Here is a 112,963-nt window from a genome sequence, read left to right on the forward strand (position 1 = left end):
GCCAGAATGCCGAGGCCGGCAGCGGCGAGAAGCGCCATGACGAAATAGCCGTGCAGGCCGGCATAGCGGTATATGACCCCGGAAATCAGCGTCGAGATTGCCAGGAAGGCGCCGCTATAAAAGACATAGGCTCCCTGCGCCGACGCCTGGCGATCCTCGTCCACGGCTTCCGCCAGCCGGTACTGCAGCCCGAGATGGGTGAAAGCGAAGCTGAAGGCATGGCCGACCTGCAGCATCACATATCCGACAGCACCCCATTCGGCCGGAAAAAGCGTCCATCGAACGACTGCGACCAGGCCGCCGATTCGCATCAGGCTCCAGGGTGACAGCCGTTTCGAAAGGCGTCCGGCTGCAAAAAAGACCATGATCTCCGCAAAGATGCCGGCGCTCCAGAAGCCGGCGATCATCCCGTTGGAGAAACCGAGCGTCTGCCACTGGATCGTGCTGAAGCTGTAGAACATGCCGTGACTGGACTGCATGACAGCAGCGCCGATCAGGAGCATGTGAATATCCGGCCTTTCAATCAGCGATGCCCGCGACCGGCGCGCAGCCGGCTTCCCCACCATGGGAATGCGCGGCGCCGACCAGCCGATGGCAACCGCGATGACGAGCGCCACGGTCACCATCACAGGGATCACCCCAGGGCCGCCGACGGACAAAAGTCCGCTGGCTGCGAGTGTCGCCGCAACGAACCCGATCGAACCCCAGACCCGCATGAAGCCGTATTGCAGCCCCCAGCGTCGTACGCCACTGATTGTCATCGCCTCCACGGTCGGAGCGAAAGGCGCAAAAAGCGCCGCCTGCAGCGCAATGACGAAGAGCACGACCGGAAACTCTTGACTGACGAACAGCCCGAGTATGGCAATCAGAGACAACGCTGCCGACCAAGTTAGAATCGTGGTCGGCTGCCGTACCATGCCGGAGAGCGGTCCGGTCAATGGCGCCATCAGCACGCGCAGCACGACTTGGCATGCAAGGATCGTCCCGATCTGCGGCGCGGTGAATTGGAGACTGTTGAGCCAGACCGGCAGGTAGGGCAGCAATATGCCGTTCACCGAAATCGGCGCGGCATAGGCGAGAGCGCAACGGAGCTGGAACTGCGCGGGGGAAGCGGGCAATGATTGTGCGGTTGTCACGGAATCACAAAAATCTGTGAGGGTCGCCAAGACCTATCACAGGCGCCCGCCGCTTACACGCTTAGCGGGCACTATTTTTGGCTTGATTTGTAGCCGAAAGTCAGGCGGCCTGCATATCTTTGATTTCCGGGCTCGGCAGCGCGTGCAACTCGGCGGTCGCCTTGATGGTCTGCCAGGAAATCAGCTCCAGCGTGCCGTCGTGATGCTCGGCGATCGCTGTGCAGCTTTCCACCCAGTCGCCGGTATTGACGTAGTGAATGCCGTCGATGTCTGTCATCACCGCGTGGTGGATATGGCCGCAGATGACGCCGTCCACCTTGTTGCGACGGGCTTCGTCGGCAACAACCTTCTGGAATTCGCCGATGAAGTTGACAGCGTGCTTGACCTGCAGCTTCGCCCAGGCCGAAAACGACCAGTATGGCATGCCGAGCTTGCGGCGGATGGCGGCGAGACCGATATTGATCACGATCGCCGCGTCATAGGCCCAGTCGCCGAGATAGGCGAGCAGACGCGCATTGCGCACCACGACGTCGAATTCGTCGCCATGCAGGATCAGATATTTCTTGCCGTCGGCCATCTCATAGGTCGCGCGATCCGCAACTTCGATCCCGCCGAAATGGGTCCCGGGGAAGTCACGCAGGAATTCGTCGTGATTGCCCGGAATGTAGACGATGCGGCTGCCCTTGCGCGCCTTGCGCAGTAGCTTCTGCACCACGTCGTTGCAGCCCTGCGGCCAGAACCAGCTGCGCTTCAGCCGCCATCCGTCGACGATGTCACCGACCAGGAACACCGTGTCCGCTTCATGGAATTTCAGGAAGTCGAGCAGGAGATCGGTCCGCGCGGCCTTCGAGCCGAGATGCACGTCCGAGATGAACAAAGTCCTGAATTGCCGGGTCTCGAATGTCGCTGTCACGGAAGCCGTCCTTTCATAGCCTGCCCCGTGGTTTGAAAACCAGACTCGTGTTTCAGGATGATGACAGCAGCCTGCTTGCCTTCGCTCGTATCTGCTCATGTTCCAATTTCCGCCACGAGCTGAAATTACCTGCTGTTCGCCCGTGGCGATTGATGTAAGGAGGGGATGCATCCTCCCCACATGGACAGAGATTAAGAGTAAGGCAGGAGTGACTATGGACGCGAACGAAAACCAGAAGTCGGCCGTGCCGGCCAGCGCCGACCTTGATGAGCAGGCGCTGTTCTTCCATCGTTACCCGCGTCCCGGAAAGCTCGAGATCCAGGCGACCAAGCCGCTCGGCAACCAGCGCGACCTCGCGCTCGCCTATTCCCCCGGCGTAGCTGCCCCTTGCCTCGCAATCCGCGATAATCCGGACATGGCCGCGGACTACACGGCACGCGCCAATCTGGTGGCCGTGATTTCCAACGGCACCGCCGTGCTCGGTCTCGGCAATATCGGTCCGCTCGCCTCCAAGCCGGTCATGGAAGGCAAGGCGGTTCTCTTCAAGAAGTTTGCCGGCATCGACGTCTTCGATATCGAGATCGACGCCGCCAGCATCGGTGAGATGGTCTCCACCGTCTCGGCGCTGGAGCCGACCTTCGGCGGCATCAACCTCGAGGATATCAAGGCGCCGGAATGTTTCGAGGTGGAGCGACAGCTCCGCGAGAAAATGAACATCCCGGTCTTCCACGACGACCAGCACGGAACGGCAATCATCGTTGCCGCCGCGATCCTGAACGGCCTGGAACTGGCCGGCAAGTCGATCACGGATATCAAGATCGTCACATCCGGTGCCGGCGCGGCTGCGCTCGCCTGCCTCAACCTCCTCGTTTCGCTCGGCGCGAAGAAGGAGAATATCTGGGTCCACGACATCGAAGGCCTCGTCTACGAGGGCCGCACCGAGCTGATGGACGAGTGGAAGTCGGTCTTCTCTCAGAAGAGCGACAAGCGCGTCCTCGCCGACTCGATCGATGACGCCGATGTCTTCCTCGGTCTTTCCGCCGCCGGCGTTCTGAAGCCCGAACTTCTTGCCCGCATGGCGCCGAAACCGCTGATCATGGCGCTCGCCAACCCGACGCCCGAAATCATGCCGGAACTCGCCCGCGAGGCGCGCCCGGACGCGATGATCTGCACCGGCCGCTCGGACTTCCCGAACCAGGTCAACAACGTCCTCTGCTTCCCTTATATCTTCCGTGGTGCGCTGGATTGCGGCGCCCGCACGATCAACGAAGAAATGAAGATGGCCGCCGTCAAGGCCATCGCCGCACTTGCCCGCGAAGAGGTTTCCGACGTTGCGGCGAGAGCCTATACCGGCGAAACTCCGGTCTTCGGTCCTGACTACCTGATCCCCTCGCCCTTTGATCCGCGCCTCATCCTGCGCATTGCCCCGGCCGTCGCGCGCGCGGCAGCCGAGAGCGGCGTCGCCGCCCGCCCGATCCAGGATTTCGAGGCCTATCTCGACCAGCTGAACCGCTTCGTCTGGCGCTCCGGCTTCGTCATGAAGCCGATCTTCACCGCTGCGAAGGCCGCCGAAAAGAACCGCGTGATCTTTGCGGAAGGCGAGGACGAGCGCGTCCTGCGCGCCGCCCAGATCCTGCTCGAGGAAAAGACCGCCCAGCCGATCCTGATCGGCCGTCCTTCCGTCATTGAGGCCCGCCTGAAACGCTTCGGCATCCGCATCCGCCCGAATGTCGACTTCGCCGTCGTCAACCCGGAAGACGATCCGCGTTACCGCCAGTATGTCGACGACTATATCGCGCTCGTCGGCCGCCAGGGCGTCAACCCGGAAGCAGCCCGCACCATCGTGCGCACCAACAACACCGTCATCGGCGCCCTGTCGGTCAAGCGTGGCGAAGCCGATGCACTGATCTGCGGCGTCGAAGGACGTTACGACCGCCATCTTCGCGACGTGAAGCAGATCATCGGCCAGCGGCCCGGCGCCTGCACATTCGGTGGCCTCAGCCTGCTGATCTCCCAGCGCGGCGCGATCTTCTTCACCGACACCTTCGTCAACTACAATCCGACCGCAGAAGAGATCGCCGAGGTCACCGTCCTGGCTGCCCAGGAAGTCCGCCGCTTCGGCATCGAGCCCAAGGCAGCGCTCATCTGCCACTCGAATTTCGGTTCCCGCGATTCGGAAAGCGCCCGCAAGATGCGCGCCGCCCTGGAGATCGTGCGCTCGACGGCACCGGATCTGGAAGTGGACGGCGAAATGCAGGGCGGCTCGGCGCTCAACGAGGCGCTGCGCAAGCGAGCCATGCCAAACACCACGCTGACCGGAGAAGCCAATCTGCTGGTCTTCCCGAACCTCGACGCCGCCAATATCTCGCTCGGCCTCGTGCGGATGATGATGGATGCGCTGCATGTCGGCCCGATCCTGCTCGGCGCGGCCATGCCGGCGCATATCCTGTCTCCGTCGGTGACATCGCGCGGCGTCGTCAACATGGCAGCCCTCGCAGTCGTGGAAGCATCCCAGCCGGAGCCCCTGCTGCAGGCCAAATGAGGCGGCAGGGCTTACGGCAAGCTTCCCGCATGCCGGTGGCGCTAGTGTTGATGCCAGCCGCAGAAAAATGCGACAGGTAAGTCATGGCGCACGTCACCGGATTGAGACTGACGATACTGGCCTTCTCGGCCCTTTACGTCCCGCAGGCGGCCAGCGCGCGGGACGTGGAGATCTGCGCCAATCTTTATCGTGAACTGAGCAACGCCCCTCAGATCATCGGCACCGGTGGTGACATGCGCCGCTATGCGGCCGAGGTCAGCCAGCAGAATGCCGATATCCGCAATCTGAGGATAGACATGCGCAACCAGGGCTGCCGTCCAAGGCTGGGCAGCGCCGGCGGCAGCATCGTCACGCTGGGAAGGCCGGCCGATCCCGTCTGCCATCAGATGCAGGAAGCGCTGGACGCGCTTGAAACTCAGCGCGAGGAATTGACCAGACAGCGCAACAGCACCCGCAGCCTTTCGCAGCCCTCCGAAGAACGCGTCGCGATCCTCGCCGCCATTCGCCAGAACAATTGCACGCCGGCAGATCTGGACGCACAGACTGCGATCGAAGAGCAGGAGCGCATGCGCATTCGAGGCATCGCCCTGCCCGGACCGGGCACCAATTCGAGCATCACCCATCTCGGAAAGCCAGTCGCCGTGGTTCCGAAGGAAGAGAAGATCGAGTTTCCGCCGGAGCGCTCTTACGATCCGAGCAAGAAAGTCCGCATGGTCGGCCCGCGCTTCTTTCCGGAACGCAAGATCGATCTTGCCAACCCGAAGCTTGCAGGACCACAGCCCCAGCAGTAGTTCCCGCCCGGCCATACGAGTGGCAGCCGACGTCAGCGCCGGCCCCAGCCGTCCGTGAAGACCAGTTCGTCCAGCGGCAACCGTTGACGCCATCCCTTGACCGCCAGTTCCGGCTCACCATAGAGCTTGTCGACATAACCGAGACAAAGCCAGGCAACGATCTCGATTCTGTCAGGAATGCCGAGCAGCGCTCGGACGTCGGCATCATGAAAGATGCTGACCCAGCCGACACCGATGCCTTCCGCCCGGGCCGCAAGCCAAAGGTTCTGCACCGCGCAGACCGCGGAATAACTGTCCATGCGCGGATTGTGGGTACGCCCCAGCACCACCGGCCCGGCCCGGTCGGGATCGCAGGTAACGCAGATCGACAGGGGCGCCTTGCGGATGCCTTCGAGCTTGAGGCTGCGATAGAGGTCGCGCCGCTCCTGAGCAAACATCGCCTCGGCTTCCGCATTCGCCTTCGAGAAGGCCTCCCAGGCAGCAAGCCGCACGGCTTCGTCGCGCACCAGGACGAAATTCCACGGCTGCATGAACCCCACCGAAGGCGCCGAATGCGCTGCCTCCAGCAGGCGCCTTACGAGATCATCGGGTATCGGATCCGGCAGGAACTGGTCGCGTACATCGCGACGGGTGCGGATCGCCCGGTAGACGGCGTCGCGGTCACGGTCGTCGAATGTTTCTGCGGCCTGTAGGCCATGGCTCATCACTTCAGGTCGCATCGTCTATCCCCAACAATGCAGCGGCCGCGCGGGCTGTCCCTCGCGTGCCTTCAACCCGTCCGCCGTCCGCGCGGATCGGTCCATCTCGTCAGGCCGGTCTTCTGACTTGGCTTCGTCCTGCCAGCGCAGCCTTCCCGGAAATGGTCCAGTGGCGTGTTGCGATGACCGTCAGCCTCACAGCGTTGGGCACGTCCCGGAATTTCACCGGCTTCCCGATTCTCCCATCGGATGATGGGCACCTGACGAAGCTGTTATGCCGGTCAATGCCGGCAGCCGCAAGGCGGCCTTATGTCGCCGGGAAATACCGGACATAGGCAAACTCGTCGCCATCCGGTGACCAGTTCGGCGAATTCATCGTGCCCTGCCCGCCGAAAAGCTTGAACAGGGTTTCGACATTGCCGCCATCCGGATCCATCAACCGTACCCGTACATTCTGGTCGCGCGGATGATCGAAGACATCGGCGTCGTAGGACACGAAGACGACCTTGTCGCCCTTCGGTGACGGATGCGGAAACCAGTCGCCGTAGTCGCTCGTCGTGATCCGTTCCGCCTCGCCGCCTGAAGCCGGCACGCGCCAGATCTGCATGAGGCCGGTGCGGCTTGAATTGAAATAGATCCATTTGCCATCGTGCGAATAATCCGGGCCGTCATTTCGGCCTTCGCCATGGGTAAGCCGTGTCTCGTTCCGGCCATCGATACCGATTGTATAGATATCGAAAACCTGGTCGCGAATGCCGCAATAGGCGAATGTCCGCCCGTCCGGCGACCATCCGTGCCAGTAGGACGGCAGGTTCTCCGTCACGAGCTTCGGCGTTCCGCCCGCCGCCGGCAGAACATAGATCGCCGACTTACCGAACTCGACCTTGTCGGAGATTGCGATCAGCGAACCGTCCGGCGAGATGCCGTGGTCGTTGTTGCATATCGTCGCAAAGCCCGTATCGACCTTCTCCGGCGCGGCATCACCGGCTGGTGACATCCGGTAGATCAACCCTTCGCTGTTGAGCATGAGATAGGAACCGTCCGGCGACCAGTTCGGCGCCTCGAACAATTCCTCGGTCTGCCATACCACCCGGTTTTCACGCGTGCGGATGTTGAAGATCTCGACGGAGCTGCGCAACGCCATCCCTGCCTCCCGTTATCGGTCGCGGAACCGGTTGGTGATCGGATAACGCCGGTCGCGGCCGAAGTTCTTCTTGGTGATCTTCACGCCCGGCGCCGATTGCCGCCGCTTGTATTCGGCAAGATAGAGAAGATGCTCGATTCGGTGGACAATCGCTACGTCATGGCCGCGGGCGACGATCTCTTCCGTCCCCATCTCCATCTCGACGAGGCATTCGAGGATATCGTCAAGCACCGGATAGGGCGGCAACGAATCCTGGTCGGTCTGGTCCGGCCGCAACTCGGCCGAGGGAGCCTTGGAGATGATGTTGACGGGGATCACCTCGCCGGACGGGCCGAAGGCACCTGCCGGCACATGCCGGTTGCGCCACTCGGCCAGCGCATAGACCTGCATCTTGTAGAGGTCCTTGATCGGATTGAAACCGCCATTCATGTCGCCATAGAGCGTCGCATAGCCCACCGACATTTCCGACTTGTTGCCGGTCGTCACCACCATCGAGCCAAACTTGTTGGAAATCGCCATCAGGATCGTGCCGCGCGTACGGCTCTGCAGGTTCTCTTCGGTAATTCCCTGTTCCGTTCCCTCGAACATGTCGGCGAGCGAGGCAAGGAAACCCTCGACCGGCTCGGAGATCGGCACGATATCATAGCGGCAACCGAGCGCCTTGGCACAGTCGGCGGCGTCCTTGAACGAATCCTCGGACGTATAACGATAGGGCAGCATGATCGTGCGCACTCTCTCCTCGCCCAGCGCATCGACGGCGATTGCCGCGCAGACGGCCGAATCGATGCCGCCGGACAGGCCGAGGACGACGGACTTGAAGCCGTTCTTGTTGACGTAGTCGCGGAAGCCCAGCATGCAGGCCAGATAGTCCGCCTCTTCCTTTTCCGGAATATGCGCCATCGGCCCCGGCAGGCAACGCCAGCCGTCTTCCTCGCGTCGCCAGTCGGTGACGACGACGGCGGGCTCGAATTGGGAGAGCTGGAATGCCAACGACTTGTCGGCATTGAAGGCGAAGCTGGCACCGTCGAAGACCAGCTCGTCCTGGCCGCCGAGCTGCGCCGCATAGACAAGCGGCAAGCCTGTCTCGATCACCTGGCGCAATACGACCTGATGGCGGATATCCACCTTGCCGCGATAATAGGGCGAGCCGTTCGGCACCAGCAGCATTTCCGCGCCGCTTTCGGCCAGCGTCTCGCAGACGCCGAGTTCGCCCCAGATATCCTCACAGATCGGAATGCCGATCCGCACGCCGCGGAAATTGACCGGACCCGGCATGGCGCCGGCGATGAAGACGCGTTTCTCGTCGAATTCCCCGTAATTCGGCAGGTCGATCTTGTCGCGCATCGCGACGATCCTGCCACCGTCGAGAACCGCGATGGAGTTGTGGCGCCCTTCGTCTCCCTGGCGCGGAAAGCCGATGATCACGCCCGGCCCGCCGTCTGCGGTTTCAGCCGCCAGCTCTTCAACAGCCTTCAGGCAGGCGGCGAGGAAAGCCGGCTTCAACACCAGATCTTCTGGAGGATAACCGGAAATGAACAGCTCGGTGAACAGCACGAGGTCGGCGCCCTCGCGGGCGGCGTCCCTACGCGCCTCGCGGGCGAGCGCCAGATTGCCGGCGACGTCGCCGACTGTCGGGTTGAGCTGGGCGATGGCAATGCGCAAGGTCTGGAGATTTTCCTGGGTCATGATCCCGATTTAAGCCCAGCCCGCGATTGTCGCAACGGCAAGTCGACAAATTTCGGCCATCACCAGCAGCCGTTCCAATACTGCATCCATAACATTCCGCATGTCTATTTTAGCATGTTCTTAATGAGTGAATTCAATAATGCGGAAAAGCAAGAACATCAGGGGGATAGGGCGATGCCCTTTCATCGATACACAAGCAACAATTCTGGGGCAGCAGCAGTCGAGTTTGCGTTGATTGCGCCACTTTTCTTTCTGACCTTGCTGAGCCTCGTGGCATACGGAATCTATTTTTCCGCCGCCCACTCCGTCCAGCAACTGGCGGCCGATGCGGCCCGTACCGCGGTCGCCGGCCTCAACGAGACGGAGCGCGAAACACTCGTGGCCGATTTCGTCAACCGCTCGACCATGAACCACGCGCTCATCGACAAGACACGGCTGTCGCTCCAGGTCCAGGCGGACCCGTCCAATCCCAATCAGTTCACCGTCTCGCTCAGCTACGACGCCAGCAACCTGCCGATCTTCAACCTCTTCACCTATGCCATGCCCGAGAAGCAGATCCGCCGGTTTGCCACGGTGCGGGTCGGAGGCATCTGAATGCTCGAAGCGTTCCATGCGTTTCTCCGCAGCGACAGGGGCAATGTCGCGATCACTTCCGCTATCTGCCTGCCGATCGTGCTCGGCGCACTCGCGCTCGGCGTCGACTACGGTTCGCTGACCCTGCAGCAGCAGGAGCTTCAGGCGACCGCCGATCTCGCCGCCATCTCAGCCGCGGCGACACCCACCAATCCGGAAAGCGGCGTACTGGCCTATGCTACACTCAACGGCCGGAACATCGCTGTCCTCAAGAACGGCCAGCTCCTGAACAAGGGCGCCACGATCGCCTTCGATCCGAGCACGGTCTTCACCAAATTCGAAGCCTATGCCGTCGTCAACGCCGGAACCTACCAGGCCAATGCGGCGGTGGCCGTTGCCGACCGGTTCAAGTCCGGCGCCACGCCTGCCGACGCCATCCGTGTCACGCTCTACCGCAAGGGTGGCCTCTACTTCGCCAACAATATCGCCACCGCCCCGACGCTCAATGCCAGCGGCACGGCGGCGGTCGACAAGATGGCCTCCTTCTCCATCGGCTCGCGGCTCGCAGGCCTCAATGGCGGCGTCGTCAACGCCCTGCTGGGCAAGCTCCTCGGCACGACCGTCTCGCTCTCGGTGATGGACTACCAGTCGCTGGCCAACGCCAATGTCGATCTGCTCAAGGTCTTCGATAAGCTGGCGATCAAGCTGAACCTCACCGCCGCCACCTATGACGATCTTCTCAACACCAGCATCTCCTACGGCACGCTGCTGAATGCGATCGGCCAGACCACCGGCGTCACGCCGGCCGTCGCCGCGATCCTGAAAACCTTGGAAAAAACCGTCGAGAAGACCAAGCTGACGGTCAAGCTCAAGGACCTCGTCGATGTCGGGCCGCTGGCCAGCCGGCTGATCGGCCAGAACGACGGACTGACCCTCGACGCCGGCATTTTCGATCTCGTCAGCACGACCGCCAACCTGGCGCATGGATCAAGCCAAGTGGACCTTGATCTCGGCGCGACCATCCCGGGCCTCGCCAGCGTCAGCGTTTCGCTTGCCGTCGGCGAGCCGCCGGCCGGTGCCACTTCGCTTGCTGTCGGCAAGACCGGCACGGTCGTGCGTACCGCCCAAACCCGTCTGGCGATCAATGCTACCGTGGATGGACTGACCGGTCTGTTGGGTATCAAGGTCAAGCTGCCGCTCTATCTCGAAGTCGCCCATGCCGAGGCGAACCTCGCCTCCATCACCTGCGGCGCAACCGGCGCCACTGTCGGCATCGAGGCAGTGCCCGGCGTGCTGGAACTGTCGCTCGGCGATGTCGACACCACCGCCTTCGCCAATTTCGGCAAGGACCCGCGCGTGACCAAGGCCAAGATCGTCCAGGCGCCGCTGATCAACCTGACGGCCCTCGCCTATGCCAATGCCACCAACATAAACACGACGCGCGTCAACTTCTCGCCATCGGACATCTCATCCAAGGTCGTCAAGAACATCTCGACGCAGAATACGGTCGGCACGCTGACCGGCTCGCTGCTCAAGGACCTGACGGTGGAAGCCGATGTCCTCGGCATCAAGGTCGCCCTGCCCACGGCTATTCTTGGTGGCCTCTTGGATACGCTGAACTTCGTGACCGCCCCGCTCGATCAACTGCTCTACAGCCTGCTCGGCACGCTCGGCGTCAAGATCGGCCAGGCCGACATCCGTGTCGGCGGCGCCAGCTGCAAGAATCCGGTTCTGGTTCAGTAATGCGTCGATGAACGGAAAACGGGCCGAGCTTGCGCCCGACCCGTTCTTTTCTTTCAAGATCGCGAGGGCCGATTAGCCCCAATCAACCATTGACGACCATGCGCTTCTCATCGCGACCGGTCTTCATCCGTTCGGCCAGCAGGAAGGCCAGCTCGAGCGCCTGGTCGGCATTGAGGCGCGGGTCGCAATGGGTGTGGTAGCGATCCTGCAGATCGCCAGCCGAGACCGCGCGCGCACCGCCGGTGCATTCCGTCACGTCCTTGCCGGTCATCTCGATATGGATGCCGCCCGGATGCGTGCCTTCCGCCCGGTGGATCTGGAAGAAGCTTTCCACTTCGGACAGGATCCGGTCGAACGGCCGGGTCTTGTAGTTGTTGAGCGTGATCGTGTTGCCATGCATCGGATCGCAGGACCAGACGACCTTCTTGCCTTCGCGCTCGACGGCGCGAACCAGCTTCGGCAGGCTGTCTGCGACCTTGTCGTAGCCGAAACGGCAGATCAGGGTCAGGCGGCCGGCCTCGTTGGACGGGTTCAGCGCATCGATCAGCTCGATCAGGTTGTCGGGCGTCAGCGACGGACCGCACTTCAACCCGATCGGGTTCTTGATGCCGCGGAAATATTCCACGTGGGCATGGTCGAGCTGACGCGTGCGGTCGCCGATCCACAGCATATGGCCGGAGGTCGCATACCAGTCACCCGAGGTCGAATCGACGCGGGTGAACGCTTCCTCATAGCCGAGAAGCAGTGCTTCATGGCTGGTGAAGAAATCGGTCTCGCGCAGGCTCGGCTGGTTCTCGGCCGTAATCCCGATGGCGCTCATGAAGTCCATCGTTTCGCTTATGCGATCGGCGAGCTTCTTGTAGCGTTCACCCTGCGGACTATCCTTGACGAAGCCGAGCATCCACTTGTGCACGTTTTCCAGGTTGGCATAACCACCCATGGCGAAAGCGCGCAAAAGGTTCAGCGTCGCGGCCGACTGACGGTAGGCGTCGAGCTGGCGCTCCGGTGCGGGAATGCGCGATTCCGGCGTGAAGTCGATGCCGTTGATGATGTCGCCGCGGTAGGACGGCAGCTCGATCTCGCCCTGCTTCTCGATATTCGAGGAGCGCGGCTTTGCGAACTGGCCGGCAATGCGGCCGACCTTCACGACGGGCAGCTGGGCGCCATAGGTCAGCACCACGGCCATCTGCAGGAAGGCGCGGAAGAAGTCGCGGATGTTGTCGGCGCCATGCTCGGCGAAGCTCTCGGCGCAGTCGCCGCCCTGAAGCAGGAAGGCGTCGCCGTCCGCCACCTTGGCAAGCTGGCTCTTCAGGCGACGTGCCTCACCGGCAAACACGAGCGGCGGAAAGGTCGCGAGCTGGGCTTCGGTTGCCGCCAGTGCGGCTGCGTCCGGATATTCCGGAACCTGCTGAATGGGCTTCTGCCGCCAGCTGTTCGGGGTCCAATTCTGTGCCATGTCACTCACCTGTCCGCTCGCAGCTCCGCGCTGCGGTCGTTCCTTTTGAAAATAGAGGCCGGCTTATAGACCCTTACGGGAGATTTGCCTAGCCGCCTTTGGCGGTGTTCGGGAGTGAACGCATTGTCGTCGCGACGCAGCCTTGAACATCGTTTTTTAACCAGCCTCGCGTGACCGATTGCCGCGTTAAATTCTCATTCAGCTCCATAGCCGACATTCGCTCACATTTTGGCGCACGGATCGGCTTGGGGGCTGCAGATGCGAATTTTAAACCGCTTGTCCGCGGACGAGCACGGTAATTTTGGAATAATGACTGCACTGCTGCTCGTGCCTCTGATCGGCGCCGCCGGGCTGGCGATCGATTTCGGCAGGGCTCTCAGCCTGCGCAACGAGTTGATGGGCGCCGCAGACGCCGCTGCCCTTGGCGCCATCAGCCACGGAACGGTCGGTTACAAGGCCATCCAGCAGATGAAGCAGGACGGCAGGATCACCATCGCCCAGGATGATGGAAAGAAAATTTTCCTGAGCCAGCGCAGCGTCAGCGTCGGCAATGCCGACACGGAACTGCCCGTGGAAGTCGGCATCGATGTGGAACGCAAGGCCGGCATCATAACCTCCGTCGTCTCCTTCAGCGCCCGCATGCCAACGACCTTCATGCGTCTGCTCGGCAAGAACGAGATGACGGTCGCCGGGACCGCCACGGCGGGCTATGGCGCGCAGGGCAAGAGCTATACCGACTTCTACATGCTTCTCGACAACACCCCGTCCATGGGCATCGCCGCGACCACGCCGGAAATTGCCAGGATGAAGAAGCTGACCTATGCCTATAATGGCCGCGAATGCGCCTTCGCGTGCCATGTCGGCTATTACGACAACAAGGGCAAGTTCATCGAAAGCCAGAACACCTATCAGGTGGCAAAGGCCAATAAGGTTACCCTTCGCATCGACGTCGTGGCGAGGGCCGCCAAGGCCCTGATCGACAGGATCGTCGATACGGCAGCCGTGAACGAGCAATATCGCGTCGCGTCCTACTCCTTCGGCAAATACGCGCTGGAACCCGGCTATCGGATCGACAAGCTCGCTTCCCTGACGCTGGACATGAAAAGCGCTGGCGCCGCCACCGAAGACATAGCGCTGATGACGACCGACCACGACTGGTTCAACGACAACGCCCTGACAAGCTTCGACGTCGCCCTGACCGCGATCGGCAAGGAGATCAGCGGCAATGGCGGGAGCGGTGCCAGCGCTGCGGATCCGGAGAAGATCGTCTATTTCGTTACCGATGGCGTCGCCGACCATCTGAAACCAGGGGGTAAATGTGCCGGCAGCTGGGAGGGCGAAAAAGGTCGCTGCCACGAACCGATCAATACTGCGTATTGCAAGGCCCTCAAGGACCGCAACATCAAGATCGCCGTCCTCTATACCACCTATGTGCCACTCGACGGCGACGGCACCTGGGATCGTTATATCAAGAATGTCTTCGCCAAAAAAATCGCAACGAAGCTGCAGGAATGCGCCTCGTCCGAGCTGTTTTTCGAGGTAGGGCCCGATGACGACATGGAGGCGGCCATGGTCAAGCTGTTCATCCAGGCGACAGGCGGCACCACCGGCCTCAGATTGACCAACTGACCACCCGAACGAAATCGGCCGGCAGAATTCCCGCCGGCCGAGTTCAGTCTCAGACCCGTTCGCCGTTCTTCACCCGATAGCTCGGGCTATACATCGTCACCAGTTCCTCCGCCGCGGACGGATGCAGCGCCATGGTACGGTCGAAATCGTCCTTCGTCGCTCCAGCCTTCAGGCAGATGCCGATGATCTGGGCCATTTCACCGGCCTCGTGGCCGAGGATATGGGCGCCGACCACCTTGCGGCTCTCCGCATCGACGATCAGCTTCATGATCATCCGCTCGGAGCGGCCTGACAGCGTCGCGCGCATCGGGCGGAACTCGGCGCGATAGACTTCGAGCTCTGCATGGCGCTTGGCCGCCTCTTCTTCCGCAAGCCCCACCGTGCCGATCTCCGGCTGAGAGAAGACGGCGGTCGGGATCAGGTCGTAATCCGGCGAGGTCGGATTGTCCTTGTAGACAGTCTGGATGAAGCACATCGCCTCGTGGATTGCGACCGGCGTCAGCTGTACCCGGTCAGTGACGTCGCCGAGCGCATAGATGTTCTCGACATTCGTCCGCGAATATTCGTCGACGATGATCGCCCCGCGCTCGTCCATGGCGACGCCGGCGGCATCGAGACCGAGGCCGTGGGTGTTCGGATCACGGCCGAGCGCCAGCATGATCGTATCGACAGTGATCGTCTCGCCGCACTTTGTCTTCGCCGTCAACCCGCCGGCCGGTGCCTTGGCGACGTGCTCGATCACGTCGGTGAGGATGATCTTGATGCCCTTCTCGACCATCGCCTTGTGCAGGCCCTGCCGCATGTCGTGGTCGAAGCGCGATAGAATTTCCTTGCCGCGATAGATCAGTGTCGTGTCGACGCCGAGGCCGTGGAAGATGTTGGCGAATTCGACGGCGATATAGCCGCCGCCGGCGATCAGGATCGACTTCGGCAGCTCTTCCAAGTGGAAGGCCTCGTTGGAAGTGATGCAAAGCTCGTGGCCCGGAAGCGCCGCATGGGGATTGGCGACGCCGCCCGTAGCAATGACGATCTTGTCTGCGGTGACCGTCTTGCCGGTCTTGGTCAGCCGGACCGTATGAGCATCGACCATTTCGGCGCGCGAATCGATGATCTCCGCACCGTTGTTCTCCAGCCCGCGGCGGTACAGACCTTCGAGACGGGCAATCTCTTTGTCCTTGGCGGCAATCAGCGCCTTCCAGTCGAACGTGCTCGTCCCGACTGTCCAACCGAATCCGGCGGCATCCTCGAAATGCTCGTGATACTGGGACGCATAGACGAAGAGCTTCTTCGGCACGCAGCCGCGGATGACGCAGGTTCCACCGAACCTGTATTCCTCGGCGATCCCGACCTTCTTGCCGAGGCTGGCGGCCACGCGGCCCGCACGCACGCCGCCGGACCCGCCGCCGATTACAAAGAGGTCATAGTCATAGGCGGTCATCGGGCTCTCCTTCAGCATGCAAAAACGCAAGCCGATATAAGCATTTCGCTAGACAAGAAAAAGCCCGGATCGCTCCGGGCTTTCACATGGCAGGTATGTTCCTGTGGGATTACTGCTGCGGCGCCAGATTGAGCGTCGGCGCCGGCTGCTGAGCAGCACCGGCTGCCGGTGCCGGCGTTGCTTCGGCGGCCGGCATCTGGCTCGGATTGGCGTCGATCACGCCGCGCAGCTTTGCCGTTGCCTGTGCCGAGAGATCGCGCGAAATGCCGTTCGTCCAGATTTCCGCGGCGCGGCCGAGTTCGCGCGACACGAGCGGCGTGCTCGACAGAAGCTTCTTGCCGGCTTCCGTGTTGAAGAAGGTCGCGATCGTGTTCAGCTCATCGGCGGAGAAACTCTTGGCGTAGATCGTCGCGGCTTCCTTCTCGAGGTCGGCGCGGCGCGGCGCCAGAGCGAGAGCCTGCTCGTCGACGATTGCGGAGATCTGGTCCTGGAAGTTCGGAGAAGACTGGATGAACTGCGCCTTCAGACGCTCGGCGAGCGCCGGCAGGATGGTGTCGTAACGATCGGTCACGTTGAGCGCCGTAATCGCCTTGCGGGCGGCGTCGAGTTGAGCCTGCGGAACATCCTGAGCCTGCGCCTGAAACGCGGCAGAACCCGAAAGAACCAAGGCAAGCGCGAATACACGGCCGAAAACTGCCGATTTGATCATGTTTAAGTGCTCCTACTTTATTTCGCCTTGAGCGTCCGCGCTCCCGCCGGGCCGGCGATGATCGCAAGGGACGCCATATGAATGAATAGTCCGTGTTCCACCACGCCGGGGATGAGATTCAATTCGGCAGAAAGTGCCTCTGCATCAGGAATGCGGCCAAATGATGCGTCAAGAATATAGTGTCCGCCGTCGGTCATGAAGATGTCCTCGCCCGACTTGCGCATCGACAAGGAGCCGGCAAGACCGAGCCGCGAAGCCGCCTTTTCGATGGCTATGCGCGTTGCGACCTGGCCGAAGGCATTGATCTCGATCGGCAGCGGGAATGCACCCAGCGTTTCGACAACCTTGCTTTCGTCGGCGATGACGATCACCTGCTTCGATGCGGCCGCCACGATCTTCTCGCGCAGCAACGCGCCACCGCCGCCCTTCACCAGGGTCAGATTGGCGTCCACCTCGTCCGCCCCGTCGATCGTCAGATCGAGTTCCGGCAATTCGTCCAGCGACTTCAGCGAAACGCCGAGTTCCAGGCAAAGTCGCGCCGTGCGCTCCGAAGTCGGTACGCCCTCGACGCGCAGGCCGCCATGGACCTTCTCGGCCAGCAGCCGAACGAATTCTTCCGCGGTGGAGCCGGTACCGATGCCGAGCTTCATTCCGTCTTCGACATAGGCGAGTGCCGCTGCAGCCGCCTTGACCTTCATTTCCCGGGCGTCCATACGCCGCATGCTCCCCGCTGTTTCAGCCGATCCGCTGTTTACACGCCCCTTTACTCAAACGAAAGTCCCCCGAGGAGGTTTCTCGCGCCGTCCAGCCGGGCTTATGTCGCCGCTCTCTACCTGCGGCTTGGCAATCGCGGCGCGGCATGCTTAAGCGGAACGGTCTGAAGAGCAGCAGTGAGGTAATCCGTGAGCGCTCCCCTCGTCATCTTCGATCTCGACGGAACATTGATCGACACCGCCCCCGATCTGATCGATAGCCTGAACCACACCATCGCCATCGCCGACCTGGAACCCGTAACTTTCGACGACCTTACCCATCTTGTCGGCCAGGGTGCCCGGGTCATGATCAGGCGCGCCTTCGAACTGCGAAAGGTGACGCTGACCGACGAACAGGGCGACGCGCTATTCGCACGTTTCATGGAGCATTACCGTGCCCACATGCCCGGAAAGAGCGCGCCCTTCCCCGGTGTGGCCGACTGCCTGGATCGCCTGTCCGCGGCGGGCATCAACCTCGCCATCTGCACCAACAAGAGCGAAGCTCTCGCCATTCCACTGATCGAAACCCTGGGCCTTGCGCAGCATTTCCCGGTAATCACCGGTGGTGATACATTCGCCATGCGCAAACCCGACGCCGGCCATATCTTCGGCACGATCGAACGCGCCGGCGGCTCTGCCTCCTCGGCCATCATGATCGGCGACAGCATCAACGACATTCTGGCCGCGAAGAACGCCGGCATTCCGTCGGTTGGAGTGACTTTCGGTTATTCCGACCTTCCTATGGCGAGCCTGCAGCCCGACCGCATCATCGATCGCTTCGACGAACTGAGCGTCGAGATGGCGCATGGCCTCATGTCTGCGAAGACGGGGGTTCGATAACCGCGGACAAAAAACGGGAGGCGACGCATCCGCCGCCTCCCGCTCCAATACTTAATCTTCCGCGATACGCGTCAGCTGCGTGCCGAACGCGCCTTGGTCGTCGTGTCGAATGCCTTTTCGACAGCCGTATCGCGGTCGTAGACATCGTCGAAATACTCAACCGCCCCGTCCTTGTTCGGCCATGCCGTGAAATAGGACACGTAGACCGGGATGTTCGCGGTCACCTTTTCCGCCACGTTCTTGCCGGCAGCGATCTCCGCATCGACATCCCGTTCGCTTACACCCAGAACCGCCGCGGCCATCTTGCGCGGTTCGGCAAGGCGCACGCAGCCATGGCTGAGCGCACGCATGTCGCGCTGGAAGAAGCTCTTCGAAGGCGTGTCATGCATGTAGATCGCATGGGCGTTCGGGAAGAGGATCTTCAGATCACCCAGCGCGTTATCGCTCGAAGGCGGCTGGCGTACGGAAATGTTGCTCGTCGAACCGTACCAGTTGACGCTGCTCGACGGCATGACGCGGCCGTTGACAGCCACTTCATAGCCCGTGCGATCGAGATAGCTAGGGTCCTGGCGCAGCTTCGGCAGCATCTCGTTGATGATAATCGACTGCGGCACGCCCCAATAAGGGTTGAACTCGACCGTCTGGATCTGGTCGTTGAAGAAGAACGTCTGATGCGCCTTCGAGCCGATCACGACGCGCATCGAGAACTGCTCGGCGCCATGGTCATGATAATAGACGCGGAACGCCGGCTGGTTGATGAAGACATAACGCTGGCCGAGATCGTCCGGCATCCAGCGCGCCTGCTCCATGGCAACGACGAGTTTACCGATCCGGTCCTGCGGCGTATGCCCGGCCATCTTGCGCAGCGTCGCGGCGCCGATCACGCCATCGGCCTTGAGACCGACTTCGCTCTGATAGGACTTTACCAGTTCGACCAGTTCCGGCGTGTATTCCGGGGTCTTCTGATAAGCCGTCAGCGTAGCCGCATGTTCGCTCTTCAGCGACTCCGACCCCTTCTTCTCGATGACCGCTACGATCTGCGGCAGGTCGGTGCTGCTGTTGCCGGGCTTCAGCAGAAGCGTGTCTGGAAGCACGATATCGTCGCCTGCATTGACCGCTTCGGCCTTCAGCGTCGCCAGTTCGTTCTTCAGCGACTGGAAGTTGGCGCTCTTCGGCGCGAGACCTTCAAGATAGGCCGAAGCCTGCTCGCCCTGCGAGATGGCTGCGAGCGTAGCGGTCAGATCGACGGCCTTGCGCTTGAGATCGTGATAGCCGGAGATCCGGTTGGGGTCGACACGACCGCGAACCATGTCCTGGGCGAAAAGCAGAGCCTTCTGGGACAGCGCAAGCTCGAACTGCATCAGTTCCTGCTGACGCGCGACGGTAGCGGCGGACTGTACTTCAGGCTGCGCAACCGCAGGCACTTCAGGCTGAGCCGGCGCTGCATTCTCGACAGGCGCTGCGTCGGTCGCGGGAGCGGCGGCCTGTTCGGCGGGCGCGGCAGGCATTTCGGAACCAGCAATAGGCGTTGCGGTAGGCGCGCTTGAAGCATCCGGCGCGACAGCGGTCGCAGCGGCGTCTGCAGCGGGAACATCACCCTCAACCGCGTCGGCAGTTGCGGCCGGCACCGCGTCTGCGGCGGCGACAGGTGCTACCGTCTCGGCCGGTCCGGTAGCCGGGGCGGCAACGGGTTCAGCCGTCGGGGCAGGCTCGACACTTGCGGTCGTCAGCGTGGGAGCGGCCAGCATATAGTCCGCCGGATCGAGCCCGTAGTCGCCGGCGCGCTCGAACAATGCGAGCACCGCCCTCGCCTTTTCGTTGATATCATCCGCCGACACCCAGATCGGCTGGCTCGCGGTCGCGTAATAGCTCTCGAGTGCCTGGGCGATATCGCTCGGCGAGGAAACCTTGGCCTCGGAAATCGAGCGGAACGGTTCGGCAGCAGCAAAGCCGCCCGTCTTCACCAGGCGCTGCGCATCCGCCTTGTAGGTGTAATAGCGCGGGCCGGAAACCTTGGGCAGCGGCTCGGGATCTGCAAGCGCACGTTCACTCGGCATCGCTTCATCGCGGCCACGTCCCGCCTGCGATCCGCCATCACGCTTGCCGGGTCCGCCCATGAGCAGATCCCGAAGGCTGATGGCGTGGGCGGGCGCCGTCGCGCCGGCGAAGATGGAAAAGCCCGACAGGAGCGCGAGCGCGAGCGTCGTCTTTTTTGATGTGTGCTGCAATGTAGTCCCCGTGACCATAAGTCCGCGTCTCGTTCGCGGCCTCGACTTCAGTAACACGCCATCTATCCGATCGCGTGAGGGATGGAAAGAAAATGGGCAATCACTTCTGGGTTTTCTCGACCTCGGAAGCGCGATGCGCCGGACGCGGAGAAGGTTAAGAATTTATTGGTTAATTTTTTACTGATAAATGCCAACAACAAGCCCTCGGCGCCAATTCGGCCGGTCGATAAAACGACGGGACGTGTCATAAACGACACGGGTAGGCGATCGCAAAAACCGGCGGCTTCCGGCTTGCGGACCTCTGGCATTCGTATAGTAATGCGCGCGCCGGAGGAGTGCGCGCCTCAGCTGCGCTTGAGGACGTGCCGCCCGGCAGCAGCACCAGGGAGAAAAGGCAGCGAACATGGCATCCACCCGCACCGAAACCGATACGTTTGGTCCGATCGAAGTCGAAGGCGACCGTTACTGGGGCGCCCAGGCACAGCGCTCGCTGGGCAACTTCAAGATCGGCTGGGAGAAGCAGCCACTCGCTGTCGTTCGCGCTCTCGGCATTGTCAAGCAGGCCGCAGCCCGCGCCAACATGGAACTTGCCGGCCTCGACGGCACCGTCGGCAAGGCCATCATCGATGCCGCCCAGGAAGTCATCGACGGCAAGCTCAACGATCACTTCCCGCTCGTCGTCTGGCAGACCGGCTCCGGCACCCAGTCGAACATGAATGCCAATGAAGTGATCTCCAACCGCGCGATCGAAGTGCTTGGCGGCGTGATGGGCTCGAAGAAGCCCGTGCATCCGAACGACCACGTCAACATGAGCCAGTCGTCGAACGACACCTATCCGACGGCCATGCATATCGCCTGCGTCGAGCAGATCCACCATCACCTCCTGCCTTCGCTGAAGCACCTGCACCAGGCGCTCGAAGCCAAGGTCAAGGCGTTCTCCCACATCATCAAGATCGGCCGCACCCACACGCAGGATGCAACGCCGCTGACGCTCGGCCAGGAATTTTCCGGTTACGCGGCGCAGGTGGCTTCCGCCATCGCCAATATCGAACTGACGATTCCTGCCCTTTCCAAGCTTGCCCAGGGCGGTACCGCCGTCGGTACCGGCCTCAACGCTCCGGTTGGCTTCGCTGAAAAGGTGGCCGAAGAAATCTCCAGCATCACCGGCCTGCCCTTCGTCACCGCTCCGAACAAGTTCGAGGCGCTCGCCTCGCACGATTCCATGGTCTTCTCGCACGGCGCCATCAACGCCGCGGCGGCAGCCCTCTTCAAGATCGCAAACGACATCCGCTTCCTCGGTTCCGGTCCCCGCGCCGGCCTCGGCGAACTGTCGCTGCCGGAAAACGAGCCGGGTTCGTCGATCATGCCGGGCAAAGTCAACCCGACCCAGTCTGAGGCCCTGACCCAGGTCTGCGCCCACATCTTCGGCAATCATGCGGCATTGACCTTTGCGGGCAGCCAGGGCCATTTCGAGCTCAACGTCTACAATCCGATGATGGCCTACAACTTCCTGCAGTCGGTGCAGCTTCTCGGCGACGCCGCCGTCTCCTTCACCGACAATTGCGTCGTTGGCATCGAGGCCCGCGAGGACAATATCCGCAAGGGCGTAGAGAACTCGCTCATGCTGGTGACTGCGCTCAATTCCAAGCTCGGCTACGACGCCTGCGCCAAGATCGCCAAGACCGCCCACAAGAACGGTACGACCCTGCGTGAGGAAGCTGTCGGCGGCGGTTACCTGACGAATGAGGAGTTCGACCAGTATGTCCGCCCTGAAAACATGATCGGGCCGAAGTAACGCTGTACTATAGATTGTGGCCGCCAAGCACCGAAAGGCGCCTTGGCGGCCTCCCAATACCGCAAATATTTTTCCACTAAAATCTTGAATGCCATCGCGCCGCTTGCATTATGAGCGCCAAAGCGACTCGTAAGCCTATGAGTACGAACAGAATTTTCATTCAAGACCATTATCGCCGGGCACTTTCCAGGCGACACGCCGTAGCAAGCCCCTTAATTGTTTCCCAATATTTTTAACCTATCAATTTACGAAACTTAACGTGCCGAGATTGAACTGGGGGTCGTCGATGACGACGGTATCTGCACCGAAAGCGCAGCCGAGTGATCTGATGGGGCAGATCATCCTGGCGGTAAGGTCGATGGGGGTCTCTCCCATCCCGCGCAACTATAACCTCTTCTATGAAGCGTATATCGGATCGAATCCGGATCTCACGCGTGACCTGGCGGCCCTCGGCAGCCGGGCAACGCAGGAAGATCTGGACGCCATTTCCGAGCGCTATATGGGCGCGCCTCACGCCGCGGTCATCGAGAAGGCCAACGATCGCCTGCTGACCGAGCTCGATGCGCTCCTGAAGCTCCTGCGCCAGGAACAGAATTCCCTGGAAAGCTACGGCAAGCTGCTCAGCGAGACCGCCGCCCGGATCAACTCGAAAAACAGCTTCTCATCCGAGATCATCCGCAGCGCGATCGGCCTTCTCAGCGAAGCGACCGACGACAAGATGGCTCACGGTGAGCGCACGGTGGACGACATGGTCCAGCGCTCCCACGAGATGGATCAGGTCCGCCGCGAACTCGACGAATACAAGCGTATCGCAAACACCGATTCGCTGACCCGGCTCTCCAACCGCCGTGCCTTCGACGAGCGCCTCGCGGTCGCCTACGACAATCCGACCGCCCTGCCGCTGACAGCTCTGGTGCTGGCAGACATCGACAATTTCAAGAAGATCAACGACAGCTTCGGCCATCCCGTCGGCGACAAGATCCTCGCGACCGTCGCGTCGGTCCTGCGCGCCAACGTCCGAAAGGATGTCTTCGTCGCCCGCACCGGCGGTGAGGAGTTCGCGCTTCTGGTCGAGGGCAACACGCCGGATGAGGTGATGATCATCTGCGAGCGGGTCCGCCGCGCACTGGAGACGCGCACCTTCCGCAATACGCGTTCGGGCATCAATTACGGGCCGGTGACGATTTCGCTCGGCTATTCCATGGCGGCTCAGGCGACCGATCCCGGTGAACTCTATGCCCAGTCGGATGCCGCGCTCTATTACGCCAAGAACAGCGGCCGAAACCGCGCGGTCTTCTTCGAAGACAGCATGAAAAGCCACTATGTCGGCAAGAGCTGGCTGATCTACAAGTCGTAAGGCTTAGGCCGAGATCAGCGGCTCACCTCACCACATGGTCTTGGCAGCACGCCCGGCCCATTCGCGGTCATAGGTTTCCTGGTCGAAGTCCGCCTTGGCGGCTTTCAGCAGTTGCCCGGGTGTCGGCAGATCTTTCGGATCGACGAAGCGATCGGCATTCCAGAGTTCGGAGCGCATCAAGGCGCGGGCGCATTGGAAATAGGCTTCGCCAACCGTGATCACCGTCACCGTACGCGGGTGCCTGCCTTCCATTTCGAAACCGTCCAGCAATGCCGGCTCTGCCGACACAACCGCTTTCCCGTTGATGCGCATGGCGGTATTCGAGCCGGGGATCAGGAACATCAGCGCCACGCGCGGATCGCGGACGATGTTGATCAGCGAATCCACCCGATTGTTGCCGCGCCAGTCAGGCAGCAGCAGCGTCTTTTCATCCCTGACGCTGACGACGCCGCCGAGATCGCCGCGCGGCGAGCAGTCGAGCCCCTCGGGTCCGACGGTCGCGAGCGCCACGAACGGCGCCGTCTCGATCATCTTGCGATACTCAGCCGTCAGCGTCGTCGTCACCTTTGCGACGGACGCTTCCGACACGCCGTCGTAGATCGCCTTCAACTGCTCCACCGAGGTAATGATGCCGGACGTCTCGCTCACGTTGCCGCCTCCTGCGCGGCGACCTGCTCTGCCGCACGCCGTTCGCGTTCGCGCCCGGTCCTTGCCGCAATAACGTCGGCCGGCTGGGAATTGCCCTTGATCAGCGAACGACCGGCATAGATGCCGCCCACCTGCTCCATCGCAAAACGCTCGCGATCCGTCTCGCGGAACTCCTCGATGATCTGAGCGGCCAGCTCTTCCTCTTCCCCTAGCACCGTCAGGACCTCACTGCCGAAATTGAGCGCCGATTCGTAGGTTTCGCGGATCTGGTAATCGACGCCCGCCTTCAGGAGGTCGATTGCATGGCCGCGATCGTAGGCGCGCGCCAGAACCGGGATCATCGGATATTCTTCCTTGACGATCTCGGCGATCTTGATCGCCGCTTCCTTGTCGTCGACGCAGATCAGGATCGCCTTGGCCGTCGCCGCACCGGCAGCATGAAGGATTTCAGGACGTGACCCGTCGCCGTAGAAAACCTTGAAGCCGAAATCACCGATATCGCGGATGAACTCGGCATCCCGGTCGATGATCGACAGCGTATAACCCCGCGCCAGAACCGGCTGGCTGACGATCTGGCCGAAACGGCCGAAACCGATCATCAGCACGGTATTTTCGATATTCTCTGGCTGGTTCAGCCCGCTCGTATCGACGGTCGGCTTCGGCGCCATGCGCACGTAGATCGCGACCACCAGCGGCGTGACGGCCATGGACAACACGATCGTCGCCGTGAGCACGGCGTTGGTATCGGCATCGAGGATGCCGACGGATGTGGCCGCCGCGTAGAGCACGAAGGCGAACTCGCCGCCCTGCGCCATCAGGATCGCGCGACCGAGGCTTTCCGGGTGGGGCGCGCCGAGCAGCCGCGCCACGCCGTAGATGATCAGCCCCTTGACGATCATGTAGGCGACGACCGCCAGGATGACGTGCTGCCAGTTGGCGGCGATTACCGCGAGATCGACGGCCATGCCGACGCCAAGGAAGAAAAGCCCGAGCAGGATGCCGCGGAACGGCTCGATGTCGGCCTCGAGCTGATGCCGGAAGGACGATTCCGAAAGAAGCACACCGGCAAGGAAGGCGCCCATCGCCATCGAAAGCCCGGCGAGATCCATAAGCAGCGCCGACCCGAGCACGACAAGCAGAGCCGCCGCCGTCATCACCTCGCGCGCACCGGATGTGGCAAGAAGACGAAACAGCGGGTTGAGCAGATAGCGACCGGCAATAACCAGCGCGACCAACGCCGCAAAACCGATACCGACCGATTGCAGCCTCTCGGACAGCGAGACCGCTCCGCCCTCGGATGCGAGCAGTGCCACGATCGCCAGCAGCGGCACGATGGCGAGGTCCTCGAACAGCAGGATCGCAACGATATGCTGGCCCTTCGGCGTGTGCAGGTGGTTGCGCTCCTGCAGCATCTGCATGACGATCGCCGTCGAGGTCAGCACGAAGCCGGTGCCGGCAACGAAGGCCACGGGCGCCGACTGGCCGAAGGCCATGCCCACCGCCATCAACGCCACGATGCAGGCCACCACCTGCAAGGCGCCCAGACCGAAAATATCCTTGCGCATGTTCCACAGCCGCGACGGCTGCATCTCGAGCCCGATGATGAAGAGAAACATGACGACGCCGAGTTCGGCAATATGCAGGATCGCCTGCGGGTCGGAAAACAGCTTCAGCCCGAAAGGCCCGATCGCCAGGCCCGCAGCCAGATAGCCGAGTACCGATCCGAGCCCGATCCGCTTGAACAATGGCGCGGCAATGACACCCGCCCCCAGCAAGGCCACTACCTGGACCAGTTCACTTGCACCCGCTTCTGCCGCCACCCGTCTACCCCTCGTCTGTTCAGTTCAATTGTCGCTCGCGCCCGATAATGCGGGCAACCGCCTATCTCGTCCGTATGACACCATCGCGACTCAAGCCCTTCTCGGCAAGCTCGCGCTCGTATTCGGCGAACATTTCGGCGCCTTTTTCGCCGAGCTCGCGAAGATATGACCAGGTGAAGATACCGCTGTCATGGCCATCGTCGAAGGCAACACGCACGGCGTAATTGCCGGCTGGGGCCACGGCCTTGATCCCGACATTACGCTTGCCCGGAACGGTCACCTTCTGGCCCGGCCCATGCCCCTGAACCTCAGCAGATGGCGAGAGAACACGCATCGTCTCTGCCGGAATCTCGGCAGCGAAATCGTCCGAAAATGTCACCGTCAGGGTATGCCGGTCCTTGGAGACCCTGAGTTCCGTCGGCCAGGTATCGGTCATCGTCATGTCTCGCTTTATAAATGATATCGGAGCATTATGGGTTTGACGTTTCTGCTGCAACCTGTTTTGGACTGCGCCGTTCGGCGGCCCAGGCCTTGACGCTGCCGTTCGGAATTCCCAACTTCCGCCCATGAGGGAGACTGCCTTGTGAATACGATTGCCGGACCCATCGATATCGCCAAGCCCCTGGCAGCCATGCCGGGGCCGATGATCGATCCGTTCGGCCGGGCGGTCACCTACCTGCGCGTCTCGGTGACGGATCGCTGCGATTTCCGCTGCACCTATTGCATGGCGGAAAACATGACCTTCCTGCCGAAAAAGGATCTGTTGACGCTCGAAGAACTCGACCGGCTCTGTTCGGCCTTCATCGCCAAGGGCGTGCGCAAGTTGCGCCTCACCGGCGGCGAGCCTCTCGTGCGCAAGAACATCATGTTCCTCGTCAACAAGCTCGGCAAGCATATCGAGGCCGGCGAACTCGACGAGCTGACGCTGACGACCAATGGCTCGCAGCTCGCCCGTTATGCGCAGGAGCTGCACGACAACGGCGTCCGCCGCATCAACGTCTCGCTCGACACGCTGGACGAGGCGAAGTTCAAGCAGATCACCCGCTGGGGCGATTTCCGCAAGGTCATGGACGGCATTGATGCCGCCCAGAAGGCCGGCATCAAGATCAAGCTGAATGCGGTGGCGCTGAAGGGTTTCAACGATCTCGAAATCCCCGACATGCTCCGCTTCGCCCATGGCCGCGGCATGGACCTGACCCTCATCGAGACGATGCCGATGGGCGAGATCGACGAGGACCGCACCGACCAGTACCTGCCGTTGTCTGAGGTCCGCGACGGTCTCGAGCAGCAGTTCACCCTTTTCGACATCCCTTACAAGACCGGTGGCCCGGCCCGCTATGTCGAGGTGAAGGAAACCGGCGGACGCCTCGGCTTCATCACGCCGATGACCCATAATTTCTGCGAGAGCTGCAACCGCGTCCGCCTCACCTGCACCGGCACGCTCTACATGTGCCTCGGCCAGAACGACGCCGCCGATCTCAGAACGGCGCTCCGCGCGTCCGAGAACGACGACTACCTGTCGTCTGCAATCGACGAGGCGATCGGTCGAAAGCCCAAGGGCCACGACTTCATCATCGACCGCAACAATCGCCCGGCCGTATCCCGTCACATGAGCGTCACCGGCGGGTGACACCCTCCTCGTCCCACAGTTCGACGAAGTGATGCACCGGCCCATGGCCGCTGCCGACGTCGAGCCTGTCTGCCGCGGCGATGGCTTCTGCGAGATATGCTTTTGCTATCGTCACCGCCGAAACCATTGACGCGCCTTTGGCGAGCTCGGCTGCAATCGCGCTCGACAATGTGCATCCGGTCCCATGGGTATTCCTGGTCGCGATCCGTGCTCCCTCCAGCCAGGCAAGCCCGGCAGCCTGCACCAAAACATCTGGACTGTCTTCGGTTTCGAGATGGCCGCCCTTGACCAGCACCGCCTTCGGTCCGCAACCCAGCAACCGCCTCGCCTGGTCCGCCATCTGCTCCCTCGTCACCGCTTCCGGCTCGCCAAGCAGCGCGGCCGCTTCCGGCAGATTGGGCGTCACCAGCGTCGCCAGCGGCATCAGTCGATCGATGACCGCCTGCATGGCATCCGGCGCCAGGAGCGGCGAACCACCCTTGGCGACCATCACCGGATCCAGCACGATCGGCATGTTCTCGGCATAGGGCGCAAGCGCATCGGCAACCGCCCCAGCGATCTCCGCATTCGCGATCATCCCGATCTTCACGGCATCGACCCGGATATCGGCAAAGACCGCCTCGATCTCGGCCCTGACGAAATCAGCCGGCAGTGTCTGGATGGCGGTCACGCCCCGCGTGTTCTGCGCCGTCAGCGCGGTCAGCGCCGCCATGCCGTAGGTGCCGCGGGCGGAGAACGCCTTGAGGTCTGCCTGGATGCCCGCGCCGCCCGACGGATCGGAACCGGCGATGGAAAGAACGTTCCGGATCGTCATCGGCGCACCCTTTCTATTTCTTCCGCAATGGAGCGTGCAGCGGCCATCGGGTCAGGTTGTCCGCAGACGGCGGAAACGACGGCCAGTCCTTTGGCGCCGGCGGCAAACACCGGGCCGGCATGCGCACCCTTCACCCCGCCGATCGCGACGGCGGGTACCGGCGCGACGGCAACGATCCGCGCCAATCCGTCAAAGCCGATCGGCTCCTTGTGATCAGGCTTGGTCGCAGTGGCGAATACCGGCCCGATACCGACATAGTCGATCGTCGAGGGATCGACACGCCTCGCCAGTTCCTCCGTCTCGACCGACAGGCCGACGATCATTTCGGGGCCGACCCGCTGGCGCACCGTCGCCGCGGCCAGATCATCCTGCCCCACATGGATGCCGTCGGCCGCAAGCGCCACAGCAGCCTCGACATCGTCGTTGATGATGAGCGGCACGCCGGAACCGGCCAGCGCCGACTTGAGCGCGCGGCCGGTCGCAATCATCTCTTCGGTGGTGGCAAGCTTGTCGCGCAGTTGCACCATCGTAACGCCGCCGGAAACAGCCAGCCGCGCCGTCTCGACCATTCCCAGCGAGCCGCAGAGATCGCGATCGAGCACAAGATAGAGCGAAAGGTCGAAGCGCTTCATGCCGGCACCACCCTATCGGACGCGTCCAGCTCGATAGGCGTCAGTCTAGCCAACTCGTCGAGGAACCGCACGGCAAACGAGCCTGGGCCGCCCGCGTCCTTTCCGGCCTTCTCTCCCGCAGCGGCGAAGACGGAAAGAGCCGCCAGAGTTGCATCGAATGGCTGCTCGGGAGCCGTCGCCACGAATGCTCCAACAACGCCCGTCAGCGCGCAGCCCAGCGCGGTCACCTTCGGCATCCATGCCGAGCCGCCGATGACATGCGCCGATCGCTTTCCGTCGGTGACGAAATCGTGTTCGCCGGTAACGGCCACGACGCATCCGTGGCGCTTCGCCAGAGTGCCTGCAGCCAATTCGGCGGACGCGATGCTATCGCCGGCATCCACCCCCTGGCCGCCGGAACGCTCACCCGCAAGCGCGATGATCTCCGAGGCATTGCCGCGAATGACGGTCGGCTTCAGCGCCAGCATCTCCGCAACCGCCGCACGGCGATAGGAGGTGGCGAAATGCGCCACCGGATCCAGCACCCATGGCTTGCCGTTCTCACCCGCCGCGCGCGCCGCCTGTTTCATCCCTGCGAGGAAATCCGGCGAGATCGTCCCGATATTGACGGTCAGCGCCGACGCGATGGCCGCGAACTCAGCGGACTCCTCGGCCGAATGCACCATGGCCGGCGACGCGCCCACCGCGAGCATCACATTCGCTGCGATATTCATCGCCACGAAATTGGTGATGTTCTGCACCAGCGGATTTTTGGCTCGCATGGCCTCAAGCAATTGTCCCGGCGTCACAGCCAGTGCGGGGTTGTTGGAATGAACGGGATCGACTTCCATATGCGCCTCCTTTTCGAACGGAGGCGGACGCGGGATCCATGCGGAAACGTGAGGACCCGAACGACTCCCTCCGCCAGCATGATCTGGTTCAGGTTCAAAGGGTGCTTCTCAGCCCGGCTCTCGCCGGACGCCCCTGTCATCTGCATGGTCTAACGGAGGATGGCGCCCGAGGCCAGCGGTTTATGCAGCCCTTCACGTCACCGATCAGAGATATATCCGCAATCCCGGTAGACGTCGCACCGCAGGGCGACCGCCCCGGCAGGTCACAGAAAGCCGCCTGGATTTCGCCGCTCACGGCGCCCCCTTCATCTCTCCGGTGAAAATGCCGTCTCCGTCCGACACAGACCTGTGACAGCCTGCGCAATGCGGACCCGGGCGAAAGGCCGCCAGCCCCTCACCCGGTCGAACCGCTCCATAATTCCACTGTCCCTGCTCACGGCGTTTGACAAATATCTAAGGCGCCACATCGACATGATGCACCCCATGCGGCAGAGGCACGCGCCCGACAGGCTCGAGCCGTGGCGTTCCGTCCTTCACGACCCGAAACACGACAAGCCCCGCCCCCATCCCCGGTGCCGCATCCGGCTGTGCCTCGAACGAGGTCGCAATCACGTGGTCACCGGTGAGGTCGAAGGTACCACCCTCCGGCAGCACAGCCTCGAAGGGCGTATCGGAAAGCTTTTCGAGCCTGCCCGTTTCCGGATCGAAAGCAAGCAGCGAGATGCCCGCCTCCCGGCTGTGACGCGGCGTGCCCGACGCAAAGCTCGTGCCGCGCATGTCGAAGGTCGCGACCAGCAGTCCGTCCGGGCTCACCGCCATGCCCTCGGCGGAAATATCCGTATCGACCGAGCCCAGCCGCTCGTGCCGAACATCCTCTGCCTCCGGGTCGGCCAGACGGATGACACTCATCGTTGAGGCCGCATTCGGAATGCGCCCGTCGAGTGTCGTGGCCGAGAAATTCCGCCCCCAGTTGGAGGTAAGGTAATGGCGGCCATCCGGCGTGAAACGCCCGACAAAGGGATCGCGACCCGTCTCGACGATATTGCCCCAGAGTTTCAATGCCGGGCCATTCTCACCATCCGCCACCTCGAAGAAAGCGACGCGATCCTGCGTGTTGATATTCGCCGCCAGATAGTGGCCGGACGGATGCCATTGGACATTGGTGGCCGTCACCCCGCCGCGCGGCCCTGATGCCGTGCCGGTCACGCCGAGTTCGGAAAGGTTGAACCGTGCCACCGGCCCGAACTTGCCGTCGCGGAACTCGACGATCTGCAGCAGGCTCTGATCCGCCGTATTGGAGACGACAGCGACGCTGCCTCCGTCCGGGCTCTCACAGCCAGTCCTTCGGGATGGATCCCGATCTCGGCCGTATCGGCAAGCTTCGGATTGGCGCTGTCGGAAAGATCGACTGCAAACAGCCGGTTGCCAGGCGGTAGCTCCTTCATCGTCGTAGCACCTTCCGGCCTCTCTCCCAGCCTTTCGGTAACGAAGGCTGTTCGCCCATCTAGCGTCAGTTCCAGTATCTCAGGCGCGGCGGTCACCGAATTGGATACGGGCAGTGTCGACTGACTCACCTTCCCGTCGGCGATGGAGAGCACCGTCAGCACATCGCGATGCCCCGCGTCGGGCGGCGCAAGCATGCCGTCGGCATAGGTCTTGGCCACATAGTCGCCGTCGGAAATGATCGCCACCTTGCCCGCCGAGATTCCGGACAAAACATCGGCCGATTGCGCCGACGCGCAGGCAGCGCTCAAGGCCAGCGAGGCACCCAGCGCGGTCGTGAGGAAAAGATGCGATAACGGCATGATCCGGCTCCTTCGATCAGTTCGGCGCGCAGGCTCCGGCGGCGTTACGCCGCCGCCTTGTCATCATCGACGATAGAGGCCACTCTGATTGCGATCCAATCGGAATATGACGTTCCGTGATAGGCATGTTGCATCAGGAGTTCGGGATGGATATCCGCGCCATGGATTGCTTCGTCACTGTTGCCGAAGAACTGCATTTCCACCGCGCGGCCGAGCGTCTTCATCTCACCCAGCCCTCTCTCAGCCAGCGCATCCGCGCGCTGGAGCACGAGATCGGCACAGCGTTATTCGTCCGCGATCGCCGCAGCGTGGCGCTGACACCCGCCGGTCAGGCCTTTCTCGAACCGGCACGTAGAGTGATCGACAACGCTCGCATTGCCAGGGAACAGGCGCTGCGGGCCACGCGCGGAGAGACCGGAAGGCTGCGGCTCGGCTTCACCGTCCTCGCCTTCTATGGCCTGCTGCCAGAAGCAGTGCAGGCCTTCCGCCGCCGATATCCGGATGTCGAGGTCGACTTGGTCGAAATGAATTCGCCCTCGCTGGAAACGGCATTGACCACGGGTACGATCGACCTTGCCATCCTGCATCCGCCACTCGGTCACGCAGACCTAATGATCCACTCCCTGCCCGATGAAGAACTCACGCTGGCACTGCCCGAAAGCCATCGGCTCGCGGCTCTCGACCAGATCCCGATCAAGGCCCTTGCTGAGGAACCGATGCTGATCGCCCCGCGTTCGGTGGGCCCGAGCATCTATGACCGGATGATCGCATTGTTCCAGTCCGAGGGCGTGACGCCGCGCATCGTGCAGGAAGTCACCCCGATGACGACGCTTTCCGGGCTCGTCGCGGCCGGCACCGGCATCGGCTTCGTCACCCGCGGCCTGTCTCGCCAGCCTCGCCCGGGCGTCTGCTACCGCCCCGTCACGCCGACGCCGCCGTCGTTGCCGATGGCGGCGTCATGGTTGAAACCGGATCTCTCGGCCACCGGCCGCCGCTTTCTCGATGAGGTCCTGGCCCTCTACGCGCGCTAGAACCGGTCAGGCCGCGTTGCTGTGACGGCCCGGTCGATAGTCGCCCATGCCCGTATCGCGGCCGCTTGCGGTCCGGAAGCGCTCGATCTTCGTGGTCAGCGCCTCGACGCGGCTGCGCAGCCCGTGGATCTCGGCATTGTTCTCCTCCACCATAGCGGCGTTCTGCTGGGTGATCAGCTCCACTTCCTGCACCGCATGGGTGACTTCGGAAATGCCGGTCGACTGTTCCGCAGCCGCAGACGAGATTTGCGCCACCAACTTGCGGACGTCCGACACGTGGGAGATGATCTGCGAAAGCGCCTCGCCGGTCTGCTCGACCAGATGCACGCCGCTTTCCACCTGGGTAGAGCTTGCCGAAATCAACTGCTTGATCTCGCGGGCCGCCCCGGCACAGCGCTGCGCCAGTTCACGCACTTCCTGCGCAACGACTGCAAAACCGCGGCCTGCCTCGCCGGCACGGGCAGCCTCGACGCCGGCATTCAGCGCCAGAAGGTTCGTCTGGAACGCAATCTCGTCTATCACGCCGATGATCTGGCTGATCTTGTCGGACGAACGGCTGATCTCGCCCATGGCATCGACCGCGCGCGCGACCACCTCGCCCGAGCGGACCGCGAATGTTTCGGTCTCGTTGACCGATTGCGACGTCTGCTGTGCGCTGCCGGCGGTGCTGCGCACGACCTCGCTCAGATGACGCAGAGCCCGCGAACTCTGCTCCAGCGCTGCCGCCTGCTGCTCGGTGCGACGCGCAAGATCATCGGCCGAAACCGCGAGGTTGGCCGTTCCGCCGTCGATCTCGTGCGCTGCCGAGCGCACCTCGAGCAGCGTCGCCCGCAATGCCTCGACGGCCTGGTTGTAGGTGCGCGCCATTTCGATGAAATCGGCCGGCAGGTTCTCGTCCATGCCGGCAGCAAGATCGCCCTCCGCAAGGCTGCCGAGCACGCCGGAAAGCGCCGTCAGCGCGTGCTGCTGTTCGGCAGCGACGCGCGCCCGCTCCGAAGCCCTACGATCAGCCTCGGCGCTCGAAAGCTCGCGGGCGGCCGCAGCTTCCTGCTCCAGGCGGATATTCTCCTTGGCTGCGTCGCGGAACACGGTGACGGAACGCACCATATCGCCGATCTCGTCGCGCCGCTCGCGGCCCTCGATCGCCACCTCCAGATCGCCATCGGCGAGCCGGCGCATGACATCGGTGACGCGACGCAACGGGCCGCGCAGGGTCTCGACCAGCATGAGGCCGCCCGCAATCGCCAACACGGTGCCGATCACCATTGCCGCGACGGAAAGCGAAGCCGAACGCTCGCTGTCTTCCTTGCCGACCTCCTGCGCCTGGGCGACGAAATTCTTCAGACCCGCCATGCCGGCGCTCAGCGTCGCTGTGGCCGCGATCTTTTCATTCTGCCATTCGGCGGCGACGGCGATCAGCCTGGCGGATGCGCTGTCGATCGCCGCGAGATGAGCCTCCGCCTTGCCGGCGAAATCGGCCATCGTCACGTTGCTTTTCGCCAGTTCCGAAACGCGGCTGCTTGCCTTGCGCAATTCAGCAGTACCCTCGATCAGTGTCGTGCGTGCGCTTTCGGTCACGGTGCCGCGGAGCCGCTCGAGAAGAAGCTGCAGCTCGTCGATGCGCCGTAGAGAATCCTCCGTCTGTGCCAGCAGCTCGCGCTGCGTATTCACGTCGCCTTCCAGCCCGACGAATCGCTCGGCCGCGGTCACGGCCTTTTTCGTCGAGAGTGCGTCGAGATCGGCCTGGATGCGCATGAAGGCGCTGGTACCGACCCTTGCTGCCTGTCCCTTCTCGGCGACAGAAGCGTCGCTTGCGAGCGCCTTGGAAATATTGGCGGATGCTTCGCGCGCCGGGTCGAAGGCCTTGTCCGCCCTTTCAGAGACCAGACCGTTGATCTTGGTGAATTCCTCGTCCAGCGCGCCGATATAGAGCTTTGCCGTGTTGATTGCGGCGTCATCGCTTTCCGCGCGACGCATGGCGTCGCGCAGGTTGGCAATGCGGCCGGCAATGGCATTGTAGGCGAAGGCTTCCAGAAGCAGGCCCTTGGCGAATTTTTCCTTGCCCTCGGTCTGCTTGCGCAGGGTGCCCACCTGCTTCTCGACACCGGCTCCCAGCGCCCGAACCTCGGACATGGCGGCGTCCATCGCGCCTTCGGTCTCTTCGCGCGCCGTCTTGATGGCCCAGAGCTTTTCGACATGGGCGCGCATGGCCGGCGCCAGTTCCCGCACCGGTGCGACATGCGCCCTGTCCTCATCGGACTGCAGCAGGCCATTCAGCGTTGCGACACCCTTCTCCTGCGTATCGACATCAGCCTTGAACATAGCGAGCGTCTTGTCGTCCGGCGTGACAGAGAACTCCTGCAGGCTTGCCTGCAGCCGCTCGAAATCGCCGATATTCTCGATCGTCGCGCGCGTCACCGTCATATGGCCGTTCAGCGTACGGGCCGTGTAGTAACCCGCAAGGCCGACGCCTGCGATCAGCAGTACCAGTGGGATGACGAAAAGAAGGACTTTGGTGACGATCTTACGGCTTTGAAGAAGGCGATCGATAAACAAGTTCGTTCCCGCAATTGGCACGCGGCGTGACACGGATTTCATCCATGCGCGACGGCTGGGCTCCTACATCATGCGAGAGCATTTTTGAGCACCTTCACCACATTCGGTTGAACAAGTGTTAATTGCACGCGACGTCGGCAACACACCACGATTATTACGTGCCGCTGCGTACCCGAAACGCCGGTTTCCCACTGGCGGCGACCACCTCCATCGCCTATGACGACGAGTCTCTGGAGGAAACAGCATGGCCCTATCGGACAACACCCGCGGCGCGCTCTTCATGGCGTCCGCGATGGCGGCTTTTGCGTGCAACGACGCGATGGTGAAGTCGCTGACGCAGGATCTGAGCATTGCCCAGATTATGGCGGTCCGTGGCGTCATGACGACCGTGCTGGTCTTTTCCGTCTCCCGCATGCTCGGTGTCAGCCTGTCGCTGAAATGGCTGACGGATCCGCTAGTGCTGCTGCGCACGGCCTTCGAGCTCGGCGCCACGCTGACCTTCTTTTCCGCCCTTGCCCGAATCGAATTCGCGGCCGCGGCCTCGATCATGCAGTCCCTGCCGCTCGCCGTGACGCTCGGCGCCGCCCTGTTCTTTCGGGAGCCGGTCGGCTGGCGGCGCTGGACGGCCATCGTCGTCGGCTTCTTCGGTGTGCTCCTCATCATTCGCCCGGGCCCTGAAGGCTTTCAGCCCGCAGCGCTGTTCGCTGTCGCCGCCATATGCTTCACGGCCTGCCGCGACCTGACCACGCGCCGTATTTCCCGGGACGTGCCGACACTGACGATCACTCTGTTCACTTCGTTCGTGGTGATGATCGTCGGCTTTGCCCTGATCACGCCAATGGGCGGCTGGCAGCCGATCTCGAGCGGCAACTGGCTGATGCTCGTATTGACGTCGGTCGCAGTCTTCGCGGGATACCAGGCTGTCATCCTCGCCATGCGCGGTGGCGAGATCTCATTCGTCGCCCCGTTCCGTTATACCAGCCTGATCTGGGCTCTCATCATCGGTGTCCTGATTTTCGGCGAGCGTCCGGGCGCCTCGGTGCTTGTCGGTGCCGCAATCGTCATCGGTTCAGGCCTTTACACCTTCTACCGCGAAAGCCGGCGCGCCATCGACACCGCAAAGACGGCGGCCGTGCCCCCGGCCAGCGGATGATGAAACGGTAGCACAGGCGGCAGGTTTTGTGTCTTGTGACAGTCCATAACCTCGGCTAACAGCCGGGCTAAGATGACTGCGATCACGGGAGAACGACATGGCAAGCCTTGAGGCCCTACCCGGCCTTATCCTGGCCGGCGGCAAATCGAGCCGCATGGGCATCGACAAGGCGATGCTCACGCTTGGCGAACGAACGATCATCGCCCACGTGATCCGTCGCCTGACGCCCCAGGTATCGGAAGTCTCGATCAACGCTGCCCACGCCATGACCGGCTTCGAGAGCCTGCCGCTCGTCAAGGACACCGTTGCCGGCCAACTTGGCCCTCTCGCAGGCATTCTTAGCGGCATGCGCCATCACGCGAAAAAAACTCCCGGCATCGGCCATTTCCTCACCGTCCCCTGCGACAGTCCGTTTCTTCCTCTCGATCTCGCAGGTCACCTCGCCGAAGCCGATCCCGATGCAGAGACGATCGTTGTCGCCTCGTCGCTCGACCGCAGCCATCCCGTCTTCGCCCTCTGGCCGGTAGCGCTCGCAGACGAGCTGGAAACCTGGCTGGCCGATGACGGAAACCGCCGCATCAATGCGTTTCTATCCCGTCACCGCACGGTGACGATCGATTTCCCGCCTGTCCCGACGAAGGCCGGCGCACTCGACCCCTTCCTCAACATCAATACGCCGGATGACCTTGCACATGCGGCCCTGTTCTCAGGGGCACTCGCATGACCCAGGCGGTATTCGGCATTTCCGGCTGGAAGAATTCCGGCAAGACGGGGCTGACGGTCAGGCTTGTTTCCGAGCTGACAGCCCGCGGCTATCGCATCTCGACGATCAAGCACGCTCACCATGATTTCGACATCGACAAGCCGGGCGCCGATTCCTTCCGCCACAGGGAGGCTGGCGCAGAGGAGGTGACGATCGTCTCCGGCACGCGGTTTGCCGTCATGCATGAACTGCGCGGCGCCCCCGAGCCGACACTTGCCGAAATCCTGCAGCGCATATCCCCTTGCGACCTCGTCCTCGTCGAAGGCTACAAGCGCGAACACATCCCGAAGATTGAGCTTCGGCGGCTGGAATCGAAAAGCCGGGAGCCCCTTGCGCCGAACGATCCGCACATCGTCGCCATCGCCGCTGACCACGCGGTGGAAGACGGCAGCCTTCCCGTCTTCCACCTTGATGACACAAAAGCCATTGCGGATTTCATCGTCGAGACAACCGGCCTCCTGAAGCGCTGACAGGCGACGTCCCATCGGTCTGCGCTGCCCAAAACGCGAAAAGCCGCCGGCCAAACGGCCGACGGCTTCAGCTTGCTTGAGATCGACGCCACTTACTGGTTCGAAGCGACGGGCTTCACCAGCGGCGTGATGCGGCGGATGGTGACGCGGCGGTTTTCCTGGTTCGCCGACTCGGTATTCACCTTCAGGTAGCGCTCGCCATAACCCTGCGTCGTCATGTTTTCCGGCGGAATGCCGAAAGCATCCGACAGCACGACGGCGACAGATTCGGCACGGCGGTCGGAAAGGACCAGATTGCTGTCGTCCGAACCGACAGCATCGGTGTGACCTTCGATCAGGAAGGTCTCGGACGGATCCTTTTCCAGCACCTTGTTGATCGCATCCGCCACCTTGCGCAGCGAGGTCGCCTGGTTCATCGGAATTTCGGCGCTGCCGGTCGCGAAGGTGATCGTGTCGAGGTCGATACGCGGGACCTTGTCGCGGATACGTGCCGAGTAACGAACCTCATCGAGCGAATAGGGACGCTCGACCCGCTCCACCGGCGGCTGCTCGAGGAACTGGTAATAATCGCGGTCCGGCTCGCTCGACGTGTCGATGATATAATCGTCGATCGGCACGCCGAGACGCATCGGCGGCAGGTCTTCACCCGGATCACGCCAGGTATAGTCATCACCGCGGTCTTCCAGCAGTTCCGGAGCGTAGTAGAGCACATACTCCTCGCCGCCGCGGACGATGCGCGAGCGCTGCACCACTTCGCCGTAACGATTGCGGATCGTTACCACCCGCGTGCCGTCCGAACGTTCCACGACCTCGCGATAACGACCATCGCCGAGACGCTCATATTCCGGCCCGCGACCGTCCTCGTAAAAGCGGCGGCTGTCGTCATGGCGAACGATCGTCTGGTTGTCGATCGAGATGATCACGCGCCCATCGTTGCGGTCACGATCACGATCCCTGCCGCGATCACGACCCTGCTCGCGATCACCGCCAGTGATTGCTCCAAGAAGATCCCATCCGCGCGGACGTTCGAAGTCCGGGCGACGGTCGAGCCGCTCGCCACGCTCTTCGGTGAGCTCCCGACGCTGGTTGCGCCACTGCTCCCGCTGCTCGCGGGTGATCCGGTCATTGGCCTGGGCATCAGCATCCGTCCTTGGCGGCGGAGCGGCACGTTCCTGAGCCTGCTGGGCGTCCGGCTGCTGGCCGCCTGTGCGGTTCGGATCGCGACGCTGGCGCTCGCCATCGCGTGCGCGCTCGGGCCGCTGCTCCTTGGCACTATCCAGCACAGCTGCACCGTTTTCGACCGGCAGCGTTGCCGGTTGTTCGGCCTGCTGCTGAGCAGCTGGCTGCTGCCTGCGTTCTCCGCCGCTGGTCGCCTGATCAGGAGCCGCCTCGCCGGATGCCGGCTGGCCGTCCTGTGCCTGCTGTGCGCGGCGCGGACGTTCTCCGCCCTGGCCCTCGCCTGCCTGCTGCTCGCGCTGGCGCGGACGCTCGCCCTGAGGCTGCTCGGCGTTGCGCTGCTGCGGCTGAGCTTCCGCCGGCTGCTCGGCATTCTGCTGGCGCTCGGGGTTCGGCTTCGGCTCCTCGGCCTGTCGCTGCGCTGGTTCGGCCTGCTTGGGCTCGGCCTGCTTGCTCTCGGTTTCCTTCGGTTCAGGCGCCTGGTCAGCCTTCTGCTCGGCAGGCTTCTCTACCGGCTTTGGCTGCTCGGCCGTCTGTTCGCGACGCTTCGGCTTCTCGCCACCGCCATCTTCCTGCGCGCGCTGCTCACGCTGACGCGGGCGTTCTCCTTCCGGCTGCTCGGCGTTCTGCTGCTCACGCTGGCGCGGCTGTTCCTGCGGCTGCTCGGCCTGCTGTTCACGGCGTCGCGGCTTTTCGCTGCCACCTTCTTCCTGCGCGCGCTGTTCGCGACGCTGCGGACGCTCGGCCTCCGGCTGCTCGGCATTCTGTTGCTCGCGCTGGCGCGGCTGCTCCTGGGGCTGTTCGGCCTGTTGCTCACGGCGCTGCGGCCTCTCGCCGCCGCCCTCTTCCTGCGCGCGCTGCTCGCGGCGCTGAGGGCGCTCGCCGCCTTCCGGCTGTTCGGCGTTCTGACGCTTGCGACGCGGCTCCTCGCCACCCTGGCCCTCTTCCGGCACGATCTCCTGCTGGACGCGGATCACGCCCGGCATTGCAAGTGACGGATCAGTCCCGATCCCCGGCGGGATCGCGTAGGCCGGCTGCATCAGCATCGGAAGCGCCAGCACCGGCGCCGCCACGCTGGCGAAGAGTCTGAGTTTGATCGACATCACAATTTCCTTCTCTTGGGTTCTCGTCCCTAGGTCGCGCTTCCCTTGCCCCGTCGGGCGCCTCTGCGGGCGGGCTTTCGCGGCGGCTCAACTGCATGTCTTGCAAATTGGTTCCAGTTGGGCCGAGCGGCAAAGGTCCCTATGATCCGGACCAAAGTCTGAACCGGCTTTGAACGGCCCGTTCATCGTCCGAAGGATGCAGCGCACCATTTGCGCTAACATCAAGGAGCCGTGAAGCTCTTGGTTGCCGCTCAAAATGCCGTTGCAATTTTTCCGGCGTCGGTATCTATAAAAAAGCAAGGGCTGCCAAGCGCCCTGCCCCGGCCGCGAAAAAAGCAGGAAAACGCCGCCGGGTTGCCAACAGAGAGGACCATCATGAAAATCTCCGCCCGTTTGTTTGCAGCCGCGTCGGTTGCTGCGCTGTCGCTTTTCGCAGGCGCCGCCTCGGCACAGGAAAAGCTGGTGATCGGTACGGAAGGCGCCTACCCGCCCTTCAACGTTCTGGAATCCAACGGTGAGCTCACCGGCTTCGACATCGACATCGCCAAGGCGCTCTGCACCGAGATGAAGGTCGAGTGCACCTTCGTCACCAATGACTGGGACGGCATCATCCCGGCCCTCCAGTCGAAGAAGTTCGACGCGATCATCGCCTCCATGTCCATCACGCCGGAGCGCAAGGAACAGGTCGGCTTCTCCAAGAAGTATTACAACACCCCGCCGGCAATCGCCGTGCCGAAGGATTCCGACCTGAAGGACGCCTCGCCGGCTTCGCTGAAGGGCAAGACGCTCGGTGCCCAGGGTTCGACCACCCACTCGAACTACACCGAGAAGCACTTCCCCGATTCCGAGCTGAAGCTCTATCCGACGGCTGACGAATACAAGCTCGACGTCACCAACGGCCGCATCGACGGCGTGGTCGACGACATCGTCGTCCTGTCGGAATGGGTCAAGTCCGACGCCGGTTCGTGCTGCAAGATCCTCGCCCCGCTGCCGATCGATCCCGAGATCAACGGCGAAGGCGCAGGCATCGCGGTACGCAAGGACGAAATGGCTCTGGCCGACAAGTTCTCCGCCGCGATCCTCGCCATCCGCGCGAACGGCGAGTACAAGAAAATCAACGACAAGTATTTCGACTTCGACGTCTACGGCGACAAGTAAGCCTTACAGGTCCTGAGAAAAATCCGGCGGAAGACCAGCTCTTCCGCCGTTTTCATTTTCGTGAACCCTTGTCCTCAGGTAATTTTCCCTTTTTATTGGATTTTGAAAGCGGCACGGCATAAGCCGCAGGGGAATATGAACCGGAACATGATCCTATGAGCGGATGGCTTTCCGCCCTCTTTGATACGCTTGACCCGTTCTGCGGACCGATTGGCCTCTTCAGCTGGTTCGGAACGGGCACGCTCGTCGCCTGCGGCGATGCCGGCTGGGGCGATGAGATCGCCTTCGGCGTCAAGGTCACCATATCGCTCGCGCTCGCGACGCTTCCCGTCGGCCTCGTCATCGGCTTCCTCATCGCGCTCGCCGCCCAGTCCCAGGAAAAGATGCTGCGGCTCGCCGCCGGCATCTACACGACCATCTTCCGCGGCCTTCCAGAACTGCTGACCCTGTTCATCGTCTATTACGGCGCCCAGATGATGCTGCAGTCCGTTACGGCCGCCTTCGGTTATGACGGGCGGATCGAGATCAACGCCTTCGTCGCCGGCATGGTGGCACTTGCGGTCGTCTTCTCCTCCTATTCTTCCGAGGTTCTATTGTCGGCCTTCCGCGCCATTCCGCGCGGCCAGTACGAGGCTGGCGACGCGCTTGGCCTGCGCCGTTGGCGCACCATGATCCTGATCATCCTGCCGCAGCTCATCCGCATCGCGCTGCCGGGCCTCACCAATCTCTGGCTGATCCTGCTGAAGGATACGTCCTATGTCTCGGTCATCGGCCTTGCCGACATCGTCCGCCAGACCGGCATTGCAGCGCGCGTCAGCAAGGAAGCCTTCTTCTTCTACTTCATCGCCTGCCTGCTCTATCTGATCCTTGCGATGATCTCGTCCTTCGGCCTCGGCTTTGTAGAACGCTGGGCCAAGCGCTCGGAGGTTGCCCGATGAGCGTGATCAACGAACTCATCCCGCCTCGCCCGGCACCTGCCGTCCTTGAACGGCCGTTGACCGCCGCCAAGGTCGTCGGCATGGGCGTGCTCGTGCTTTGGGCGATCCTTGCCATGGGCCTGCTCAGCATGGTCATCGAAGGCTGGGATCCGGCGAAGTTCGAACGCTACGGCCCGCGCTATCTAAACGGCCTCTGGACGACGATCTCACTGGTCGGAATCTCCATCGTCCTCGGCGCGATCCTGTCGCTGCCGATCGCCTTTGCCCGCATGTCGAAGAACCGCGTCCTCAACGCGATCGCCTATGCCTATGTCTATGTCTTTCGCTCGACGCCGCTGCTCGCGCAGCTCTTCCTGATCTATTACGGCCTCGGCAGCTTCAGGCCTCAGCTCGAATCCGTCGGCCTCTGGTGGTTCTTCCGCGAGGCCTGGTATTGTGGCCTCTTCTCGCTGACCATCAACACCGCCGCCTATCAGGCGGAAATCCTGCGCGGCGCAATCCAGAGCGTACCGCGCGGACAGCACGAGGGTGCGGCCGCACTCGGCATTTCGAAACGCATCACCTTCCTCAAGGTCATCCTGCCCCAGGCACTCATCGTCGCGCTCCGCCCCTACGGCAACGAGATCATTCTCATGATCAAGGGCTCGGCGGTCGTCGCTATCGTCACCGTCTTCGATCTGATGGGCGAAACGCGTTACGCCTTCTCGCGCACCTTCGACTACCAGACCTATCTCTGGGCCGCGATCTTCTATCTGTCGATGGTCGAAGCGCTCCGGCATCTCTGGGCTTTCCTCGAACGACGCCTCACCCGCCATCTGACGCGTTAGCAGCACTCGATCTGGAGAGCTGCTAACCATCTGAAATATTGTATCAATTTTTGCGATGACGCTCTTTCGGCAAGCTTCCGTTAAGCATGACATGTTCCCATTTCCTTTACGGCGCACCCGATGCGTCGAAGAAAGAAGGGAACAGCAGATGTCGGAACTCGAAATGATGCTGCGAGGCTATGGCCTCACCACCGCCCAGATCTTCTACCACATGCCGGATCACCCTCACCTGCTGCAGAGCTATCTCTGGCAGGACTACGATCTCGCCCCGAACTTTCCCGAGATGAACGGCTTTCTGAAATTCTGGCAGGAAAAGCTGGACGGGCCACTGCATTCCGTTCGCTACGTCCACCGCAAGCTGATCTCCGCCAGTGAATGGCGCGCTGTCAACGGCGAGATCATCCTGCACTGAAATGCCGCATCCCGATCGCCGCGATTGCCAAACGACGCCATGACGCTTAAAGCGCTCGCGACAACAGGGAATACGGCTATGGCGAAGATCGACGAAGAAGCATTGGTGGAAGCCTATAACCGCGCGCTGGAGCTGGAAAAGGCCGGCGATATCGACGCCGCCGTAGAAGCCTATCGCCGGGTGCTCGAGATCGACCCCGAGGATCACGGCGGCGCTGCCGTTCGCATCGCATCGATGGGCCGCGGCGAAGCCCCGCCCAAGGCGCCGGACGCCTATGTCGAGACCTTGTTCGACCAGCATGCCGAAGGCTTCGAGGATATCCTCGTCGAACAGCTCGGTTATGCCGTGCCGGTCATGGTGCGCCAGCGCCTGCAGGAACTGAAGCTCGGCCCGTTCAAGCGCATGCTCGACCTCGGCTGCGGCACGGGCCTGACAGGCGGCGCGCTGCGCGACATGGTCGACGATATCACCGGCCTCGACCTTTCCGAAAACATGGTCGAGATCGCCCATGAGAAGGATCTCTACGAGACGCTCTATGTCGCGGAAGTCGAGGATTTTCTCGAGGATAATGACGACGAACCCTTCGATCTCGTCACCGCAACCGATGTCCTGCCCTATCTCGGCGCACTGGAACCGCTCTTCTTCGGCGCCGCCGAAAACATGGTCGCCGGCGGCCTCTTCATCTTCTCCTCCGAAGCCCTGCCGGAAGGCGACGCGCGCACCTACGCCGTCGGCCCGCATCAGCGCTTCCTCCACTCTCCCGCCTATATCCGCACCCGCCTCGCCGACACGGGCTTCGAGCTCGTCGAAGTGACAGAGATCAACGTGCGCATGCAGGACGGAGAGCCGAGCCCTGGCCATCTGGTAATCGCCAGGCTGAAAGGCTAGTTTCTTCGCCGGGAACGCGGAGGAACGCTGTGACGCCGGAGCGCTATTTCATTGCCCAGGCCTATAACAATGCCTGGGCCAATCACCGGCTGCTGAAGGCCTGCAGGTTGCTATCGCCGCAGGAACTGGCGGCACAGCGCGTCAGCTTCTTCCCGTCGATCATCCATACGCTGAACCACATTCTCACGGTGGACTGGCTCTATATTGGTGCGTTGGAAGGCCACTGTCCCGGCGCCGCCGCTTTCGAGCCGGAAATCCCGTTTCCCGATTTCGCCGATCTTGACCGCGAGCAACGCGCCGCCGACCGTCGTCTGATCGACCACTGTCGACGCCTGACGTCTGCGACCCTGGCCGCCGAAGTCCGCATCCCTCGCGCTACCCACGTTCAGTTGGAGGCGGCAGACCGCGTGCTGCTGCATCTCTTCCAGCACCAGATCCACCACCGCGGCCAGGTCCATGCGATGCTGTCGGGCACGCATATCGCGCCACCGCAACTCGACGAATTCTTTCCTGCGGATCCGGCAGAGCAGGCGCTTCGTCGCCAGGATTTCAACGAACTCGGCTATACCGAGTCCCTCATATGGAGTGACTGACCCATGCTATATTTCGTCATCAAGGCCCTGCACATCCTCTCCGACTTCCTGCTGATCGGCGGGATGCTGATCAACGCCTTCGTCATTTCCATGGTCCCGGCACCGATCCGCGTCGGCGTCATCGAGTCCTTGCGGAAATACGACCGCACCGTCACGACGGCCGCCCTTGCCGGCGCCTGGATCTTCGGCCTCTGGCTCGCAATCGGTTATATCGGCTTCTCGGAAGGCTGGCTGCATGCCAAGCTGCTCCTCGTCATCATCCTGTCCGCGCTGCACGGCATGCAGCAGGCCGCGATGCGCAAGATGGCGGCGGACCCGAAGCTAGATCCGAACCCCTTCGTGCGCCGCGGCATGCCAATCATCCTGATCTGTCTCGTGCTGGTCGTCGCACTGGCGGTGATCAAGCCGTTCTGATCTAGGAAAGACGTGGCTGATCTACCGCAATCGCAACCTGAACAGCGCGTAGATCAGCAGGGCCCCGCTTCCGGCTGCAGCAACGAGAAACGGCATCCGTAAAGCTGCTTCTCGCCCGGCATCCGCTTCTAGAAATGCGACCACCAGGCCGCCGGCCATCGCGCCCAATGGCATTGCACCCCAACCGAAGCACCGATAGATGCTGTTGACGCGGCCCAGCAGTTCGCTCGGAACACGTCGCTGCCGCCAGGACACGGTGATGACGTTCCACAGCATCGATCCGGCCATCAGTGCGAACATCGCGGCGGAAACGACCAACGTGTTTGAACTCAGCCCGATGACAGCATAGCCGACACCCCATATCGCAAGTGCCAGATAAAGGCTGGACTGCGCACCGATGCCCCGAGCCACCGCCGGTGCACTGAGACTGCCGGCAACGGCTCCGACTGCCGCAACGGAGAGAAGCAATCCATGCTCGACGGCTGACAGGCCCAATATCTCCTGGCTGAACAGAACCGTCACCGTCACCGCCATCATGTCAAGAAAATTGACGAGCCCCAGCACGATTGCAAGACGCAACAGCGAGGTATCGCGCCTCATCCAGCTCACGCCTTCGACCAGAGACAGCCAGAAGCGGGAAGAAGCCCGTAATGGCGCAGGCAGTGTGATCATCCACACCAGTCCCGCAGCAATGATCAGAGCCACCACGTCGAGACCGAAGGGCAGAGCGATCGCCGTCCCAATCAGCAAACCCGCCAATGGCGGACCGATGAACTGGCCCGTGATCTGCTCCGCACTCCACATCTGGCCATTGGCAGCCTCAAGATCGCCGGCAGGCACGATCGACGGGAGGATTGTCTGGGCCGCGTTGTCGCGCATCACTTCAGCCGAGCCAAGCAGAAACGCAAGCCCCGCCAGAGCCCATTCGCCGCCCGGCACAGGCTCGCTGACAGCAAGGAGCAGAATGCCGCAGACGATAGCGGCACGGAGCAAATCCGTACGTGCGATCAGCTTTCGGCGATCCACCCGGTCAATGATGACGCCCGCCGGCACCGAAAAAAGCAGCCATGGCAAACGCGAAGCGGCGGCGACCGCGGCAATTGCTACAGGGTCTCTCGTCATCAACGAGGCAAGCCAGGGCAGCGCAAGAACGATCAGGCCATCGCCGAGATTTGTCAGTGCGCCAGCCGTAAAAAGCAGGCGGTAGTTCCGGTTACGCATCAGCAATGGCGGCGCCATTTCGCAACTAGCCCACGTTGTCCGCCCGGAGAATGCGAAACGCGGGCGAGCCCCGTCAATCGAAGAATACGGCGCGCCACAGTTTTTAGGGACGCCCCGGCCATATCAGCAGGTAGCCGATTTCACCCCCGCCCCAAAATCCGGTCCAGCAACCGACCCTCGATCTCCGCCAGTACGGGATCGCCATGCCGCCGCTCGCCGCCTTGCGGGATATCGAGATCGAGGCTGATCCGCCCCTCGTCGAGCACGATCACCCGGTCGGCGAGGAAGACGGCCTCGGAAACATCATGGGTGACCAGCACCGCCGTGAACCCGAGCTCGCGCCAGACCTGGGAGACCAGCTCCTGCATGCCGATCCGTGTCAGCGCATCGAGCGCGCCGAGCGGCTCGTCGAGAGCCAGAAGTCCCGGGCGGCTGACCAAAGCTCGCGCCAGAGCAACGCGTTGCCTCTGCCCACCGGACAGTTTCGAAGGCCAGTCACCAGCCTTCTCGGCCAGTTGTACGGCCGCCAGCGCTCTTTTTGCCTCACGCCTGCCCGTCTCCTTCGGCACACCGCCCCCGAGGCCGACAGCGACATTGTCCGCGACAGAGAACCAGGGCAGCAGCCGTGGCTCCTGGAAGACGATGCGCGCATTCGGCTCGACGGCCGTACCGTCATCCCCGAGAAACGAAATCTCGCCGGCGGTCGGCTCGTCCAGTCCGACAAGCAGCCGCAGAAGCGTACTCTTGCCGCAGCCGCTTTTGCCGACGATCGCGACGAACTGCCCGACGGGCACTTCGAGATCGATGCCCTTCAGCACATGATTGTCGCCGAAGCGCTTTTCGATGCCGCGCAATCTGAGGCCGGCCGGCTGCGGCCCTTCGGCCTCATGCGGCACTGGCTGTGGCTCGGCGTAGTGACGTTCCAGCTCCCCGTCCGAGACGAAGGCAAGCGGCGATTGATAGGGTCCGATCGGCATGTCTTCTCTCCTCAACCTTGATAGGCCGCGTTCCAGGCGAGCGCCCGGCGTTCCAGCGTGCGGGCAATCACATCGGCAAGCTTGCCGAGCAATGCATAGATGACGAGCGCCAGCACCACGACGTCGGTCATCATGAATTCGCGTGCGGTATTGGCCATGTAGCCGATGCCGGAATTGGCGGCGATGGATTCCGACACGATCAGCGTCAGCCACATGATGCCGAGCGCATAGCGCAACCCGACGAAGATCGACGGCAGCGCGCCGGGAAAGATCACCTTGCGGAACAGCGACCAGCTGCTCATCCCGTAGATCCGTCCCATCTCGACGAGGTCGCGATCGACATTGCGAACCCCGTGATAGGTGTTGAGATAGATCGGGAAGAGCACGCCGAGCGAGGTCAGAAACAGCTTCGCCTCCTCGCCGATGCCGAACCAGAGGATGACGAGCGGGATCATCGCCAGATGCGGAATGGTTCGCAGCATCTGCAGCGTCGTGTCGGTCAGCTGCTCGGAAAGCTTGGATACCCCATTGGCGATCCCGAGCAGAAACCCGATCGATCCGCCGATCACGAGACCACTCACCGCACGCGCACCGCTGACGCCGACGTCCCGCGCCAGCTCGCCCGAAAGCAGCCGCTCCCAGAATGCCGCCAGGACGGCGACCGGCGAGGGCATGATCCGGTCCGAGATGATGCCGGTCGAAGACCCCAGTTGCCAGAGCACAACCAATGTCACCGGCAAGAGATAAGGCAGCCATGCGCCAGCACTTCCGGCCCTGGAGAAGGTACGCGGGCGTGACGCCGCCCGCGTACCTTTCTCCGCCGCAGCCCTGGGAGGGGGTGTGCCTTTACCCGTCGTCGCAGACGGGCTCTCGTCTCTGATGCGCCGGACCTGCCGGCCTTCCGAAAACGTGTCGACTGTCGCCATATGTTTTCTTATCTCCGGTTGATCAGGATGCCGCGACGGCGCGGATCGTGGCGTGGCCACCGCCGCCGAAGACCGGTTTCTCGCTGGCGAATTCGTTGCCGAAACCCGCCCGCTGCTCTTCGCGTTTCAGGCCAAGTTCCGGGAACAGCAGTTCCGCCACGCGATAAGCCTCTTCGAGATGCGGATAGCCCGAGCCGATCACCGTCTCGATGCCGAGCGCCTGGTATTCTCTGAGCCGTGCCGCCACCGTCTTCGGCGAGCCGACAAGCGCGGTGCCGGCACCGGATCGGACAAGCCCGATACCGGCCCAGAGATTCGGCGAGACTTCCAGCTTGTCGCGGCGACCATTGTGGAGTGCTGCCATGCGCCGCTGGCCGACCGAGTCGGAATCCCTGGCGAAATTCGCCTGCGCCTTTGCGATCGTCTCGTCCGACAGTTTCGAGATCAGTCGATCCGCCGCTTCCCATGCCTCCTCGTCCGTCTCGCGGACGATGAAGTGCAGGCGGATGCCGAAGGACACGTCCCTTCCCCGTTTCTCGGCGGCGGCGCGCACGGCCTTGATCTTCTGTTCCACCTGCTCCGGCGGCTCGCCCCAGGTGAGATACTTATCGCCACGCCCGGCAAAGAATTCGATCCCGGCATCCGACGACCCGCCAAAATAGAGCGGCGGCCGCGGCTGCTGGATGGTCGGAAACCCGAGCTTGGCGCCTTTCGCCTTGATATGCTTGCCGTCGAGATCGGCATGCCCGGTCGTCACCAGATCCTCGAACACCTGGAAGAACTCTTCCGCATGGGTGTAGCGCTCGTCATGCTCGAGGAAAATGCCGTCGCCTGCAAGTTCCGACGGATTGCCGCCGACCACGATATTGAGCAGCAGCCTGCCATTCGACACCCGATCCAGAGCTGCGGCGAGCCGTGCGTAATAGGCCGGCGCCGCCGTGCCCGGACGGATCGCCACGAGGAATTTCAGCTTCTCGGTAAACGGCGCCAGTGCTGCCGCCGTGACGAAGGATTCCTCGCAGGAGACGCCCGTCGGCAGGAGAACACCGGAATAACCGAGGCGATCGACCGCCTGTGCCAGTTCGCGCAGGTAGCGGTGCTCGGGCGGCCGATTGAGTTCGCTGCCGCCGAGATAGGTACCGTCACCGGCGGTCGGAATGAACCAGAGAAAATCGATGGGCTTGGACGAATCGGTCATTCGAAAAATCCTTGATGGCTATAGAGTATCGAGCAGGTCGAGCGGCGTTGCCGCTCAGCTCGCCTTCGGGCGCCAGACGATGTCGCTGATGTCGAGCTTGCGCGGGATGATCTTCAGGTCGTAGAACTCGTCCGCCAGCGCCTGCTGGTACTGGACGGCCGCATCCGGCACGGTTGAGACCGCACCGAGATCGGCCCCGCGACGGGACAGAACCACGTTGGTCACCTTTTCCGGCACGCCGGTGATCGAGGCGATCGCCTTCACCGTCTCGTCGAAATTGGACTGCGCCGCACCGCCGACCTTCTTCAGCTCGTCGATCACTTCGACGATCAGCTCACCGTTCTCGGCGGCGAAATCGCCATTGCCGAGAAAATAGCTCCAACTATCGACAATGCCTTCCGCCGTCGTCAGCACCCGCGTGTTCGGGTCCGCCTCGGCGATCGCCGTATAGGGGTCCCAGATAGACCAGGCATCGATCGAGCCGTTCTTGAAGGCAGCCGCGGCATCCGGCGGCGCGAGATCGAGCTGCGTCACATCGGTCGGCGCCAGCCCACCCTTGCGTAGTACCTTAACGGCGACATTATGGGCGCTCGACCCGCGCTTGAAGGCAAGCCGCTTGCCCTTCAGGTCCTCGATCGATTGGATCGGGCTATCCTTGTGCACCAGAATGGCCGAGCCTGCAGAACTGCCGCGATAAGTGCCGACGTAAAGCAGGTTGCCGCGGGCGGCCTGGGCAAATAGCGGCGGCACATCGCCCGTCGGGCCGAAATCGAGCGCCCCCGCGCCGAGCGCTTCGAGAAGCGGCGGGCCGGAGGTGAATTCCGACCACGTCACCGTGATGCCGCGATCCGCAAACCGCTTTTCGAGCGCGCCCTGGCTTTTCGCCAGCGCCAGCACGCCGTTCTTTTGCCAGCCGATGCGTAATTCCTTGGCCGCAGCACGCGCCGTTCCCGCGATCGGCAGAACCGTCGCTGCTGCCGCCGCTCCGATGAGCCCCAACGTCTGTCTCCGCGTAACCATGGAAGCGTCCCTTTCCTCTCCGCAGATCGTCATGTCCGTCATGTCCTCCATGGCGGCGATCCTTCGATGCAGAAAAGGCTCCCATACTCTATCGACTTGGTCGACATTCCATCCTTTCAAAAAACAGGCCACAGATGAGATTTCATTTCTCTATTTCGACAGGATCGGAATGCAAAACTGCTAAACACTCAAAATATGCTGCGCTGCAGAAAATCATTTTTACCGTCTTGGTGCTTTCCGCCGGCCACGCTTTGTTCTAATCCTGACGGCACAGCAAATTCCCGGAGGTTCGGCATGGCGAAAGTGGCATTCATCGGTCTTGGCGTAATGGGTTTCCCGATGGCGGGGCACCTCAAGGAAAAAGGCGGCCACGATGTCACCGTCTATAACCGCACTGCCGCCAAGGCGTCTGACTGGGCGAAGAAATTCGGTGGTCAAACGGGCGCCACCCCGGCCAAGGCGGCCAAGGACGCCGATTTCGTCTTCACCTGCGTCGGCAATGATGACGATCTGCGCTCAGTCACGATAGGCGAGCATGGCGTTCTCTCGGGCATGAAAAAGGGCGCGATCCTGATCGACAACACGACGGCCAGCGCCGAAGTCGCCCGCGAGCTGGAAGCGGCAGCCAAGGAGAAGGCCGTCAGCTTCATCGACGCCCCCGTCTCCGGCGGTCAGGCCGGCGCCGAAAACGGCGTGCTCACCGTAATGTGCGGCGGCGACCAGGAGACGTTCGACAAGGCCAAGCCCGTCATTGATGCATATGCCCGCATGGTCGGCCTCATGGGCCCGGTCGGCGCTGGCCAGCTGACCAAGATGATGAACCAGATCTGCATCGCCGGCATCGTCCAGGGTCTCTCCGAGGCAATCCATTTCGGCAAGCAGTCCGGCCTCGATATCGAAAAGGTCATCGACGTCATCTCCAAGGGAGCAGCCGGTTCCTGGCAGATGGAAAACCGCCACAAGACGATGGACCAGGGCAAATACGATTTCGGTTTTGCCGTCGACTGGATGCGCAAGGATCTCGACATTGTCCTGACCGAAGCCCGCCGCAACGGCGCCAAGCTGCCGCTGACCGCCCTTGTCGACCAGTTCTACGGCGACGTCCAGGCAATGGGCGGCAACCGCTGGGACACGTCCTCGCTTCTGGCGCGGCTGGAGCGGAAGTAACGCAGGTCCCTGTAAAATGAGGCAGCCGCAAAAACGGAAGCCGACGCAGACTGTCGCAAAAGATACATACACCTAGCATTACCCTCATAGAGAGCGCACGATCCGATCGGCACGTGCTGAAACGATGGGGGAAGACATGTCTTTTTGGCTTCTGAAAGGCCGCTTTGCACCGCAGCTGGGCCAGCCTGACGGCGATTCCGTCCGGTTCATTCCGGACGACCCTGCTCCGCTTTTTCGTCTGCGTCGACGCGGTGCGGCTCCCGGAATCAACGCAGAAAACGGGAGCGTACAGTTGCGCTACGAGGGGATCGACTGCCTGGAGAAGGCAGCGATCCAACCCTATTCGAGCGATGCGACGGCCTCCAACCTCGGTCTGGTCGCACCACCACAATCCGATGCCAGAGGTTACATCTGCACAAACCAGCTCGATCCGCACGGCAGGCCGGTCTGCTTTGTGTTCTCCGGCGACATCGCACGGACGGATGGCACGAGGATAAGGCTTGATCCCGCAGATATCGCAACCAGCGTCAACGCCACACAGCTCGAACGCGGGCATGCCTATCCGTTGTTCTACGATACGCTATATGCAGACTTGAGACTGCATCTCGCGGCCATATGCACGAATGCAAGACAGTCAGGCGCGGGCGTCTGGAGCGCCGACGCGACGACATCCGGCTTTGCGTGGAATAGCGACCTTGCGGGCCTTCCCCCGATTTTCCCGAAGCTCTGGCGCCGCATCGACACCTATAGGCGCGACGAAACCTTCTTTGATCCGAACGATCCGACGGCCAATCTCCAGGCATATATCGCATCGCTCAGGGAAGAACGCGCCTCATCGTAAGCCAAAGCCGTTTCACCGGCTTCGACGATCTGGTTGAAGTCAGCGGTGCGTCCATCCGATTGGTGGCCGATCCGGCTGACATCATCGTCGTTTCCGAGCCGGTTAGCGGCTCTTTCTGACGCGGGGCACAGTCTTCCACCTCGACGGTCGCCGAGGTGAAAGACGATAGCAGGCTAGTCTTGCTTCAATCCGTCGAGCAATGCCTTGTCGAACCGCGCCGGATCCTGGATCTGCGGTGCATGGCCAAGCCCCTCGAACTCGACGAGCTTCGCGCCCGGAATGGCCTCCGCCGCCTGCTTGCCCAGCTGGGTATAGTCACCCAGCGAATTGGCAATCTCCGGGCCTGCCCGATTTGCGCCGGGCGCCGTCTTGTCGGTCAGGCCGATCAGAAGAAGCGTCGGCACCTTCACCTGACCGAACTCGTAGACCACCGGCTGGGTGAAAACCATGTCGGATGTCAATGCCTGGTCCCAGGCCACCTGATCGCCGCCCTCGCCCCCATACATGCCGGCGCCCATATCGACCCACTTGTCGTATTCCGGCTTCCACTGACCCGAATAGTAGAACTTCGTCTGATAAGCCTTGATGCTGTCGAAGGTCGTCTTCTTCTCGCCTTCGAAGGCTGCCTCGATCGGCTGATAGGGCACGCCCTTCGCCTTCCAGTCCTCAAGCCCGATCGGGTTGACCAGAACCAGTTTCTCCGTCTGATCGGGATACATCAGCGCATAACGCGTCGCGAGCATACCGCCCATCGAATGGCCGACGATCGTCGCCTTCTCGATCCCTCGCGCCTCAAGCAGAGCATGGGTATTTTCTGCCAATTGCTGGAAGCTGAACTGATAGGCCTGGGGTTTGGAAGACTTGCAGAAGCCGATCTGGTCCGGCGCGATCACCCGATAGCCTGCCTGGGTCAGGCTTTTGATCTGCCCTTCCCAGGTAGCGCCGCAGAAATTCTTGCCGTGCAGCAGTACGACGGTGCGCCCGTTCGGATTGTCGGCCGCGATATCCATCAAGGCCATCTCGAGCGACTGTCCCTGGCTGGAGACATTGAACATCTCGGTCTTGAACGGATACTCGAACCCTTCCAGGCGCGCGCCATAGGTTGGCCGCTCGGCAGCCGCATCCTGGGCAGTGGCCGGCCCGGACAGAGCGACACCTCCGAGCAGAACGGGAGCAAGGACGGCAAGGGAAAGCAGGGATCGCGCGGACATGAAAACTCCTTCTAGCATCCGGGCCCGGCACATCTCGTGCACGGGCTCGCAGGCTCAGGTAGGAGGCGCCGCATCAGCGGCAATCGATGATAACGGCCCTGTGAAGGAGGTTTATCGGCCGATCAGTCGTCGCCGGCCTTCTGGTTGTCGATCAGCATGTAATCGAGCGGCAGCTCGGTCGTGTACTTGATCTGCTCCATCGCGAACACGGAGGAAACGTCGCGGATCTCGATCTTGGCGATCAGCCGCTTGTAGAAGGCATCATAGGCGGCAATATCGGGCACGACGACGCGCAACAGATAGTCGACGTCACCGCTCATGCGATAGAATTCAACCACTTCGGGGAATTCGACCACGACCTCCGAAAAACGCTTCAGCCATTCGATCGAGTGGCTGGCGGTGCGGATGGACACGAAGACCGTGACCTTGGTGTTGACCTTGCCCGGATCGAGCAGCGCCACACGGCGGCGGATGACGCCATCCTCCTCCATCTTCTGGATGCGCCTCCAGCACGGCGTCGTCGACAGGCCGACCTTCTTGGCAAGATCCGCAACGGCGAGGGTGGAATCCTCCTGCAGGATGCGCAGGATCTTGCGGTCAAGACGGTCCATGGAAAGTACCCTTTCGAAATGATTTTTCCATTATATAGGTATTTTTGAGCAGTTAACCGAAATTCGTTCTCCCCATCAAGCTATCCACAACCCGCCTGAGGACAGGCAGCACATCCGCATCAAACCACGGGTTGTTTTTCAGCCACGCCGTATTGCGCCAGCTCGGATGTGGCAACGGCAGGATGCGCGGACCGTCATTGACGAGAAAATATTCGCGCCAGTTTTTCACCGTGTCGGTCACGCTTCCCTTGCGCCGCGGACCGAGATGCCAGGCCGCGGCATACTGGCCGATAACCAGGACCGTATCGATCTGGGGCATGGCCGCCATCACCCGGCCGCGCCAGGCCGGCGCGCATTCCCGCCTGGGCGGCAGGTCGCTGCCCTTGTCGTCATAACCCGGGAAACAGAAGCCCATCGGCACGATCGCGATCCGGCTCGCGTCATAGAATTCGTCGCGGGTCACGCCCATCCACTCACGCAACCGGTTGCCGGACGCGTCGTTGAACGGCAACCCGCTTTCATGAACCCGAAGTCCCGGTGCCTGACCGGCGATCAGCAGCCGCGCGGTCGAGGATAGGGCCACGACAGGTCGCGGCTCGTGCGGCAGCCGGTCGGCCTCGCCTTTAGCCGGACAGTCGCGGCAGATCCGACAGTGCGAGATGGACGCGCCAAGTTCCCCGATCGGGTCCGGGCCGGTCACGACCAGAGATCCGCCAGCCACGCCGGGAACCGCCCGCCACCGCTCTCCTGCTCCTCCGGCCGGCCGCGGCTCGCGCGCCAAGCCTTTGGGGTTTCAAACGGGCCTGCCCATATGCCGGTGCCAGCGTCGCGCGCAGCGCTCTCCTCCCCAGCATAATTGCCGGCTGCAACGGCCATGCCTTGCTTCACCAACTCCGCATTGACGTCAAGCGCGCCTCGATGACATTGCACGAGAATGCGGCCATAGCGATCGCGCGCATCGCCGCCGCATGAAATCGTCGGATCGGTAGCGAATACGGACAGCGCCTCGCGCGCCGCATCCCCGCATCGCCATTGGCTCTTGCCGTCACCGCCACAGGTCTGGTCTGCCTCCGGGGCGTCGATGCCGACAAGGCGCAATCGCTCACCGCCTGCGGCCAGCGTATCGCCGTCTATCGCATAAAACGGCCCCCGCAGCTCGACCTCGTGGCCGAGATCCAGCTTCGCAATGATCAATGATGCCAGGATGAAGAAGGCGCCGAGGAAGACGCCATCCATCAGGATCTTGGGTAATCGGGTCACAATCCGGCCTCAATAGAAAACGGAAACTTCAGGAAAATGGCAAACAAAACCTTTCCCGGCAGGATCTTCTTAAGGATTGGTCCCTAATGTCTCAATCACACGAGGCAATAGTTCACAACCCATGAGTAGCGGCGTCAGTACCTCGACCGACAAAATCATCGTTGATCGATCGCGCAGCCACCGCAACAAGGCGGTGTCCAAGGCTGTGCGCGCCACGCGCGAACGCCTGCAGCTCAGCACCAACGGCAATCACGCATTCGATAGGGACATGCTGGCACAGCATGTCAACGCCGTCCTCCAGTCGGCGGCCGCAGTGCCCCTCTTCATCGCGCTGATCACGGGCATCGGCATGTATCTGAGCCCGAGCGCCAACATGCTCGCCTGGGCCCTGCTGATGCTCAGCCTGCATGCGATCAACCTGTTGATCGCACGACGCTTCAGCCGCAAGGAAATTACCGCCGCGGACACTGCCAAATGGCGCCGCCGGCTTCTGATTGGTCAGGTCCTGCTCGGCATCGGCTGGGCTCTCTTTGCCTTCCAGACCTGCTCCGCCTGCGGCGGCGACACCTATTATTTCTACAAGGGCGCGGCCCTGCTCTTCGCAATCTCGATCACGGCGATGAGCAGCTTCATGCTGCGCCAGAGCGTGCTGATCGGCTTCCTGCCGATGATCGCCGCCTTGCTGGCGAATGCCGTCCTGTCGCGCCAGCTTCTGGATATCGGCCTCATCGCCATCTGCGCCACCGCGGTCGTCTTTTTCCATTACATCGGAGACCGGCTCTATCGTTCCAATCTGACGCTGATGGCCTATCAGTCGGAAAAGGACGATCTCATCGCGGAACTCGAAGTGGCGAAATCCATGTCGGACGAGGCGCGCCGGCGCGCCGAAGAGGCGAACCTTGCAAAGTCCCGCTTCCTCGCCTCCATGTCCCATGAGCTGCGCACGCCGCTCAACGCCATCCTCGGCTTTTCCGAGGTGATGAGTTCCGAGGTTCTGGGCCCGCTGCCCAACCCGACCTACCGCGAATATGCGGGCGACATCCATCGCTCAGGCGAGCATCTCCTGAACCTGATCAACGAGATCCTTGACCTCTCGCGCATCGAGGCCGGACGCTACGACCTCGCCGAAGATTCGCTGTCGCTTCTGGAAGTAGCCGAGGATTGCATCGGCATGGTGCAGCTGCGGGCGCGCGCCAAGAATATCGTCATCCGCCAGCAGTTCGAGACGGAAATGCCGCAGGTCTGGGCCGACGAGAAGGCGATCCGTCAGGTCATGCTCAACCTGCTGTCCAATGCGGTGAAATTCACCAGCCAGGGCGGCGAAGTCACCGTCAAGGTCGGCTGGACCGCCGGCGGCGGACAGTACTTGGCGATCAAGGACAACGGCCCCGGCATTCCGGAAGAAGAGATACCGGTCGTGCTCTCGGCCTTCGGCCAGGGCTCGATCGCCATCAAGAGCGCCGAACAGGGCACCGGTCTCGGCCTGCCCATCGTCCAGGCGATCCTCGCCAAGCATGACGGCCAGTTCGTGCTGCGCTCGAAGCTGCGCGAAGGCACCGAAGCCATCGCCATCCTCCCCGCCACCCGCGTCCTCCAGAGCGTCCCGGCGTTTGCCGATGCCCCGGCCGTGGAACGCCGCCGGCGGAGCTTCGCCTAAGCCTGAACGGCTCTTTCCCATTACCGATTTCGGGTGCATACTGGGAACATGACCACGCTTCTTGATATGGCTATCGAGGCTTCCCGCGATCTTCCTGCCGAACTGCAGGACGAACTCGCACGCATGATGCTGACTTTCGTCAACGAGGGGCAGGGCGTGTATGTTCTGACGCCGGAGGAAGAAGCCGATATTGACGAAGCCGAGCGCGAAGTCGCGCGGGGCGAACTTGCGACGGCAGAAGAAGTCCGTGCCATGTGGGCCAAGTACGGACTGTGAAACTCAGGTATACGCCGAAAGCCCTCCGCGAAATTGACAATGCCATCGCCTATATCGGGGCACGATCCCCTCAGGGGGCGAAGCACGTTGCATTGCGGTTTTACAAGTTGCTTGAACTCTTGCGGGAGCAGCCACAGGCTGGTGCAGTGCATGGCAGACGCAATACCCGCCGTCTGTTCCTGACACCCTACCCCTACGTGATCTACTACCGCGTATCACAAGAGGAAATTATCATCCTGCGCTTCCGCCATACGTCGCGCCGGAGCTGATGATTTTCAACTCGCAAAGACTTTGATCACCACATAAAGCGCAAACAGCCCATTCGCGCTGAGCAGGCAGAACACCGCGAACGATCCGAGATCCTTCGCATGCCGGCCGACGGTGGAGATTTCCGGCGAGATGCGGTCCACCAGTTCCTCGATCGCCGTATTGAGCGCCTCCACCGCAAACAGCAGCAGCATAAGGATGAGGAAGACGAAATAGTCCATCGCGGAGGCGCCGACGAGGAGGAACAGCACCAGCCCCAGCGCAAAGGCGATCACCTCGTGGCGGAACGCCTCTTCCCGCCACAGCCGCATCAGCCCCTGCAGCGAATACCGTGTCGCGGCGATGATGCGGCGGACACCGCTCGCCTTTTCGATAGTGCTGTCGAGCGGTGTCTTTTCCATTCGGGAGCTCAGGGTTCCTTGTTGGTGACGCCTGCCTGCGCGAAGGTCGCCATACCGGAATGGCAGGCGGCCGCGGCCTTGACGATGCCGGCGGCGAGCGCAGCACCCGTACCCTCACCCAGCCGCATGCCAAGCGCCAGCAGCGGCGTCTTGCCGAGTTTTTCGATCGCCTTCAGGTGACCCGGCTCGCCCGAGACATGGCCGATCAGGCAGTGATCGATGGCGGACGGGTTGGCCGCCTTCAGGATCGAGGCCGCGGTGGTGACGACATAACCGTCGAGCAGAACCGGGATCTTTTCCATGCGGGCGGCGAGGATCGCACCGGCGATCGCCGCGATCTCGCGGCCGCCGAGACGCCGCAGGATTTCCAGCGGATCGTTGAGGTGATCCCTGTGCAGTTCCACCGCCTGCTTCACGACGGCGATCTTGCGCGCCATCAGCTCGCCATGGCTGCCGGTGCCCGGGCCGACCCAATCCTCCGCCTCGCCACCATAGAGCGCCAGGTTGATGGCAGCGGCGATCGTCGTGTTGCCGATACCCATCTCGCCGAGGCAGAGGAGGTCGGTGCCGCCGGCAATCGCCTCCATGCCGAAGGCCATGGTTGCCGCACAATCGCGCTCGGAAAGCGCCGGTTCGGTGGCGATGTCACCGGTCGGATAATCGAGCGCCAGATCGAAGATCTTGAGGCCGAGGTCGTGCGTCACGCAGATCTGGTTGATCGCGGCGCCACCAGCGGCGAAATTCTCCACCATCTGCTGGGTGACGGACGAGGGGAATGGGGTGATGCCGTGCTTCGTCACGCCATGATTGCCGGCAAAGATTGCCACCAGCGGACGATTGACCGCCGGCGCTCTGCCCGTCCAGGCAGCGAGCCAATAGGCGATCTCTTCCAGTCGCCCGAGCGCGCCCGGCGGCTTGGTCAGCTGTGCGTCGCGCTCTCGCGCGTCCACCAGTGCCCGCGCATCCGGTCCCGGCAGGTTGGCGATGAGGTTGCGGAAATCGTCGAAGGGCAGGCCGCTCAAGCTCATGGAAAGTCTCTCTGGTCTTGCAGCCGGCGCGCTCGTGTTGGACACTTGTGTTTGCCGGCAAATCACGCTTGTGTGCGCACTTCTTAACCAGCCATCGACGGAGCCACAACTGCCAAACGCGACGGATTTCATCGCCGACCTCGCCCGCTCGGTCGCATTCCTTAGCCGCGTCCCCGTGCCGGACCGGTTCTTCCGCGATCACGACGGCTCGATCTCGCGCGTCGTGCGGGCCTTTCCGCTCGCCGGGCTGTTGATCGCGTTGCCGTCCGCCCTCGTCGTTTATGGCTTGGCAGAGATCGGGGACGCCTTGGTTGCAAGCCTGCTTGCGCTTGCACTGATGACCCTGATCACAGGTGCGCTGCATGAGGATGGTCTTGCCGATGCCGCCGACGGGCTCGGCGGTGGCCGCGATGGCGATCACGCACTCCTGATCATGAAGGACAGCCGTATCGGCTCTTACGGCGTCGTCGCCCTCGTTCTTTCCTTCGGTCTGCGCGCCGCATCGCTCGCCGCTCTTGCCCGCGCCGACGCCACCCTTGTCGCCGTGTCGCTGCTGGCCGCAGCTTCCGTCAGCCGCGCGATGATGATCTGGCACTGGAGCGCCCTGCCCTCGGCGCGCGCGACCGGCGTCGCAGCCTCTGCCGGCGCGCCCCAGGATACGGCGCGCAATGTTGCGCTCGCATCAGGCGCATTCATCGGACTTGCCCTTGTCGCCTCCCATCTCGGCATTGCCGCTGCCCTCTTCACTCTGCTTCTGACCGCAGGGGCCGGCTCGACCTTCACCCGCTTCGTCCGAAGGAAGCTTGAGGGTCACACCGGCGATACGATCGGCGCGACCCAACAAATCTGCGAGATCGTCATGCTGGCGACCCTTGCGATCATCGCCTGAACCATCGATATATTTCACCATGATATCGCCCTGCATCCTCGTCTGCTCGATCGACATGAAGACCGGTTACTGCTTCGGCTGTGGCCGCACGCGCGACGAGATCGCCTCCTGGATCGACTATTCCGATGCCGAGCGCGGTTCGATCATGGATGTCCTTCCGGCAAGGCTCGAAACCGTCGAGCGAAAGCCGCGCCGCGAAACACGCCGCCAACGTTTAGCCAAGGAGCGCCAGAGCATATGAACGGCCTGACCTTCGTCCTTCTCGTACTCGGCGCAGGCCTTGCGCTTCTCGTCTTCAATCATGATAGCGGCCGCACCTTCGGCATCGACAACGATGATTTCGGCCATCTGATCTACATGATCCCGATCGCCGGCCTGCTCGGCGCCGGCATACTGTCCGGCCGACGCGGCAATATGAATGAGGCGCTGCGCAACCTGGCGATCTGGCTCGTCATCATCCTCGGCCTCGTTGCGGCCTATCTCTATCGCGGCGATGCCCAGCAGTTTGCCGGCCGCATGGTCGCCGGCCTCGTGCCGGGCCGTGCGGTCGTGGTCACGGGTCGGGACGGCGATGAGGTGATCATCCAGAAGGCGCTCGGAGGCCATTTCCAGGCGGATGTCACGGTCGATGGCAAGACGATCCCGATGCTGGTCGACACCGGCGCCAGCAGCGTCGTGCTGTCTTTTGATGATGCCGCCGCGATCGGCATCGATCCGGAAACGCTCGCCTACACGATCCCTGTCATGACTGCCAATGGCAGGGCAATGGCGGCTCCCGTCAGGCTCGACGAGATTACCATCGGTTCGATTTCCCGGCGCAATGTCCGCGCCATGGTCTCGGAGGAAGGCCGCCTCGACGAAAGCCTGCTCGGCATGAGCTTTCTCTCGACGCTGAGTTCGCTGCAGATGCAAACGGATGAGCTCAGACTGAGGGACTGACATCCCGTCCCTGCCCGGGATCGAGATCACGTCGCAACGGCAGGCTCGACGCCTGTAAAAGGAGCATCATGACCGAGAACAACGACCTCGTCATCTATCCCGTCCCCAGCCTCGTCGCGACCCTTCTCAATATCGAGAAGACCAAGGGCAACCCGCTCACGGAACAGGAAGTGATCGACATCCGTTACAATTGCCCCGCGATTTCCGTCTCTCCGGATGTAGCGCGAAGAATGGACGATTCGCGCGGCTATCGCGACATCGATCCGGAAAATTGCTGGGAGGAATGGCAAACCGCCCGGCTGCAGCTGGCAGCCACCTGAGCGCGCATTCACCTGGCGGACAACAGCGCGCCTATTCCGCAGCGATCAATTCCACCACGGCCGGGGCATCCTCACCCTTGCCGCGAAAATGGCTCGGCGGATCGCCGATGATCCGCTTGAAGGCGCGGCTGAACGAGGCCTCGGCGTCGTAGCCCAACTTTTCGGCCACCGTCGCGACCCGCATACCATCCTTCAGCCAGAGCCGTGCCTGATGCATCCTGACGCGCGCCACGTATCGTGCCGGCGTCTCGCCGACGACGCGCGCGAAGCGTTCGGCAAATCCCGAACGTGACGCGCCCATCAGCCGCGCCAGATCAGCGACGGTCCAGTCCCGATCCGGCTCCAGATGAATGGCGGCGAGCACGCGCCCGATCTCGGGATTGCGCACGGCGGCAATCCAGCCGCTCGTATCGCCGCAGCCATGTTCGACCCAGGTGCGGATGATCGTCGCCGTCAGGACGTCGGCAAGCCGGGCGAGAATGCCGCCCGCACCCACACGGTCCATATCCACCTCGCGCGCCATTGCCTCGAGAAGATGCGGGATGGCAGGTTCGCTGGTGGCAAGATCACTGGTCAGCATCGCGTCGGGCATGAGTTGCAGAAGCGGATGCAGCTTGTCGATGTTGAAGCGCATCGAGGCGGTCAGCGCCACCGTGCCGCATCGCGCATCGGCGCATTGCATGTCGAACACGCCCTGGCAGACTTCCTTCTTGCCGTAACGGCCGAAGGGCAACGGTTCGATATTCTCGGCACTGGCAAGCACATGGGCATCGCCGCGCGGCAGGATCACCGCATCGCCGGCATTGAGACGCAGCCATTCCCCCGAAGGCGCCTTAAGCAGCGCCGATCCGGAGGAAATGAAATGGAAGCGCGCGGCGTCTTCGGCAGGAAAAGCCGTGGCCCAGGGCTCGGCCAGACGGCATCGACCGTATTCCACACCATCGAGTCGTAGCCCTCGCAGCATTTCCGAAAGCGGATCGGCTGGCGCGGCGGACGAGAATTTGGACGATCTGTCAAGCATGTCGGAGTTTCTAGCATGGAAACGCCAGAGCGTCACGCTTATTCCTGACGAAAATCAAATCAGGAGATTCCCTATGCACGGCAGCCCTCTACCATCTGATGACGAAACGCGGACCGGACAAGGTGTCGCACAGGAAGTTTCCCGCTGGGGGGCGGTCATATCGCTCACGCTCGGCGTCTTCGGCCTCGTCACGGCGGAATTCCTGCCGGTCAGCCTTCTGACACCGATGTCGGAAGATCTCGGCGTCAGCACCGGCATTGCCGGGCAGTCGATCACCACCACTGCCGTCATGGCAGCCTTCGCCGGCCCCGGCGTCGTGATCGGCACCCGCAGCTTCGACCGCCGCTGGACCGTTCTGGCTCTGACGACGCTCCTGATCGTCTCCAGCCTGATCGCCGCGACCGCGACGAGCATCTACACCGTCCTTTTTGCCCGCGCGATGCTCGGCATCGGCCTTGGCGGCTTCTGGGCCATGTCGGCCGCGCTCGCCATGCGCCTCGTCCCGCCTGCAAAAATGCCCCGCGCCATGGCAATCATCATGGCCGGTGTGTCGCTGGCCACCGTCTGTGCCGCCCCGCTCGGCGCCTGGATCGGCGCCACGCTTGGCTGGCGCGCCGCCTTCTACCTGTCGGCCGCCGTCGGCGTGATTGCGCTCGCCGTCCAGGCCTTCACCTTGCCGGCCCTGCCGCCGACCGGCCATGCCGGCCTCGGCACGCTGGCCGCGGTCATGCGCCGTCCGGCCATCCGCACCGCGCTCTTCACCATCCTGCTCTTCGTTGCGGGCCATTTCGCCGGCTTCACCTATATCCGGCCGTTCCTCGAGCAGGTACCGCATCTCGATGTCGAGACGATCTCGCTGATCCTGCTCGCCTATGGCGTCACCGGCTTCTTCGGCAACATGCTTGGCGGCATGGTTTCGGAACGCAGCCCGCGTCTGTCGATCGTGATCTTCACCAGCCTCGTCGCAGTCTCTGCCGTCATGCTCGCCGTCGGTGGTGCCTCGCTGATGGTCTCGGCAGCGGCAATCGCTCTCTGGGGTCTGGCTTTCGGTGCCTTCCCGGTCAGCGTCCAGAGCTTCGTCGTCGGCCACGCACCGGATGAGGCAGAAAGCGCCGGCGCGCTGGTCATCCCGGCCTTCCAGATCGCCATTTCGAGTGGTGCCATCTTCGGCGGCCTGCTGATCGAAACCCAGGGCCCCGTCGCCGTCGTCGCCTTTGCCGCCGTCGCGGCAGCCCTTGGCGCCTCGGTCATGGCCGCTCGCGGCGAACGTCGCCAGCTCTCGCTAGGCTGAACCCAGCACTCAGCCCGGCATGAGATCTGTGGGGCTTCTGACCTCCAGCCAGAAATAGGCCCCGAAAGCAGATCGGACCGCCCGCAGCCGAAAGGTTGCGGGCGGTTTTCTTTGCTGAGTCCTCAGGCCGCCCGGCTGTCGCCGGCCAGCACGTCGTCGAGCCTGCGCCCGGGCGCGATGTCGGCAAAGAAACCCGCCGGCCAAGGGCCCGCCGTCATCAGGCCGAAATCGAAATTCGTCCGCCGGTCGGAGCCCAGCACATACTGGCGATGCACCCTCAGGAAATCCCGCTTGATCCTCCGGTAACGCTCGGGCTCCAGCATGTTGCGGATCCGCAGGAAGATCAGCCGCGGCGAAGGCGCATCCGAATGGCCTGTCAGTGCCGTCACTGAGGATTTGTAGAAGCTGATGATATCGGTCAGGCACTGGACTTCGACGAAGGCAACGTCCCTCGATCGAGCAATCGCCCCGACACGCGACCTCAGCGTCGTGGCGGAACGCAGCAGCGCGCATTGAAGGATCGCGCCGCCGAGCGTGACGAATGTGACCCGCTTGCCGACAAAAAGGTCCGGCTCCCGCTCCAGCAGCAGACCGATCGTATGCACCGCCATGCTGGATCCCATGCTGTGCGAGGTGATGACATATTCATCCGCATCCTCATCGAAGGCCGGCCTCGCCGCCCGCGCAGACGCCTCGACCCAGTCCCTCATCCACGCCTCATCCATGCGCGCGACTGCGACCGCCAGCTCCCAGTCGGAAAACAGGTGCAGCGTGAAATACCGCTCAGAGAACGGCAGGAAGAGTTTGAGGAAGAAAGCTATGCCAAGCGCGATGCCGAATGGATAATGCCAGGCGCTCACGCCGAGCCACAAGGGATAGGTCGCCAGCGCCAGGCTGATCGCCAAGCCCAGGACGACGAGCAGAAACGGAAAGACGAAGAACAGGCCGAAACGCCAGGCATGGCGGAAATAGCCGAATGCGCCGCCTTCCGATATGACGATCGCAGCACTCCGCAAGCCTCGCGCCAACCGCATCAGCAGCGGCCGCTTCGCCAGCTGGCTGACGATCCTGTCGTGGTCAAGTAGAAAGAACCGGCTCGCCGTCCGCCAGCCCGCCTCCTCGGAGGCTTTGCCTCCGGCAGTCTCTATATCGAAATAAGGACAGTGCCCGTCCTCGCGCAGCACGCCCACCTCGGCAGACAGATCCCAGAGCTTTGCCGTCATCTGCATCGCCCGCTCGTAGCGCACCCGATGGCGCGGCGCGTCCAGCTGCTCGAAACCGGGGAAGTGTAGAACCACGCGTTTCGCAACGCGCGCGGACGATGAATATGCTTGCACTTAAAGTTTCTTTCTTCTTGGACGGAGCCCTGTCCGGCTCCGCAAGGGCCCGGCGACATCCGGACAGGCCCAAATCTTGCTGCACGCCCTAAGCCCAGACCTGTGGCGGGATTAAGGACGACGACGCCTGCGACGCCGTCACGCCGAATTTCCCTGGCCCCACATCGCCGATCTTCGACCTACACGAAACAGAACAACAACCAGTTACAATCATGGCAACGAAGCATCGGCTTTCCCGCCCGGCCGGAAAGCTGCTATGCCCGCCCGATGTTATCAGCCCCATCCACCGTCGAAGGTCGCGCTTGCGGAACCTGCACGCTCTGTTGCCGCCTGCCGGAGATCGACCATTTCGACAAGCCCGCCGACGAATGGTGCGCCCATTGCGTCGCCGAACAAGGCTGCACGATCTATGGCCGGCGTCCCTCCGTCTGCCGCGATTTCCATTGTCTCTGGATGACCGATCAGGCACTCGGTGAAGAATGGGCGCCGTCCCGCTCCCATGTGATGGTCTATAGCCAGGGAAAGCAGATCACCGTCCTCGCCGATCCCGACCGCCCCGACATCTGGCGCCGCGCGCCCTACATGAACCAGCTGCAGGCCTGGGCTGCCGAAGCCGCCCCGAGCGGCGGATACGTCATCGTCTTCTGGCGCGACGAGGTGGTGAAGATCTGACTGTCCTAGACATACGGCGTTCGCCTCAATCTCCTGAAGCGTAAAGCAGCGATATATCGCGATGATGCGATTGGCAGACAGCGCCTTCGGTCTTAACCACCGCACGCTTCGCCTCCAGAACGACGATGCAGCCATTGCGATAGGCGTATTGCCGATCACCATTGGCCAGTGTCTTGCGCACGGGCACTTCATCCATCGGCCGCTCCTCTGCCGCCGTTGGCTGGACCTGCGCGACCGGCTGCTGGCTTTCGCCGGCTGAACAGGATGCCGTGATCGCGATGAGAGGCAGTGTCAGGAAGAAGTGTGATTTGGGCATATTGTCCTCCGTTGCTGCCATCCGGCTTAGAACGGAGGTTGGGCGAGAAAGAGATCGACGTCACCCCTCGCCCTTTATCGCCGGCGTCACCGAGAACGAATAGACCGGCATCGCTTCCATTGCGCCATTCGCAAAGGCCTCGATCTCCTCGTGAAGCGCCTCGAACCTCATCCGAAAGCCGGCGACGCCGAGCTTAAAATCCGCCGCCTCGCCGATCGCTGAAAACGACACCTCGGCATATCGCGGATCATCGGGCTCCAGCAATGTCCCGTAGATCCTCCACTCTTTCGCCCTCGCCTCCTCGTCATCGAGAAAAATCTCGACGCGAGGCTCGTGCCGCCCTTGAAGGGCGTAGGAGAGCTTGAAGACCAGACCGAAAGCTTCGGCATGATAGGGATTGTAAGGCGCATGCATGATGCTGAACCGCGCGACGTCCTGTTGCACTTCCCTGTCCCGGCGTCCCTTGCCCATGAGAAATATGTCCGGCGCTCGTCAGCTGCGCAGCCGGTATCCCGTCCTGAACATCCAGCCGAGCACCGACAGGCACAGCGCCAGAAACAGGCCGATCATCGCCAGGCTCACTAGAGGGTTCACGTCGGAGACCTCGTAGAAACTCCAGCGGAAGCCGCTGACCAGATAGAGGACCGGGTTCAGATGGCTGACCGCCTCCCAGAAAGGCGGAAGCATCTTGATCGAATAGAAGCTGCCGCCGAGGAAGGTCAGGGGCGGCACGATCAGCATGGGCACGATGTTGAGCTGCTCGAAATTCTTCGCCCAGACGCCGATGATGAAGCCGAACAGGCTGAAGGTTACGGCCGTCAGAACCATGAACAGAAGCATGACGAGCGGATGGGCGACCGAGATCGTCCCGAAATCCGGGTTGATCAGCGACAGGCAATATGCGGTCGCTAGGATGATGAAGCCGATGATCAGCCCCTTGCTCGCCGCTGCCCCGACATAACCGATCAGGATTTCCGTCATCGCCACTGGCGCCGACAGGATCTCGTAGATCGTCCCGGTGAATTTCGGGAAATAGATGCCGATCGAGCCGTTCGCCGTGCATTGGGTCAAAAGCGTCAGGATGATCAGGCCGGGCGTGATGAACGAACCGTAGGAGACGCCCTCGATCGTCGGAATGCGCGAGCCGATCGCCGTGCCGAAGACGACGAAATAGAGCGAGGTGGTGATGACCGGCGAGATGACGCTCTGCAGGAGCGTGCGACGCATGCGCGCCATCTCGAATCCATAGATGGATTTGATCGCTTCGAAATTCATGCCTTTTCCTCCACCAGAGCGACAAAGATGTCCTCCAGCGAACTCTGCCGCGTCGAGAGGTCCTTGAAATGGATGTCCGCCGCAGTCAGCGCCGCAAGCAGCGCCGATATGCTGTCCTGGCTTCCGTTGTGGCTGTATTCGTGCATCAGTTTCTGCCCGTCTTCCGACAGTGTCAGGTCGAAGGCGCCAAGGCTCGGCGGCAGCGCCGCCAGCGGCTCCGTCAGATCGAGCGTCAGCTGCTTTCGGCCGAGCTGTTTCATCAGCGCAGCCTTTTCCTCCAGCAGCAGAAGCCGACCGCCATTGATCACACCCACCCGGTCGGCGATTTCCTCCGCCTCCTCGATATAGTGAGTAGTCAGAATGATCGTCACGCCCTGCTCGCGCAGCTGCTTCACCACCTCCCACATGTCGCGGCGCAGGTTGACGTCGACACCCGCCGTCGGCTCGTCGAGGAACAGCACTTCCGGTTCGTGCGACAGCGCCTTGGCGATCAGCACACGCCGCTTCATGCCGCCGGAAAGCTCGCGCAGCATGTTGTCCTTCTTCGTCCAGAGAGAAAGATCACGCAGGATCTTCTCGATCAGCGCCGGATTTGCCTTCTTGCCGAACACTCCGCGGGAAAAGCTCACCGTATTCCACACCGTCTCGAACTGGTCGGTCGTGAGCTCCTGGGGCACCAGCCCAATCATCGCGCGGGTCTGGCGAAAATCCTGCACCACATTGTGCCCCCCGACCATGACGGTGCCGCCGCTGGGGTTGACGATGCCGCACACGATCGAGATCAGCGTCGTCTTGCCGGCGCCGTTCGGCCCGAGCAGCGCCAGGATCTCGCCGCGCTCGATGTCGAGATCGACGCCCTTCAGGGCCTCGAACCCGTTTCCATAGGTCTTGGTCAGATTCTTGACCGATATGATGGGGGGCATGTGTATCGCGCTTCTATTGGAAGATGATTTCGCAGGAAGGCGCAATATAGGGGCGCGTTCCTATGAATCTATCCCTCCTTGGTAGAATATTGCGTTCCGTTTTCCGGTGTAATGCAAGCCACGGACGCGGGCGGCAAGAAGCGGACAGAGTTATAACGGGTCAAGACTGTTGGCCCTCAGCGGAAATGGGCCAAGAATAAGTGACGGGCGGCATGACGCGAGCCGGAAGGATGTGCTCACCCGTCCATACGAAAGTGGCAGGGCTATTCGTTCGATGAGGACAGGCCCAAGGAGCGATCTTTCAGCCGCAATCCGCCCGTGGAAACGAGCAGTACGCGCTGACTGATCCTTTATCACTCAGCGCCCTGGAGCTCGCTGACCTGGGCGCTGATTTCGCACATCAAACCGGTGCTGTTGTAGGCAATGACCACGCCGCCAGACCCGCTAAGGCCTGCGCTGATCAACTTGGATCCGAAGCCGCTGCGCTCGGGCTTGACGACCACCGGCCCTTTGGTTTCCCGCCAGGTCATGCGCAGCATTTCATCGATGCCCTTGCCCTCGACGCGCCAGGTAAGATCCACGCTGCCCCCACCCACCGACAACGAACCGTGCTTGAGTGCATTGGTTGTCAGTTCGTGCAGGAGCAGCGCGACGTTCAACGCTGCCTTTGATCCGATCTCGACATCCGGACCCTCGATGCGGATTCTGCCCGCGACACCCGCACCGTTCGCGGCCGCAGCCGCGACATCACCCAAAAGGGCTGCCGCCCAGTTCGATTGCAGCAGAATGTCGTGTGCGGAGCTGAGTGCCATGAGACGCTGCTGCAGGGTTTGTACCCGAACCTGATCACTTGAGCCTCTCAAGGTATGGGAGGCGATGGCGGTCACCATAGCAAACAGGTTCTTGACGCGATGACCGAGTTCTCCCGCCAGAAGCTTCTGAAGTTCCTGCGTTTCGCGGAGGGCCGCAACACTTGCCTCCAGCTCCCTCTCCCGCTCTCTCAACGCTTCTTCTGCGATCGTGCGCTCCAGCAGGTCGGCGGCCTGCCGTGCCAGAATATCCAGAAGGCGGAGGTCGCGTTCCGATGGCTGATGTGGCTCGCTCCAATGGGTCGAGATCATGCCCAGCAGGGTGCCGTCTCGCGAAATAAGCGGAGTGGTCTGAGCCGACCGGATGCCGGCCCTGCGAAACGCCATCAGATCCGGCGTGCCGGCTATTTCTGCCCAGCTTTCGAAGTCTGCGATAATCGCGCGCTGCCCGGATTTGAGCGCCTGGGTGCAACTGCTCAGGGCGGTCGGCGCAACCCACTGCCAGACTGACTTGTCAGCCGGTGTCAGTCCGCGCGATGTCAGAAGCTGCAGCCCGTTGCCCGAGCCGTCTTCGGACTTGCAGAGCAGCTGCATCGTACCGAACTGCGACTGGGTGATCGATATGGCGGCATCTACAATCTTTCCGTAGAGCGCGAACCGATCCTGCTCTCCGATCAAATCGACGCTGATGGCGTGCAGCAACTCTATGTCCGACGCTTCGTCCGAAGGCCTGGCGATGGGCCGGTCACTAGAGACGATCCGAAGGTTGGTCATTGAAAACACCCGCCGATAATTGGTTGAACGCCCACACCCGACCTTAGCCGATTTGGCTTTTGGATCAAAGATGACGCCGCGCACCGCGCTCGCGGCAAATAGGTTCCCCATAATCCCGTCGAAATATCAAAATCGAAGATCGTGAACTCAAATGGCCTTGGCGCACGGGCGGTTTAGGGACTGACGCCGGCTGCAGGTTTCAGCTGCGGCGACCTAGAAGATCACGCTGGCGAAGAACTGCATCGACACCGCGACCAGAAACAGCGCGAAGGCGAGTTCGAGATGCTTCTTCGACAGCGCATGCGCCAGTCGCGCGCCGTAAGGTGCCGTGTAAAGCGTCACGGGGATGAGCAGAACCACTGCCAGCCAGTTGATGTAGCCGGTCGAGAATGGCGGCAGGCCCGCCGCACCCCAGCCGCCCCAGACATAGCCGACAAGGCCGGGGATGGAGATCAGCACGCCGACGCCGGAGGATGTCGCGACAGCCTGGTGGATCGAACGGCCGTAGAGCGTCATGAAAGTGTTGTTCATCACCCCGCCGCCGATACCCATCAGGCCGGACAGAATGCCGATCCCGGTGCCGACGAGGAACTTCGCCGGGTTCTTCGGCAGATCCTCGCCAAGCCGCCAGCTGTCCCTCGCAAAGATCATGCGCAGCGCCAGAGCCAATGCGATGATCGCGAAGATCAGCCGCAATTCGGTACTCGAAGCCCAGGCGGCAACGACCGTCGCAATGATCGTGCCGAGCGGCACCGCGACGATCCAGCCCTTCAGGAGGCCGACGTCGACCGCACCCTTTTGCCGATGCGCCATGAAGGAGCGGATCGAGGTCGGTACGATGATCGCCAGCGAAGTGCCCAGTGCCAGATGCATGCGCACCGCATCCGGCACGCCGAGCAAGCCAAAGACGTGGAAGAAGATCGGCACAAGGATGGCGCCGCCTCCGATGCCGAAAAGCCCGGCCAGCAGCCCGGCAGCGACGCCGGCCGCAAGCAGCGCCACGATGAAGGGCCAGATATTTATGAGCGCGGGCACAACCTTCTCCTGCACGGATAGCGCGCAGAAAGAATCGTCCACCGCACGTCTGTCATCTTGTCGTTACTTGTCTACAGCATTGTCAGTGGCAGGCAAGCGACGGTCCCGCGAACCGCCGCCGCACCCTTGCGCGACCGTGAAAATGCTCGTCCGCCAGGTCATCAACACGGCTTGCCCACCTGTGATGAGGACGATTGGAGCGAGGAAGGCCTTTCCCAAGACGCCACCGCTCGTCTCGCCGGCCGCCAATGTCTTGACACATTGGGCCGGCTTTTTCTTGCGATAAATCAGCAGCTTCCGGACGCCCTAAGCCAAACGGGTGGTAACTTCCGACGCCGTGCGCCGCTCAGTGGAAAACCGTTCAACTTGCGGCCGCCAAAGAATTAGCAAGAAAAATATAAGCAATAGACAATCTACCTACCGGAAATTGACGTAATGCAGATTGACGTTTAGTCGCGTATAACCGGTGCCGGAATACCGTACCATGGAACCACTCGGGAAGATCTTCGAGATGCCCGGATCATGAGAGACGAATACCATGCCCAAAGCTCTTAAGAAGCAACACGTGCCGGAGGTTCTGCCGGCTGAAGAGCTCGATGAAGACTTCGGTTCCCCCGAGGATATGGCTGCGCTGATGGTGGAGGCTTTCACCATGCCCATGGCATCTGATCTGGCCGACACGCAGGACGAAGACACCACCAAAGCAACGCCTCACACTCCCAAGTCGCGCAATTGACCGACGCGCGCATTGGCTCGCAAGACCCGATCAAACTCCACCCTGAAGTCGCCCGCTTCGCCGAACTGCTGCGCCGCATAGAGGTGCAATTGGCAACCAACGATGCTGCCGATTGGGCCATAATGGTCGGTCGCTGCCGCTTTGCCGTCGAAAAGTCCGATGCGTGGGGCCTGCATGGGTTCCTGGGCATGTGCGGCGGCATGGGCACTCTCAACGACGTCGTACTCCATCGTGATGGAAAAATGCTGACGACGGAGAACGACCAGCTTCACGAGATGCTGGAAGAAGCATGGAGACTGGGAGAGAAATTGCAGCGAGAGGAACCGTGATTTAGGTCCCCAACTGAATTTGCCTCACGGCCATCCGGCGCCTTGGAGCAACGGCGGACCAATCGTCCCCCCCCCCGACTTTCCCGCGTCAGTCGCAATAGCGGCGGCCGCCCTTGCGGGATCTCAGGTCGAAGTGGAAATGGTTCCAGTGCTCCTTGTTGCTGCCGGGGCCGAGCACGGTGTTGAAATACTTGCAGCTGTCGCCACGCACGGATTTCAAGAGACCGCCTTCACGGAAGGAGAAAAGCCCCTTCTTGCGCACGTCGATATCATGGCCGTTCTTCAACACGATCGCGCCGATATCGATCGCATTGCCGCGGGCATGTTCCGACATCGGATTGTAGCGCTGGCGGCTATTGTTCATCTTGCGGCAGGAATAGCCGCCCATCGGCTGGATCTGGCGAATGCCGGTCAGGTAGCGGGTGCGGGCGGAAATCGCCAGATCGTTCTTCACCCATTTGGCAAACGCAAGCGTCACCTGGCAATTGAGCGTCACCGCGGGTTTCACGTCGATACCGCCCGAAAGGCCGGACAGCTTGACGGGATAGTCGATACCGCAGCTCTTCCCCTGGGAAATCCGCGGCAGGTCTCTGAACTCTACGCCGAGGCGACGCAGCTCGCTGCGGCAGGCGACTTCCGATTGCGGCATCACGTTGCGCAGCCACGGCGCATCCGGTTCGCTCATAGGCGCGTCGCTGGCAACGGGATTGTTGGGCCGCAGCATCGCCACTTCCTGGGTCTCCGTTGGCGCGCGGCTTGGCGCGACGACAGGAGAACGATCACCCCACATCATGGCGGCGCCCGTGCCCTGGCGACTGACCCCGGCACCCTGCCGTTTCGGCGGCACGACGACGCGATCGTCGGCACTCGGCGCGGCCGAAATCGGCTGGCGCCGCCCCTGCAGCGCCACGGGATTGTCGGTGCCGATCCCGTCCACCACAGGCTGATCGCCGACGCCTTCGGCAATATCCGTATCCTGCTCTTCCGCCAGCCCGACGACGTCGCTCTCGTCCGGCCCGAAGCCGAACTCCTCATCCATGTTGACGCCTTCGGAGGGAACGGACATCTGGCCGCCCTGCCCGGACGCGCGCCCGGCAGACGCCTGGCCCATGGCCTCGTCGCTGTCGATCATCGGCAGCCGGCCCTGGGGCGCTGGCTGGGCGCTTGGCTGATAGACCGGCTGCGCGCCATCCGGCGCGCGCAGGTAATGGCCGCCATCGTTCGAGGCATTCGGCGCCATATAGCCGCCGCCGGCCTGAGAAACCGGCGCTGATGCCATGGGATAGGGTTGCTGGGAAATCGGTTCCGGCGGCAGCGAACGGCTGGGTGAAATGGACCCGACCTGCGTGCCGTTGTCGATCGACGCCGGCGGAACAAGCCCTTCGGCCGAACAGGCGACCAGCATTGTCGAGACCATCAGCGCGCCGATCACTCGGCGGGTTAAGGGAGCATACGCCATACCAGTTGCCACTCTTCCGGTGCCGAAATGACACAATTGGGCAGTTTAGGCAGGTTCGGTAAACGAAACCTTGCCACATGGCGGCGCTTTCTGGGCCATTTCGGGTCGCCGATACGACGCCGGGCCAAGCCGATCACAGAGATCGAAGGCCGGAATGCTTTCGCATCCGGCCTTCGGTTATATGCAAATCAATGCGTTAGCGTAAAAGGCCGGAACCTCAGGCAGCGCGCGTCAGGCGCTGTCCGCCGCCCGCAGCATCCAGCCTGAATGCCTGAAGCAGATGCTGCAGGTGCAGGCTCTGTTCGGCGAGAACCTGGCTTGCCGCCGTCGTCTCCTCCACCATCGCGGCATTCTGCTGGGTCATCTGATCCATGTGGTTGACCGAGGAATTGATCTCCTGCAGCCCCGTCGCCTGTTCCTGCGAGGTGGTCGCGATCGTCTCCACATGGGCATTGACCTTTTCGACCAGTGCCGCGATCTCGACCAGAGCGTCGCCGGTGGAGCGCACCAGCGCCACCCCGCCCTCGACCTCCTGCACGGAATTCGAGATCAGCGTCTTGATCTCCTTCGCAGCCCCTGCAGAGCGCTGCGCGAGCTCCCTGACCTCGGAGGCAACGACTGCAAAGCCCCTGCCCGCCTCGCCGGCTCGCGCCGCCTCGACACCGGCATTCAGCGCCAGCAGGTTCGTCTGGAAGGCGATCTCATCGATGACGGAGATGATCTGGCTGATCTTGCTCGACGCGCCTTCGATGCGGCCCATCGCGTCGATCGCATCGCGGACGATCGCACCGGAGCGGCTGGCGCTCGCCTTGGTCTCGCTCACCATGTCGCGCGCTTCCTTGGCCCGCTGCGAGGCGGTGCGCACGGTGGTTGTGATCTCGTCGAGCGCCGCCGCCGTTTCTTCCAGCGCCGCCGCCTGCTGCTCGGTGCGCTTGGCCAGATTGCCGGTCGCGCTCGAAATGTCCGAGGCGCTGTCGCGCACGATCATGCCGGTCTCCGAAATCGCCACGATCGCCGAATTCAGCGCACCGACCGCAGCGTTGAAGTCACCGCGCAGCTTGCCATAGTCCTCGCCGATCTCGCCGAGCGAGACTGAAAGATCGCCGCCCGCCAGATGCTCGAGCGCGGCTCCCAGTTCCTGCATCGCCCGCGACTGACGGTCGGCAGCAGTCGAGATCGCCCGCTCACTGGCAGACCGTTCCGCCGCGATCGCACGCTGCTGATCCGCCTCACGGGCCTGCAGCGCCGAGCGCTCCTCGACCGAGTCACGCAACACGAGAAGCGCACGGGCCATCTCGCCGATCTCGTTTTTCTGTTCGGTACAGGGCACCGCCACGCCGGACGCGCCGCCTGCGATCGCCTGCAGCACCTGCCGTACCTTGTAGAGCGGACCGGTGACGCTCTTGACGACGAACCAGGCTCCACCGATCAGAAGCAGTGCGCCCACGCCAAAAATCCCGGCAAACGTAAAGGCGTCGCGGCGGAACATCGCGTCGAGGTCGTCGACATAGACGCCGGTGCCGACGATCCAGCCCCAGGGCTCGAAACCGGCGACATGCGAGAACTTTTCCACCGGCTGGTCGGCACCGGGCTTCGGCCAGTAATAGTCGACAAACCCCTTGCCGCCGGCCTTCACCACCTTCACGAATTCGACGAACAGGAATTTCCCGTTCGGGTCCTTGTTCTGCGTCAGGTCGGAGCCGTTCATCTCCGGCTTCACCGCATGCATCACCATCGTCGGATGCATGTCGTTGATCCAGAAATAGCCCGAACCGTTATCGTAGCGCATGGCGGAGATCACCGCCTTTGCCTCGGTCTGCGCCTGATCGCGCGTCATTGCGCCCGAGGCTTCCATCGCCTGGTATTTCTTCATCACGGCCAGCGCCGTGTCGTTCATCTGCGCGAGACCGGCCTTCCGTTCCCGCTCCGATGAAGAATAACTTTCCAATAGACTGAAGGTCAGCGCCGCCGCGAGAATGATCAGTGACAATCCGACAAGGCAATAAAGCCGCCAGGAAATTGCTAGACGTTGCATGTTACTCCCCCATTATTTGCAATTCGCATTAAATTCTAAACAAGGGAGATTACTGCGGTGTAAAATTCCACCGATACGCGCATTAGTCGAAGGTCTAATGCGGCGCCATGCCTCCTGCACATGGGAGCATGACGAAAAGACGCTGGCAAAGCGGAGAAACCTCGCTAATGTCAGCCACTTAGAGAGCGCTCCGCAAGAAGCTCGACGAACAGCAAGGAAGACTTCGCCCCATGACCACGACGCCCGCCGCCAAACCGACCGGTGAACTGACCTTGAGAACGCTGGCAATGCCGAGCGACGCCAATCCGGCCGGCGACATCTTCGGTGGTTGGGTCATGGCGCAGATGGACCTGGCCAGCGGCATCCGCGCCGCCGAACGCGCCCATGGCCGCGTCGTCACCGCCGCCGTCAAGGAAATGGCCTTCCAGCTTCCGGTCAAGATCGGCGACACGCTCAACGTCTATACCGAGATCACCCGCGTCGGCACCAGCTCCATCACCCTCAATGTCGAAGCCTGGGCGCACCGCTCCCGGCACCGCGCGCTGGAAAAAGTCACCGCCGCGACCTTCGTCATGGTCGCGCTCGACGAGAACGGCAAGTCGACGCCCGTCCCCTCCGAAGAATAGGTCCCGGACGCGGCAATCCGGCCGCGTCGATCTCCCCTGATCCCACCTGTCCCGCGGCATATGCCCCGTGTCATATGCCCCCGTGTCATATGCAACGACATTCGAAAGGACCGAAACCAACGGATAACGCTGGCTTTTCAAATTGGGCGACAATCCCGATTTTGGAGATGCCGCCTTGGCCCTTCCCGAAAAACTCCCGTCCGATTTGACCGATTGCGGCGGGCTTCCCCCCCCTATGGTCCGGCTGCGCGAAATGGGCGTCTATGAGCGCCTTTACTACTTGTGCTCCCTCGATCATCCGAAACAATTCTCCATCGCCGCCGAGATCGACGGCGACCTGCCGCTTCAGGAACTGCCGCATGCGTTCGCCCGCCTGCAACGCAGGCACCCGCTCCTCAACGTGGAGATCCACGACCAGTCGGCTTTCGGCGGCAGGCCGCGTCCGGCCTTCTACATATCCGACCACCCGATCGAGGTCGCGCTCAGACCGCTCGTCGATGACGACGACTGGATGCGCGAGATCGAGTACCAGCAGGTGCTGCCCTTGGCGTCGGCGCCGGGTCCCCTGATGCGGGCGACGGTGTTCCACCGGCCGGGACGGGCGCAGATCCTGCTCACCTTTCACCACGCGATCGCCGACGGGATGTCGGCCGTCTTCGTGCTGCGCGACCTGGTGGCGGCCCTTGCTGGTCAGCATATCGGCCTGCTCTCCTCCCGCCCGTCCTGCGATACGCTGACGGTCATGCATCCGGAATTCACCCGCTCCTGCGATCCAAAGCCACCGCAGAAGCTGGATGCCGATGCTCTGCGCGCCATCGGGGCCGAGGCATCGCGACAGGCCAGCCTTGCCGGTCGGCCGAGTGTCAAGGCCGTCGCTCTCGACAAGGTCCTGACCCGGCGGCTGCGGGAAAAGGCGCGGACGCAGGGGACAACCGTGCACGGCGCCCTGTCCGCCGCCCAGACCCTGAGCGGCTACGAACAGCGGCCGGGCATTCCCTATACGATCGTCTCGCCCCTCGACCTGCGCGAACTGCTCGGGGTCAACGACGAGAGCTGCGGCGTCTATATCGGCGTCAGCCGGCATGTGCATCTCGCCAGCAATCAGGAGAGCTTCTGGGCACTGGCACGCCAGGCCACCGATGAAATCGCGCTCGCGAAAAACATCACCGCGACATCCAAATTCATGAAATCGGTCATGACCAATCTCCCCGCCTCCGCCCAGCCCGATCTTGCCATGGGCCTGATGACGGCGCGGCACCGCGATGCGATGATATCGAACCTCGGCCGGCTCTCGATTCGCCAGGTATTCGGCGATCTGCGCATCTCCGCCGTCTGGGGTCCGGTCTATCATGCTCAGGCGCCGCAATCGCGCTTTCTCGGCGCGGCAACGGTGGGCTGTTGCCTTCGCCTGGTCGAGACGACACCCAGCGGCACCATGCCGCTTCTCGGCTCGGTCCGGCAATGGCTCGAGGTCGCGACAACGCTGTCCGCCTGACTGCCCATATCCATGCCTATGCGACTGACGGAGCGCGGAACGGCCCGGGGCGGCCTTATGCGAACGGCTCGTCCGCGCTCCGCACGTCCTTGAAGGCGGCCCTGATCTTGCCGATCGCGGTGTCGTCCAGCGTCGTCACTTCGTAGAAGCTGCTGTCCACGGCGCGAATGACGATCCAGTCCCTGTCGGTCTCGGTGGGGAAGCGGCCGGTGAATTCACCCCAGATCACCTGGTCCGTCGCCTCCGCCAGCGCCGCCAGAACCGGACCCGAAACCTTCGCATTGTCCCGCGCCAGCGCTTCGAGCTCCTCGCCGCCATCGCCGGTCGCATCGAACCACTGGCGCCCGGGCTCGGAGGATTTCACCGCCGAAACCGTCCACGTCGCCTGCACCGACTTCGGAGCGAGCACGCGCAGGAAATGACGCAGCTCGACCACAAGCTCCCGCATCTTCGGGTCGTAAAGTCCATATATCCTGAGCGTTGCCATGGCTGGTTTCCCGACACCCGCGTCCATACTGGCCTAAAACCGGTATCGAGGCGACGCGGCCCGTCGACCTATCACCCTTTGAGGTAGACCGACGACGTATCGAATCCCAAACCCGGGAATACCTTGCCCGTCAGGTTGCCCGGTGTGATGTCGAACTGGCGGTAGAGCATCGCAGCCGCCACCTCGCGCACGTCACCGGTCGGCATCAGGTCGCGCTCGTCCAGCAGGTCACCATCGCCCAGTCCCGGCCAATTGCCCAACACCTTGCCGCCGGGCACCGCGCCGCCCGCCAGGATGGCAAGCCCGCCGGTTCCATGGTCGGTGCCGTTGGTGCCGTTCTCCCGTGCCGTGCGGCCGAACTCGGTCATCGCCAGCACGACGGTCTTGTTCCAGACGTCGTCGCCCATGGCGTCCTTCAGCGTCAGAATGGCGGTGGCCAGGTCGCCGGCCGCCTTGCCGAACTGCATCGGCTGGCCGACATGGGTATCCCAACCATTGAGCGAAAAGCTCGCGACGCGATAATCCTCGCGCAGCATCCCGGCCGTCAGCCTCGCCATGTCGGCAATTCCGGCACCGCGCTTCTCGTCCCCATACAGAAGGTCGGAAGCGATGTCCGCCTCCTTGGCCTCGTTCAGCGCCTTGGCGAAAGCCGGATCGTTGGCATAGAGCCGGTCGAGAAAGGCGATCTCGTCCTCGGCCAGCGCGAAATTGCTCTGGCTCGACCAGGAATCCGCCTTGTTGGGACCGGTCAGGATCAGCTCCATCGACGTATTGATGTCGATCGCCCGGCGTGCGTCGGAACGCGGTATGACGGCAAGTGCCCGGTTCAGCCAGCCGCTCTTCTGGTTCTTGTCCGCTCCGCCCGTCTCCAGGATATCCTGCCCGTCGAAATGGCTGCGCTGGTCGCGATAAGGCGTCGAGACCGCATGGACGAAGGAAATCTGGTTTGCCTGCCACAGCGGCATCAGCGCCGAGGCGGATGGATTGAGACCGAACAAGCCGTCGAGATCCAGCAGTCCGGTGTCGGGCCTGCGGGCAAGCTTGGGGCGCAAAGCCGCGAAGGCCGGGTCTCCATAGGGCTGCACGAGATCGAGCCCATCCATCGCGCCGCGCAGGATGATGGTGACGAAGCGATTGTCGCCCGGCATGGCTGCGAACGTCACCGGCGTCAGCACCGGCGCGGCAGCGGCACAGCAGGCGCCGGCCAGGAAGCCGCGGCGCGACAGGCGAAAACGTTCAGCGCTTTGATCGAAGCTCATCGGTCTATCTCCTGTTGAACTCGGCGGATGCCAGAACCATGGTCAGCCCGTGGATACGGCTTGGCGCCTGCGAAACGATCCGCCGCGTCTCCGCCGAGGCGGCATCGCCGAGCGCCGCCTGGAGAAAATCAGAGGGTTCCAGCTTCTGCCCGAGCAGCCGCGCAACGAGGCGGGACCAGGCGATCCGCTCGCTGAGCTGGCTCGGCGTCAGCCACACGCTCGCAATATCCGCGAAACCTGCCGGGCTTGTCGGCTGCCAGATCGGCTGCCCCATCCGCTGCAAGGCACCGAGCGTCAGGCTGTTCGCCTGGGCGGCTCGCTTCTTGCGCATCTCCTCGGCCTTGCTGCTGCTGGCCATCTGCATCGCCTTGCCCACCGGTCCCGGCTCGTCGTCGCCATCCATGTCCTGCAGCAGCGCCGTCAGGTTCTCATCCGGCAGGTCGAGTGCCCGAAAGCCGGAGACGATGAATTCGAACGGCTGCTTGATCTTCTGTCCCGGGCTCTCCCAGGCCAATGGATGCTCCAGCATCGCCCGGTAGACTTCCGCCAGATTGCCGTCGCCGCCGTTCCATCCCGCCACCATCGCATCGACCAGTTCGGCCGGTGGTTCGTCGCTGACGAAATGGGCCGCCAGCTTGCGGCATATGTTCCTTGCGGTCCGTGGATCGGCGGCCAGATCCTCCAGCATCAGCATGTGATCCTGGCCGCTCCCCTCGTCATCCTCATAATCCCGGCCGAGAAGCGTGATCGGCCCGCCCTGGGCGCGCCGCGGACGATAGACGACCTCAAGCGCACGGCTGTCGACCGACAGCCCGGTCAGGATCAGTGCCGCGGCCCGCACATCGTCCTGGCCATATCCGCTGCCGGCGCCAAGCGTATGGAGTTCGAGAAGCTCGCGGCCGAGATTTTCGTTCAGCCCCCGGCCGTTCTCCCGCCCCGCGACGGAATCCGGTCCGACACTCTGGTTCTGGTCGAGATAGATCAGCATTGCCGGATGCAGGATCGCGGCCTTCAGCAGGTCCGAAAAGGAACCGGCGATATTGGGACGGATCGCCTGCGCCTCGTAGAGCGGGACAATCATCCGCATCGGCAGCGACTTCAGCGCGCTGGTCGAAAAATGATCCATCCAGAAGCTGGCCAGCCGTTCGTAGAATCCGTAGCGCGAATGCACCGCCTGGGACAGGCGCGCCATGGCGTCGACACGGTAGGCGCGCTGCGCCTCGCGCTGGGTCTCCTTGCGGATGCTCTCGTTCGGCTTGCCGTCCTTTGCCGCCTTGGCTTCGGCAGCCCTGAGCGAAATCATCCGCCGCGCCGTCTCCTGCCGCCCGCCTATGCCTTCGCGTGGGAAGCGCGGTTTCCGGCTCACGCCCTTCAGCAGCTGATCCAGCAGGCCATCGGCATCGTCAGGCGCATCCTGCCCGGCGCGAAGCCCGTATCCATAGCGGATTGCTGCCAGAGTTGGCCGTGCAAGAGCCATGCGCTGCTTCCTTTCGATCGTCGAGTCACTGCCGACAAGTGAGGCGGAAACCGAGGCAAAATGTGGCACGCAGGAAAAATGGATGATTTGTAACCCGCCAGCCCGCCGACTCGTTCCCGATCTAACGTGCTAGATCGCCGTTCAAAATATGAATGACAATCGGGAAGAGGCTGGAGAAAGCCACATTCACGCATTATTGAGGATAAACACGAATCGCCGCGCCCCAACTACGCGATCGAAAAGACTTTATTATTAGCAATGCCTCATACTATAGAGGTCGATACTGTAACCGGGCGACGCGATGACCACGCAGACGAATATGACAGATGGCCGGATGGAGCCTCAGCTCGCGCTTGCCGTCAAACGCGCCCAGGCGGACACGATACTTGACCGTCTGACCACCACGCTTGTCGTCAACGCCGCCGTCTCTCTGTCTGCCGTGCTCCTCAGCAGCATAAACCGCGGCGTCACCGGCTCCTCGCTGGTTTGGCTTCTCATCACCATGGTCACGATTGCCGGGCGTTTCCTTTTTGCCCGCATGCTGGTGCAGCGGCAGCTGCCACATCTAAAGCCGGTTCTGACCCTGCGCGTCATGGTCCTGGGTGCCTTCGTCAGCGGCCTTGCCTGGGCAGCCCTGCCCTTTACCCTGCCGGGTTTCGAGCCGCTCGGCGTCGATGGCGGCATCTATATTCTGATGTGCGGCATGGGCACCGGCGCGGTCCTTCTCGGCACCGGCCATGCGGTGACGGCGCTCGCCTTCGCGTTTCCGGTGCATCTGTCGGTCATCGTCAGCCTGCTGATGGATACCAGTGCCGGCGGGCGCCTTCTGGCACTCAACGTGCTGGCGCTTACATTCGTCCTCTACAAGAGCGGCGTGAAGGGCGAAAACATCGTCATCGGCAACATCACCGCGCAGCTGCGCGCCACAGCCCTGGCAAGCTCGCTGTCCCAGGCCAATGCCGACATCATGCGCGCAAATGAACGGCTTGAAATCCTCGCCAACGGCGACCCGCTGACCGGTCTTGCCAACCGTGCCGCCTTCAACGCCTCGCTGACCGAAGGCATCGACAACGCCCGCAATCGCAGGGAAGAGCTGGCGCTGCTGATCCTCGACCTCGACCGCTTCAAGACGATCAACGACACGTTCGGCCATTCCGCCGGCGACGACCTGCTCTACCAGGCGAGCGGCAGGCTGCGCGAGGCGGTCGGCGGCCGCGGCGTCATCGCCCGGCTCGGCGGCGACGAATTCGCCATCATCATCGGCGGGCCGCGAGCCGGAGACGACGCGCGCAGCCTTGCCGAAACGATCCTCGCCCGCGGTCGCGAGCCCTTCGTCATTCAGGGGCGCCCGGTCATGTCCGGCGTCTCGATCGGCATAGCCATCGCGCCGGAACACGCGGATACCGCGACCGACCTCTTCGTTTCCGCCGACATGGCGCTCTACCGCGCCAAGGACGAGGGCCGCGGTCTCTGGCGCGAGTTCGACCATTCATTGAAGGATCAGGCCGAGCGCCGCCGCCGCATCGAGGAGGATCTTCCCGCCGCCCTGAAGGCCGGTGACGTCCGCCCCTGGTTCCAGCCGCAGCTGGATCTGGCTGAAAACCGCGTCGTCGGCTTCGAGGCGTTGGTCCGCTGGCGGCATGCCGAGCTCGGCATGATCCCGCCGCCGGAGATCGTCACCGCCGCCCATGCCCTCAATCTCTCCGAGGCACTGACCGAGACCATCACTGCAACTGCCTGTCGCCTTCTGTCCGACCTCCCCGGCCTCGGCCTGCCGGAGGCCACTGTCGCAGTGAACATTTCCCCGCGCGAATTCGAGCTCTATTCGGTCGCCGACACGCTCGACCGCGTCACCCGCGCCCACGGCATCGATCCAGGCCTCTTCGAGATCGAGATCACCGAGGAGGCGATTATCGACACGCTCGTCGCCGGCGAGCAGCTGAAACATATCGAGCGCTCCGGCTACAAGCTGGCGGTCGACGATTTCGGCGCCGGCCATTCCTCGCTCGCCTATCTCGTCAGCCTCAAGGTCGATCGCCTCAAGCTCGACCGCCGCTTCGTCGAAGGCATCGAGACCAGCCGCCAGAACCAGGAAATCGTCGGCGCCCTGGCCGGCCTCGGCCGCGCCCTGTCGATGGACATCGTCGCGGAAGGCGTCGAACGCGCCGAGGAAGCCGACACCCTGCGCGACCTCGGCTGTCCCGCCGGCCAGGGCTACTACTTCGCCCGCCCCATGCCCGCCGAAATGATCGCCACCTGGCTGGAGGCAAGAGCCCTGACCCCGGCGGCGTAAGGCTTCCCCGGACTCCCGCTTCCAGCAACACCACTCACCGCCTGCGAAAATCTCCGTTTCCCTTTTGTACTCATTTTCCGCCTCACCCCCTTCACTTCCTGCCGGACTCTCTCCATATTCGCGGCATGGCCAGATCTCCGAAGAAATCCACGCCCGAAAACCGCGAAGATCGTTCCGGTTTCGGTGAAGCTCCCCAATCGTCGTTCGAAGGCGCCCCCCTGGAAGGCAGCGTCGCCGACTGGGTGAAGCAGCTCGAGGCCGAGGCGGAAGCGTCCGGCGTCGAGACCCAGCGCGAGATCGCCTCCAAGGCCGGCAAGCACCGCAAGAAGATCGAGATCGCCGCCCGCGAACAGGCGATCCGTGAGGCCGAAGAGGAAACCGCCAAGGCGAAGAAGGCCGCCGGCAAGACTTCGGGCAAGACCGCACCTAAAACCGCCAAGAACACTACTGCCCAGAAAACCGCCCGCGGCGTCTCGATCGGCGCCTCGTCGGATCCGAAGACCCGCGCCGCCGCCGGCCTCAATCCGGTCGCCGGCCTCGACATCTCGCTCGAAGACGCCCAGAGCCTCGCCCCGGGCGCCGTCACCGCCACCGTCGATGCATTGTCGAAACTGATCGAAAGCGGCAATCCGCTGTTCAAGGACGGCAAGCTGTGGACGCCGCACCGGCCGCAGCGGCCGGAAAAATCCGAGGGCGGCGTCACCATCCGCATGGCATCCGACTACAAGCCCGCCGGCGACCAGCCGACCGCGATCAAGGATCTCGTCGAGGGCATCAACAACAACGAGCGCAGCCAGGTCCTGCTCGGCGTCACCGGCTCCGGCAAGACCTTCACCATGGCCAAGGTGATCGAGGAGACCCAGCGCCCCGCCGTGATCCTGGCGCCCAACAAGACGCTCGCAGCCCAGCTCTATTCCGAGTTCAAGAACTTCTTCCCCGACAACGCGGTCGAATATTTCGTCTCCTATTACGACTATTACCAGCCGGAAGCCTATGTGCCGCGCTCCGACACCTTTATCGAGAAGGAGAGTTCGATCAACGAGCAGATCGACCGGATGCGCCACTCCGCCACCCGATCGCTCTTGGAACGCGACGACTGCATCATCGTCGCCTCGGTCTCCTGCATCTACGGTATCGGCTCGGTCGAGACCTATACGGCGATGACCTTCCAGATGGCGGTCGGCGACCGGCTCGACCAGCGCCAGCTCTTGGCCGATCTCGTCGCCCAGCAATACAAGCGTCAGGACATCAATTTCATCCGCGGCTCCTTCCGGGTCCGCGGCGACACGATCGAGATCTTCCCGGCCCACCTTGAAGATGCCGCCTGGCGCATAAGCATGTTCGGCGACGAGATCGACTCGATCACCGAGTTCGACCCGCTCACCGGCCAGAAGACCGGCGACCTGAAGAGCGTCAAGATCTACGCCAATTCCCACTATGTCACCCCGCGCCCCACTCTCAACGGCGCCATCCGGGCGATCAAGGAAGAGCTGAAGATCCGCTTGGCCGAGCTGGAAAAGGGCGGCCGCCTGCTGGAAGCCCAGCGGTTGGAACAGCGCACCCGCTACGATGTCGAGATGATGGAGGCGACCGGCTCCTGCGCCGGCATCGAGAACTATTCGCGCTATCTCACCGGCCGCAATCCCGGTGAGCCGCCGCCGACCCTGTTCGAATACATCCCCGACAACGCCCTTCTGTTCATCGACGAAAGCCACGTCTCGGTCAGCCAGATCGGCGGCATGTATCGCGGCGACTTCCGCCGCAAGGCGACGCTTGCCGAATACGGCTTCCGCCTGCCCTCCTGCATGGACAACCGCCCGCTGCGCTTCGAGGAATGGGATGCCATGCGCCCCCTCACCGTCGCCGTGTCGGCGACGCCGGGTGCCTGGGAGATGGACCAGTCCGGCGGCGTCTTCGCCGAACAGGTCATCCGCCCGACCGGCCTCATCGATCCGCCGGTCGAAGTCCGCTCCGCCCGCTCCCAGGTCGACGACGTGCTCGGCGAAATCCGCGAGACCGCGCAAAAGGGCTACCGCACCCTCTGCACCGTCCTCACCAAGCGCATGGCCGAAGACCTCACCGAATACCTGCATGAACAGGGCGTCCGCGTCCGCTACATGCACTCCGACATCGACACGCTGGAACGCATCGAGATCATCCGCGACCTGCGGCTGGGCGCCTTCGACGTGCTGGTCGGCATCAACCTGCTGCGCGAAGGCCTCGACATCCCCGAATGCGGCTTCGTCGCCATTCTGGACGCCGACAAGGAAGGCTTTCTCCGCTCGGAAACCTCGCTCATCCAGACGATCGGCCGCGCCGCGCGTAACGTCGACGGCAAGGTCATCCTTTATGCCGACAAGGTCACCGGCTCGATGCAGCGGGCGATGGACGAGACCGCCCGCCGCCGCGAGAAGCAGATGGAATACAACGCCGCAAACGGCATCACCCCGGAATCGGTCAAGGCCCGCATCTCCGACATTCTCGACTCGGTCTACGAGCGCGACCACGTCCGCGCCGACATTTCCGGCACCTCCGGCAAGGGCTTTGCAGACGGCGGCCACCTGGTCGGCAACAACCTGCAGACCCATCTCAACGCGCTGGAAAAGTCCATGCGCGACGCCGCCGCCGACCTCGACTTCGAAAAGGCCGCCCGCCTGCGCGACGAGATCAAACGCCTCAAGGCCGCCGAACTCGCCTCGATGGACGACCCGATCGCGAGGGACGAGGCGAAAAGCCAGGAAAGTGGCTCATCCAAAAACGGGAAAGGCGGCCCGAGCGGTCGCAACAAGCCGATCTCCCCCCCTGTGGGGGAGATGCCTGGCAAGGCAGAGGGGGGTGGTTCCGCACCCTCGACGTCTCTGTTCCAGAAACCGTCGATCGACGACATGGGCCCCGGCACAGACACCGCACGCCCCCTGTTCCGCCGCAACACGCTGGACGAAATGACCGTCGGCCGCACCGAAAAGCCGGCCGACACCCGCCTGCCCGAACGCCCGCCGGAAACCTATTCGACGAAGAAACGCTTCTCGCCCCTCCTCGAAGGCCAGCCGGAACGCGGTGATACTCCTTCTCCCCAGCGGGGAGAAGGTGCCCGCAGGGCGGATGAGGGGGCCGCCAAGGACGATCCGCGCCCCATCGCCCGCGGCAAGATCGGCGCCGGCTCCTACGAGGATCCCGGCGAGCAGAAGCGAAAGAGCCGCACAAAGGGCAAGACGGGGCGGCCGGGGCGGTAACCACAAGTCCCTTCTCCCCGTAAGCGGGAAAAGGTGACGGCAGCCGGATGAGGGGCGACTAGCCCGATCAGCCCTGCCGTTGGCTTGTTCGGCCGACCTCCGGCTTGACGAAACAGACACGCACCTCATAATCGCCTCAGCCCGAGGCTGAGCCAAGAACTCGATGACTGTTCGCATTCCCGAGGAAGCCGCCGCGCGGCTGGACTGGCTGGCGGAAAAGCTGGCGCGTCCCGCCGGCAGAGTCGCCGCCGAGGCAATCGAAGATTTTCTGGCGCGCGAAGAGTGGCAACTGGCCGAAATCGAGGCCGGACTCGCGGAAGCCGATCGCGGCGAGTTTGCCAGCGAGCAGGAGGTGAACGAGGTGCTGTCGCGCTTCGACACCAAGCCCCGCAGCGCCTGATGGCGCCCGTCCACTACACCGGCGCGCCACAGCCCGCCTCCGCCATATCGGCGAATGGATCGAAAAGGACAAGCCTGCTGCCGCCCAGCGCGTCGTCTCCCAAATAGCCGAGGCCATCGATCGCCTCCGGGATCAACCCGGCTTGGGGCTAAATGACAGCGGCATGTTGGGCCTCTGAGGAGCACTTGATTAAGGCAGAAAGCCTACAGCACTGGGTCAAGCGCGTCGTTTGCCTCAACTCTTTTTTGTGAGTTTTAAAACGCAGCCAAGGGACGAACCAAAGCGTCCAACCCCAGTGTATTCCGGACCAGCGCCAGTAGCGCTGGCGTAAACGAGATATGCTCCATCCCTGTCGAACTCTACATACCCATTCACCTGGATGATGTTGTTAGCGACATGTCCTAGTGCAAGCTTGGTCTGTCCGCTGTTTCCGGCGCTCGAAAACTTTCGTTCGTAACGTCCTTCCTTAAAGCTCGCATTGAATTCTTGCATGCTCGACCCTTCCGGACATTGTAGTGTGACATCCCAGACCCCGTCTGCCGGTATTGCGGGGACTATCGGGTCAGCCATTTCTTCAGATTGCGGGTCGTTTTTTTCGAGATCGCGGGATTAGGCGACTGACTGAATGCGATTTCCACGGCTTTAAAAATCACTAGGCTGGTAACTCCCGCAAGTGCGACGATGACACTTGGGAAACTGGCCTCGTGGGAGTAACTGCGCGGGCAACGAGCCAAGCGACGATACCTATGGCGGCAATGCCAAAAGTCATAATCATCATCGAGAGCACAATTGCGAAAGCCTGCCCAGGTGATAGGCCCCTATCGGGTAGAAAGTCCTTCTCAAGGACGCCACGGAAGACGAGGATGACCACTCCCATCGCGATACCCGCAAGGCCGGCGACTTTCCCTAGGGTGACTAAAACACGCGTCTCCATAACGAGGCCCTAACGGACTTCAAACACAATCATAAGTATACAACAAAGAATTTTTAATGTCAGCCAGGGGTAGTGGAGTAGGAAATCGCGGTTATCTCAATACTGGAATTGAAAAAGCGTCTTCGGAATCCATTTCGACGAGTTCTGAATGCCGCGCGAACCGCTCTCCGGTCCCCATGCGTCTGCATACGCGCGAGATCAGACCACCTTCCTACTATCAAAAGTATTGATGAACAGAAGATCTATTGCCTACCCCGTTCCCTACACTCCTGCAAAGAACAGCCCGAGCGGGCGAGATATTCTGGGTTCCCAGAGCATCGCAATGGTGCATCTGGATGTCGCCATACCGTATCAAGGCTGCGCCCTACCAAACGGTTAGCGCGCGCAGATTAAGGCGCAACGCTTAATTATCGACGACTCTGCAAATCCACTCCCCCTGGAACATCCCCCATCCCCCTCAGTTCCCCTCCTATCCCCCAACCCGATAGGAGACCCCATGCCCGACATGACCAAATCCTTCATCGACGCGCTCGGCCGTCTCGAGACCCAGCACGATGCGGATACGATCGCGCTTCTGTTTGCCGATCGCGCCCAGGTGGCGAACCCGCTGGTCAATTACGATGACGGCGGCAGCGGTGCGGCAAAAACCTTCTGGTCGCAATATCGCGCCGCCTTCGACGAGATCAGGTCCGAATTCAGCTCGGTGACGGAGAAGGACGGCATGTCCTTCCTCGAATGGCACAGCCGCGGCCTGATCGACGGAAAGCCCTTCGATTACGACGGGGTGAGCGTGCTGGAGAGCGACGGCGAGAAGATCACCGCCTTCCGCACCTATTTCGACACCCGCCACATCCCGGCCGCCCATTCGAAGGGCGGCGCACAGACCGGCCGGGCCTGACACCTGCCCCGGCCCGGCCGCCATCGGCACCCGCCGAATGAACGAGCCGGACGCATCGACCATACGCGCGGCCAGGCACGGCCTGGCCGGCGCCTCACGCTCTCACCACCCATTTCCCCACCACGACCAACCCCACTCCCAGCCCGAAAAACGGCCCGAGCACGCCGAACAGTTCCGGGTCTTCCCAGGGCATGGGGATGCTGAAATTGATGCAGCCGGTGGTCGCCATGCCGCAGCCGAAGGCGGCGACCCAGTACCAGGCGGCGGCCGTGCCGAGAAAGATCGCCACGCCCGCCCCCATCATCAGCCATCGGATTATGCGCATGGGTGGTCCCTTGTGTTTATCGGACAGAAAGAGTTGCCATCCCCTAACCTGAAAAATCTGGCATGCGCATAAGCTAGGCTGCAGAATTTTCATCCGCTCCCAAAGAGGGAGGACTGTTCGGTAATGGGGCAAGCTCGCACACCAGGAAGGGCGGATGAAAGCGATAGATTCCTAGTATTAGCGAACATGCTCCCGCCACTAAACTTTAATCCGTGAGGACCAGAATCTCGACGGCTTTGCATCGGATAAATGAGGTAACCTGAGAAACTGGCAGGCACACAACGAAGCTCTTTCATCCTGCTCAATGTTGGAGCCAGCTCCTGCCGTAGCTCAAAGAACCGCTCACGAGGCGCCACAACCGGTATCGTTGCACGCCTGCGGACACTACATCACAAGAATGAGCAACCCGATTGAAATTCACACAGCTTCAACTAAACCGAATGATCGTTCAGCTGCTTTTATGTCGCCCACGAATCTAGGTAAACCTGCGTATCTCGCCTTAGCTTCGCGCAGCAGAGTGAGGGCCATTTCATTATCTCCGTACCACCTGCACAAATAGCAGGCCTGTATATCCAGCATCGCTTGACGCAATGCAGACAAGTTCGGCTTGAGGGAGTTATGCAAGGCCAATGCTTCAGCAAGCGACAGCGTCTTCAGTAAATCGACCTGGATTACGTCGTTTGGGATTGCAGCCCGGCAAATATAGATCACCGTGCACGGCTCCATGTATTCAACGACGTCGAAATAATCCCTCAGGTAGGCCATCACGAAGGGGAGCCAGTAGTGACCTGAATCAGCAAAGTCCTGGTGGATCAGGATAGCTCCGGGATAGAGAGCGGAGAAGTGATGCTCCATGGACCACCTCATCAGGTCCCAATTCTTCGCTATATCCAAAAATAGAATTTCGACCGGTTCGCCATCCCATCTCTTGTCCAGCAGGTCACCTTTTTCCAGACGAAAAAGATGCTCAAGCCCTGCCGTATTGTGACGGAATTGCCCGTAGAACTCATCATCAGTAGTTGCTCCGCGAAGCTCTTTATTGATCCGCTCAGATCGGCGCATGCTGTCGTCAAGGACAAACCGATCGTAAGTAACGATCTTCTGCGCTTTATCTATCTTACGCTCGTTATCTGCGAGTCCGACAGCGAGAGAAACGGTAGAGCCTCCTGCGAAGCAGCCCGCATCTACGATCGCGCCCTTGCCAAGATAGCGCTCCTTGGCGACGTAATAGAGGAGTCGCTTCTCGAAACGGTTCAGCAATGCAGGAACATCTGCTACTCGTTGAGGTAGGTCGATATCGTACCAAGGCTGAAAAAACAGTTTTGATGTTGGAGCCTGAAAATTCATACGAGCACCTATTTTTAGATTGCCGCTGATAGAAATCTCCCAGCATCCATGAGTTTATGCAATGGCTGACTGTGCGAGCCAAACACGGCGGCAATCCATGCAGAGTGCGAGCCGGCCGAGCCGCGGCGGATAGCAGACCTGCCAAGCCCCCAGACCCGCACCAGCAGCTGTGCCTTGACGTTCCGCAGCAAAGCCCCGCCAGCGTCATCCCCACCACGCAGAAGCCCTAGAGGGTCAGCGCATCCAACTGAGTGGCTTCAATATCACTATTGGATTCCGCGCTCGCCATTAAGCCTACGGAAATCAAGGCATCCATGCAGACTTTCGGGAGCCAGAAGAAAGCGGGTTACCCCTTATGCGCCACCGCCCGCTCGATCGCCTTGGCGGATTGCCACAGCTCTTCCATCCGCTCCAGCGTCGCCGCCTCCAGCGTCTCGCCGGATGCTTCAAGTTCCGTCTCGATATGGCTGAATCGCCTGCGAAATTTCGTATTGGTGCCGCGCAGCGCCATTTCCGGATCGGCCTTCACATGCCGGCCGATATTGACCAGCGCGAAGATCAGGTCGCCGAGCTCGTCGGCCACCTTGTCGGGCTCTCCGGCGGCAAGCGCCTCGCGCAGCTCCGCCACCTCCTCCTCGATCTTGTCGAGGATAGGCTCCGGCGTCGACCAGTCGAAGCCCACCTTGGCCGCCCGCTCCTGCAGCTTCAGCGCCTCCGTCAGCGCCGGCAGATGCCGGTCGACGCCGCCGAGGAAACCTTTTTTGAAATCCTCCGTGATGCCGCGCGCCGCGCGCCGCTCGGCCCGCTCGCGCTTCTCCTCGGCCTTGATCGCATCCCACTGCAGCTTCACCGCGCCGGGCGTATCCGCATCGGACCTGGCGAACACATGCGGATGCCGGCGGGTCATCTTTTTCGTGATCGCCTCGACCACGTCGCCGAAGGAAAACTCCCCTGCCTCCTCCGCCATCCGCGCATGGAACACGACCTGCAGCAGAAGATCGCCCAGTTCCTCGCAGAGATCGTCCATGTCGTTTCGCTCGATCGCATCGGCCACCTCATAGGCCTCCTCGATCGTGTAGGGCTTGATGGAGGCAAAATCCTGCTCCAGATCCCAGGGGCAGCCGGTCACCGGCGTCCGGAGCGCCGCCATGATCTCGATCAGGCGGGAAATATCCTTCGAAGCTTGCATGCTTATTCTTCCGTTTGCTCTGGCGGGCGGTGGCACACCGCCTCGATACGGCGGCCGTCCGGGTCGATGACGAAGGCGGCATAATAATGGGCGTGATACTGCGGCCGCAGCCCCGGTCCTCCGTCATCGGTCCCGCCATTCGCCAGCGCCGCCGCATGAAATGCATCGACGGCCGCCCGCGATGGCGCCGACAGGGCATAATGCGTCTTCGGATTGTTGACCACCGCCTGTCCCTCGACAAGACCGACATAGAAATCGTCGGATCCGTTGACCGACCAGCCGGCGGAAACATCCGTCACCGCGACCTCGACCGCCCCGAGCGGCGCGAGGGCCGCGCTGTAGAACCGTCGGGCGCGGTCCAGATCGGCGGTCGCCAGCGAGATATGGTCGATCATGCCCATGATGGATTTCCCTCCGCCGAGCGTCCCCGTCCCTCAGTTGAGCGGTATGCTGTTGTCGCCCTTGCCGGATTGGTAGCTTTCCGACAGGCGCTGGTAGGTATCCTTGATGCGTGCCGTCTGCGCTTTCAGTTCCGTGCGCAGCGGTTCATCCTCGGTCTCGACCAGTTCGGCGATGAAGTAGGAATTCCAGAAGGCGTTCGATCGCCGGTAGCCGCCGGGCTCCAGGCCGAACACCTCCTTGAGGATCTTCAGGTCGTGCGGAACGGCAAACGCATCGCGCGAATCCTCGTGGCTGAAGAAGGAGTAGAAATTGTCGAACCCGGCCCAGGTAATCGCCGACATGCACATGGTGCAGGGTTCGTGCGTAGACAGGAAAATCAGATCCTTGGTGACAAGTCCTGAAGTCTTTTCATAAAAGCGCTTCAGGGTATGAACCTCGCCATGCCAGAGCGGATTTTCCAGCTCGTTATTGGTCTCGGCGATCACCAGCGACAGGTCGGATTTCTTCAGGATGGCCGCGCCGAAAACCTTGTTGCCGGCGGCCACGCCGCGCTCGGTCAGCGGCAGGATATCGTGTTCGATGACGTCGAGGAGGCGAGCGGCAATGGTCATGGCGAGGCTTCTCTGGCTTGCATTGTCTAGGCAGTTTGTGGCCTTCGATCGGCTGACCGAAGCAAAACAATTTAATCTACTGGAATACTGGAGAAATATCGCCCGCGGTGGCTTTTGCTCAAGAACCGGTTGATTGCGAAACAGAAATACCCCGAGGCAATGCACTTCGCATATCCATTTCTTCAAAACCCGCGGCAGATTGTGGATATTTCCGTCATATGTTTCAGGATAACCGCATGTCTTCCAGCCATCAACGTCTGTCGGCCTTCCCGGCGTTTTTTCGCGTGCGCGGAAAAAGCGTTGCCGTATTCGGCAACGGCGACGAGGCCTATGCGAAAGCTCGCCTCCTCGCCAATACCGACGCCGCGATCCTCGCCTACGCGCCTGAGCCCGAAGCCGACTATGCCGAGTGGTTGATGGCCAGGGGTATCGAGGCGGTCCGCGCACCGCTTTCAGCAGAGCAGGTAAACGAGGCCGTACTAGTCTTCGCGGCCACCGGCGACGCCTTGCTGGACCAGCAGATCGTCGGCTGGGCGCGGGCGAAAAAGATCCCGGCCAATGCGGTCGACCAGCCGGATTTCTGCGACTTCTTCACGCCCGCCATCGTCAACCGCGCCCCAGTCGCGATCGCGATCGGCACCGAGGGTGCCGGCCCCGTGCTGGCACAGATGATCCGCGCCCGCATTGACCAGATGCTGTCGCCCTCGCTGGGCCGCCTCGCCTCGCTCGCCGCCGATTATCGAGATGCTGCCGAGCGCATGGTACCGCGCGGTGTCTCGCGCCGCATCTTCTGGCGCCGCTTCTTTGCTGGCGATGTTGCCGATGCAGTGGATGCCAATGACCATGCGTCGGCCCGCCGCGCCGCCAATGCGCTGCTTTCGACCTCCGGCAAGGCCGAGGGAAAAATCTGGCTGGTCGGTGCCGGCCCCGGTGCCGAAGACCTGCTAACGCTGCGCGCCCAGCGCGTGCTGATGGAAGCCGATGCGATCGTCTACGACGCCCTCGTGCCGCAGGCGATCATTGACATGGGCCGCCGCGATGCCGAGCGGCTGTCGGTCGGCAAGCGCAAGAACTGCCATTCCAAGAGCCAGGAAGAGATCAACCGCCTGCTGGTCGACCTCGGTCGCCAGGGCAAGCGCGTCGTGCGGCTGAAGAGCGGCGATCCGCTGGTCTATGGCCGCGCAGGCGAGGAGATGGCGGCGCTCCGCGACGCAGGCATCGCCTACGAGATCGTTCCCGGCATTACCTCCGCCTTCGCCGCCGCCGCCGATTTCGACCTGCCGCTGACGCTGCGCGGCGTCGCTTCGTCGCTGATCTTCACCACCGGCCACGACCTGACCGGCAAGGTCCTGCCCGACTGGGCAAGCCTTGCGATTTCCGGCGCCACGATCGCAGTCTATATGGGCAGCACCGTTGCCGCCTCCGTCGCCGAACGCCTAATGGGCGCAGGCCTGTCTTCGGACACGACGGTCGCCGTGATCGAGAATGCCAGCCGCGCCGACCGCCGCCTCTTCCATGGCGTGCTCGGCGAATTGCCCGAGTTGGAAGCCCGCGACGACCTTTCCGGCCCGGTCATGGTGATCATCGGCGAGGCCGTCGCCGGCGCGAATTTCGACAAATCCGAACCGCTCTCCGCCTTCCACAAGGCCGACAAGCGGGAAAGCATTGGAGTGGAAAAATGACCGAGAAGGTTCTCACCGCCAACCGCCTCTCCGATGGCATCGCCGTCTGGCTCGATGCCGCCGGTCAGTGGAACGAACGCCTGCAGGAGGCGCTGGTCGCCCGTCATGCCGAGGCGATCGCCTCGCTGGAAGCGATCGGAAAGCGTGATTTCGCCGAGAACAAGGTGGTCGACGTCGTCGTCATCGATGTCGAGGAGACCAACGGCATCCTCTGGCCGACCCGCCTGCGAGAGCGCATCCGCGCCGCCGGACCGACCATGGAATATGCCACTGGCTACAAACCGGCCGACAAAGCCTTCATCGCAGTCTGATACCGAAAGTCCGGAAAACCCATGTATCGTTACGACGAATTCGACCACGCCTTTGTGTCTAGCCGCGTGGAGCAGTTTCGCGATCAGGTCGAGCGCCGCCTGTCCGGTGAGCTTGCCGAGGACGCGTTCAAGCCGCTGCGCCTGATGAACGGCGTCTACCTCCAGCTTCATGCCTATATGCTGCGCGTCGCTATCCCATACGGAACGCTGAATGCGAAGCAGATGCGCATGCTCGCCCATATTGCCCGCAAATATGACCGTGGCTACGGCCATTTCACCACCCGCCAGAACATCCAGTATAACTGGCCGAAACTGTCGGATACGCCGGCCATTCTGGAGGAACTCGCAAGCGTCGAGATGCACGCGCTGCAGACCTCGGGCAACTGCATCAGGAACGTCACCGCGGACCATTTCGCCGGCGCGGCAGCGGACGAGGTCGCAGACCCCCGCCCCTATGCGGAAATCCTGCGCCAGTGGTCTTCCGTCCACCCGGAATTCTCCTTCCTGCCGCGCAAATTCAAGATCGCCGTCACCGGCGCCGAGCGCGACCGCGCCGCGATCCAGGTCCACGATATCGGCCTGCACCTGAAGAAGAACGAGGAAGGCCAGATCGGCTTTGCCGTCTATGTCGGCGGCGGACAGGGCCGCACGCCGCTGATCGCCAAGAAGATCAATGACTTCCTGCCCGAAGAAGATCTGCTCTCCTACATCACCGCGATCATGCGCGTATACAACCTGCACGGCCGCCGCGACAACAAGTACAAGGCCCGCATCAAGATCCTCGTGCATGAAACCGGCGTCGAGGAACTGACCCGTCAGGTGGAGGAGGAATTCGCCCATCTGAAGGAAACCGAGCTGAAGCTGCCTGAAAAGGACATCGAGGCGATCACCACCTATTTCGCCCCACCGTCCCTGCCCGACCGTGCCGAAGGCTGGGCGCAGCTCGCCGCCTGGAAGAAGCAGGATGAGGCCTTCGCCCGCTGGGTGGATCAGAACGTCCAGCCGCACAAGCATCCCGACTACGGCATGGTCACGATATCGCTGAAGCCGATTGGCGGCATTCCGGGCGATGCGTCCGACGTGCAGATGGATGTGATCGCCGATCTCGCGGAGGAATTCGCAAATGACGAGATCCGCATCAGCCACGAGCAGAACGTCATCTTCCCGCATGTGGCGCTCGCCGATCTCGAGCCGCTCTACCGGGCGCTGTCTGCCCACAACCTCGTCACTGCCAATGCCGGCCTGATCACGGATATCATTGCCTGTCCCGGCCTGGATTACTGCGCCCTGGCGAACGCCCGTTCGATCCCGGTAGCCCAGGAAATCTCCACCCGTTTCGGCGCACCGGAACGTCAGGCCGAAATCGGTGAGCTGAAGATCAAGATTTCCGGCTGCATCAATGCCTGCGGCCACCACCATGTCGGCCATATCGGCCTGCTTGGAGTCGAGAAGAAGGGCGCCGAGCTCTATCAGATCACACTCGGCGGCTCCGGCGACGAGCATACCTCGATCGGCGAAATCATCGGCCGCGGTTTCGAACCCGCCAAGGTGACCGATGCCATCGAGACGATCGTCGATACCTATCTCGGTCTTCGCGAAAGCAAGGAGGAGACATTCCTCGCCGCCTATCGCCGCGTTGGGCCGCAGCCGTTCAAGGATGCGCTCTACGGCGACGCCAAGGCGGAGGCAGCGTGATGACGAAAATCTGGAGAGAGACCGGCTTCGTCGAGAACGATCCGTGGGTCATCGAGACGGAAGAAGTGCAGGCTTCGGAAGATCAGAAGCCGCTTCTGCCGCTCGATCAGTTCATCGAGAAGGCCGAGGCGAGCAACGATGTCGGCCTCGGCGTGCTGATCAAGCCGGCCGACGACGTGCGCAAGCTCGAACCCTATCTCTACCGCATCGAGCTGGTGGCCGTGGATTTCCCGGCCTTCAACGACGGCCGCGCCTTCAGCCACGCTTCGCTGCTGCGCGACCGGCTGGCCTATAAGAACGAGCTGCGGGCCGTCGGCGACGTGCTGATCGACCAGGTGCCGCTGATGCTCCGCTGCGGCATCGACAGCTTTGCCGTCACCAATGCGACCGCGCTGAAGCGACTGGCGGAAGGCCGCCTGCCCGGTATTGCCGTTCACTACCAGCCGACCGCCCGCCATGCGGAACAGGGCGAAGGCTACAGCTGGCGCCGCCGGACCGTGCCCGCCTGATGAAAACTTGATTGTGGATGACATATTTCTACGGTTTCCGCGACAAACAGGCGCGGATGCCTTCAAATGCGCGGCTTGATAGTATATCTCGCTGTCGAACGATGAGACTGGAAGACCGATCGCGATGAACGCTCCTACCAAGAACGAAGAATTTGCCGCAAAAATCCCGGACGGCGTCTATGCCGAGACGGTGATCGCCGTCGAGCATTACACGGACCATCTGTTCCGTTTCCGCATGACGCGCCCGGCAGGTTTCCGTTTCCGTTCGGGCGAGTTCGCCATGATCGGCCTGATGGTCGGCGAAAAGCCGGTCTATCGCGCCTATTCGATCGCCAGCCCGTCCTGGGACGAGGAACTGGAATTCTTCTCCATCAAGGTGCCGGACGGACCGCTGACCTCGCATCTGCAGGCGATCAAGCCGGGCGACACGGTGCTGATGCGCAAGAAGCCGACCGGTACGCTGGTGCTCGACGCGCTGACGCCGGGCAAGCGGCTCTACATGTTCTCCACCGGCACCGGCATCGCGCCGTTTGCCAGCCTGATCCGCGATCCGGAAACCTACGAGAAGTTCGACGAGGTGATCCTCACCCATACCTGCCGCGAGGTTGCCGAACTGAAATACGGTTTCGACCTGATGGAAGAGATCCGCAACCACGAGTTCCTGGCGGAAGTCGTCGGTACCAAGCTGAAGCACTACCCGACCGTCACCCGCGACCCGTCCTACCCCTATCAGGGCCGCATCACCGACCTGATCGACACTGGCAAGCTGTTCACCGACCTCGGCGTTCCGCCGCTCAACCCGGACGTCGACCGCGGCATGATCTGCGGCTCGGCGGCGATGCTGAAGGACACCAAGGAACGGCTGGAAAAGGCAGGCCTCACCGAAGGGGCCAACAACAAGCCGAGCGAATTCGTCATAGAGCGGGCATTTGTGGGGTGAGGTCCGATCGGCGCAGCCGACGAAACGATCCAGTGAATCGTTTCGAGGACCGAACGCCCTGAGCCTTATCGAAGGGCCGGGTAGCTACGGCATTCGGTCTTCACCACGCTCCAATGGAGCGGCTTGCACACGTCAATTGCCGTTGATGAAACTGTCCACGACCCAATCGGCAAGGTCGGACCAGCGTTCCTCGAACATCTGATCGTGGGACCAGAGTTCGACCGAACCATCCGGCAAAAGACAATAATAATCGCCATTGTCCCGGCATATAGGCAGCCAGTCGTTTGGGACGCCCGATTCCCGCGCGATCGCTATGCTCGGAATGATATTGGAACGCCCTTCCCCGTCGGCGCGAAGATAGAGCAACTCCTTGCTGAGAACTATGTGGCCGGCATTTTGAACGAGATATCGATAGTCAGCTGGTAGCTTTAGACCAATCTCGCCTTCGACATACTGGATGATGTCGTCATCAGGAGGCAGGATTGGTGAAACAAGCCCATCATCATGCTTCTTGAGTAGCTCTACTGCTTCCCGAATTTTTACTGCTACCATCGGAATACCGTGCGATGTTTTCGTTCAGGAAGACATTGAGCAGATTGATAGCCGAAGCAAGGCAGCAATGACGGCGGAATAGGCATCCAACCAACGGCGGATGTCTAATTCGGCCGATTGCAGTCGTGGCGCAAAAGCGCCAATTGCGGCCATTAGGCGGATTCACTGAATGCATCTGCCTCACTTTGAGTAGCGAACGTGAATGTGACCAGTTCACTGTCGTCGTCTTGACGGATACCGATTGCAGTCACGATCAATCGAGCGATCTCGTCCTGCGCCTCGCGTCCTGACCGAGATGTTTTCACAGCCTTCTCGATGGCCGCTGCGAAGACTTCGCTGACCAGACCGAGGCGCATATTGTATTTCATGATGATATCCCGGTCCTCGATGATCGCTGCCTGTTCAGCCTTCGGGATTGCGGCATTGTCCATCGCGGTGATCGTGGCATTGGTCGCGAGCTTGATCGGACCTTCCTCAAGCCACCGCTCAACCATCTGCTGGAATTGACGCATTCGCGCAGCGGGGATTGTTTTCTGTACGGTGATCGACATCTGCGTTCCTTTGTCAGCTTCCATTCAAACCGATACGGGCTCCGCGGACAGAGGATCGGTTGCCGCAATCATCAAGAAATTGCGCAAGCAGGGTGTATGGGGCCGAGCAACAAGCTTCAATGCATTTCTGCTGAAGATCGACATGTCGAGAGAGGTGGAGGCGATAGCCGGGGCGGCTTGATGGACCACTTCAGCCACCGGGCCTCCTGGCGCAGAAGCGCCAAAAGCGGTCATTGAAGGGGGGAAGAACTTTGGCTTATGGTCGGGCGCAGGGATTTAACTTTGGAAGTCGGGCCTTTGAGCTACATTCAATCTCTTCGGTCAAAGGTCGGTCATGATCTGATCATGTTGCCCAGCGTGGCCGCGGTAATTTCCGACGCAGAAGGGCGGTTGCTTCTCCAGCAGAAAGGCCGCAGCGAAGGCTGGAGCCTTCCCGCCGGCGCGATCGAGCCGGGTGAGACACCCCATCAGGCGATTGCGCGCGAAGTCCTTGAGGAGACCGGGCTAACTGTCACCGGCTCGGAAGTTTTGGCGGTATTTGGCGGCGAGGAATTTCGATACATTTATCCGAATGGAGATCGTGTCGAATATCTAGTCGTTTTATTTAGATGCCTGACACGTGGCGAGGCGGGAGGCTGTACCGATCTTGAAACTGTCGGCCTCAAATACACGTCCTTCGATGAGATGCCGAAACTGGCCCTTCCCTATCCCATGGAGCTTCTGTTTCCGGCGAGTAAGTAGCTACGAAGCCTTTGTAGCCGGCCTCTAACCGGAAGAGGACGTCGGCGGGATCTGCTGCAAATCCCCGAACACTGCGAGCCCAACAACAGAGCGCCGCCCGCCCCAAGCCTCAATGCCGCGGAAAATTCTGTGCCGCGATCCGAGCCGCACTATCCGCGAAGCTCGGCACCTTGGCTGCTGCTTCCGACGGCTGATCGAGTTCCACATGCAGCGCCGATGTCAGGCTGGTGACGGTGTAGCACAGGCTGTGCACTCCGACGATCTCGACGATCTCCTGGTCGGTGAAGAAGCATTGCGCCTGCCAGACGACGCTGCGTTCGGTCGATCTGCGGCACAGGAGAACCACCAGTTTCAGCAGCGCCTGCTCCTCTTCGGAGAACACGGCAGAGCCATCCTCGCCGGTGCGGATCGCCTCGATCTGCTCGTCGGTGACACCCGACGCCCTGGCCAGGTTTTCATGGCCCGCCCAGGCATAGCGGCCACCGAGATAGGATGCGGTGCGCAGGAAGACCAGTTCCCGATGTTCCGGCTTCAACGACAGGCCCGACATTTCCACAGCGGCGAGCTTGACGAAGGCCTCGGCCCAGGCCGGGGCATTGAACGCCACCCGCAGGAGATTGGCGGTCTGTGGCGAGCCGAGGGCCTTGGTGTAGATCTCGTCGGGAACAAGAGAAACCAGTGACATAACGTGTACTCCTCATCATATCCCTTCCCTGCTGGAAAGGATGCTGACGGAAGCTCGCAAGCCAAGGTTTCGCCCAAGCTACAGAACGGCCTTCCGATCGTTTCATCGATAACCGGAAAAGGCATCACAAAGCGGCGAGCGGGAACAGTCGACGTTGCTCATCCGGCTCGGACTTCGCTCGCCTTCTGCGGCGGCGCGATCTCGCGGAAGTAGATGGCGAAGACGGCGAGCGCCACGAGTGCCACGCCGCCGCCGACCAGATGCGACAACGGATATCCGCCCTGAACGACGAGCCAGCCGGCGACGACATTGCTGAGCGACGCGCCGATACCCTGAACCGTCATGACGCTGGCAAAGCCGACATTGAAGCGACCTGTCCCCTTGAGGATGCGTTCGACCGCCACGGGCGTGACGATGCCGAGCAGGCCCGCACCGGCACCATCGAGGATCTGCACCGGCCAGACGACCCAGAAACCCTCGAATGTGCCGGCGATGAGCCCGCGCACCGGCAGCGCTGCAAGCCCGATCGCAAGCGTAGCACCAAGCCCGATACGACGGATGAGGAACGGCGTCAGCACCGCAACCGCGACCATGGAAAGCTGGGCGATGCCGGTGATGATGGCAGTCGTGCGGAACGGCGTGCCGAGCTCGATGGCGAATTGCTGGGCGATCAGCCGGCTCATCGGAGCATTGCCGAAATGGAAGATCAGCAGGATGACCGCAAGCAGGATGAGGCCGCGGCTTTTCAACAGCACGTCGAAACCCGACGGGGCGTCCGCATCGCCGGTTCCGGATGCATTACCATCGGCCCGCAGGCCACGGGCGACCTTGTGGTCGATACGACGGGGGTCGATCAGCGCGACGGCGGCCAACGCGCCGAAGGCGGTCGCGACCATCAGCCAGATCATCCCCGCCTGCCCGAACAGGGAGATGATGACATAGACCGCGAAAAGCGAGGCGAAATTACCGGTATGGTTCCAGAATTCGTTGCGGGCGATCTGCTGCGAGAACAGCCGCTCCCCGACGAGCCCGAGCGTCAGCCCGGCCAGCGCCGGACCGATGACGGCGCCGACCACCGCCGTGCCGATCTGGCCGATCCAGACGATTGCGGGTTCGGGAGAAACGAGCGTGATCAGCGCCGCCGCGGTGACGAGAATAACGGGTCCGGCAATCAGTGCCCGTTTCCATGGCGTGCCGTCCACAAGCGCGCCGCAGAGCGGCGTGGCGGCAAGCCCGATCAGGCCGCCGATGGTGGCAATCAGCCCGAGCGACAGCGACGACCAGCCACGGGTTGCAAGGAAGGCATCAAGGAACGGCCCCAGCCCATCCCGCGCATCGGCCAGGAAGAAATTGAGCACGCAGAGCGCGGCCAGAGATCGGTCGGAGACGATCCGCGGCGGTGTTGTGCCGAAGGGCTGGCCACCAGACGGTCGCGGGGGCGGCGATTGCGAGGAGGAAGCGTCTGTGGTGGACATGGCTGGCGAACCCGGCGCGAAAATGCGCGGCCTTAATGCACGAACACGATTTTGGTTGCGCGCCTCGCCTTCGGCGTTTCTGAAATGTCAATCAAGTCTCCCCATAACGACCTGAATGGAAAGCCATTTCCCCCCATCTGGTGCGGATCCGAGCAGACCTTGCGTGACCGTTGGAAAGGCGAACGAAATGAGGCTCGAACGGCTGGACGTGGCGATAGCCGGTGCGGGTATCGGTGGACTTTCACTCGGCGCCATGCTGGCCGGACGCGGCGCAAAGGTGGTAATCTACGACCAGATGGCGGCGCCGCAGCCGGTCGGTTCGGGCTTCGTGCTGCAACCGACGGGCCAGGCAGTGTTGGCGACCATGCGCCTGCTTGATGGCGCGAGGGCGCGGGGCGCGGAGATCCATCGCATGCATGGCAGCCTTGCGGGACAGGAGACCGACGGAGCCGGCAAGACGGTGCTCGACATATCCTACAGGAAGGGTGAGTACGGCATCGCCATCCAGCGAGTCGCGCTGTTCGATCTTCTCTTGCAGGCAGCGATCGACGCCGGCGTCGCCTTCGAGACCTCGTCGCAGGTGACCGGTTTCGAGCCCGGCGCCAGACCGGGCATCATGTTCGACAATGGCAGGAGGGCGCCTTCCGCAGACCTCGTCGTCGATGCAATGGGGGCAAGTTCGCCGGTCGGACACGATTCGGCGAAAGAACTCGGCTATGGCGCGCTCTGGGCGACGGTGCCTTGGCCGGAACATGGTCCGTTCCATGCAAACGAACTCGAGCAACGCTACGAGAAGGCAAGCCGCATGACGGGCGTCCTGCCGGTCGGCACGGCGGCCGATGGCGCACCTGCAATGGCGACATTCTTCTGGAGCCTGCGCAACCGGGATATCGAGCCCTGGCGCAAGGCGGGCCGCGCCGCCTGGACCGACGAGGTCGCGGCGCTGTGGCCGCAGGCGGCGGCCTTTGCCGACATCGCCGAGCCGGTCCATGCCCGTTATCGCCACCACACCCGCAAGCCGGTTGCCGGACGCAACGTGCTGCGCATCGGCGACGCCTGGCATGCAACGAGCCCGCAGCTCGGACAGGGCGCCAACATGGCTTTGCTCGACGCAGCATCGCTGGCCTCCGCTCTGGAAGGCTCCGCGTCTCTCGACGAGGCACTGAGACTGCATGTGCGGCAGCGCTGGATGCATGTCGCGCTCTACCAGACCTTGAGCGCGGCACTGACGCCGTTCTACCAGTCGGACAGCCGGGTCCTGCCGCTGCTCCGTGACATCGCCATTGCGCCGACGACGGGTTTGCCCGTGATCCGCTCGATCGTCAGCCGACTGGTGACGGGCGATTTTCTGGATCCGTTGAAGAGGATCGGGGTGGAGAGGTTGTAAACTATAGGGAGTTTAAAAACCGGCAGATGGAGAAACGAACGTCCCCTCACTTGCGATTTCTAACACTTAGTTAAAGCTAAGATGTCGAAATCGCTTTCTCTCCCACAAGGGGAAAGATACTGGGGAGGCGAACTCGGCGCCTACCTCTCCCCTTGTGGGAGAGGTTACAAAATCAACATCTTAGCCAAAGGCTAAGTCTTAGATTTTGTTGGTGAGGGGTCTCACATGACTGGAAGCCTACCGCTCCCAGTCTTCCTTCTCGGGTTTCGGCCCGTTCCCAAGCCGGCGTTCCAGTTCCGCCGCCTGGGTTTCCGACATGCGCACATCCATCGTCACCGAACCGTCCTCGTTGTCCTTGCGGTCATCGACGATCGAGTTGCCGTAGATCCAGGAGACGAGCGACAGTTTGTCGGTCGGGATGGTGATCGAGGTCTCGGTCAGGACGCCGGAGAGGCGCTTGGCGATCTCGTCCATCAGGGCATCGAGCCCCTCGCCGGTGATCGCCGAGAGTGCCATGATGTTTTCGCGGCCCTTGGCGCGCTCGAACAGCGCGTCATGGGTTTCCGGATCGAGCCGGTCGATCTTGTTCCAGACCTCGATGAGGCGCTCGGAACTTTCCTTCTCATCAATGCCGAGATCGGCAAGGATGCGCAGGACGTCATGGGACTGGGCGGCATTGTCCGGGTCGGACATGTCGCGCACATGCAGGATCAGGTCCGCTTCCAGCACCTCTTCCAGCGTCGCCCGGAAGGCGGCGACCAGATGGGTTGGCAGGTCGGAGATGAAGCCGACGGTATCGGACAGGATGACGGTGCGGCCATGCGGCAGCTTCATGCGGCGAAGCGTTGGGTCGAGCGTCGCAAACAGCATGTCTTCGGCCAGAACGCCTGCACCAGTGATGCGGTTGAACAGCGTTGACTTGCCGGCGTTCGTATAGCCGACCAGCGCCACGATCGGATGCGGCACCTTGCGGCGCTTGGCGCGATGCAGCTGGCGGGTGCGGACGACCTGCTCGAGCTCCCGCTCCAGCTTGACGATACGGTCCTGCAGAAGGCGTCTGTCGGCTTCGATCTGGGTTTCACCCGGTCCGCCCATGAACCCGCCACCGCCGCGCTGGCGTTCAAGGTGGGTCCAGGACCGGACCAGACGGCCCTTCTGGTAGTTGAGATGCGCCAGATCGACCTGCAGCGTGCCTTCCTTGGTGGAAGCGCGGCGGCCGAAGATCTCGAGGATCAGGCCGGTACGGTCGATGACCTTGGCATTCAGTTCTTTTTCGAGATTGCGCTGCTGCACCGGCGTCAGCGGATGATCGACGATGACGAGACCGGCATCCTTCTCGTCGAGCAGCGCCTTGATCTCCTCAATCTTGCCGCTGCCCATCAGCGTCGCCGGACGCGGCTGATTGACGGAGACGATCAGTCCCTGCGCAATTTCCAGATCAATGGCGCGCGCAAGGCCGGTTGCCTCCTCGAGGCGGGCCTCGTTGGAGCGCTGCGGGACGGCGATCGCCGGCGCATCGCCCTGCCCGGTGCGTGCCCGTGTCTGCTTGAGCACGGGGACCACCACGACAGCACGCATATCGTCCCGGTGCTTCTCGGCTTCCGGGACGAGCGATTCGTTAGACGTATCTCGGTTCGAAATCTGTCTCTATCCTTACGCTGCGTTTTCTTCCGTCTCGAACATCTGCATCGGCTGGCCCGGCATGATGGTCGAAATCGCGTGCTTATACACGAGCTGGGAGTGCCCGTCACGACGAAGAAGGACGCAGAAGTTGTCGAAGGATGTGACGACTCCCGTGAGCTTGACCCCGTTGATGAGGAATATTGTCAGGGAAATCTTTTGCTTGCGAACGGTGTTAAGAAATAAATCCTGCAGGTTCTGAGAACGTTCCGCCATGGCGCCGCTTCTTTCTTTCTTGCCGGCTACACGCCGGGAAATGATAACGCATTAAGAGATGATCGGGAGACGCCCCGCGTACTCCCCCTTCCCCCGACATCTGGTTATCAAATCGCCGTCTTTTCCGCAATGTCGAAAAAGGCGTCCCGAATGCTGGATGCGACAGTGCCCGGATGGCCGTTGGCAATGGTCTTTCCATCAACTTCGATGATCGGCACGCAGGTGCCGGTGGCGGATGTGAAGAACACTTCGCGCGCCGCCAGCATGTCTTCCGCGGTGAACTCGCGCTCCTCGACGGAAAGCTGCAGCGATGCCGCCACATCGAGCACCGTCGTGCGGGTGATGCCGCGCAGGATGCCATGCTCTGCCGGGCGGGTGACGAGCGCACCGTCGGGCGTGACGATCCAGACATTGGAGGATGCGCCTTCCATGACGATGCCGTTACGGTCGATATAGATCGCATCCTGGGCGCCGGCGTCGCGCGCCTGCTGCTTGGCCAACACATTGGGAAGCAGGCCGACGCTCTTGATGTCGACGCGGTCCCAGCGATTTTCCGCCACGGTGATGACCTTGATGCCCGTCTCGTATTTCTTGCGTGCGATCGACGGATCGACCGACTTTGCCGTGATGACGAGCGTCGGAGCCGTGTCCGCTGCCGGGAAGAAGTGGTCGCGGCGTGCGGCGCCGCGGGTCACCTGCAGATAGAAGATGCCGTTCCTGACCCGGTTACGGCGCAGAACCTCGCGAATGACGACCGTCATGGCTTTGCGGTCCATCGGCGAGGCCATGCGCAACTCGCTCAACGAACGGTCCAGACGATCGAGATGCCGTGTCAGATCGACGATCAGGCTGTTGCGGACCTCGCAGACCTCATAGACGCCGTCGGCGAACTGGAAGCCGCGGTCCTCTACATGGACGGCAGCGTCCGTGTGAGGAAGATACTGGCCGTTGACATAGGCAATTCTCGACATGCTGTTCGCTTTATCCGGGCAGGAAGTCCCCTTGGCGAAACAAAGCGCCCGCCCGACGCCTTGCCGTCACATGATAACCGCGGCGACTCAGACGCCGAGTGACTTGAGCTTACGGTGAAGCGCCGAGCGTTCCATCCCCACGAATTCGGCCGTGCGCGAAATATTGCCGCCGAAGCGGTTGATCTGTGCGATCAGGTAGTCGCGCTCGAACATTTCACGGGCTTCGCGCAGCGGCAGCGTCATGATGTGGACATTGCCCTTTGACGAGACCTTGGGCAGCATGTCGCCGAGATCGGTCGGCAGCATGTCGGCGGAGATCGCCGTATCCGGACCGTCGGTGCGGGCGAGAATCATCAGGCGCTCGATATTGTTGCGCAGCTGGCGGATATTGCCCGGCCAGTCATGGGCCTGCAGCACCGCCATCGCATCATCGCCGATCTTTCGGCTACGGATGCCGGCCTGCTCGGAAACCTGGCGCATGAACATGTCGACCAGGAACGGAATGTCCTCGCGCCGTTCGGCCAGCGCCGGCACCTTGACCGGCACGACCGCCAGGCGGTGATAGAGATCCTCGCGGAACGCCCCTTCGGAAATCTGGTTTTCCAGATTGTAGGCCGTCGAGGAGATGATGCGGACATCGACCTTGACCCGCTTGGAGCCGCCGACGCGCTCGAACTGCTGGTCGACGAGCACGCGCAGGATCTTGTTCTGCGTCTCGCGCGGCATTTCGCCGACCTCGTCGAGATAGAGGATGCCGCGATGGGCCTCTTCCAGCGCGCCGATCTTGCGCGCCTGGCCGGGACCGCCCTCCGTGCCGAACAGGGCGATCTCCATGCGCTCGGGCGTGATCGTCGCGGCATTCAGCGCCACGAACGGCCCGGTCGCGCGGGAAGACTTGCGGTGGATCATCCGCGCCACCAGTTCCTTGCCGGATCCGGACGGGCCGAGGATCATGATGCGACTGTTGGTCGGCGCCACCTTTTCGATCGTCTGGCGCAGCTGCGACACGGCGACCGAGGTGCCGACGAGCTCGGCGGCATCGCCCGTCCGGCGCTTGAGTTCGGAGACCTCGCGCTTCAGCTTGGAGTTTTCCAGTGCCCGTTCTGCGATCAGGATCAATCGATCGGACTTGAACGGCTTCTCGATGAAATCGAAGGCGCCGCGCTTGATGGCCGAGACCGCCGTCTCGACATTGCCGTGGCCCGAGATCATCACGACCGGCAAGTCCGGATGGCGGGCCTTGACTTCGTCGAGCAGTGCCAGCCCGTCGAGCTTGGAACCCTGCATCCAGATATCGAGGAAAACCAGCCTCGGCACGCGGTCGGAGATCGCAGCCAACGCGCTGTCGCTGTCATGCGCCATGCGCGTTTCGTGCCCTTCGTCGGATAGGATGCCCGCAACGATTTCGCGGATATCCGCCTCGTCATCGACGACCAGAATGTCAGACGCCATAAGCAATTTCCTTGTTCTTATCACTGGCGGATGCGCCGGCCGCTTCGACATGCGGCAGAACCACCCTGATCATGGCACCCTTGCCATGATCGAAATCGGCGGGAGCGTCGTGCAATTCGAGCTGCCCACCGTGCTCTTCAATAATCTTCTTCACGATCGCGAGGCCGAGGCCGGTGCCCTTGTCGCGCATCGTCATATAGGGCTCGAGAATCCGGTGACGGTTCTCCGTCGGCAGGCCGACGCCATTGTCGATCACATCGACGATGAAGACCTCCTTGGCCGGATCGTAGCTCGAGCGCACCATCACCTTCTGACCGTCCCGCTCCTCGCCCGATGGCACCGACTCGATCGCCTCGACGGCATTCTTCACCAGATTGCCGAAGGCCTGACCCAGCATGCGCGCATCGAACAGGCCCTCGAGCGGCTGCTCGCCGAGTTCGCTGATGAACTCGACATGGCTTGCCCCCATTTCGCGCAGGAATATGGAATCCTTGAGGATGCCGCGCAGATCGGTGATTTCCTTCGATGGTTTCGGCATCCGGGCGAATGACGAGAACTCGTCCACCATGCGGCCGATATCGCCCACCTGCCGGACGATCGTGTCCGTGCATTGATCGAAGACCGCGCGGTCGTTTTCATCGATCTGCTTGCCATAGCGCCGCTTCAGGCGCTCGGCCGAAAGCTGGATCGGCGTCAGAGGGTTCTTGATCTCGTGGGCGATGCGGCGCGCGACGTCGGCCCAGGCGGTCGAGCGCTGCGCGATCACCAGATCGGTAATGTCGTCGAGCGTGATGACGTAGCTGTCATGCGGACTGCGCTGCTCTTCGCGGGTAACCTGCACGGACAGCGTCCGCTCCTTGCCGCCGCGCATCAGGTTCACCTGCTTGCGGAAATCGCCACGCGAGCGGGCCGTTGCCTCGGTCAGGACCGGGTCGATCTCGGGTGCCGCCTCCTGCAGTGTCTTGCCGATCAGGCTCTCGGCGCTGGCACCCAACATCTCTTCGGCCGACGGATTGACGATGGCGATGCGCCGGTCGTCTTCGACGCCAATGACCGCGGCCGTCACACCGGAAAGCACCGCCTCGATGAAGCGACGGCGGTCGTCCACTTCGTCCTTGGCTTCGAGGATCTCGTCACGCTGGCTGCGGATTTCCGAAATCATTTTGTTGAAGGTGCGAGACAAGCTACCGACGTCGCCATCGGCCGCGCGCACCGGCACCACCACGTTGAGATTGCCCGCACCGACGCTGTCCGCCGCACTGATGAGCAGGCGGATCGGGCGAACGATCCGGTCCGCGACCGCGATGGCCGCCCAGATGGCCGCCAGAAGCACGATCAGCGCGAAACCGAGATAGAGCACGGCGAAGGCCACCTGCAGCGACATGCGCCCGGCTTCCATCGCCTTGTATTCGGCGGTGTTCTCCTCCATCAGGCGCATGGCGTTCATGACCTTCGGATCGACCGCGCGGATGGTGTAGAGATAGGTGCCGGAGATAGCGTCCGTCTTGATCACAGCGCCGACAAGGTTCGTCACGCCAGGCGGAATGAGCGTCGGCTGACCGGCAGCCGCCGATTTCAGCGCATCGGCAGGGATCGCCGGCAGAGGTTTTTCGACCTTGATATCGGCCTGCGCGATCGCAGCACCATCCTCCTGCACCAGGAAGGCGCCGAGCAGGCCCCTGCCCCGCGCCTGGCGGGTCATCAGGTCGAGGAAACCGGTGCGGTCGAGATAGAACATCGCCCGGTTGCGCTCCAGGTCGTTGGACATGGAGACGGTCTGGCCCTGCAGATAGCTGGCATTTTCCAGCATGTAGGCGCGCGCCACGTCCTGCGAAGACTGCACGATCGACTGCGTGCGCAGCGAGAACCAGCGGTCCAGGCCGACATTCAGCGTCAGGCTGGCGAAGATCGCGACGAGAACGGCAGGCGTGATCGCCACGATCGAGAACAGCACGACGATGCGCACATGCAGCCGCGCCGCCGCACGGCCGCGATTGCGCGCACGCAGCAGTCGCGTCACTTCCCTGCCGATCAGATACATCAGCCCGAGGATGAAGAGTGAATTGAGGGCCGCCGAGGCGATGACGACATTGCCGGTCGGCGCGATCGGCGTCACGCCGAGCAGCACGAGCAGCGTCAGGCTGGCGCAGATCAGCGCGCCGCCGGCAAGCAGGATGCCCGGAAGCGCGAAAGAGGCGCGCCGGTCCTGGATAGCGGCCGCCGACTGACCGTCGGCAAGAGATGCCGTCCCGCCGCCAACCATCGCGTCCTCCGTCCTCAAGACCAAATGCCTTGTCGCCTGCACCCCTTGGGGGCCAGACGCATCAATACCGTTGAAAAAGGATGTCCGTCGCTTCGACCGTCACAGAATCAGGCGATCGAACCAGGGGCACCTGCGTGACCTCTAAGCAACGCATTGTGGCGAAAATGCAACGATGATGCGAGGCTGTCAAGCCGCGCGTGCATCAGTATCGCCTGAAACAAGTCTATTCACGCAATTCTTTGTGAAACGTTTGAAATTCCGCGAGCAGAGGCCGGCTGCCCGGTCCCTATTCTCGCGGACTTGCTTGCGAATACTAGGCGGAACGCGAGCTTCGATAGACCGAAACGCCGAGTTCGCGGATCTTCTTGCGCAGCGTGTTGCGGTTCAAACCGAGCAAATCGGCTGCTTTAATCTGGTTGCCGCGGGTGGCGGTAAGCGCAGCCAGAATCAGCGGATATTCCATCTCGGTCAGCACTCGATCATAAAGACCGGGCGGCGGGAGGTTATCGCCGAAGCTTGCGAAATAGCTGCGCATGTTTTCCTCGACCGCCTGGGCGATCGTCAGCGAACCGTTGCGCGGTGCCACCTTGTCGATCGGGCTGTCGGGAACATCGGCACGCAGTTCCTGCTCGATGATCTCGCGGGTGATGACGTCCTGCGGGTAGAGCGCCATCAGGCGACGCACGAGGTTTTCAAGTTCGCGCACGTTGCCCGGCCAGGCGTAACCCTTCATCACGTCGAGCGCCTCGTTCTCGAAGCGCTTGGGATCCAGCCCCTCCTTCTCCGCCATCTGCATGAAGTGGCGGACGAGATCCGGAATGTCCTCGGCACGGTCGCGCAGCGGCGGCAGGCGCAGCGGCACGACGTTGAGGCGATAGTAGAGATCCTCGCGGAACAGGCCCTGATTGATGAGCTGCTTCAGGTCCTTGTTGGTCGCCGCGACGATGCGCACATCGGTGCGAATAGGCGTGCGACCACCGACCGTCGTATATTCGCCCTGCTGGAGAACACGAAGGAGCCGGGTCTGGGCATCCATCGGCATGTCGCCGATCTCGTCGAGGAACAGAGTGCCGCCTTCTGCCTGTTCGAAGCGGCCGGTGGACCGGCTCTGGGCTCCGGTGAATGCGCCCTTTTCGTGGCCGAACAGTTCCGATTCGATCAGATCGCGCGGGATGGCCGCCATGTTGATGGCAACGAACGGGCCGTTGCGGCGCTTGCCGTAGTCATGCAGCGCACGGGCGACCAGTTCCTTGCCGGTACCGGATTCGCCGGTGATCATCAGCGTCAGGTCGGTCTGCATCAGACGGGCCAGAACGCGGTAGATTTCCTGCATCGCCGCCGAACGACCGACCAGCGGCATGCCGTCCTGCATGTCGTCGTCGAGGCGGGCCGGCTTGCGCTTCGGCTCGGCAAGCGCGCGGCCGACAATGGCGATCAGCTCGGTGAGATCGAAAGGCTTCGGCAGATAGTCGTAGGCGCCCTTTTCAGAGGCACGGATCGCCGTCATGAACGTGTTCTGGGCGCTCATGACGAGCACCGGCAGGTCCGGCCGGGCCTTCTTCATGCGCGGCAGAAGATCGAACGCGTTCTCGTCGGGCATCACCACGTCGGTGACGACGAGGTCGCCCTCGCCCGCGGATACCCACCGCCAGAGCGTTGCGGCATTGGACGTGATCCGGACGTCGTATCCAGCCCGGGTCAAGGCCTGGTTGAGGACCGTGCGGATGGCTGCGTCGTCGTCGGCGACAAGGATCGTGGCAGTCATTTAACGCTTCCTGTGGAGTTCAAGGCGCGGCCGTCGCCGGCGTCGTCCTTGTGCATGGGCATCAGAACACGGAATATGGTTTTGCGGGCCTGGCTGTCGCATTCGACGATGCCGCCATGGCCGCCGATGATCTTGGCAACCAGCGCGAGACCGAGGCCGGACCCGTTCGTCTTGGTGGTGATGAAGGGATCGAAGAGATGCGGCACGAGATCGGGCGGAACGCCCGGGCCGTTATCGATGACGCAGAATTCCAGCGGCAGCGAGATCTTGTCACGCGTGCCGGCGACCGAAAGCTTGATGCCCGGACGGTAGGCCGTGGTCAGCATGATTTCCGCATCCGGCTGGTCGTGGACAGCCTCGGCCGCGTTCTTGATCAGGTTGAGGAAGACCTGCACCAGCTGGTCGCGATTGGCATAAACCGGCGGCAGCGACGGATCGTACATCTCGGAAATCTTGATATCGCGGGCGAAGCCGGCCTTGGCGACCGCCTTCACGTGATCCAGCACCGAGTGAATGTTGAGCGGCACGCGATCGACCGGGCGCTCGTCGGAAAAGACCTCCATCCGGTCGACCAGCGAAACGATGCGGTCGGTCTCGTCGCAGATCAGGCGGGTCAGCGCACGGTCCTCGTCGGGAACCGAGGTTTCCAGAAGCTGTGCTGCGCCGCGGATGCCCGAAAGCGGGTTCTTGATCTCGTGTGCCAGCATCGATGCAAGACCGGTCACCGAACGCGCCGCCGCCCTGTGGGTCAGCTGGCGGTCGATCTTGTCGGCCATCGAGCGCTCCTGGAACACCACGACGACGGAACCGGGTTCACCGGCAACCGGCGCCACGTAGAGATCGACCAGCTTTTCCTGGCCGAGCCGCGGCGACGACAGATCGACACGGTATTCATTGACCGGCGCCTTGCGTTCGCGCACCTGCTCGATCAGCGCCAGAAGCGGGCTGCCGAAGGGGATGAAGCTGGAAATCTTGTATTTCGCCAGATGCGACGCGCTCGCGCCGAAGAAGGACTCGGCCTCCCAATTGGCGAATGCGATCTTGCCGGCCTGATCGACGAGGATAACCGGGTTCTGCACGGCGTTGAGAACGGCCATGGCGAGCGCCTGCCCGTGGGCGGCGTCCTGTACGGCGGACTTGGTCATGCGGCCTCCCTGTGGGACTGAGTGCGGCCGGCCATGGCGAAGATCGATGACAGACGGCTGATGACGTCATCCGGATCCCGGGCAACCATGACTGCCGCTTTTTCCTGTTGCGCCAGTTCCGGCGCGTAACGGTCGATATACCAGCCGAGATGCTTGCGCGCGTGACGCAGGCCCGCCTCGCGGCCGTAAAGTTCCAGCATCGCCTCATAATGCTCGATGACGATGGCGGCGATGTCGCATGCCGCCGGCGCGGCGTGTCCGGCGAGCCAGCCGATATGCCAGGGTCGCCCCTGGGCACCGCGGCCGACCATGACGGCATCGGCGTCGGAGCGGCGCAAAATATCGGCCGCATCCTCCGGCGTCTGGACGTCGCCATTGGCGATAAGCGGAATGGAGAGGACGTCGCGCACCGCGCGGATCGCATCCCAGTCCGCCTTGCCCTCGTAAAACTGCATGCGGGTGCGGCCATGTACGGTGATCAGTTGCGCGCCCGCTTCTTGCGCCCGGCGGGCAATCAGCGGCGCGTTGAGCGAATCATGGTCCCAGCCGAGACGCATCTTGACGGTGACCGGCACCGACACTGCTTTCACCGTCGCCTCGATCAGCGACAGGGCGTGGTCAGGATCGCGCATCAGCGCAGAACCGGAATAACCGC

110 protein-coding genes and 2 riboswitches (2 of these 112 running past the window's edge) are annotated in these 112,963 nt (G+C 62.3%); of the genes, 47 read left to right on the plus strand and 63 right to left on the minus strand.

What is annotated here, in order from left to right:
- Together BM216_RS16765 and BM216_RS16770 are read right to left on the minus strand one after the other, a co-directional pair.
- Positions 1–1,118, minus strand: partial view of an MFS transporter gene (locus BM216_RS16765; protein WP_177230813.1) — the 5' portion only. 46 nt of this gene lie to the left of the window's left edge; 1,118 of the gene's 1,164 nt are visible here — the first part of the coding sequence; the start codon lies at positions 1,116–1,118; the stop codon falls past the left edge of the window.
- Between the two features lie 118 nt (positions 1,119–1,236).
- Positions 1,237–2,049: a UDP-2,3-diacylglucosamine diphosphatase gene (locus tag BM216_RS16770; protein ID WP_244530206.1), complete on the minus strand. Its 813-nt coding sequence runs from the start codon at positions 2,047–2,049 to the stop codon at positions 1,237–1,239.
- A gap of 214 nt (positions 2,050–2,263) precedes the next feature.
- On the opposite strand from BM216_RS16770, the gene BM216_RS16775 reads away from it, so the two are divergent.
- Positions 2,264–4,591 (plus strand): NADP-dependent malic enzyme, encoded by a 2,328-nt coding sequence (locus BM216_RS16775; RefSeq protein ID WP_093000343.1) that lies wholly within the window; start codon positions 2,264–2,266, stop codon positions 4,589–4,591.
- A gap of 83 nt (positions 4,592–4,674) precedes the next feature.
- A complete protein-coding gene (locus BM216_RS16780; protein ID WP_093000344.1) occupies positions 4,675–5,382 on the plus strand; it encodes a hypothetical protein in 708 nt (235 codons plus the stop codon).
- Positions 5,383–5,414: 32 nt separating this feature from the next.
- Here BM216_RS16780 and bluB read toward each other — a convergent pair whose 3' ends face one another.
- The 3 genes from bluB to BM216_RS16795 all read right to left on the minus strand — a co-directional run bounded on the left by bluB (position 5,415) and on the right by BM216_RS16795 (position 8,910).
- A complete protein-coding gene (bluB, locus tag BM216_RS16785; RefSeq protein WP_093000345.1) occupies positions 5,415–6,101 on the minus strand; it encodes a 5,6-dimethylbenzimidazole synthase in 687 nt (228 codons plus the stop codon).
- A 73-nt stretch (positions 6,102–6,174) separates the two neighbouring features.
- A riboswitch (cobalamin riboswitch) is annotated at positions 6,175–6,359 on the minus strand.
- Between the two features lie 28 nt (positions 6,360–6,387).
- Positions 6,388–7,218 (minus strand): TolB family protein, encoded by an 831-nt coding sequence (locus BM216_RS16790; protein ID WP_093000470.1) that lies wholly within the window; start codon positions 7,216–7,218, stop codon positions 6,388–6,390.
- Positions 7,219–7,236: 18 nt separating this feature from the next.
- Complete coding sequence (locus BM216_RS16795) at positions 7,237–8,910, minus strand: NAD+ synthase (protein ID WP_093000346.1); 1,674 nt, start codon at positions 8,908–8,910, stop codon at positions 7,237–7,239.
- Between the two features lie 174 nt (positions 8,911–9,084).
- Here BM216_RS16795 and BM216_RS16800 point away from each other — a divergent pair, with 174 nt between their 5' ends.
- Both BM216_RS16800 and BM216_RS16805 read left to right on the plus strand, forming a co-directional pair.
- Complete coding sequence (locus BM216_RS16800; protein ID WP_244530207.1) at positions 9,085–9,504, plus strand: TadE family protein; 420 nt, start codon at positions 9,085–9,087, stop codon at positions 9,502–9,504.
- Positions 9,505–11,226 (plus strand): pilus assembly protein TadG-related protein, encoded by a 1,722-nt coding sequence (locus BM216_RS16805; RefSeq protein WP_093000348.1) that lies wholly within the window; start codon positions 9,505–9,507, stop codon positions 11,224–11,226.
- Positions 11,227–11,308: 82 nt separating this feature from the next.
- Here the strand turns inward: BM216_RS16805 and BM216_RS16810 are convergent, their stop codons facing one another.
- Positions 11,309–12,682 carry a class II 3-deoxy-7-phosphoheptulonate synthase gene (locus BM216_RS16810; protein ID WP_093000349.1) on the minus strand — a complete coding sequence of 458 codons (1,374 nt, stop codon included), beginning with the start codon at positions 12,680–12,682 and terminating at the stop codon, positions 11,309–11,311.
- 258 nt (positions 12,683–12,940) lie between these two features.
- Between BM216_RS16810 and BM216_RS16815 the strand changes: the two genes are divergently transcribed.
- On the plus strand, positions 12,941–14,311 hold the full coding sequence (locus BM216_RS16815; protein ID WP_093000350.1) for a TadE/TadG family type IV pilus assembly protein: 1,371 nt from the start codon (positions 12,941–12,943) through the stop codon (positions 14,309–14,311).
- 49 nt (positions 14,312–14,360) lie between these two features.
- Here BM216_RS16815 and gor read toward each other — a convergent pair whose 3' ends face one another.
- The 3 genes from gor to rpiA all read right to left on the minus strand — a co-directional run bounded on the left by gor (position 14,361) and on the right by rpiA (position 17,171).
- Positions 14,361–15,749: a glutathione-disulfide reductase gene (gene gor / locus BM216_RS16820; RefSeq protein WP_093000471.1), complete on the minus strand. Its 1,389-nt coding sequence runs from the start codon at positions 15,747–15,749 to the stop codon at positions 14,361–14,363.
- A gap of 109 nt (positions 15,750–15,858) precedes the next feature.
- Positions 15,859–16,458 (minus strand): DUF2059 domain-containing protein, encoded by a 600-nt coding sequence (locus BM216_RS16825; protein ID WP_093000351.1) that lies wholly within the window; start codon positions 16,456–16,458, stop codon positions 15,859–15,861.
- A 17-nt stretch (positions 16,459–16,475) separates the two neighbouring features.
- A complete protein-coding gene (gene rpiA / locus BM216_RS16830) occupies positions 16,476–17,171 on the minus strand; it encodes a ribose-5-phosphate isomerase RpiA (protein ID WP_093000352.1) in 696 nt (231 codons plus the stop codon).
- Positions 17,172–17,360: 189 nt separating this feature from the next.
- On the opposite strand from rpiA, the gene gph reads away from it, so the two are divergent.
- The gene (gene gph, locus BM216_RS16835) at positions 17,361–18,050 is read left to right on the plus strand and encodes a phosphoglycolate phosphatase (protein WP_093000353.1); all 690 of its coding nucleotides are present in this window, start codon (positions 17,361–17,363) and stop codon (positions 18,048–18,050) included.
- 71 nt (positions 18,051–18,121) lie between these two features.
- Here gph and BM216_RS16840 read toward each other — a convergent pair whose 3' ends face one another.
- The gene (locus BM216_RS16840; protein WP_244530209.1) at positions 18,122–20,278 is read right to left on the minus strand and encodes a L,D-transpeptidase family protein; all 2,157 of its coding nucleotides are present in this window, start codon (positions 20,276–20,278) and stop codon (positions 18,122–18,124) included.
- A gap of 403 nt (positions 20,279–20,681) precedes the next feature.
- Here BM216_RS16840 and fumC point away from each other — a divergent pair, with 403 nt between their 5' ends.
- Both fumC and BM216_RS16850 read left to right on the plus strand, forming a co-directional pair.
- Positions 20,682–22,073, plus strand: a complete 1,392-nt coding sequence (gene fumC, locus BM216_RS16845) for a class II fumarate hydratase (RefSeq protein ID WP_093000354.1) — start codon at positions 20,682–20,684, stop codon at positions 22,071–22,073.
- 286 nt (positions 22,074–22,359) lie between these two features.
- Positions 22,360–23,430 (plus strand): GGDEF domain-containing protein, encoded by a 1,071-nt coding sequence (locus BM216_RS16850; protein WP_093000355.1) that lies wholly within the window; start codon positions 22,360–22,362, stop codon positions 23,428–23,430.
- 27 nt (positions 23,431–23,457) lie between these two features.
- On the opposite strand, the gene BM216_RS16855 is transcribed toward BM216_RS16850, so the two are convergent.
- The 3 genes from BM216_RS16855 to BM216_RS16865 form a co-directional block, all read right to left on the minus strand.
- The gene (locus tag BM216_RS16855) at positions 23,458–24,078 is read right to left on the minus strand and encodes a pyridoxamine 5'-phosphate oxidase family protein (RefSeq protein WP_244530210.1); all 621 of its coding nucleotides are present in this window, start codon (positions 24,076–24,078) and stop codon (positions 23,458–23,460) included.
- Entirely contained in the window at positions 24,075–25,898 is a 1,824-nt protein-coding gene (locus BM216_RS16860; protein ID WP_093000356.1) for a monovalent cation:proton antiporter-2 (CPA2) family protein, read from the minus strand. Before BM216_RS16860 ends, BM216_RS16855 begins: the two co-directional genes overlap by 4 nt.
- A gap of 61 nt (positions 25,899–25,959) precedes the next feature.
- On the minus strand, positions 25,960–26,334 hold the full coding sequence (locus tag BM216_RS16865; protein WP_093000474.1) for a gamma-butyrobetaine hydroxylase family protein: 375 nt from the start codon (positions 26,332–26,334) through the stop codon (positions 25,960–25,962).
- A 195-nt stretch (positions 26,335–26,529) separates the two neighbouring features.
- On the opposite strand from BM216_RS16865, the gene moaA reads away from it, so the two are divergent.
- The gene (moaA, locus tag BM216_RS16870; RefSeq protein WP_093000475.1) at positions 26,530–27,528 is read left to right on the plus strand and encodes a GTP 3',8-cyclase MoaA; all 999 of its coding nucleotides are present in this window, start codon (positions 26,530–26,532) and stop codon (positions 27,526–27,528) included.
- On the opposite strand, the gene thiD is transcribed toward moaA, so the two are convergent.
- The 5 genes from thiD to BM216_RS34650 form a co-directional block, all read right to left on the minus strand.
- Positions 27,515–28,342, minus strand: coding sequence for a bifunctional hydroxymethylpyrimidine kinase/phosphomethylpyrimidine kinase (gene thiD / locus BM216_RS16875; RefSeq protein WP_093000357.1), 828 nt, complete (start codon positions 28,340–28,342; stop codon positions 27,515–27,517). The two genes, moaA and thiD, sit on opposite strands and share 14 nt — an antisense overlap.
- Positions 28,339–28,974 (minus strand): thiamine phosphate synthase, encoded by a 636-nt coding sequence (gene thiE / locus BM216_RS16880; RefSeq protein ID WP_093000358.1) that lies wholly within the window; start codon positions 28,972–28,974, stop codon positions 28,339–28,341. Before thiE ends, thiD begins: the two co-directional genes overlap by 4 nt.
- Positions 28,971–29,804, minus strand: a complete 834-nt coding sequence (gene thiM, locus BM216_RS16885) for a hydroxyethylthiazole kinase (protein ID WP_093000359.1) — start codon at positions 29,802–29,804, stop codon at positions 28,971–28,973. The genes thiE and thiM overlap by 4 nt, the downstream gene beginning before the upstream one ends.
- Before the next feature lie 48 nt (positions 29,805–29,852).
- Positions 29,853–29,949, minus strand: a riboswitch (TPP riboswitch).
- Between the two features lie 308 nt (positions 29,950–30,257).
- A complete protein-coding gene (locus tag BM216_RS34645; RefSeq protein ID WP_244530211.1) occupies positions 30,258–31,040 on the minus strand; it encodes a lactonase family protein in 783 nt (260 codons plus the stop codon).
- Entirely contained in the window at positions 31,007–31,609 is a 603-nt protein-coding gene (locus BM216_RS34650) for a hypothetical protein (RefSeq protein ID WP_244530212.1), read from the minus strand. Before BM216_RS34650 ends, BM216_RS34645 begins: the two co-directional genes overlap by 34 nt.
- 146 nt (positions 31,610–31,755) lie before the next feature.
- Here BM216_RS34650 and BM216_RS16895 point away from each other — a divergent pair, with 146 nt between their 5' ends.
- Positions 31,756–32,640, plus strand: coding sequence for a LysR family transcriptional regulator (locus tag BM216_RS16895; RefSeq protein ID WP_093000476.1), 885 nt, complete (start codon positions 31,756–31,758; stop codon positions 32,638–32,640).
- A gap of 6 nt (positions 32,641–32,646) precedes the next feature.
- Here BM216_RS16895 and BM216_RS16900 read toward each other — a convergent pair whose 3' ends face one another.
- Complete coding sequence (locus tag BM216_RS16900; RefSeq protein WP_244530213.1) at positions 32,647–35,196, minus strand: methyl-accepting chemotaxis protein; 2,550 nt, start codon at positions 35,194–35,196, stop codon at positions 32,647–32,649.
- Positions 35,197–35,440: 244 nt separating this feature from the next.
- Between BM216_RS16900 and BM216_RS16905 the strand changes: the two genes are divergently transcribed.
- The 3 genes from BM216_RS16905 (at position 35,441) to mobB (ending at position 37,582) form a co-directional block, all read left to right on the plus strand.
- Positions 35,441–36,349 (plus strand): DMT family transporter, encoded by a 909-nt coding sequence (locus tag BM216_RS16905; protein WP_093000361.1) that lies wholly within the window; start codon positions 35,441–35,443, stop codon positions 36,347–36,349.
- Positions 36,350–36,446: 97 nt separating this feature from the next.
- Positions 36,447–37,073 carry a molybdenum cofactor guanylyltransferase MobA gene (gene mobA, locus BM216_RS16910; RefSeq protein WP_093000362.1) on the plus strand — a complete coding sequence of 209 codons (627 nt, stop codon included), beginning with the start codon at positions 36,447–36,449 and terminating at the stop codon, positions 37,071–37,073.
- On the plus strand, positions 37,070–37,582 hold the full coding sequence (gene mobB / locus BM216_RS16915; protein WP_093000363.1) for a molybdopterin-guanine dinucleotide biosynthesis protein B: 513 nt from the start codon (positions 37,070–37,072) through the stop codon (positions 37,580–37,582). The genes mobA and mobB overlap by 4 nt, the downstream gene beginning before the upstream one ends.
- A 92-nt stretch (positions 37,583–37,674) precedes the next feature.
- On the opposite strand, the gene BM216_RS35190 is transcribed toward mobB, so the two are convergent.
- The gene (locus tag BM216_RS35190; protein ID WP_348272005.1) at positions 37,675–38,505 is read right to left on the minus strand and encodes an OmpA family protein; all 831 of its coding nucleotides are present in this window, start codon (positions 38,503–38,505) and stop codon (positions 37,675–37,677) included.
- Here BM216_RS35190 and BM216_RS35195 point away from each other — a divergent pair.
- The 8 genes from BM216_RS35195 to BM216_RS16955 all read left to right on the plus strand — a co-directional run bounded on the left by BM216_RS35195 (position 38,467) and on the right by BM216_RS16955 (position 45,091).
- The gene (locus BM216_RS35195; RefSeq protein ID WP_348272006.1) at positions 38,467–39,753 is read left to right on the plus strand and encodes a hypothetical protein; all 1,287 of its coding nucleotides are present in this window, start codon (positions 38,467–38,469) and stop codon (positions 39,751–39,753) included. The genes BM216_RS35190 and BM216_RS35195 overlap by 39 nt on opposite strands.
- A 483-nt stretch (positions 39,754–40,236) precedes the next feature.
- A complete protein-coding gene (locus BM216_RS16925) occupies positions 40,237–41,019 on the plus strand; it encodes an ABC transporter substrate-binding protein (RefSeq protein WP_093000365.1) in 783 nt (260 codons plus the stop codon).
- A gap of 155 nt (positions 41,020–41,174) precedes the next feature.
- Complete coding sequence (locus tag BM216_RS16930; protein ID WP_093000366.1) at positions 41,175–41,957, plus strand: ABC transporter permease; 783 nt, start codon at positions 41,175–41,177, stop codon at positions 41,955–41,957.
- Positions 41,954–42,784: an ABC transporter permease gene (locus BM216_RS16935; protein ID WP_093000367.1), complete on the plus strand. Its 831-nt coding sequence runs from the start codon at positions 41,954–41,956 to the stop codon at positions 42,782–42,784. The genes BM216_RS16930 and BM216_RS16935 overlap by 4 nt, the downstream gene beginning before the upstream one ends.
- A gap of 148 nt (positions 42,785–42,932) precedes the next feature.
- On the plus strand, positions 42,933–43,196 hold the full coding sequence (locus BM216_RS16940) for an usg protein (protein ID WP_093000368.1): 264 nt from the start codon (positions 42,933–42,935) through the stop codon (positions 43,194–43,196).
- A 78-nt stretch (positions 43,197–43,274) separates the two neighbouring features.
- Positions 43,275–44,084: a class I SAM-dependent methyltransferase gene (locus BM216_RS16945; protein WP_093000369.1), complete on the plus strand. Its 810-nt coding sequence runs from the start codon at positions 43,275–43,277 to the stop codon at positions 44,082–44,084.
- 29 nt (positions 44,085–44,113) lie between these two features.
- A complete protein-coding gene (locus BM216_RS16950; RefSeq protein WP_093000370.1) occupies positions 44,114–44,677 on the plus strand; it encodes a DinB family protein in 564 nt (187 codons plus the stop codon).
- Positions 44,678–44,680: 3 nt separating this feature from the next.
- Positions 44,681–45,091, plus strand: a complete 411-nt coding sequence (locus BM216_RS16955) for a CopD family protein (protein ID WP_093000371.1) — start codon at positions 44,681–44,683, stop codon at positions 45,089–45,091.
- Positions 45,092–45,112: 21 nt separating this feature from the next.
- On the opposite strand, the gene BM216_RS16960 is transcribed toward BM216_RS16955, so the two are convergent.
- The 5 genes from BM216_RS16960 to BM216_RS16980 form a co-directional block, all read right to left on the minus strand.
- Complete coding sequence (locus BM216_RS16960; protein WP_093000372.1) at positions 45,113–46,330, minus strand: MFS transporter; 1,218 nt, start codon at positions 46,328–46,330, stop codon at positions 45,113–45,115.
- 122 nt (positions 46,331–46,452) lie between these two features.
- On the minus strand, positions 46,453–47,289 hold the full coding sequence (locus tag BM216_RS16965) for an ATP-binding cassette domain-containing protein (RefSeq protein WP_093000373.1): 837 nt from the start codon (positions 47,287–47,289) through the stop codon (positions 46,453–46,455).
- A gap of 11 nt (positions 47,290–47,300) precedes the next feature.
- Complete coding sequence (locus tag BM216_RS16970; protein ID WP_093000374.1) at positions 47,301–48,215, minus strand: ABC transporter permease subunit; 915 nt, start codon at positions 48,213–48,215, stop codon at positions 47,301–47,303.
- A gap of 22 nt (positions 48,216–48,237) precedes the next feature.
- A complete protein-coding gene (gene ssuD, locus BM216_RS16975) occupies positions 48,238–49,413 on the minus strand; it encodes an FMNH2-dependent alkanesulfonate monooxygenase (protein ID WP_093000375.1) in 1,176 nt (391 codons plus the stop codon).
- Positions 49,414–49,467: 54 nt separating this feature from the next.
- The gene (locus tag BM216_RS16980; RefSeq protein WP_093000477.1) at positions 49,468–50,433 is read right to left on the minus strand and encodes an aliphatic sulfonate ABC transporter substrate-binding protein; all 966 of its coding nucleotides are present in this window, start codon (positions 50,431–50,433) and stop codon (positions 49,468–49,470) included.
- Positions 50,434–50,727: 294 nt separating this feature from the next.
- Here BM216_RS16980 and BM216_RS16985 point away from each other — a divergent pair, with 294 nt between their 5' ends.
- Together BM216_RS16985 and BM216_RS16990 are read left to right on the plus strand one after the other, a co-directional pair.
- The gene (locus BM216_RS16985; protein WP_093000376.1) at positions 50,728–51,600 is read left to right on the plus strand and encodes an NAD(P)-dependent oxidoreductase; all 873 of its coding nucleotides are present in this window, start codon (positions 50,728–50,730) and stop codon (positions 51,598–51,600) included.
- A gap of 136 nt (positions 51,601–51,736) precedes the next feature.
- Complete coding sequence (locus BM216_RS16990; protein WP_093000377.1) at positions 51,737–52,441, plus strand: hypothetical protein; 705 nt, start codon at positions 51,737–51,739, stop codon at positions 52,439–52,441.
- A 173-nt stretch (positions 52,442–52,614) separates the two neighbouring features.
- On the opposite strand, the gene BM216_RS16995 is transcribed toward BM216_RS16990, so the two are convergent.
- The 4 genes from BM216_RS16995 to BM216_RS17010 all read right to left on the minus strand — a co-directional run bounded on the left by BM216_RS16995 (position 52,615) and on the right by BM216_RS17010 (position 55,523).
- Positions 52,615–53,652, minus strand: coding sequence for an alpha/beta fold hydrolase (locus BM216_RS16995; protein WP_093000378.1), 1,038 nt, complete (start codon positions 53,650–53,652; stop codon positions 52,615–52,617).
- 122 nt (positions 53,653–53,774) lie between these two features.
- Complete coding sequence (locus BM216_RS17000; protein WP_093000379.1) at positions 53,775–54,263, minus strand: Lrp/AsnC family transcriptional regulator; 489 nt, start codon at positions 54,261–54,263, stop codon at positions 53,775–53,777.
- A 52-nt stretch (positions 54,264–54,315) separates the two neighbouring features.
- A complete protein-coding gene (locus BM216_RS17005; protein ID WP_244530214.1) occupies positions 54,316–54,984 on the minus strand; it encodes a uracil-DNA glycosylase family protein in 669 nt (222 codons plus the stop codon).
- Entirely contained in the window at positions 54,960–55,523 is a 564-nt protein-coding gene (locus BM216_RS17010; RefSeq protein WP_143102783.1) for a thermonuclease family protein, read from the minus strand. The genes BM216_RS17005 and BM216_RS17010 overlap by 25 nt, the downstream gene beginning before the upstream one ends.
- Positions 55,524–55,644: 121 nt before the next feature.
- Here BM216_RS17010 and BM216_RS17015 point away from each other — a divergent pair, with 121 nt between their 5' ends.
- Genes BM216_RS17015 through BM216_RS17025 form a run of 3 tightly spaced genes read left to right on the plus strand, consistent with a single transcriptional unit; the run spans position 55,645 to position 57,725 of the window.
- The gene (locus BM216_RS17015; protein WP_093000381.1) at positions 55,645–57,180 is read left to right on the plus strand and encodes a sensor histidine kinase; all 1,536 of its coding nucleotides are present in this window, start codon (positions 55,645–55,647) and stop codon (positions 57,178–57,180) included.
- A 48-nt stretch (positions 57,181–57,228) separates the two neighbouring features.
- Positions 57,229–57,456, plus strand: coding sequence for a hypothetical protein (locus tag BM216_RS17020; protein WP_093000382.1), 228 nt, complete (start codon positions 57,229–57,231; stop codon positions 57,454–57,456).
- Positions 57,453–57,725, plus strand: a complete 273-nt coding sequence (locus tag BM216_RS17025) for a type II toxin-antitoxin system RelE/ParE family toxin (protein ID WP_093000383.1) — start codon at positions 57,453–57,455, stop codon at positions 57,723–57,725. The genes BM216_RS17020 and BM216_RS17025 overlap by 4 nt, the downstream gene beginning before the upstream one ends.
- Positions 57,726–57,731: 6 nt before the next feature.
- On the opposite strand, the gene BM216_RS17030 is transcribed toward BM216_RS17025, so the two are convergent.
- Positions 57,732–58,124, minus strand: a complete 393-nt coding sequence (locus BM216_RS17030) for a diacylglycerol kinase (RefSeq protein ID WP_093000384.1) — start codon at positions 58,122–58,124, stop codon at positions 57,732–57,734.
- Between the two features lie 8 nt (positions 58,125–58,132).
- Entirely contained in the window at positions 58,133–59,152 is a 1,020-nt protein-coding gene (cobT, locus tag BM216_RS17035) for a nicotinate-nucleotide--dimethylbenzimidazole phosphoribosyltransferase (RefSeq protein WP_093000385.1), read from the minus strand.
- A 109-nt stretch (positions 59,153–59,261) separates the two neighbouring features.
- Between cobT and cobS the strand changes: the two genes are divergently transcribed.
- From cobS to BM216_RS17055, 4 genes are all read left to right on the plus strand, one after another.
- Positions 59,262–60,041: an adenosylcobinamide-GDP ribazoletransferase gene (cobS, locus tag BM216_RS17040; RefSeq protein ID WP_244530220.1), complete on the plus strand. Its 780-nt coding sequence runs from the start codon at positions 59,262–59,264 to the stop codon at positions 60,039–60,041.
- Positions 60,042–60,060: 19 nt separating this feature from the next.
- Positions 60,061–60,282: a DUF1289 domain-containing protein gene (locus BM216_RS17045; RefSeq protein WP_093000387.1), complete on the plus strand. Its 222-nt coding sequence runs from the start codon at positions 60,061–60,063 to the stop codon at positions 60,280–60,282.
- Positions 60,279–60,980 carry a TIGR02281 family clan AA aspartic protease gene (locus tag BM216_RS17050; RefSeq protein WP_093000388.1) on the plus strand — a complete coding sequence of 234 codons (702 nt, stop codon included), beginning with the start codon at positions 60,279–60,281 and terminating at the stop codon, positions 60,978–60,980. Before BM216_RS17045 ends, BM216_RS17050 begins: the two co-directional genes overlap by 4 nt.
- Positions 60,981–61,048: 68 nt before the next feature.
- Positions 61,049–61,300 (plus strand): hypothetical protein, encoded by a 252-nt coding sequence (locus tag BM216_RS17055; protein WP_093000389.1) that lies wholly within the window; start codon positions 61,049–61,051, stop codon positions 61,298–61,300.
- Between the two features lie 31 nt (positions 61,301–61,331).
- Here BM216_RS17055 and BM216_RS17060 read toward each other — a convergent pair whose 3' ends face one another.
- The gene (locus BM216_RS17060; RefSeq protein ID WP_093000390.1) at positions 61,332–62,321 is read right to left on the minus strand and encodes an AraC family transcriptional regulator; all 990 of its coding nucleotides are present in this window, start codon (positions 62,319–62,321) and stop codon (positions 61,332–61,334) included.
- 73 nt (positions 62,322–62,394) lie between these two features.
- On the opposite strand from BM216_RS17060, the gene BM216_RS17065 reads away from it, so the two are divergent.
- Positions 62,395–63,612, plus strand: a complete 1,218-nt coding sequence (locus tag BM216_RS17065) for an MFS transporter (RefSeq protein WP_093000391.1) — start codon at positions 62,395–62,397, stop codon at positions 63,610–63,612.
- 122 nt (positions 63,613–63,734) lie between these two features.
- On the opposite strand, the gene BM216_RS17070 is transcribed toward BM216_RS17065, so the two are convergent.
- A complete protein-coding gene (locus BM216_RS17070; protein ID WP_244530215.1) occupies positions 63,735–64,910 on the minus strand; it encodes a hypothetical protein in 1,176 nt (391 codons plus the stop codon).
- Between the two features lie 306 nt (positions 64,911–65,216).
- Here BM216_RS17070 and BM216_RS17075 point away from each other — a divergent pair, with 306 nt between their 5' ends.
- Positions 65,217–65,621 (plus strand): hypothetical protein, encoded by a 405-nt coding sequence (locus tag BM216_RS17075; RefSeq protein ID WP_093000393.1) that lies wholly within the window; start codon positions 65,217–65,219, stop codon positions 65,619–65,621.
- A 25-nt stretch (positions 65,622–65,646) separates the two neighbouring features.
- Here the strand turns inward: BM216_RS17075 and BM216_RS33545 are convergent, their stop codons facing one another.
- The 7 genes from BM216_RS33545 to BM216_RS35025 form a co-directional block, all read right to left on the minus strand.
- Positions 65,647–65,937: a hypothetical protein gene (locus tag BM216_RS33545; protein WP_143102784.1), complete on the minus strand. Its 291-nt coding sequence runs from the start codon at positions 65,935–65,937 to the stop codon at positions 65,647–65,649.
- A gap of 60 nt (positions 65,938–65,997) precedes the next feature.
- On the minus strand, positions 65,998–66,408 hold the full coding sequence (locus BM216_RS17085) for a hypothetical protein (RefSeq protein WP_093000394.1): 411 nt from the start codon (positions 66,406–66,408) through the stop codon (positions 65,998–66,000).
- A 21-nt stretch (positions 66,409–66,429) separates the two neighbouring features.
- On the minus strand, positions 66,430–67,212 hold the full coding sequence (locus tag BM216_RS17090; protein WP_093000395.1) for an ABC transporter permease: 783 nt from the start codon (positions 67,210–67,212) through the stop codon (positions 66,430–66,432).
- Positions 67,209–68,135, minus strand: a complete 927-nt coding sequence (locus BM216_RS17095; protein ID WP_093000396.1) for an ABC transporter ATP-binding protein — start codon at positions 68,133–68,135, stop codon at positions 67,209–67,211. Before BM216_RS17095 ends, BM216_RS17090 begins: the two co-directional genes overlap by 4 nt.
- 353 nt (positions 68,136–68,488) lie before the next feature.
- A complete protein-coding gene (locus BM216_RS17100) occupies positions 68,489–69,829 on the minus strand; it encodes a sensor histidine kinase (protein WP_143102785.1) in 1,341 nt (446 codons plus the stop codon).
- A gap of 102 nt (positions 69,830–69,931) precedes the next feature.
- Positions 69,932–70,753 carry a sulfite exporter TauE/SafE family protein gene (locus BM216_RS17105; protein WP_093000398.1) on the minus strand — a complete coding sequence of 274 codons (822 nt, stop codon included), beginning with the start codon at positions 70,751–70,753 and terminating at the stop codon, positions 69,932–69,934.
- 417 nt (positions 70,754–71,170) lie between these two features.
- Positions 71,171–71,293, minus strand: a complete 123-nt coding sequence (locus tag BM216_RS35025) for a hypothetical protein (protein ID WP_280141686.1) — start codon at positions 71,291–71,293, stop codon at positions 71,171–71,173.
- Here BM216_RS35025 and BM216_RS17110 point away from each other — a divergent pair.
- On the plus strand, positions 71,292–71,489 hold the full coding sequence (locus BM216_RS17110) for a hypothetical protein (protein ID WP_093000399.1): 198 nt from the start codon (positions 71,292–71,294) through the stop codon (positions 71,487–71,489). The genes BM216_RS35025 and BM216_RS17110 overlap by 2 nt on opposite strands.
- A complete protein-coding gene (locus BM216_RS17115; protein WP_093000400.1) occupies positions 71,486–71,818 on the plus strand; it encodes a DUF6966 domain-containing protein in 333 nt (110 codons plus the stop codon). Before BM216_RS17110 ends, BM216_RS17115 begins: the two co-directional genes overlap by 4 nt.
- 88 nt (positions 71,819–71,906) lie before the next feature.
- On the opposite strand, the gene BM216_RS17120 is transcribed toward BM216_RS17115, so the two are convergent.
- The gene (locus BM216_RS17120) at positions 71,907–73,277 is read right to left on the minus strand and encodes an extensin-like domain-containing protein (RefSeq protein WP_093000401.1); all 1,371 of its coding nucleotides are present in this window, start codon (positions 73,275–73,277) and stop codon (positions 71,907–71,909) included.
- Positions 73,278–73,494: 217 nt separating this feature from the next.
- The gene (locus BM216_RS17125) at positions 73,495–75,312 is read right to left on the minus strand and encodes a methyl-accepting chemotaxis protein (protein WP_093000402.1); all 1,818 of its coding nucleotides are present in this window, start codon (positions 75,310–75,312) and stop codon (positions 73,495–73,497) included.
- Between the two features lie 230 nt (positions 75,313–75,542).
- On the opposite strand from BM216_RS17125, the gene BM216_RS17130 reads away from it, so the two are divergent.
- Both BM216_RS17130 and BM216_RS17140 read left to right on the plus strand, forming a co-directional pair.
- Positions 75,543–75,938, plus strand: a complete 396-nt coding sequence (locus BM216_RS17130) for an acyl-CoA thioesterase (protein ID WP_093000403.1) — start codon at positions 75,543–75,545, stop codon at positions 75,936–75,938.
- Between the two features lie 175 nt (positions 75,939–76,113).
- Positions 76,114–77,433, plus strand: coding sequence for a phthiocerol/phthiodiolone dimycocerosyl transferase family protein (locus BM216_RS17140; protein ID WP_143102786.1), 1,320 nt, complete (start codon positions 76,114–76,116; stop codon positions 77,431–77,433).
- 55 nt (positions 77,434–77,488) lie between these two features.
- Here the strand turns inward: BM216_RS17140 and BM216_RS17145 are convergent, their stop codons facing one another.
- The 3 genes from BM216_RS17145 to BM216_RS17155 form a co-directional block, all read right to left on the minus strand.
- A complete protein-coding gene (locus tag BM216_RS17145) occupies positions 77,489–77,920 on the minus strand; it encodes a hypothetical protein (protein WP_093000406.1) in 432 nt (143 codons plus the stop codon).
- 71 nt (positions 77,921–77,991) lie between these two features.
- On the minus strand, positions 77,992–79,179 hold the full coding sequence (locus BM216_RS17150) for a DUF1501 domain-containing protein (RefSeq protein ID WP_093000407.1): 1,188 nt from the start codon (positions 79,177–79,179) through the stop codon (positions 77,992–77,994).
- Positions 79,180–79,183: 4 nt separating this feature from the next.
- Positions 79,184–80,656: a DUF1800 domain-containing protein gene (locus BM216_RS17155; RefSeq protein WP_093000408.1), complete on the minus strand. Its 1,473-nt coding sequence runs from the start codon at positions 80,654–80,656 to the stop codon at positions 79,184–79,186.
- A 301-nt stretch (positions 80,657–80,957) separates the two neighbouring features.
- On the opposite strand from BM216_RS17155, the gene BM216_RS17160 reads away from it, so the two are divergent.
- The 3 genes from BM216_RS17160 (at position 80,958) to BM216_RS17170 (ending at position 86,582) form a co-directional block, all read left to right on the plus strand.
- Positions 80,958–82,949, plus strand: a complete 1,992-nt coding sequence (locus tag BM216_RS17160; protein WP_093000409.1) for a putative bifunctional diguanylate cyclase/phosphodiesterase — start codon at positions 80,958–80,960, stop codon at positions 82,947–82,949.
- Between the two features lie 125 nt (positions 82,950–83,074).
- On the plus strand, positions 83,075–86,182 hold the full coding sequence (gene uvrB, locus BM216_RS17165; RefSeq protein ID WP_093000410.1) for an excinuclease ABC subunit UvrB: 3,108 nt from the start codon (positions 83,075–83,077) through the stop codon (positions 86,180–86,182).
- A gap of 163 nt (positions 86,183–86,345) precedes the next feature.
- Entirely contained in the window at positions 86,346–86,582 is a 237-nt protein-coding gene (locus tag BM216_RS17170; RefSeq protein ID WP_093000411.1) for a CopG family ribbon-helix-helix protein, read from the plus strand.
- Positions 86,583–86,816: 234 nt separating this feature from the next.
- Here BM216_RS17170 and BM216_RS33550 read toward each other — a convergent pair whose 3' ends face one another.
- Positions 86,817–87,074, minus strand: coding sequence for a hypothetical protein (locus tag BM216_RS33550; RefSeq protein WP_143102787.1), 258 nt, complete (start codon positions 87,072–87,074; stop codon positions 86,817–86,819).
- Positions 87,075–88,012: 938 nt separating this feature from the next.
- Here BM216_RS33550 and BM216_RS17185 point away from each other — a divergent pair.
- Positions 88,013–88,414 (plus strand): nuclear transport factor 2 family protein, encoded by a 402-nt coding sequence (locus BM216_RS17185; RefSeq protein WP_093000413.1) that lies wholly within the window; start codon positions 88,013–88,015, stop codon positions 88,412–88,414.
- Between the two features lie 94 nt (positions 88,415–88,508).
- On the opposite strand, the gene BM216_RS17190 is transcribed toward BM216_RS17185, so the two are convergent.
- The 5 genes from BM216_RS17190 to BM216_RS17210 form a co-directional block, all read right to left on the minus strand.
- On the minus strand, positions 88,509–88,739 hold the full coding sequence (locus tag BM216_RS17190) for a hypothetical protein (RefSeq protein ID WP_143102788.1): 231 nt from the start codon (positions 88,737–88,739) through the stop codon (positions 88,509–88,511).
- A 417-nt stretch (positions 88,740–89,156) separates the two neighbouring features.
- Positions 89,157–90,086 (minus strand): hypothetical protein, encoded by a 930-nt coding sequence (locus BM216_RS17195; protein WP_093000415.1) that lies wholly within the window; start codon positions 90,084–90,086, stop codon positions 89,157–89,159.
- Between the two features lie 346 nt (positions 90,087–90,432).
- On the minus strand, positions 90,433–91,275 hold the full coding sequence (gene mazG / locus BM216_RS17200) for a nucleoside triphosphate pyrophosphohydrolase (protein WP_093000416.1): 843 nt from the start codon (positions 91,273–91,275) through the stop codon (positions 90,433–90,435).
- Between the two features lie 2 nt (positions 91,276–91,277).
- Complete coding sequence (locus BM216_RS17205; protein ID WP_093000481.1) at positions 91,278–91,670, minus strand: VOC family protein; 393 nt, start codon at positions 91,668–91,670, stop codon at positions 91,278–91,280.
- A gap of 39 nt (positions 91,671–91,709) precedes the next feature.
- Complete coding sequence (locus BM216_RS17210; protein WP_093000417.1) at positions 91,710–92,288, minus strand: deaminase; 579 nt, start codon at positions 92,286–92,288, stop codon at positions 91,710–91,712.
- A 236-nt stretch (positions 92,289–92,524) separates the two neighbouring features.
- On the opposite strand from BM216_RS17210, the gene cysG reads away from it, so the two are divergent.
- The 5 genes from cysG (at position 92,525) to BM216_RS17235 (ending at position 97,425) form a co-directional block, all read left to right on the plus strand.
- The gene (cysG, locus tag BM216_RS17215) at positions 92,525–93,970 is read left to right on the plus strand and encodes a siroheme synthase CysG (protein WP_093000418.1); all 1,446 of its coding nucleotides are present in this window, start codon (positions 92,525–92,527) and stop codon (positions 93,968–93,970) included.
- Positions 93,967–94,281, plus strand: coding sequence for a DUF2849 domain-containing protein (locus BM216_RS17220; protein ID WP_093000419.1), 315 nt, complete (start codon positions 93,967–93,969; stop codon positions 94,279–94,281). The genes cysG and BM216_RS17220 overlap by 4 nt, the downstream gene beginning before the upstream one ends.
- Positions 94,282–94,302: 21 nt before the next feature.
- Complete coding sequence (locus tag BM216_RS17225) at positions 94,303–95,976, plus strand: nitrite/sulfite reductase (RefSeq protein ID WP_093000420.1); 1,674 nt, start codon at positions 94,303–94,305, stop codon at positions 95,974–95,976.
- Positions 95,976–96,485 carry a DUF934 domain-containing protein gene (locus tag BM216_RS17230; RefSeq protein WP_093000421.1) on the plus strand — a complete coding sequence of 170 codons (510 nt, stop codon included), beginning with the start codon at positions 95,976–95,978 and terminating at the stop codon, positions 96,483–96,485. Before BM216_RS17225 ends, BM216_RS17230 begins: the two co-directional genes overlap by 1 nt.
- A 124-nt stretch (positions 96,486–96,609) precedes the next feature.
- Positions 96,610–97,425, plus strand: a complete 816-nt coding sequence (locus BM216_RS17235) for a ferredoxin--NADP reductase (RefSeq protein ID WP_093000422.1) — start codon at positions 96,610–96,612, stop codon at positions 97,423–97,425.
- Between the two features lie 132 nt (positions 97,426–97,557).
- Here the strand turns inward: BM216_RS17235 and BM216_RS17240 are convergent, their stop codons facing one another.
- Together BM216_RS17240 and BM216_RS17245 are read right to left on the minus strand one after the other, a co-directional pair.
- Positions 97,558–97,977 carry an SMI1/KNR4 family protein gene (locus tag BM216_RS17240; RefSeq protein ID WP_093000423.1) on the minus strand — a complete coding sequence of 140 codons (420 nt, stop codon included), beginning with the start codon at positions 97,975–97,977 and terminating at the stop codon, positions 97,558–97,560.
- A gap of 152 nt (positions 97,978–98,129) precedes the next feature.
- Complete coding sequence (locus tag BM216_RS17245) at positions 98,130–98,528, minus strand: hypothetical protein (protein ID WP_177230814.1); 399 nt, start codon at positions 98,526–98,528, stop codon at positions 98,130–98,132.
- Between the two features lie 282 nt (positions 98,529–98,810).
- Here BM216_RS17245 and BM216_RS17250 point away from each other — a divergent pair, with 282 nt between their 5' ends.
- Positions 98,811–99,269 carry an NUDIX domain-containing protein gene (locus BM216_RS17250; RefSeq protein ID WP_244530216.1) on the plus strand — a complete coding sequence of 153 codons (459 nt, stop codon included), beginning with the start codon at positions 98,811–98,813 and terminating at the stop codon, positions 99,267–99,269.
- A gap of 109 nt (positions 99,270–99,378) precedes the next feature.
- On the opposite strand, the gene BM216_RS17255 is transcribed toward BM216_RS17250, so the two are convergent.
- Entirely contained in the window at positions 99,379–99,954 is a 576-nt protein-coding gene (locus BM216_RS17255) for a carboxymuconolactone decarboxylase family protein (protein ID WP_093000426.1), read from the minus strand.
- A gap of 158 nt (positions 99,955–100,112) precedes the next feature.
- Complete coding sequence (locus tag BM216_RS17260; protein ID WP_093000427.1) at positions 100,113–101,429, minus strand: MFS transporter; 1,317 nt, start codon at positions 101,427–101,429, stop codon at positions 100,113–100,115.
- A 187-nt stretch (positions 101,430–101,616) separates the two neighbouring features.
- On the opposite strand from BM216_RS17260, the gene BM216_RS17265 reads away from it, so the two are divergent.
- Positions 101,617–102,816, plus strand: a complete 1,200-nt coding sequence (locus tag BM216_RS17265; RefSeq protein ID WP_093000428.1) for an FAD-dependent oxidoreductase — start codon at positions 101,617–101,619, stop codon at positions 102,814–102,816.
- 237 nt (positions 102,817–103,053) lie between these two features.
- On the opposite strand, the gene hflX is transcribed toward BM216_RS17265, so the two are convergent.
- The 8 genes from hflX to dusB all read right to left on the minus strand — a co-directional run.
- Positions 103,054–104,394, minus strand: coding sequence for a GTPase HflX (gene hflX, locus BM216_RS17270; protein ID WP_093000429.1), 1,341 nt, complete (start codon positions 104,392–104,394; stop codon positions 103,054–103,056).
- Between the two features lie 75 nt (positions 104,395–104,469).
- The gene (gene hfq, locus BM216_RS17275; RefSeq protein WP_007757453.1) at positions 104,470–104,712 is read right to left on the minus strand and encodes an RNA chaperone Hfq; all 243 of its coding nucleotides are present in this window, start codon (positions 104,710–104,712) and stop codon (positions 104,470–104,472) included.
- 107 nt (positions 104,713–104,819) lie between these two features.
- A complete protein-coding gene (locus tag BM216_RS17280; RefSeq protein ID WP_093000430.1) occupies positions 104,820–105,683 on the minus strand; it encodes a D-amino-acid transaminase in 864 nt (287 codons plus the stop codon).
- 87 nt (positions 105,684–105,770) lie between these two features.
- Positions 105,771–107,135 (minus strand): nitrogen assimilation response regulator NtrX, encoded by a 1,365-nt coding sequence (locus tag BM216_RS17285; RefSeq protein ID WP_093000431.1) that lies wholly within the window; start codon positions 107,133–107,135, stop codon positions 105,771–105,773.
- Positions 107,125–109,398 carry a sensor histidine kinase NtrY-like gene (locus BM216_RS17290; protein WP_093000432.1) on the minus strand — a complete coding sequence of 758 codons (2,274 nt, stop codon included), beginning with the start codon at positions 109,396–109,398 and terminating at the stop codon, positions 107,125–107,127. The genes BM216_RS17285 and BM216_RS17290 overlap by 11 nt, the downstream gene beginning before the upstream one ends.
- A 313-nt stretch (positions 109,399–109,711) precedes the next feature.
- Positions 109,712–111,163 (minus strand): nitrogen regulation protein NR(I), encoded by a 1,452-nt coding sequence (ntrC, locus tag BM216_RS17295; RefSeq protein WP_093000433.1) that lies wholly within the window; start codon positions 111,161–111,163, stop codon positions 109,712–109,714.
- Positions 111,160–112,308, minus strand: coding sequence for a two-component system sensor histidine kinase NtrB (locus BM216_RS17300; protein ID WP_093000434.1), 1,149 nt, complete (start codon positions 112,306–112,308; stop codon positions 111,160–111,162). The genes ntrC and BM216_RS17300 overlap by 4 nt, the downstream gene beginning before the upstream one ends.
- A protein-coding gene (dusB, locus tag BM216_RS17305) for a tRNA dihydrouridine synthase DusB (RefSeq protein WP_177230815.1) crosses the window boundary here: on the minus strand, positions 112,305–112,963 show its 3' portion. Its footprint extends 370 nt past the window's final position; 659 of the gene's 1,029 nt are visible here — the last part of the coding sequence; the start codon falls outside the window, past its right edge; the stop codon is at positions 112,305–112,307. The genes BM216_RS17300 and dusB overlap by 4 nt, the downstream gene beginning before the upstream one ends.

It is taken from the genome of Rhizobium sp. NFR07, from assembly GCF_900111905.1.
Classification (GTDB): domain Bacteria; phylum Pseudomonadota; class Alphaproteobacteria; order Rhizobiales; family Rhizobiaceae; genus Neorhizobium.

Excerpts from the sequence above, each read along its gene's own strand:
- BM216_RS16775 (WP_093000343.1), top strand. The coding sequence starts at position 2,264 with ATGGACGCGAACGAAAACCAGAAGTCGGCCGTGCCGGCCAGCGCCGAC.
- BM216_RS16780 (WP_093000344.1), top strand. The coding sequence starts at position 4,675 with ATGGCGCACGTCACCGGATTGAGACTGACGATACTGGCCTTCTCGGCC.
- bluB (WP_093000345.1), bottom strand. The coding sequence starts at position 6,101 with ATGCGACCTGAAGTGATGAGCCATGGCCTACAGGCCGCAGAAACATTC.
- BM216_RS16795 (WP_093000346.1), bottom strand. The coding sequence starts at position 8,910 with ATGACCCAGGAAAATCTCCAGACCTTGCGCATTGCCATCGCCCAGCTC.
- BM216_RS16800 (WP_244530207.1), top strand. The coding sequence starts at position 9,085 with ATGCCCTTTCATCGATACACAAGCAACAATTCTGGGGCAGCAGCAGTC.
- BM216_RS16805 (WP_093000348.1), top strand. The coding sequence starts at position 9,505 with ATGCTCGAAGCGTTCCATGCGTTTCTCCGCAGCGACAGGGGCAATGTC.
- BM216_RS16810 (WP_093000349.1), bottom strand. The coding sequence starts at position 12,682 with ATGGCACAGAATTGGACCCCGAACAGCTGGCGGCAGAAGCCCATTCAG.
- BM216_RS16815 (WP_093000350.1), top strand. The coding sequence starts at position 12,941 with ATGCGAATTTTAAACCGCTTGTCCGCGGACGAGCACGGTAATTTTGGA.
- gor (WP_093000471.1), bottom strand. The coding sequence starts at position 15,749 with ATGACCGCCTATGACTATGACCTCTTTGTAATCGGCGGCGGGTCCGGC.
- BM216_RS16825 (WP_093000351.1), bottom strand. The coding sequence starts at position 16,458 with ATGATCAAATCGGCAGTTTTCGGCCGTGTATTCGCGCTTGCCTTGGTT.
- rpiA (WP_093000352.1), bottom strand. The coding sequence starts at position 17,171 with ATGGACGCCCGGGAAATGAAGGTCAAGGCGGCTGCAGCGGCACTCGCC.
- fumC (WP_093000354.1), top strand. The coding sequence starts at position 20,682 with ATGGCATCCACCCGCACCGAAACCGATACGTTTGGTCCGATCGAAGTC.
- BM216_RS16850 (WP_093000355.1), top strand. The coding sequence starts at position 22,360 with ATGACGACGGTATCTGCACCGAAAGCGCAGCCGAGTGATCTGATGGGG.
- BM216_RS16865 (WP_093000474.1), bottom strand. The coding sequence starts at position 26,334 with ATGACCGATACCTGGCCGACGGAACTCAGGGTCTCCAAGGACCGGCAT.
- moaA (WP_093000475.1), top strand. The coding sequence starts at position 26,530 with ATGCCGGGGCCGATGATCGATCCGTTCGGCCGGGCGGTCACCTACCTG.
- thiD (WP_093000357.1), bottom strand. The coding sequence starts at position 28,342 with ATGACGATCCGGAACGTTCTTTCCATCGCCGGTTCCGATCCGTCGGGC.
- thiE (WP_093000358.1), bottom strand. The coding sequence starts at position 28,974 with ATGAAGCGCTTCGACCTTTCGCTCTATCTTGTGCTCGATCGCGATCTC.
- thiM (WP_093000359.1), bottom strand. The coding sequence starts at position 29,804 with ATGGAAGTCGATCCCGTTCATTCCAACAACCCCGCACTGGCTGTGACG.
- BM216_RS34650 (WP_244530212.1), bottom strand. The coding sequence starts at position 31,609 with ATGCCGTTATCGCATCTTTTCCTCACGACCGCGCTGGGTGCCTCGCTG.
- BM216_RS16895 (WP_093000476.1), top strand. The coding sequence starts at position 31,756 with ATGGATATCCGCGCCATGGATTGCTTCGTCACTGTTGCCGAAGAACTG.
- BM216_RS16905 (WP_093000361.1), top strand. The coding sequence starts at position 35,441 with ATGGCCCTATCGGACAACACCCGCGGCGCGCTCTTCATGGCGTCCGCG.
- mobA (WP_093000362.1), top strand. The coding sequence starts at position 36,447 with ATGGCAAGCCTTGAGGCCCTACCCGGCCTTATCCTGGCCGGCGGCAAA.
- mobB (WP_093000363.1), top strand. The coding sequence starts at position 37,070 with ATGACCCAGGCGGTATTCGGCATTTCCGGCTGGAAGAATTCCGGCAAG.
- BM216_RS35195 (WP_348272006.1), top strand. The coding sequence starts at position 38,467 with ATGGCGAACGATCGTCTGGTTGTCGATCGAGATGATCACGCGCCCATC.
- BM216_RS16925 (WP_093000365.1), top strand. The coding sequence starts at position 40,237 with ATGAAAATCTCCGCCCGTTTGTTTGCAGCCGCGTCGGTTGCTGCGCTG.
- BM216_RS16930 (WP_093000366.1), top strand. The coding sequence starts at position 41,175 with ATGAGCGGATGGCTTTCCGCCCTCTTTGATACGCTTGACCCGTTCTGC.
- BM216_RS16935 (WP_093000367.1), top strand. The coding sequence starts at position 41,954 with ATGAGCGTGATCAACGAACTCATCCCGCCTCGCCCGGCACCTGCCGTC.
- BM216_RS16940 (WP_093000368.1), top strand. The coding sequence starts at position 42,933 with ATGTCGGAACTCGAAATGATGCTGCGAGGCTATGGCCTCACCACCGCC.
- BM216_RS16945 (WP_093000369.1), top strand. The coding sequence starts at position 43,275 with ATGGCGAAGATCGACGAAGAAGCATTGGTGGAAGCCTATAACCGCGCG.
- BM216_RS16955 (WP_093000371.1), top strand. The coding sequence starts at position 44,681 with ATGCTATATTTCGTCATCAAGGCCCTGCACATCCTCTCCGACTTCCTG.
- BM216_RS16960 (WP_093000372.1), bottom strand. The coding sequence starts at position 46,330 with ATGGCGCCGCCATTGCTGATGCGTAACCGGAACTACCGCCTGCTTTTT.
- BM216_RS16965 (WP_093000373.1), bottom strand. The coding sequence starts at position 47,289 with ATGCCGATCGGACCCTATCAATCGCCGCTTGCCTTCGTCTCGGACGGG.
- BM216_RS16970 (WP_093000374.1), bottom strand. The coding sequence starts at position 48,215 with ATGGCGACAGTCGACACGTTTTCGGAAGGCCGGCAGGTCCGGCGCATC.
- ssuD (WP_093000375.1), bottom strand. The coding sequence starts at position 49,413 with ATGACCGATTCGTCCAAGCCCATCGATTTTCTCTGGTTCATTCCGACC.
- BM216_RS16980 (WP_093000477.1), bottom strand. The coding sequence starts at position 50,433 with ATGGTTACGCGGAGACAGACGTTGGGGCTCATCGGAGCGGCGGCAGCA.
- BM216_RS16985 (WP_093000376.1), top strand. The coding sequence starts at position 50,728 with ATGGCGAAAGTGGCATTCATCGGTCTTGGCGTAATGGGTTTCCCGATG.
- BM216_RS16990 (WP_093000377.1), top strand. The coding sequence starts at position 51,737 with ATGTCTTTTTGGCTTCTGAAAGGCCGCTTTGCACCGCAGCTGGGCCAG.
- BM216_RS16995 (WP_093000378.1), bottom strand. The coding sequence starts at position 53,652 with ATGTCCGCGCGATCCCTGCTTTCCCTTGCCGTCCTTGCTCCCGTTCTG.
- BM216_RS17000 (WP_093000379.1), bottom strand. The coding sequence starts at position 54,263 with ATGGACCGTCTTGACCGCAAGATCCTGCGCATCCTGCAGGAGGATTCC.
- BM216_RS17015 (WP_093000381.1), top strand. The coding sequence starts at position 55,645 with ATGAGTAGCGGCGTCAGTACCTCGACCGACAAAATCATCGTTGATCGA.
- BM216_RS17020 (WP_093000382.1), top strand. The coding sequence starts at position 57,229 with ATGACCACGCTTCTTGATATGGCTATCGAGGCTTCCCGCGATCTTCCT.
- BM216_RS17030 (WP_093000384.1), bottom strand. The coding sequence starts at position 58,124 with ATGGAAAAGACACCGCTCGACAGCACTATCGAAAAGGCGAGCGGTGTC.
- cobT (WP_093000385.1), bottom strand. The coding sequence starts at position 59,152 with ATGAGCTTGAGCGGCCTGCCCTTCGACGATTTCCGCAACCTCATCGCC.
- BM216_RS17045 (WP_093000387.1), top strand. The coding sequence starts at position 60,061 with ATGATATCGCCCTGCATCCTCGTCTGCTCGATCGACATGAAGACCGGT.
- BM216_RS17050 (WP_093000388.1), top strand. The coding sequence starts at position 60,279 with ATGAACGGCCTGACCTTCGTCCTTCTCGTACTCGGCGCAGGCCTTGCG.
- BM216_RS17055 (WP_093000389.1), top strand. The coding sequence starts at position 61,049 with ATGACCGAGAACAACGACCTCGTCATCTATCCCGTCCCCAGCCTCGTC.
- BM216_RS17060 (WP_093000390.1), bottom strand. The coding sequence starts at position 62,321 with ATGCTTGACAGATCGTCCAAATTCTCGTCCGCCGCGCCAGCCGATCCG.
- BM216_RS17065 (WP_093000391.1), top strand. The coding sequence starts at position 62,395 with ATGCACGGCAGCCCTCTACCATCTGATGACGAAACGCGGACCGGACAA.
- BM216_RS17075 (WP_093000393.1), top strand. The coding sequence starts at position 65,217 with ATGTTATCAGCCCCATCCACCGTCGAAGGTCGCGCTTGCGGAACCTGC.
- BM216_RS33545 (WP_143102784.1), bottom strand. The coding sequence starts at position 65,937 with ATGCCCAAATCACACTTCTTCCTGACACTGCCTCTCATCGCGATCACG.
- BM216_RS17085 (WP_093000394.1), bottom strand. The coding sequence starts at position 66,408 with ATGGGCAAGGGACGCCGGGACAGGGAAGTGCAACAGGACGTCGCGCGG.
- BM216_RS17090 (WP_093000395.1), bottom strand. The coding sequence starts at position 67,212 with ATGAATTTCGAAGCGATCAAATCCATCTATGGATTCGAGATGGCGCGC.
- BM216_RS17095 (WP_093000396.1), bottom strand. The coding sequence starts at position 68,135 with ATGCCCCCCATCATATCGGTCAAGAATCTGACCAAGACCTATGGAAAC.
- BM216_RS17100 (WP_143102785.1), bottom strand. The coding sequence starts at position 69,829 with ATGGGGAACCTATTTGCCGCGAGCGCGGTGCGCGGCGTCATCTTTGAT.
- BM216_RS17110 (WP_093000399.1), top strand. The coding sequence starts at position 71,292 with ATGCCCAAAGCTCTTAAGAAGCAACACGTGCCGGAGGTTCTGCCGGCT.
- BM216_RS35025 (WP_280141686.1), bottom strand. The coding sequence starts at position 71,293 with ATGGTATTCGTCTCTCATGATCCGGGCATCTCGAAGATCTTCCCGAGT.
- BM216_RS17120 (WP_093000401.1), bottom strand. The coding sequence starts at position 73,277 with ATGGCGTATGCTCCCTTAACCCGCCGAGTGATCGGCGCGCTGATGGTC.
- BM216_RS17125 (WP_093000402.1), bottom strand. The coding sequence starts at position 75,312 with ATGCAACGTCTAGCAATTTCCTGGCGGCTTTATTGCCTTGTCGGATTG.
- BM216_RS17130 (WP_093000403.1), top strand. The coding sequence starts at position 75,543 with ATGACCACGACGCCCGCCGCCAAACCGACCGGTGAACTGACCTTGAGA.
- BM216_RS17145 (WP_093000406.1), bottom strand. The coding sequence starts at position 77,920 with ATGGCAACGCTCAGGATATATGGACTTTACGACCCGAAGATGCGGGAG.
- BM216_RS17150 (WP_093000407.1), bottom strand. The coding sequence starts at position 79,179 with ATGAGCTTCGATCAAAGCGCTGAACGTTTTCGCCTGTCGCGCCGCGGC.
- BM216_RS17155 (WP_093000408.1), bottom strand. The coding sequence starts at position 80,656 with ATGGCTCTTGCACGGCCAACTCTGGCAGCAATCCGCTATGGATACGGG.
- BM216_RS17160 (WP_093000409.1), top strand. The coding sequence starts at position 80,958 with ATGACCACGCAGACGAATATGACAGATGGCCGGATGGAGCCTCAGCTC.
- uvrB (WP_093000410.1), top strand. The coding sequence starts at position 83,075 with ATGGCCAGATCTCCGAAGAAATCCACGCCCGAAAACCGCGAAGATCGT.
- BM216_RS17170 (WP_093000411.1), top strand. The coding sequence starts at position 86,346 with ATGACTGTTCGCATTCCCGAGGAAGCCGCCGCGCGGCTGGACTGGCTG.
- BM216_RS33550 (WP_143102787.1), bottom strand. The coding sequence starts at position 87,074 with ATGCAAGAATTCAATGCGAGCTTTAAGGAAGGACGTTACGAACGAAAG.
- BM216_RS17185 (WP_093000413.1), top strand. The coding sequence starts at position 88,013 with ATGCCCGACATGACCAAATCCTTCATCGACGCGCTCGGCCGTCTCGAG.
- BM216_RS17190 (WP_143102788.1), bottom strand. The coding sequence starts at position 88,739 with ATGCGCATAATCCGATGGCTGATGATGGGGGCGGGCGTGGCGATCTTT.
- BM216_RS17195 (WP_093000415.1), bottom strand. The coding sequence starts at position 90,086 with ATGAATTTTCAGGCTCCAACATCAAAACTGTTTTTTCAGCCTTGGTAC.
- mazG (WP_093000416.1), bottom strand. The coding sequence starts at position 91,275 with ATGCAAGCTTCGAAGGATATTTCCCGCCTGATCGAGATCATGGCGGCG.
- BM216_RS17205 (WP_093000481.1), bottom strand. The coding sequence starts at position 91,670 with ATGATCGACCATATCTCGCTGGCGACCGCCGATCTGGACCGCGCCCGA.
- BM216_RS17210 (WP_093000417.1), bottom strand. The coding sequence starts at position 92,288 with ATGACCATTGCCGCTCGCCTCCTCGACGTCATCGAACACGATATCCTG.
- cysG (WP_093000418.1), top strand. The coding sequence starts at position 92,525 with ATGTCTTCCAGCCATCAACGTCTGTCGGCCTTCCCGGCGTTTTTTCGC.
- BM216_RS17220 (WP_093000419.1), top strand. The coding sequence starts at position 93,967 with ATGACCGAGAAGGTTCTCACCGCCAACCGCCTCTCCGATGGCATCGCC.
- BM216_RS17225 (WP_093000420.1), top strand. The coding sequence starts at position 94,303 with ATGTATCGTTACGACGAATTCGACCACGCCTTTGTGTCTAGCCGCGTG.
- BM216_RS17230 (WP_093000421.1), top strand. The coding sequence starts at position 95,976 with ATGACGAAAATCTGGAGAGAGACCGGCTTCGTCGAGAACGATCCGTGG.
- BM216_RS17235 (WP_093000422.1), top strand. The coding sequence starts at position 96,610 with ATGAACGCTCCTACCAAGAACGAAGAATTTGCCGCAAAAATCCCGGAC.
- BM216_RS17240 (WP_093000423.1), bottom strand. The coding sequence starts at position 97,977 with ATGGTAGCAGTAAAAATTCGGGAAGCAGTAGAGCTACTCAAGAAGCAT.
- BM216_RS17245 (WP_177230814.1), bottom strand. The coding sequence starts at position 98,528 with ATGTCGATCACCGTACAGAAAACAATCCCCGCTGCGCGAATGCGTCAA.
- BM216_RS17255 (WP_093000426.1), bottom strand. The coding sequence starts at position 99,954 with ATGTCACTGGTTTCTCTTGTTCCCGACGAGATCTACACCAAGGCCCTC.
- BM216_RS17260 (WP_093000427.1), bottom strand. The coding sequence starts at position 101,429 with ATGTCCACCACAGACGCTTCCTCCTCGCAATCGCCGCCCCCGCGACCG.
- BM216_RS17265 (WP_093000428.1), top strand. The coding sequence starts at position 101,617 with ATGAGGCTCGAACGGCTGGACGTGGCGATAGCCGGTGCGGGTATCGGT.
- hflX (WP_093000429.1), bottom strand. The coding sequence starts at position 104,394 with ATGCGTGCTGTCGTGGTGGTCCCCGTGCTCAAGCAGACACGGGCACGC.
- hfq (WP_007757453.1), bottom strand. The coding sequence starts at position 104,712 with ATGGCGGAACGTTCTCAGAACCTGCAGGATTTATTTCTTAACACCGTT.
- BM216_RS17280 (WP_093000430.1), bottom strand. The coding sequence starts at position 105,683 with ATGTCGAGAATTGCCTATGTCAACGGCCAGTATCTTCCTCACACGGAC.
- BM216_RS17285 (WP_093000431.1), bottom strand. The coding sequence starts at position 107,135 with ATGGCGTCTGACATTCTGGTCGTCGATGACGAGGCGGATATCCGCGAA.
- BM216_RS17290 (WP_093000432.1), bottom strand. The coding sequence starts at position 109,398 with ATGGTTGGCGGCGGGACGGCATCTCTTGCCGACGGTCAGTCGGCGGCC.
- ntrC (WP_093000433.1), bottom strand. The coding sequence starts at position 111,163 with ATGACTGCCACGATCCTTGTCGCCGACGACGACGCAGCCATCCGCACG.
- BM216_RS17300 (WP_093000434.1), bottom strand. The coding sequence starts at position 112,308 with ATGACCAAGTCCGCCGTACAGGACGCCGCCCACGGGCAGGCGCTCGCC.